The sequence below is a fragment of the uncultured Draconibacterium sp. genome, assembly GCF_913060805.1.
Taxonomy (GTDB): Bacteria; Bacteroidota; Bacteroidia; order Bacteroidales; family Prolixibacteraceae; genus Draconibacterium.
This window is the reverse complement of the sequence record NZ_CAJXTC010000004.1, coordinates 57,672-173,014: the sequence shown is the minus strand read 5'-3', so window position 1 is coordinate 173,014 and position 115,343 is coordinate 57,672. Positions and strand designations below refer to the sequence as shown.

At 40.2% G+C, this 115,343-nt stretch carries 102 protein-coding genes and 1 tRNA gene (2 of these 103 cut by a window edge); 57 read left to right on the top strand and 46 right to left on the bottom strand.

Annotated elements, in window-relative coordinates; all coding sequences use genetic code 11:
• The 3 genes in view from QZ576_RS04095 to dnaG are tightly spaced (at most 9 nt apart) and all read right to left on the bottom strand, a layout consistent with a single transcriptional unit that may run on beyond the window.
• Positions 1–272 carry the beginning of an NAD-dependent epimerase/dehydratase family protein gene (locus QZ576_RS04095; protein ID WP_297094343.1) on the bottom strand. It extends 751 nt beyond the left edge of the window, so the window shows 272 of its 1,023 coding nt (coding positions 1–272); its start codon is at positions 270–272; its stop codon lies beyond the left edge, outside the window.
• A gap of 9 nt (positions 273–281) precedes the next feature.
• Positions 282–764: a pyridoxamine 5'-phosphate oxidase family protein gene (locus tag QZ576_RS04090; protein WP_297094341.1), complete on the bottom strand. Its 483-nt coding sequence runs from the start codon at positions 762–764 to the stop codon at positions 282–284.
• A gap of 4 nt (positions 765–768) precedes the next feature.
• Entirely contained in the window at positions 769–2,724 is a 1,956-nt protein-coding gene (gene dnaG, locus QZ576_RS04085) for a DNA primase (RefSeq protein ID WP_297094338.1), read from the bottom strand.
• Between the two features lie 157 nt (positions 2,725–2,881).
• Here dnaG and QZ576_RS04080 point away from each other — a divergent pair, with 157 nt between their 5' ends.
• Together QZ576_RS04080 and QZ576_RS04075 are read left to right on the top strand one after the other, a co-directional pair.
• On the top strand, positions 2,882–3,568 hold the full coding sequence (locus QZ576_RS04080) for an NAD-dependent deacylase (protein ID WP_297094336.1): 687 nt from the start codon (positions 2,882–2,884) through the stop codon (positions 3,566–3,568).
• A complete protein-coding gene (locus tag QZ576_RS04075) occupies positions 3,569–4,177 on the top strand; it encodes a porin family protein (RefSeq protein ID WP_297094334.1) in 609 nt (202 codons plus the stop codon).
• Between the two features lie 246 nt (positions 4,178–4,423).
• Here QZ576_RS04075 and QZ576_RS04070 read toward each other — a convergent pair whose 3' ends face one another.
• Positions 4,424–4,852 (bottom strand): hypothetical protein, encoded by a 429-nt coding sequence (locus tag QZ576_RS04070; protein WP_297094332.1) that lies wholly within the window; start codon positions 4,850–4,852, stop codon positions 4,424–4,426.
• A gap of 185 nt (positions 4,853–5,037) precedes the next feature.
• Between QZ576_RS04070 and QZ576_RS04065 the strand changes: the two genes are divergently transcribed.
• The 4 genes from QZ576_RS04065 to QZ576_RS04050 are packed head-to-tail and all read left to right on the top strand — an operon-like array spanning position 5,038 to position 7,257.
• Positions 5,038–5,547: a YeeE/YedE thiosulfate transporter family protein gene (locus QZ576_RS04065; protein ID WP_297094330.1), complete on the top strand. Its 510-nt coding sequence runs from the start codon at positions 5,038–5,040 to the stop codon at positions 5,545–5,547.
• 36 nt (positions 5,548–5,583) lie between these two features.
• Complete coding sequence (locus tag QZ576_RS04060) at positions 5,584–6,186, top strand: YeeE/YedE thiosulfate transporter family protein (RefSeq protein WP_297094327.1); 603 nt, start codon at positions 5,584–5,586, stop codon at positions 6,184–6,186.
• A gap of 6 nt (positions 6,187–6,192) precedes the next feature.
• Entirely contained in the window at positions 6,193–6,804 is a 612-nt protein-coding gene (locus QZ576_RS04055; protein ID WP_297094325.1) for a rhodanese-like domain-containing protein, read from the top strand.
• A gap of 12 nt (positions 6,805–6,816) precedes the next feature.
• Positions 6,817–7,257, top strand: a complete 441-nt coding sequence (locus tag QZ576_RS04050) for a hypothetical protein (protein ID WP_297094322.1) — start codon at positions 6,817–6,819, stop codon at positions 7,255–7,257.
• A 23-nt stretch (positions 7,258–7,280) separates the two neighbouring features.
• On the opposite strand, the gene QZ576_RS04045 is transcribed toward QZ576_RS04050, so the two are convergent.
• From QZ576_RS04045 to QZ576_RS04035, 3 genes are all read right to left on the bottom strand, one after another.
• Positions 7,281–8,324 carry a rhodanese-like domain-containing protein gene (locus QZ576_RS04045; protein ID WP_297094321.1) on the bottom strand — a complete coding sequence of 348 codons (1,044 nt, stop codon included), beginning with the start codon at positions 8,322–8,324 and terminating at the stop codon, positions 7,281–7,283.
• 19 nt (positions 8,325–8,343) lie between these two features.
• Complete coding sequence (locus QZ576_RS04040; protein ID WP_297094319.1) at positions 8,344–9,390, bottom strand: hypothetical protein; 1,047 nt, start codon at positions 9,388–9,390, stop codon at positions 8,344–8,346.
• A 126-nt stretch (positions 9,391–9,516) separates the two neighbouring features.
• Positions 9,517–10,218, bottom strand: coding sequence for a ComF family protein (locus QZ576_RS04035; RefSeq protein ID WP_297094317.1), 702 nt, complete (start codon positions 10,216–10,218; stop codon positions 9,517–9,519).
• A gap of 406 nt (positions 10,219–10,624) precedes the next feature.
• Between QZ576_RS04035 and QZ576_RS04030 the strand changes: the two genes are divergently transcribed.
• The 3 genes from QZ576_RS04030 to QZ576_RS04020 all read left to right on the top strand — a co-directional run bounded on the left by QZ576_RS04030 (position 10,625) and on the right by QZ576_RS04020 (position 14,306).
• A complete protein-coding gene (locus tag QZ576_RS04030; RefSeq protein WP_297094315.1) occupies positions 10,625–12,166 on the top strand; it encodes an SUMF1/EgtB/PvdO family nonheme iron enzyme in 1,542 nt (513 codons plus the stop codon).
• 43 nt (positions 12,167–12,209) lie between these two features.
• Positions 12,210–13,565 (top strand): Gfo/Idh/MocA family oxidoreductase, encoded by a 1,356-nt coding sequence (locus QZ576_RS04025; RefSeq protein ID WP_297094313.1) that lies wholly within the window; start codon positions 12,210–12,212, stop codon positions 13,563–13,565.
• A gap of 129 nt (positions 13,566–13,694) precedes the next feature.
• Positions 13,695–14,306: a hypothetical protein gene (locus QZ576_RS04020; protein ID WP_297094311.1), complete on the top strand. Its 612-nt coding sequence runs from the start codon at positions 13,695–13,697 to the stop codon at positions 14,304–14,306.
• A 154-nt stretch (positions 14,307–14,460) separates the two neighbouring features.
• On the opposite strand, the gene QZ576_RS04015 is transcribed toward QZ576_RS04020, so the two are convergent.
• The 4 genes from QZ576_RS04015 to QZ576_RS04000 form a co-directional block, all read right to left on the bottom strand.
• Complete coding sequence (locus QZ576_RS04015; RefSeq protein WP_297094309.1) at positions 14,461–15,303, bottom strand: sulfurtransferase; 843 nt, start codon at positions 15,301–15,303, stop codon at positions 14,461–14,463.
• 16 nt (positions 15,304–15,319) lie between these two features.
• A complete protein-coding gene (locus QZ576_RS04010; protein WP_297094307.1) occupies positions 15,320–16,363 on the bottom strand; it encodes a porin in 1,044 nt (347 codons plus the stop codon).
• A 65-nt stretch (positions 16,364–16,428) separates the two neighbouring features.
• On the bottom strand, positions 16,429–17,418 hold the full coding sequence (locus QZ576_RS04005; RefSeq protein ID WP_297094305.1) for a rhodanese-like domain-containing protein: 990 nt from the start codon (positions 17,416–17,418) through the stop codon (positions 16,429–16,431).
• A 23-nt stretch (positions 17,419–17,441) separates the two neighbouring features.
• Positions 17,442–17,705: a hypothetical protein gene (locus tag QZ576_RS04000; RefSeq protein WP_297094303.1), complete on the bottom strand. Its 264-nt coding sequence runs from the start codon at positions 17,703–17,705 to the stop codon at positions 17,442–17,444.
• Between the two features lie 253 nt (positions 17,706–17,958).
• On the opposite strand from QZ576_RS04000, the gene QZ576_RS03995 reads away from it, so the two are divergent.
• Positions 17,959–18,606 carry a Crp/Fnr family transcriptional regulator gene (locus QZ576_RS03995; protein ID WP_297094301.1) on the top strand — a complete coding sequence of 216 codons (648 nt, stop codon included), beginning with the start codon at positions 17,959–17,961 and terminating at the stop codon, positions 18,604–18,606.
• On the opposite strand, the gene QZ576_RS03990 is transcribed toward QZ576_RS03995, so the two are convergent.
• On the bottom strand, positions 18,603–19,295 hold the full coding sequence (locus QZ576_RS03990) for a Crp/Fnr family transcriptional regulator (protein WP_297094300.1): 693 nt from the start codon (positions 19,293–19,295) through the stop codon (positions 18,603–18,605). The genes QZ576_RS03995 and QZ576_RS03990 overlap by 4 nt on opposite strands.
• 108 nt (positions 19,296–19,403) lie before the next feature.
• On the opposite strand from QZ576_RS03990, the gene QZ576_RS03985 reads away from it, so the two are divergent.
• The gene (locus QZ576_RS03985) at positions 19,404–19,604 is read left to right on the top strand and encodes a hypothetical protein (RefSeq protein ID WP_297094298.1); all 201 of its coding nucleotides are present in this window, start codon (positions 19,404–19,406) and stop codon (positions 19,602–19,604) included.
• A 68-nt stretch (positions 19,605–19,672) separates the two neighbouring features.
• On the opposite strand, the gene QZ576_RS03980 is transcribed toward QZ576_RS03985, so the two are convergent.
• Together QZ576_RS03980 and QZ576_RS03975 are read right to left on the bottom strand one after the other, a co-directional pair.
• Positions 19,673–20,152 (bottom strand): rhodanese-like domain-containing protein, encoded by a 480-nt coding sequence (locus QZ576_RS03980; protein WP_297094295.1) that lies wholly within the window; start codon positions 20,150–20,152, stop codon positions 19,673–19,675.
• Positions 20,153–20,279: 127 nt separating this feature from the next.
• Entirely contained in the window at positions 20,280–21,008 is a 729-nt protein-coding gene (locus QZ576_RS03975) for an MBL fold metallo-hydrolase (protein WP_297094293.1), read from the bottom strand.
• Between the two features lie 141 nt (positions 21,009–21,149).
• Between QZ576_RS03975 and QZ576_RS03970 the strand changes: the two genes are divergently transcribed.
• Positions 21,150–23,099: a glycoside hydrolase family 97 protein gene (locus QZ576_RS03970; protein ID WP_297094292.1), complete on the top strand. Its 1,950-nt coding sequence runs from the start codon at positions 21,150–21,152 to the stop codon at positions 23,097–23,099.
• 374 nt (positions 23,100–23,473) lie between these two features.
• Here the strand turns inward: QZ576_RS03970 and QZ576_RS03965 are convergent, their stop codons facing one another.
• From QZ576_RS03965 to QZ576_RS03955, 3 genes are all read right to left on the bottom strand, one after another.
• Positions 23,474–26,323, bottom strand: a complete 2,850-nt coding sequence (locus QZ576_RS03965; RefSeq protein ID WP_297094290.1) for a TonB-dependent receptor plug domain-containing protein — start codon at positions 26,321–26,323, stop codon at positions 23,474–23,476.
• A complete protein-coding gene (locus QZ576_RS03960) occupies positions 26,323–26,682 on the bottom strand; it encodes a BlaI/MecI/CopY family transcriptional regulator (protein ID WP_297094288.1) in 360 nt (119 codons plus the stop codon). The genes QZ576_RS03965 and QZ576_RS03960 overlap by 1 nt, the downstream gene beginning before the upstream one ends.
• Before the next feature lie 289 nt (positions 26,683–26,971).
• Complete coding sequence (locus QZ576_RS03955) at positions 26,972–29,452, bottom strand: TonB-dependent receptor (RefSeq protein ID WP_297094286.1); 2,481 nt, start codon at positions 29,450–29,452, stop codon at positions 26,972–26,974.
• A 488-nt stretch (positions 29,453–29,940) separates the two neighbouring features.
• Between QZ576_RS03955 and QZ576_RS03950 the strand changes: the two genes are divergently transcribed.
• A complete protein-coding gene (locus tag QZ576_RS03950) occupies positions 29,941–30,234 on the top strand; it encodes a CD225/dispanin family protein (protein WP_297094284.1) in 294 nt (97 codons plus the stop codon).
• 3 nt (positions 30,235–30,237) lie between these two features.
• On the top strand, positions 30,238–30,639 hold the full coding sequence (locus QZ576_RS03945) for a DUF2752 domain-containing protein (protein WP_297094282.1): 402 nt from the start codon (positions 30,238–30,240) through the stop codon (positions 30,637–30,639).
• A 55-nt stretch (positions 30,640–30,694) separates the two neighbouring features.
• Here the strand turns inward: QZ576_RS03945 and QZ576_RS03940 are convergent, their stop codons facing one another.
• From QZ576_RS03940 to QZ576_RS03915, 6 genes are all read right to left on the bottom strand, one after another.
• A complete protein-coding gene (locus QZ576_RS03940) occupies positions 30,695–31,627 on the bottom strand; it encodes a sugar phosphate isomerase/epimerase (protein ID WP_297094280.1) in 933 nt (310 codons plus the stop codon).
• Between the two features lie 20 nt (positions 31,628–31,647).
• Entirely contained in the window at positions 31,648–33,054 is a 1,407-nt protein-coding gene (locus QZ576_RS03935) for a Gfo/Idh/MocA family oxidoreductase (RefSeq protein ID WP_297094278.1), read from the bottom strand.
• 118 nt (positions 33,055–33,172) lie between these two features.
• On the bottom strand, positions 33,173–33,601 hold the full coding sequence (locus tag QZ576_RS03930; RefSeq protein WP_297094275.1) for a nucleoside 2-deoxyribosyltransferase: 429 nt from the start codon (positions 33,599–33,601) through the stop codon (positions 33,173–33,175).
• Positions 33,602–33,611: 10 nt separating this feature from the next.
• A complete protein-coding gene (locus QZ576_RS03925) occupies positions 33,612–34,565 on the bottom strand; it encodes a mechanosensitive ion channel domain-containing protein (protein WP_297094273.1) in 954 nt (317 codons plus the stop codon).
• Between the two features lie 23 nt (positions 34,566–34,588).
• Positions 34,589–35,434: a mechanosensitive ion channel domain-containing protein gene (locus tag QZ576_RS03920; protein WP_297094271.1), complete on the bottom strand. Its 846-nt coding sequence runs from the start codon at positions 35,432–35,434 to the stop codon at positions 34,589–34,591.
• A gap of 335 nt (positions 35,435–35,769) precedes the next feature.
• Positions 35,770–37,437, bottom strand: coding sequence for a S41 family peptidase (locus tag QZ576_RS03915; RefSeq protein WP_297094269.1), 1,668 nt, complete (start codon positions 37,435–37,437; stop codon positions 35,770–35,772).
• A gap of 655 nt (positions 37,438–38,092) precedes the next feature.
• Between QZ576_RS03915 and QZ576_RS03910 the strand changes: the two genes are divergently transcribed.
• From QZ576_RS03910 to asnB, 10 genes are all read left to right on the top strand, one after another.
• Positions 38,093–38,806, top strand: coding sequence for a head GIN domain-containing protein (locus QZ576_RS03910; RefSeq protein ID WP_297094267.1), 714 nt, complete (start codon positions 38,093–38,095; stop codon positions 38,804–38,806).
• Positions 38,807–38,879: 73 nt separating this feature from the next.
• Positions 38,880–39,596, top strand: a complete 717-nt coding sequence (locus QZ576_RS03905; protein ID WP_297094265.1) for a head GIN domain-containing protein — start codon at positions 38,880–38,882, stop codon at positions 39,594–39,596.
• A gap of 103 nt (positions 39,597–39,699) precedes the next feature.
• Positions 39,700–41,076, top strand: a complete 1,377-nt coding sequence (locus QZ576_RS03900; protein WP_297094263.1) for a DUF5723 family protein — start codon at positions 39,700–39,702, stop codon at positions 41,074–41,076.
• Between the two features lie 8 nt (positions 41,077–41,084).
• Positions 41,085–41,363, top strand: coding sequence for a DUF4834 family protein (locus QZ576_RS03895; protein WP_297094261.1), 279 nt, complete (start codon positions 41,085–41,087; stop codon positions 41,361–41,363).
• A 294-nt stretch (positions 41,364–41,657) separates the two neighbouring features.
• On the top strand, positions 41,658–43,193 hold the full coding sequence (locus QZ576_RS03890) for a glycine--tRNA ligase (RefSeq protein WP_297094260.1): 1,536 nt from the start codon (positions 41,658–41,660) through the stop codon (positions 43,191–43,193).
• Positions 43,194–43,295: 102 nt separating this feature from the next.
• Positions 43,296–45,878, top strand: coding sequence for a hypothetical protein (locus tag QZ576_RS03885; protein WP_297094258.1), 2,583 nt, complete (start codon positions 43,296–43,298; stop codon positions 45,876–45,878).
• Between the two features lie 4 nt (positions 45,879–45,882).
• Positions 45,883–46,932, top strand: a complete 1,050-nt coding sequence (locus QZ576_RS03880) for a glycosyltransferase (RefSeq protein WP_297094256.1) — start codon at positions 45,883–45,885, stop codon at positions 46,930–46,932.
• A 72-nt stretch (positions 46,933–47,004) separates the two neighbouring features.
• Positions 47,005–48,270 carry a glycosyltransferase family 4 protein gene (locus tag QZ576_RS03875; RefSeq protein WP_297094254.1) on the top strand — a complete coding sequence of 422 codons (1,266 nt, stop codon included), beginning with the start codon at positions 47,005–47,007 and terminating at the stop codon, positions 48,268–48,270.
• Positions 48,271–49,275, top strand: a complete 1,005-nt coding sequence (locus QZ576_RS03870) for a D-glucuronyl C5-epimerase family protein (protein ID WP_297094252.1) — start codon at positions 48,271–48,273, stop codon at positions 49,273–49,275. It abuts the gene before it with no gap.
• A gap of 1 nt (position 49,276) precedes the next feature.
• Positions 49,277–51,220: an asparagine synthase (glutamine-hydrolyzing) gene (gene asnB, locus QZ576_RS03865; RefSeq protein ID WP_297094250.1), complete on the top strand. Its 1,944-nt coding sequence runs from the start codon at positions 49,277–49,279 to the stop codon at positions 51,218–51,220.
• Between the two features lie 3 nt (positions 51,221–51,223).
• Here asnB and QZ576_RS03860 read toward each other — a convergent pair whose 3' ends face one another.
• The 15 genes from QZ576_RS03860 to QZ576_RS03790 form a co-directional block, all read right to left on the bottom strand.
• Positions 51,224–52,162, bottom strand: a complete 939-nt coding sequence (locus QZ576_RS03860; RefSeq protein ID WP_297094248.1) for a Gfo/Idh/MocA family oxidoreductase — start codon at positions 52,160–52,162, stop codon at positions 51,224–51,226.
• Between the two features lie 53 nt (positions 52,163–52,215).
• The gene (locus QZ576_RS03855) at positions 52,216–53,526 is read right to left on the bottom strand and encodes a nucleotide sugar dehydrogenase (RefSeq protein WP_297094244.1); all 1,311 of its coding nucleotides are present in this window, start codon (positions 53,524–53,526) and stop codon (positions 52,216–52,218) included.
• Entirely contained in the window at positions 53,526–54,092 is a 567-nt protein-coding gene (locus QZ576_RS03850) for an acyltransferase (protein WP_297094242.1), read from the bottom strand. The genes QZ576_RS03855 and QZ576_RS03850 overlap by 1 nt, the downstream gene beginning before the upstream one ends.
• A 2-nt stretch (positions 54,093–54,094) precedes the next feature.
• Positions 54,095–55,219 (bottom strand): DegT/DnrJ/EryC1/StrS aminotransferase family protein, encoded by a 1,125-nt coding sequence (locus QZ576_RS03845; protein WP_297094240.1) that lies wholly within the window; start codon positions 55,217–55,219, stop codon positions 54,095–54,097.
• Positions 55,220–55,385: 166 nt separating this feature from the next.
• A complete protein-coding gene (locus QZ576_RS03840; RefSeq protein ID WP_297094238.1) occupies positions 55,386–56,618 on the bottom strand; it encodes a glycosyltransferase in 1,233 nt (410 codons plus the stop codon).
• 589 nt (positions 56,619–57,207) lie between these two features.
• A complete protein-coding gene (locus QZ576_RS03835; protein ID WP_297094236.1) occupies positions 57,208–58,710 on the bottom strand; it encodes a lipopolysaccharide biosynthesis protein in 1,503 nt (500 codons plus the stop codon).
• A 12-nt stretch (positions 58,711–58,722) separates the two neighbouring features.
• Positions 58,723–59,820 (bottom strand): glycosyltransferase, encoded by a 1,098-nt coding sequence (locus QZ576_RS03830; protein ID WP_297094234.1) that lies wholly within the window; start codon positions 59,818–59,820, stop codon positions 58,723–58,725.
• Complete coding sequence (locus QZ576_RS03825) at positions 59,813–61,753, bottom strand: ATP-grasp fold amidoligase family protein (protein ID WP_297094232.1); 1,941 nt, start codon at positions 61,751–61,753, stop codon at positions 59,813–59,815. Before QZ576_RS03825 ends, QZ576_RS03830 begins: the two co-directional genes overlap by 8 nt.
• Positions 61,754–61,761: 8 nt before the next feature.
• Complete coding sequence (locus tag QZ576_RS03820; protein WP_297094229.1) at positions 61,762–62,808, bottom strand: glycosyltransferase family 4 protein; 1,047 nt, start codon at positions 62,806–62,808, stop codon at positions 61,762–61,764.
• Positions 62,787–63,926: a non-hydrolyzing UDP-N-acetylglucosamine 2-epimerase gene (gene wecB / locus QZ576_RS03815; RefSeq protein WP_297094228.1), complete on the bottom strand. Its 1,140-nt coding sequence runs from the start codon at positions 63,924–63,926 to the stop codon at positions 62,787–62,789. The genes QZ576_RS03820 and wecB overlap by 22 nt, the downstream gene beginning before the upstream one ends.
• A 35-nt stretch (positions 63,927–63,961) precedes the next feature.
• Complete coding sequence (locus QZ576_RS03810) at positions 63,962–65,083, bottom strand: NAD-dependent epimerase/dehydratase family protein (RefSeq protein WP_297094225.1); 1,122 nt, start codon at positions 65,081–65,083, stop codon at positions 63,962–63,964.
• A 5-nt stretch (positions 65,084–65,088) separates the two neighbouring features.
• Complete coding sequence (locus tag QZ576_RS03805; protein WP_297094223.1) at positions 65,089–66,108, bottom strand: polysaccharide biosynthesis protein; 1,020 nt, start codon at positions 66,106–66,108, stop codon at positions 65,089–65,091.
• Between the two features lie 277 nt (positions 66,109–66,385).
• Positions 66,386–67,339: a glycosyltransferase family 2 protein gene (locus tag QZ576_RS03800; RefSeq protein WP_297094221.1), complete on the bottom strand. Its 954-nt coding sequence runs from the start codon at positions 67,337–67,339 to the stop codon at positions 66,386–66,388.
• Between the two features lie 72 nt (positions 67,340–67,411).
• A complete protein-coding gene (locus QZ576_RS03795) occupies positions 67,412–68,803 on the bottom strand; it encodes a glycosyltransferase family 39 protein (protein ID WP_297094219.1) in 1,392 nt (463 codons plus the stop codon).
• Positions 68,800–69,402: a hypothetical protein gene (locus QZ576_RS03790; RefSeq protein ID WP_297094217.1), complete on the bottom strand. Its 603-nt coding sequence runs from the start codon at positions 69,400–69,402 to the stop codon at positions 68,800–68,802. The genes QZ576_RS03795 and QZ576_RS03790 overlap by 4 nt, the downstream gene beginning before the upstream one ends.
• 567 nt (positions 69,403–69,969) lie before the next feature.
• On the opposite strand from QZ576_RS03790, the gene QZ576_RS03785 reads away from it, so the two are divergent.
• Positions 69,970–70,494: a DNA-3-methyladenine glycosylase gene (locus QZ576_RS03785; protein ID WP_297094215.1), complete on the top strand. Its 525-nt coding sequence runs from the start codon at positions 69,970–69,972 to the stop codon at positions 70,492–70,494.
• On the opposite strand, the gene QZ576_RS03780 is transcribed toward QZ576_RS03785, so the two are convergent.
• Together QZ576_RS03780 and QZ576_RS03775 are read right to left on the bottom strand one after the other, a co-directional pair.
• The gene (locus QZ576_RS03780; RefSeq protein WP_297094213.1) at positions 70,491–71,933 is read right to left on the bottom strand and encodes an MFS transporter; all 1,443 of its coding nucleotides are present in this window, start codon (positions 71,931–71,933) and stop codon (positions 70,491–70,493) included. The genes QZ576_RS03785 and QZ576_RS03780 overlap by 4 nt on opposite strands.
• Positions 71,934–72,197: 264 nt before the next feature.
• Positions 72,198–72,683 (bottom strand): response regulator, encoded by a 486-nt coding sequence (locus tag QZ576_RS03775; RefSeq protein WP_297094211.1) that lies wholly within the window; start codon positions 72,681–72,683, stop codon positions 72,198–72,200.
• 143 nt (positions 72,684–72,826) lie between these two features.
• Between QZ576_RS03775 and QZ576_RS03770 the strand changes: the two genes are divergently transcribed.
• From QZ576_RS03770 to atpG, 27 genes are all read left to right on the top strand, one after another.
• Positions 72,827–73,591: a type III pantothenate kinase gene (locus QZ576_RS03770; RefSeq protein ID WP_297094209.1), complete on the top strand. Its 765-nt coding sequence runs from the start codon at positions 72,827–72,829 to the stop codon at positions 73,589–73,591.
• 99 nt (positions 73,592–73,690) lie between these two features.
• The gene (gene dxs, locus QZ576_RS03765; RefSeq protein ID WP_297094207.1) at positions 73,691–75,610 is read left to right on the top strand and encodes a 1-deoxy-D-xylulose-5-phosphate synthase; all 1,920 of its coding nucleotides are present in this window, start codon (positions 73,691–73,693) and stop codon (positions 75,608–75,610) included.
• Positions 75,611–75,735: 125 nt separating this feature from the next.
• Positions 75,736–76,917, top strand: a complete 1,182-nt coding sequence (locus tag QZ576_RS03760; protein WP_297094205.1) for a HAMP domain-containing sensor histidine kinase — start codon at positions 75,736–75,738, stop codon at positions 76,915–76,917.
• A 341-nt stretch (positions 76,918–77,258) separates the two neighbouring features.
• On the top strand, positions 77,259–80,519 hold the full coding sequence (locus QZ576_RS03755) for a TonB-dependent receptor (protein ID WP_297094203.1): 3,261 nt from the start codon (positions 77,259–77,261) through the stop codon (positions 80,517–80,519).
• 12 nt (positions 80,520–80,531) lie between these two features.
• On the top strand, positions 80,532–82,310 hold the full coding sequence (locus tag QZ576_RS03750) for a RagB/SusD family nutrient uptake outer membrane protein (RefSeq protein WP_297094201.1): 1,779 nt from the start codon (positions 80,532–80,534) through the stop codon (positions 82,308–82,310).
• Between the two features lie 22 nt (positions 82,311–82,332).
• A complete protein-coding gene (locus tag QZ576_RS03745; RefSeq protein ID WP_297094198.1) occupies positions 82,333–83,175 on the top strand; it encodes a hypothetical protein in 843 nt (280 codons plus the stop codon).
• 168 nt (positions 83,176–83,343) lie between these two features.
• Positions 83,344–85,131 carry a DUF6057 family protein gene (locus QZ576_RS03740; RefSeq protein ID WP_297094196.1) on the top strand — a complete coding sequence of 596 codons (1,788 nt, stop codon included), beginning with the start codon at positions 83,344–83,346 and terminating at the stop codon, positions 85,129–85,131.
• Positions 85,128–86,597, top strand: coding sequence for a hypothetical protein (locus tag QZ576_RS03735; protein ID WP_297094195.1), 1,470 nt, complete (start codon positions 85,128–85,130; stop codon positions 86,595–86,597). Before QZ576_RS03740 ends, QZ576_RS03735 begins: the two co-directional genes overlap by 4 nt.
• 48 nt (positions 86,598–86,645) lie before the next feature.
• Complete coding sequence (locus QZ576_RS03730; RefSeq protein WP_297094193.1) at positions 86,646–87,287, top strand: DUF4369 domain-containing protein; 642 nt, start codon at positions 86,646–86,648, stop codon at positions 87,285–87,287.
• Positions 87,284–89,089, top strand: coding sequence for a DUF6057 family protein (locus tag QZ576_RS03725; protein WP_297094191.1), 1,806 nt, complete (start codon positions 87,284–87,286; stop codon positions 89,087–89,089). Before QZ576_RS03730 ends, QZ576_RS03725 begins: the two co-directional genes overlap by 4 nt.
• Positions 89,090–89,108: 19 nt before the next feature.
• Complete coding sequence (locus QZ576_RS03720) at positions 89,109–90,581, top strand: hypothetical protein (protein ID WP_297094189.1); 1,473 nt, start codon at positions 89,109–89,111, stop codon at positions 90,579–90,581.
• Complete coding sequence (locus QZ576_RS03715; RefSeq protein ID WP_297094188.1) at positions 90,581–92,185, top strand: DUF6057 family protein; 1,605 nt, start codon at positions 90,581–90,583, stop codon at positions 92,183–92,185. Before QZ576_RS03720 ends, QZ576_RS03715 begins: the two co-directional genes overlap by 1 nt.
• Positions 92,182–93,633, top strand: coding sequence for a hypothetical protein (locus QZ576_RS03710; RefSeq protein WP_297094186.1), 1,452 nt, complete (start codon positions 92,182–92,184; stop codon positions 93,631–93,633). The genes QZ576_RS03715 and QZ576_RS03710 overlap by 4 nt, the downstream gene beginning before the upstream one ends.
• 31 nt (positions 93,634–93,664) lie before the next feature.
• The gene (locus QZ576_RS03705; RefSeq protein ID WP_297094184.1) at positions 93,665–95,443 is read left to right on the top strand and encodes a DUF6057 family protein; all 1,779 of its coding nucleotides are present in this window, start codon (positions 93,665–93,667) and stop codon (positions 95,441–95,443) included.
• Positions 95,444–95,455: 12 nt separating this feature from the next.
• On the top strand, positions 95,456–96,919 hold the full coding sequence (locus QZ576_RS03700) for a hypothetical protein (RefSeq protein WP_297094182.1): 1,464 nt from the start codon (positions 95,456–95,458) through the stop codon (positions 96,917–96,919).
• 162 nt (positions 96,920–97,081) lie between these two features.
• Positions 97,082–97,618, top strand: coding sequence for a DUF177 domain-containing protein (locus tag QZ576_RS03695; RefSeq protein WP_297094180.1), 537 nt, complete (start codon positions 97,082–97,084; stop codon positions 97,616–97,618).
• A 12-nt stretch (positions 97,619–97,630) separates the two neighbouring features.
• Positions 97,631–97,816, top strand: coding sequence for a 50S ribosomal protein L32 (rpmF, locus tag QZ576_RS03690; protein ID WP_074780135.1), 186 nt, complete (start codon positions 97,631–97,633; stop codon positions 97,814–97,816).
• Between the two features lie 277 nt (positions 97,817–98,093).
• Complete coding sequence (locus QZ576_RS03685) at positions 98,094–99,092, top strand: beta-ketoacyl-ACP synthase III (protein ID WP_297094177.1); 999 nt, start codon at positions 98,094–98,096, stop codon at positions 99,090–99,092.
• Positions 99,093–99,218: 126 nt separating this feature from the next.
• Positions 99,219–99,641: a polymer-forming cytoskeletal protein gene (locus QZ576_RS03680; RefSeq protein WP_297094175.1), complete on the top strand. Its 423-nt coding sequence runs from the start codon at positions 99,219–99,221 to the stop codon at positions 99,639–99,641.
• Positions 99,604–99,855, top strand: coding sequence for an AtpZ/AtpI family protein (locus tag QZ576_RS03675; RefSeq protein WP_297094173.1), 252 nt, complete (start codon positions 99,604–99,606; stop codon positions 99,853–99,855). Before QZ576_RS03680 ends, QZ576_RS03675 begins: the two co-directional genes overlap by 38 nt.
• Positions 99,852–100,232: a hypothetical protein gene (locus QZ576_RS03670; RefSeq protein ID WP_297094171.1), complete on the top strand. Its 381-nt coding sequence runs from the start codon at positions 99,852–99,854 to the stop codon at positions 100,230–100,232. The genes QZ576_RS03675 and QZ576_RS03670 overlap by 4 nt, the downstream gene beginning before the upstream one ends.
• Positions 100,233–100,445: 213 nt before the next feature.
• Positions 100,446–101,600: a F0F1 ATP synthase subunit A gene (gene atpB, locus QZ576_RS03665; protein ID WP_297094169.1), complete on the top strand. Its 1,155-nt coding sequence runs from the start codon at positions 100,446–100,448 to the stop codon at positions 101,598–101,600.
• Between the two features lie 18 nt (positions 101,601–101,618).
• Positions 101,619–101,882: an ATP synthase F0 subunit C gene (atpE, locus tag QZ576_RS03660; RefSeq protein ID WP_038557555.1), complete on the top strand. Its 264-nt coding sequence runs from the start codon at positions 101,619–101,621 to the stop codon at positions 101,880–101,882.
• Positions 101,883–101,949: 67 nt separating this feature from the next.
• Complete coding sequence (locus tag QZ576_RS03655; protein WP_297094165.1) at positions 101,950–102,444, top strand: F0F1 ATP synthase subunit B; 495 nt, start codon at positions 101,950–101,952, stop codon at positions 102,442–102,444.
• A gap of 2 nt (positions 102,445–102,446) precedes the next feature.
• Entirely contained in the window at positions 102,447–102,992 is a 546-nt protein-coding gene (gene atpH, locus QZ576_RS03650) for an ATP synthase F1 subunit delta (protein ID WP_297094164.1), read from the top strand.
• Positions 102,993–103,022: 30 nt separating this feature from the next.
• Positions 103,023–104,600 carry a F0F1 ATP synthase subunit alpha gene (atpA, locus tag QZ576_RS03645; RefSeq protein ID WP_297094162.1) on the top strand — a complete coding sequence of 526 codons (1,578 nt, stop codon included), beginning with the start codon at positions 103,023–103,025 and terminating at the stop codon, positions 104,598–104,600.
• 77 nt (positions 104,601–104,677) lie between these two features.
• On the top strand, positions 104,678–105,553 hold the full coding sequence (gene atpG, locus QZ576_RS03640) for an ATP synthase F1 subunit gamma (protein WP_297094160.1): 876 nt from the start codon (positions 104,678–104,680) through the stop codon (positions 105,551–105,553).
• A gap of 51 nt (positions 105,554–105,604) precedes the next feature.
• Here atpG and QZ576_RS03635 read toward each other — a convergent pair whose 3' ends face one another.
• Together QZ576_RS03635 and QZ576_RS03630 are read right to left on the bottom strand one after the other, a co-directional pair.
• Positions 105,605–106,261: a hypothetical protein gene (locus QZ576_RS03635; RefSeq protein ID WP_297094157.1), complete on the bottom strand. Its 657-nt coding sequence runs from the start codon at positions 106,259–106,261 to the stop codon at positions 105,605–105,607.
• 15 nt (positions 106,262–106,276) lie between these two features.
• Positions 106,277–107,086 (bottom strand): ThuA domain-containing protein, encoded by an 810-nt coding sequence (locus QZ576_RS03630; protein ID WP_297094155.1) that lies wholly within the window; start codon positions 107,084–107,086, stop codon positions 106,277–106,279.
• 372 nt (positions 107,087–107,458) lie between these two features.
• Between QZ576_RS03630 and QZ576_RS03625 the strand changes: the two genes are divergently transcribed.
• Positions 107,459–108,373 carry a nuclear transport factor 2 family protein gene (locus QZ576_RS03625; protein ID WP_297094153.1) on the top strand — a complete coding sequence of 305 codons (915 nt, stop codon included), beginning with the start codon at positions 107,459–107,461 and terminating at the stop codon, positions 108,371–108,373.
• Between the two features lie 56 nt (positions 108,374–108,429).
• Here the strand turns inward: QZ576_RS03625 and QZ576_RS03620 are convergent.
• From QZ576_RS03620 to QZ576_RS03605, 4 genes are all read right to left on the bottom strand, one after another.
• Positions 108,430–108,504 (bottom strand) — tRNA-Val (locus tag QZ576_RS03620).
• A 72-nt stretch (positions 108,505–108,576) separates the two neighbouring features.
• Entirely contained in the window at positions 108,577–109,869 is a 1,293-nt protein-coding gene (locus QZ576_RS03615) for an NCS2 family permease (protein WP_297094151.1), read from the bottom strand.
• A gap of 10 nt (positions 109,870–109,879) precedes the next feature.
• Positions 109,880–110,560, bottom strand: a complete 681-nt coding sequence (locus QZ576_RS03610; protein WP_297094149.1) for a DUF5020 family protein — start codon at positions 110,558–110,560, stop codon at positions 109,880–109,882.
• Positions 110,561–110,807: 247 nt separating this feature from the next.
• A complete protein-coding gene (locus QZ576_RS03605) occupies positions 110,808–111,461 on the bottom strand; it encodes a DUF2461 domain-containing protein (RefSeq protein WP_297094147.1) in 654 nt (217 codons plus the stop codon).
• 54 nt (positions 111,462–111,515) lie between these two features.
• Between QZ576_RS03605 and QZ576_RS03600 the strand changes: the two genes are divergently transcribed.
• The 4 genes from QZ576_RS03600 to QZ576_RS03585 all read left to right on the top strand — a co-directional run.
• Positions 111,516–112,187: a 2-C-methyl-D-erythritol 4-phosphate cytidylyltransferase gene (locus tag QZ576_RS03600; protein ID WP_297094146.1), complete on the top strand. Its 672-nt coding sequence runs from the start codon at positions 111,516–111,518 to the stop codon at positions 112,185–112,187.
• A 192-nt stretch (positions 112,188–112,379) separates the two neighbouring features.
• Positions 112,380–113,006 (top strand): TetR/AcrR family transcriptional regulator, encoded by a 627-nt coding sequence (locus tag QZ576_RS03595; RefSeq protein WP_297094145.1) that lies wholly within the window; start codon positions 112,380–112,382, stop codon positions 113,004–113,006.
• Positions 112,990–114,333, top strand: a complete 1,344-nt coding sequence (locus QZ576_RS03590) for a TolC family protein (protein ID WP_297094143.1) — start codon at positions 112,990–112,992, stop codon at positions 114,331–114,333. Before QZ576_RS03595 ends, QZ576_RS03590 begins: the two co-directional genes overlap by 17 nt.
• 24 nt (positions 114,334–114,357) lie before the next feature.
• Positions 114,358–115,343, top strand: partial view of an efflux RND transporter periplasmic adaptor subunit gene (locus QZ576_RS03585; RefSeq protein ID WP_297094141.1) — the 5' portion only. 136 nt of this gene lie beyond the right edge of the window; the window shows 986 of its 1,122 coding nt (coding positions 1–986); it begins with the start codon at positions 114,358–114,360; its stop codon lies beyond the right edge, outside the window.

Sequence of the window (115,343 nt, the reverse complement as noted above, 5' to 3'; positions counted from 1 at the left end):
CTTTCGAATGAAACGATAGCCGCACAATGATAGATCTCTGTTACGTCCTTCAATAATTTTTCGAGTGAGAAATAATCCAGGATGTCGCCGTCCACCCATTCAATGGTATCGAACAACTGTTGAGCATCATCGGTGTAATAGGCAAAAGTTTTTTTAACCTGCTCCAAATTGCTTGTTTGGCGTTTTAAAGCCCGAACTTTTTTGCCCGCTTTACAAAGCTCATACAATAAATGAGCTCCAACCAACCCGGTACCTCCTGTTACAAAAATCATTGATTTATTTTATGAATTCCAGGGCGTTACAGCTTTTGCGCCAAACTCTTTCCCTGTAATATTTTCAATATGAACTTTAAAAATACCGACATTTTTTACCGCCGGTGTACCGAATTTAAATTCGCGGTCGCTGTATTGTTTCATTAGCAAGCCGAGACAACGGTACTTTTCATCAAAATCATCTATGAATTCCACTTTGCCTTCCACATTTACCGTTTTCGATTTTACCCGGTAGCTACAACCAACACGCACATCCTGCCAGGCCAGTTCTTCGCCCAAGGTCCAGTTTATGCACACCTGTGGATTTTTCTGTATGGTTTCCCACATGCGACCTTCCGGAGCCGAATGCAAAATAATTGTATCGCCTTCCAAAGCAAAATTTAGCGGCAAAACATAAGGTTTATCATCCACCGACATGGCAAAATAACAGGTTTTGCAGGCGCGGATTACTTCGTCGATTTCTTTGCGGTCTTCGATAAAATTTGTTCGCATATCGTTAATTTATGGTTCGGCTGCCAAGGCTTTTAGCTAACTCTTTTTCAGCCCGTTTCAGGTTCATATATATCGATTGTTCTTCAATCACTTTATCAAAATCGTTGTCGGCTGCTGCTTTGTCAATGGCCTTTTCAATCTCGGCCATCATCATTTTTATTTTCCGCAGTTTGTATTCGTTCACGATCCTCGGAATGAGAATATCCAAAATATCCTCCTCTTTTTCGGTAAAAGCACCGGCTTTGGTCCAGCGTTTACTTTCGGTATATTTTTCCGAAAGCAAATCGGTTGCAAACTTGCTCATCGAAGCATCGGGGTGGTAAACAAAGTGTTTCCACGGGTCGAAATTCTCTTTGTACAAATTCTCACGAACTTCGTAAAACACCTTTTTAAACAGCGGATTTTCCGACACCAGCTCATCAACTTCCAGCTCGTCGATCATAAACTCGCCAACCGACAAAGTGCGGGTTTCGTGGGTTTCCTCATCCTCCTCTTCAAACAAATCGGTTGTACAATATTTCAACAGAAAACGTAAAAACTCCAGTTCTTCCACCAAAAGTTTCACCGGACGAACTGCAGGTTCTTCCTGAGGAGCTTGCGGAGGAGCTGCCTGTCTGCGATTTTTCTCGCGAAATTCCCTTTTGCGGAACTCCTCGGTTTGTTGGTGTTTTTGTTTCCTGACCTCGGTGTACAACACTTCCTCGGCAACACCAAGCAAACGGCTACATTCTTTAATATACACCGAGCGGGTAATGGAATCAGGAATTACAGAAACCGAGCGGATAACATCAGAGATCAGGCGCGCTTTGGCAACCGGATCATTCTCGGTACTTTTTAAAAGCAGGCGAGTTTTAAACTGAATGAAGTCGGTCTCATTTTGCTCCATGTATTCCTGGAAACCGGAAGCGCCCATTTTTTTAGCGAACGAATCAGGGTCCTCGCCATCGGGCAAGGGAAGCACTTTTACGTTCATGCCTTCTTCCAGCACCATATCGATTCCACGCAACGACGCTTTTATTCCTGCTGCATCGCCATCGTAAATAATGGTAATGTTCGGCGTAAAACGGCGTACCATGCGGATTTGATCGGGTGTTAGCGAAGTTCCCGACGAAGCAACTACGTTTTCGATGCCTACCTGGTGCAACGACATTACATCGGTATAACCTTCAACCAGGTAACATTTATCGGTTCGCGTCATCTCGCGTTTGGCCTGATAAATTCCGTACAACACCCGGCTTTTGTGGTAAATATCCGATTCGGGCGAATTCAGATATTTCGCCGTTTTTTTATCGTTTGTCAGAATGCGGCCACCAAAGGCAATTACGCGCCCGGCCAGGTTATGAATTGGGAACATTACACGCCCTGCAAATCGGTCGCGCAACCAGTCGTCGCGTTTTATGGTTAAACCCGTTTTCTCCAGAAAATCGAGTTTATAACCTTGTTTTTGTGCAGCTTCGGTAAATGGTGTTTTCCCATCAGGGGCAAAACCAACTTCGAACTTTTTCAGAATATCATCACGAAAACTACGCTCGCGAAAGTAGCCCAGTCCAATGGTTCTTCCCTCGTTTTCTTCCCACAAATAACGGGTAAAATATTTCTGGGCAAAACCGGAAACGATCATCAAACTTTCGCGCGAATCTTTCAGCTGCTTTTGCTCTTCAGTTTCCTCTTCCTCCCGAACCTCTATATTGTATTTTTTTGCCAGCCATTTCAGCGCCTCGGGATAGGTGAGATTCTCGTGCTCCATAATAAAGTTCACCGAGTTTCCTCCCTTTCCACACCCGAAACATTTAAAAATTCCTTTGGCCGGCGACACGGTAAATGATGGCGTTTTCTCGTTGTGAAACGGGCACAAACCAAGCATGTTCACACCCCGTTTTCGGAGTGTAACAAAATCGCCAACTACGTCTGAAATTTCCGCAGCATCAATAATCCGGTCTATCGTCGCATGATCAATCATCAGTACAAAAATATCAGAAATAGCATGAAACGAGCACCTTTTAAGCCGAATTATATCCACAATTAAAAGCCGCTTCAAATAAGCATCAGATTATCAGCCCCGATTTGAATGGGATTGTTATTAATTGTACATTTAACGTTGATCGAATATTTTAATGATGAAAAAATTGGTAGTTCTTTCGGGAGCCGGCATGAGCCAGGAAAGCGGATTAAAAACATTTCGCGATATGGGTGGAATTTGGGAGCAATATGATGTTACCAAAGTTGCCACTCCCGAAGCGTGGGAGCGCGACCCGGAACTTGTTTTGCGGTTTTACAACGAACGCCGAAAGCAACTTTTTGAAGCGCAGCCCAACGGCGGACATCGCGGAATTGCAGAGCTGGAAAAATGGTTTGATGTGCAGGTAGTAACTCAAAATGTTGACAATCTGCACGAGCGGGCCGGAAGTACAAAAGTTACGCATTTACATGGCGAGTTGATGAAAGCCCGAAGCACGCTGGATTCGTATTTGATTTACGAACTCGAAAATTGGGAGCTCAAACTGGGTGATTGTTGTGAAAAAGGAAGTCAGTTGCGACCACATATTGTTTGGTTTGGTGAAGCTGTTCCCGAAATTCCAAATGCTATTGGTATTGTTCAGCAAGCCGATATTCTGGTGGTAATTGGCACTTCGCTGGCGGTTTATCCTGCGGCAAGTTTGGTAAACTACGTGCGAAAAGGAACACCAATTTTTGTTATCGACCCCAGCCGGCCGGAAGTTTATCACGAAAATGTTACGTATATTGAGAAAAAAGCTGAAATTGGGGTTGAGATTTTAAAAGAGGAACTGGAAAAACTGAAATAAATGAAGCGGATATTTGTTGCCTTAGGATTTCTTTTAATTGCAAATCTTGTTGTTGCCCAGCGTTTTGATGCAGGAATAATTGCAGGATTTAACGGAACTCAGGTAGAAGGTGATAATCTGAAAGGCTATCACAAAGCAGGAATTTTAGCCGGTCTTTTTGTGCAAACCGATATTGCGCCGGCAATTGTGGCCGGAATGGAAATTAAATATTCGCAAAAAGGCGCTCGCAGATCATTCGACCCCAAACAACCCGACATTGATAAATACGTTATGCGCCTTGGATATATTGACATTCCGCTTTTTATGGCATTCAGGACCAACGACCGAAGTATGATTATTGGTGGTATTGCGCCAGGAGTTTTAATCCACTCGAAAGAATTGAACAGCGATGGCGAAATTCCGGAACCCGACCGACAGGACTTTAACACCTTCGATTTGCAGCCATTTCTTGGATTTCAGTTTGATTTTCTGGAACATGCCTCGGTTGATCTGCGCTTTGCTCTATCTGTTATTCCGAGCAGTGACAAATCAGAAACCAATTATTATTTTCACAACGGACTATTTAATAACGTAATTTCGCTGGCATTGTATTACCGGTTGGGGCGGTAAGATTGAAAAGGATTGATGCAGATTGAATGAGATTGAAAAATTGCTGAATTGCAAAACTGTCAAATTGTTCTATTGCTAAATTGTAGAATTGTAAACTGCGACTGTATACTGGAAGCATCCCTCTCACTTCTGCAATCTAAAATCGTGAATCAAAATTCGAAGTTCAAGTTCTACAGTTATACCTCATTCACTCAATTACTCATTCACTAAATCCCTTTCCCACCTAATCCTTAATAACTAATCCTTTCAATGGCTATTCACCATCCACTTTGAAAAATCATCAAGGTATTTCCAGAACGATTTCAATACGTCATCAGGCAAATCCAGTTTACTTAAAACCTGCCTGTAACAGTTCAACCACTCGATGCGCGCTTCAGCGGTAATTGTAAATGGAAGGTGCCTTCTGTTTAGCTGAGGTTTTCCGCGGTTTTGGTTAAAATAATCGGGGCCTCCACAAATCTGAATAAAAAAATCAGCCGAGTGTTCTTTCGCCTTTTCAAGTGCTATCGGATTTTTTGGGAACAGATCTTTGATCGGGCTTTGCACCACCAGATCGTAATGATCGCTCACCATTTTACGCATTCCCTCCTCTTTCAGAATTTCCAACATTAACGGCGAAGGAAGTGTAATGCCGGGCCGAACTCCCTTGAAATATTTGCTGATCTCTAATTCCATCTTTGCTTTTTTTGTGTTGAAACAACCAAAACCAAAAGTTGTTGAAACGACTGTTCAAAAACCGAACGAATTAAGATACAATTTTTAAACATAAACCGAGAATTATTCCCATACGATAGAACAATCAACTCCCTTAATTTGTCTTTAGAGTGACCGGTTAAGTTTAACCAAAACCTTTTACTACGATGAGAAAGAAATATATGAATCCGTACCTGGCGGGAGTGCTGCTTGGTCTGGTACTTTTAAGCGCCATGTTTTTTTCTGGGCGCGGACTGGGAGCCAGCGGCGGATTAAAATACGCAGTGGTGGCCGCAGTTGAAACGGTTGACCATCAACACGCCATGGAATCTTCGTACTACAGTAAATACTTCGAAGACGGGAAAAATCCCTTAAAAAGCTGGCTGGCGCTTGAAGTGCTCGGCATGTTTTTAGGAGGATTTATTTCGGGAGCCATTTCTGGCCGTTTAAAATTCAAAATTGAAAAATCGCCCAAAATATCGAATGGGAAACGACTGTTGTTTGCTTTTCTGGGAGGCGTGTTTTTTGTGTACGGCGCGCAATTGGCTCGTGGATGTACCAGCGGCGCTGCACTCTCGGGAATGGCCGTGCTTTCGGTAGCCGGATTTATGACCATGCTTGGCATTTTTGGCTCTGCCTTCCTTTTTGCATGGTTTTTCAGAAAACTCTGGATTTAAAACTCAATCCTTCAGTAACTCAGAAATTCAAAAATTATGGGACCGATTACAATACTTAACGACCTTCCGGAATGGCTTAACCTCGGCATCGGATTTTTTATCGGAATTGGCTTTGGCTTTGCGCTGGAGCAGGCCGGTTTTTCATCGAGCCGAAAACTAGCCGGCATGTTTTACGGCTACGACACTACCGTTTTGAAGGTGTTTTTTACGGCCGCAATCGTGGCGCTGGCGGGTTCGCAATTGCTTAGCTATTTTGGCTTGCTCGATTTAAACCTGGTTTATGTAAATCCATATTACGTAACTGCAACATTGGTGGGCGGAGTAATTATGGGAGCCGGATTTATAATGGGCGGTTTTTGCCCCGGCACCGGAATCAGTGCTATGTCGATAGGGAAAATCGATGCACTATTTTTCTTAGTGGGCGGCTTGAGTGGCGCATTTCTTTTTGCCGAAACTTATCCGATGATCCAAACACTGGCCGGAGCAAATTACAAAGGGCCGGTGCGTGTGGATGAATGGCTGGGAGTTTCTCCCGGAGTTTTTACTTTTCTGCTGATAGCCGCTGCAATCGCCATGTTCTGGGTGGCCGAGCTGGCCGAAAAAAAATATGCACGAAACGATATCACATCCGAAATTTAATCACTGATGAATGCACGAATAAAAATATCAGTAGCACTGGCAGGAGTTGGATTGATTCTGGCTTTTCTGCCATTTAATGCCGCGAAATCATTTCAACTAAAACCCACCGAATTGCTGGATGTTTCGTCGAATTCCGAGATGTATTTCTCGGTTGACGAGGTAGCCCGTTTTGTAAATAACGAAGACACAACTATTCAACTGATCGATTTGCGAAGTGCCTCAGAGTTTATGGAAAGTAACATTCCGGGCTCAATCAATATTCCTTTTAACGATTTACTCAATCCCAGCTGGGAAGGCTACCTGAATCAGGATAAAGTGAGAAATGTGTATTACGCGAACGGCGATGAAACAGCCAACATGGCCTGGACGATTGTAAGTGGATTGGGCTATTCGAATTCGTTTGTAATGAAAGGCGGAATGAATGAATGGTATAAAACGGTTATGCTGAGTAAATTTACAGGCGAACGAATTACGCCACGCGAAAATGCACTGTTCGAAAACCGCTACAAAGCGCGCAGAACATTTACCCAAATTAACAGTTTGCCCGACAGTTTAAAAATGCAATACCTCGAAGCAAAACGATTGGAAGAATCGCAGCTGGATGGAGGTTGCGAATAAAACAGCTACAAAATGAAGAAAAATATAATCTGGATTTTAGGTGTTCTACTCATACTCGTTGTACTGGTTTTGGTGCGAACTTTTAACGCAAACCTTTTCAAAAGAAATGTGAGCGAGGCAATTTCAACGACAACAGAAATGACAGTTTCGATGCAGGAGTTGAGCGAGTTAAAAGACAGCTACACAATAGTGGAATTGGGCGCCGAAAACCAACGCTTCCAAAATTCGGTGGCGATACCTTTTGATAAACTACTCGATAAAGGAAATAAAGAGAAACTGGCTTCGCTTGATGGTAAAATCCTGCTATATTCCAGCAACATTGCCACAAGTTCAAAGGCCTGGGTAATTCTAAATCAACTGGAATTTGATGGAGTTTACATCCTCTCCGACGAAGAAAATCCGGAGGTATTAAAATATAAATTCCAGCCCGACACAACGATCAGGCTGGAATAATATCGTTAAGAAAAATCTTCTATCTAATTCTGTACGTACGGATAGTCGTGAATTTCGGCGTCGGTAAACGGCAGCCACGAAAGCTCACTTTCTTCTTCCTTCATTTTATCGTACATAAATGCGTTGTTACCAAACGTAAGTGTTTTGGCATCGTAACCAAACAAACGCAGGTAAGCCGTTGCAAATCCCGAATTGTGGCCGGTATTGCAGTACAATACAACTTCCTTATCCACCGGAATAGTTTGCATCTCTGATACAATTCCAAGTGTTCCGCCGGGTTTGTACCGAACAGCGCCCGGGATATGTCCCGACTCGTACTTGTCTTTCCTGTCGTAGTTAATCGTGTAATAATGTGCCGGATCTGCAAACACAGCACTGGCTTTCACCAAAGCATCGCTATAACCGGCTGCGAAAAGCGTCTCGATTCGTTGTTGCAGAATCTCGTCGCCACTGGAACTTCCTGTGTTTAGTTTCGGAAAATCTGCTACCGGTGCTTTATCATGGTCTGTTGTTTCCAGCTGATCCTGATAATCGGATGAAACATTAGCAAGCCAAGCACTTTCTGCAAAATGTTTGTTCCAACCACTCATTCCCCAGCGCATGGCGTAAACATTGCCATAACCGGCCAGTCGTAGCAACGAAGCCGCATAACTCGAAATCTGTCCGGAATAGCAAACCACCACAATTTTATCGTACTCAAACGGCTTGATATCGTTGGTGAGATACGCCGGCACATCGCTAAAATCCACACGAACAGCACCTTTTATGTGTCCATCTTTGTACGCTTCTTCATTTCGAAGGTCGATAATGTAGATGTTTCCATCCAGTTCCTCATAAACTGACGATGGTTTTATAAGCGACGGGAAATTGCGGCTGTTGGCATAATCGCCCATTTCATTGAGGGTTTTCAGCAAAAGTTTTGCCTCGGCATTTACCTCAACTTTTGGAGTTGTTTCTTTAACGGTAGTTTCTGCCTGTTCCGTCTTTTTCTGCCCACCTGAGCAAGAAATTAAAACGACAAAAGCCGCCAGCGAAAGAAAACTTAAAATCGGTTTTATCTTGATCATAAATTAATAGGTATTAACTCTAACTTTCAACAGGATTCATTTCTTTGTCGTAACGCAAAGTTTCAACTCTGCGGCCCTGCTCATCGTATTTGTACTCTACAATAGCTACACCGTTATTGGGGTTGTTAACCACATTTCCGTCGGCATCTTTCGAAATACTTTTTACCAGCTCTCCAAGTTCGTTGTACTCATTCTCGGTTACCGGAATTCCTTTTCCGCCAAGCAATTCATCGTCCTGGTCGTAAACCACGGTTTTAACAGCGTTACCATATTCATCAACAGTGTTTTGGCGCTTGGCCCAGCCCCAGTATAAATTCGAAAGCTGCCCGGTAGTGCTGTGCACCGAAAAGCTCAGTACATCGCCTTTGTCGTTGTTTTCGAATAAGAAATACGAAACACCAACATCGCCACAATTTTCAGCAGTACAATTGTACATGGTATCTTCAATGTAGTTGGCCATTCGGGTTACGTAACCATTCGCATCATACGAAAAACGTAGCTCGTAAAAAGGACAAAACGGGTTCATAATAGTTTCTTCCTCGGCAAGGTTGTAACGCAATTCGCGAATCATTCCATTGTCGAGTTTCGACCACACATAATTGTGAATGTTATTGCGGTTTTCCACCGGGTTTCCATCCTTATCGAGGAAACGCATTGCAACGCGCATTCCCGAATCGTCGAGCGTATATTCCTGTGTAAAAGCACCGCCGCTTTCAATGGCCTCACCTTTATCGTTAAAGAAATGTTTGATCTGCTTGTTACCTTCGTAAGTGTAGGTAATTTTTGCAGCGCGCAGGCCGGAGTAATCCAGCAACACACCGTTGCGGTTGTATTCTACCGATGCCAGAGTGCCATCGTCGTTCCAGGTGAATTTGTAGTTATTCACTTTTTCAGCTTCGTCGGCCGAAATTTCATGCGATCCACGCTCCGTATCCCATGGCGTTTCGCTAAACAGCAACTGTCGGTAATACTTTACGTTAGCATCTTCGTTGGTCGCGGGCTTTTGGTTACACGCCATAAAGCCCATAACCACAAGGGCAAGCAAAAACAATCTTGTAATTTTCATTTTGTTGTATTTTTTAGATAATGTTAAAAGCAATCATTATGTTGCTTTAACAGATTGAAGGGAAACATTGTTTAAATAAGGCCTTCCGTTGAATTGATTACATTTTTGAAGAAACCAGACCGACCATTAAATATCGGCATAAGCCAACGTGGCAATACTGACTTTTGTACCGGGCAGTTTTAACAAATGAATAGCACAGGCTTCCAGCGTTGCACCGGTGGTTACCACGTCGTCAATTAGCAAAACATGTTTGTTCTCAATTGCTTTCGGGTCATTCAATGCAAAAACGCTTTCAACATTCTGCCAGCGTTCGTAGCGGTTTCGTTTTGTTTGGGTTGCTGTGAAAACTTTTCGATGCAGCGTTTTGGTGTCAACCGGTTTTTGTAAAACCCCGGCAATTCCGCGGGCTATCCATTCACTTTGGTTAAAACCGCGCTTCTTTTCTTTTCGCGGATGCAGCGGCACCGGCATCAAAACATCAATTTCGGCAAAGTCGGGTGATTCCAACAACTGCAAGCCGAATTTCTTCCCGGTTTCAAAGCCCAGCTCTTTTAATCCTTTGTATTTCACAAAATGAATTAGCTGTTGGTATTTACTCCCCTTTTTGTAGCTGAAAAAAGCTGTTGCCGCCGAAATATCAACCCGTCCCCAAAACAATTGAGCTACTTTATTCTCCGGTTTTAAATGAAAATTGGTTACCGGAAGATCCTGCCAGCAATCAAAACACACGAATGTTTCCTGCGATACCAGACGTCTTCCGCAGGTTACACAAAGCTCGGGAAAAAACAGCCCCAATACATCGGAAATACTTTGTTCGAGAAGCTTCATCGCTGAAAGTTACGAAATTCTCAATTTAACCATTTAATGTTTAGTTAAAAGTTACTTGTTGCTGATTAATAATTCGTTAACCCTCTGATAATTTTTACATAATCAGAGTTGAGCAAAACATCCATAACTTGCAGCTGTATAAAAAATATTTCCCTTATCTCTCTTGTATTCCTCTCAAGAAATCATCTCCAAAGGTTGTCGCGTTCGAGACAACCTTTTTGTTTTATAAAAATTAGGTATTTTTAGTAGCGCCTGCGTCTTAACTAAAGACAAATGGCTGAATTATCTGCGACTTTGCAAAAATTAAGTACGGTTGAATATTTATAAACCTACAAAAGTCAGGATTTTGGCCATAGAAATTAGTATTTTTACCTGCATTGTTAAATCAAGAAACCTAAAATAACCAATGGCCATATTTCAACGTTTTGGTAACTACCTTCGAAAAAAGCTGTTACTCATTATTTTTATCGGATTCATAATTGGTATCGCTGTTACCATTTCTTCGCTTAAAGTCATTGAGGCTACCTCAACCAACGAATCGTGCGAAGTGTGTCACGTACATCCTCATGTTTTCGATTCGTGGAAACTTTCTGTGCATCACGAAAACAGAACCGGAATGCATATTGGCTGTGTTGAATGCCACCTCCCTCCAAAAGGGGAAGGCTATTTAATTGAAAAAGCAAAAGCCGGAGCGCGCGATGTTTACGGTTATCTGTTTAAAGACAGTGCCGATTTTAACTGGGAAGCCAAGTCGTCGCTTGAGCAGGCGCAACATTTTGTTTTTGAGGAATCGTGCATCAGCTGCCACAATAATTTATTTCCGCTAACACTTACTTCCGAAGGTCAGCAGGCGCACCTTTATTATTCGCAAAACGAAGAGGAATTGCGTTGTATCAACTGTCACCTGAATGTTGGCCATTACGATCCGAATGCACTGCACGCCAAAAATGTTGAGTTTGGAAGTGCCGGTGCCGAAGCAAAAGAACAATATACAGCTGCAGCCGAAGTAACGGCGCATGAAGATTATACCGAAACTATTCCGGGAACAACCATTGCATTTAATATGAAAGCTATTCCGGGCGGAAGTTTCAAAATTGGAAGTCCGGAGTCGGAGCAACTTCGCGAGAGTGATGAAGGTCCGCAGAAAACCGTAAATGTAAGTCCGTTCTTTATGGCCGAAATAGAAGTGAGCTGGGATGAATACCTGGCATTTTACAGTGCTACTGCCACCGAAGGCCGAACCACTGATACCGAAGGTGCACGCACCGAGACTGGTGTTGAGGTTGACGCGATCTCTGGTCCAACACCGCCATACGGGCAACCCGACCAAAACTGGGGAATGGGAAGCCGTCCGGCTATTACAATGAGTTATCATTCGGCCGAAACTTACTGCAAATGGTTATCGCAGGTTACCGGCAAAACTTACCGCCTGCCAACAGAAGCAGAGTGGGAATACGCAGCCCGCGGAGGTACCGAAACTCCGTTCTTCTTTGAAGGTGAGCCGAAAGATTTTAAAGAGAAAAACTTTATTGGAAAACTATTCGGACAAGGAAGCGACGTTATTAATAACTACGTTGTTTACGAGAAAAACAGCAGCCTGAAAACTGCCACTCCCGATGTTGTTGAACCGAACTCGTTTGGTCTGAAAAACATGCTGGGTAATGCTGCAGAATATTGCTCCGACTGGTACACCGAAGATGCCTACTCGAAGTTAAGCGATGGCGTAAGCGATCCGAAAGGACCGGCTTCGGGCGAGGAACACGTTATTCGTGGCGGAACATTTAAAAGCCCTGTTGGCGAAGTTAGAAGTGCTGCACGCGATTACACCCGGAGTGAAGCATGGATGAAAACCGATCCGCAAATGCCAAAAAGTATCTGGTGGTTGTCGGATTGTAATTATATTAGCTTCAGGGTGGTGTGCGATTATGATGAAAATACCGGAAAATAACTTATAAATATTGAATCCTAAATTCAACTAAAACATTAATATCATGAGTGATTACAACTTTTCAAGAAGGAAATTTTTAGCCGGAGCCGCAACAGTAGGTGCAGCAGGGGCTATGGGTATCGGAACCTTATCATCGTGCACTGGCGGAGGATCTTCTGCAAGTGGCGAATACGATTGGTTACAACGCGAGTACAAATATCCACCTCTGCTGGATGAAGTGCCTGCCGGAACAGTTTTAAAAGCCGGAGTTGTTGGTTGCGGCGGACGTGGAACCGGTGCAGCTCTCAACTTTTTGGAAGCCGGTGGTTCAACCGTTCAGGTAACTGCATTGGCCGATGTTTTTCAGGACAGACTTGATAGTTGTGTTGACAGAATTAAAACAGAAACTGGTCAGGAAGTTCCTGCCGAAAACTGTTTCCTTGGTTTTGATGCTTATGAAAAAGTGCTGGATTCGGGTGTTGATATCGTAATTCTGGCCACACCGCCAAAATTCCGCCCACAGCAATTCGAAGCTGCAGTAAAAGCACGTAAGCACGTATTTATGGAGAAACCGATTGCTGTTGATCCTGTTGGAATTCGCCAGGTTTTAGCCGCAGCAAAAATGGCCGACGCTGCCGGATTAAAAGTGGTTACCGGTACTCAACGTCGTCACCAGCATAAATACATTAATGTATATAAAGAACTCAGCAATAATGCAATTGGCAAACTCACCACAGCCGAGGTTTATTGGAATGGTGGACAATTGTGGTACCGAAACAACAAGCCCGAATGGAGCGAAATGGAATGGATGATCCGCGACTGGGTAAACTGGTGCTGGCTTTCAGGCGATCATATTGTTGAGCAACACGTACACAATATCGACGTTGCCAACTGGTTCTTTGGCAAACACCCTATAAAAGCGTTAGGTTTTGGTTCACGTCAGCGACGCCCAACCGGCGATCAGTATGATAATTTTGCCGTACGTTATGAACTGGACGACGGACGCCAGGTTTTAAGTACATGCCGCCAGATTAATGGTTGTACAAATGCCGTAAACGAAGTGATGCACGGTACAAAAGGAAAAGCATTTACAGCCCAAGGAGGCACGGCAACAATTACCGACCTGAATGGTAATAATCTTTTCTCGATCGAAGAACATGCAACCAATCCATACGTTCAGGAGCACAAAGACCTGATCACCTGCATTCGCCAGGATATTCCGTTTAACGAAGCTGAAGAAACTGCCAACTCGGTAATGGTGGCCATTATGGGACGCGTTTCGGCATACACCGGAAAAGAAGTTACCTGGGATGAAATGATGAACTCAGACATGAAACTGGGTCCTGACACTTTCATTATGGGCGATATTGGTTTTATGGAAACTGCAAGTGTACCTGTACCGGGAACACTTGAAGGTTAACAAAATAGTAGCCTCTTTAAGATTGATCAATCAATTCAATATGAACCTTCGGCTACGGTCGAAGGTTTTTTTGGCACTATACTTGTTTTAACACTAAAAAATGAAGTTTAATTATAAAAGTCTATTGCTATGAAAACAATTGAAAACAAACAAACATCTACCTTCAGAAAAATTTCAGCGGTTTTATTAATTATTGCAGCCACCATTTTCGCCTCATGCGAAGGACCGATGGGACCTCCGGGAGTTCCCGGAGAAGACGGTTACAATTTTATTGGAACCACTTTTGAATTTACCGGTGACTTTACAGCGGCAAACAATTACCAAATGGTTTTCAACTTTTTGGATAACGGATTTGATCCTTATGAATCGGATGTGATTCTTGCTTATATTTTATGGGACCATGATGGTTTGGATTACTGGCGTCCGTTGCCACAATCCGAATATTTTGATTCCGGTGCAATCTTAACGTATAATTTCGATTTTACCGGTGATATTGACAATGATCGCCTTGTAGATATGTCTGTGTTCCTTGGAGGCGATGTTGTTTACTCATCATTGCCTTCCGCGTATACACAAGCACAAACCTTCAGAGTTGTGGTTGTTCCGTCTGATTTTATGAGTATGGCCAATGTTGATGCCAGCGATTTGAACTCAATTTTGAATTCTTCCAGTATTCAGTTGAAATCGTTAGGTACAATTGAACCTGGAACGGTTATTGACACCAATATCGAGATCAAATAATTAATGATTATATATTTCAAAACCGCTAACCGGAAATTGGTTAGCGGTTTTTTTTATGATTCTACGTTATAAATATTAGCTGTGAGCCAGCCTTTATTTTAATAAAAAAATGAGCGCCCGGTGAATACCTGCGGCGCTCAGGACATGCGAAAGGCTAACCTATCTCGTTAGAATCGACAGATTGCCATTCCAAATATGCTCCATCGTATACTTTTACATTTGGATAACCCAAACCTTTTAATGCCAAATAAATAATTCCGGCACGTACACTGGTTTCGCAGTACACAATAACGGTTTTATCTTTGGTAATTCCCTTCGATTCAAACATCGAAGTAAGTGCTTCGTTCGATTTTAATAAACTTTTGCCATCAGCTAAAGTTTCGTAATTCACATTTACAGCGCTTGGAACATGTCCTGGTCTTGCCAGTTCAGTTTCTGCAGTACCGGCATATTCTTCAGGTGTACGAGCATCAACAATTACGTACGATGGGTTGCTAATCGCTTTTTTTACCTCATCCATAGTTGCCAGTTGATTTTCATCAACATTGGCAGTAAATGTGGTCTTTTTACCTTTTGTAGCTGTTCCAATTGGACCGCGGGTTGCTTTCCATCCGGTAATGTTACCATCCAACATTTTTACATTTGGCGCTCCCAAATACTTTAGCATCCAGTACATACGACCGGCATATTTTGTCGAACCCTCATCGTAAACAACAATGGTTTTATCTGACGATACTCCATAGTTTCCGAGTTCGGCGGCCATTTCTTCCGGCGATTTAATAACATTACGAATAGGTTCGTCGTTACAAAGCGTACCGTGTGGAAGATCGATTGCGCCACGGATAAAAATTTTCTGATTTGCCGCTGCATTTACAATAACGTAATCAGTATTTTTTAAATTCTTTTTGAGCTCATTAGCCGAGATCAAATCCTGGGCTGAAACGGCAGAAGCCATTAACAGCACTAATCCTAAAAGAAATAATCTATTAATTTTCATTATATGTGTTTTTAAATTAGAATCTTACTTGTAGCTGAACCATGATCATGTCGTTCGGAATTTCTCCGGCCCATTCAGCTTTGTATTCGTAATTCACCTGTAAACGCGTCCATTCGTTAAAGAAATAATTAAAACCAACAGTTGTAATGTGTTCCATGTTGTTATTTCCCAAACTCAAATCGCTGTTATAATTCTCGTATTTAATAAGTGGTTGAAAATTATAGGTCAGGTTGTAAAGTGCCAATATTGACAAACCTTCGCGTTTTACGCTACCCTGCACCAATTCAGGATCGCCGCCACATCCGCCACCAACAAGGTACGATCCTTTGTCTTCGGCCCAGATGTATTCACCTTGTACAAGAAAACCATATTTGTCTACTTCAAACTCAGCTCCCAATCGGGTTCTTTCGTCGGGTTCGGTAACTGTTTCATCCTGGCTTGTTGCTTTTCCGAAACGGAAACTACCACCAACATGCATCCAGTCGGTTGGCTGAACCAACACTCTTCCCACTACGTCTTTGTATTTATCGGCATCCTTAACCAAAAGCCCTGTTCCGTTCATCACCGCAACAGAATATTGTATTAAAGTAGTATCCGATCCCCCAAGTACCATCAACCCCATATCGCGATCGGGCGCCGTAAGTTCGTTGATAAACTTTGATCGATTAATTGTATACAGCGAGTGGCAAGGCGTTCCCAATTCTTGTCCGAACGGAGATTTGAAGGAGCCCAAACTCACCTTTGCAAACGAAAAACGTTTGTAGGTAATAAATGCATCGAGCAAATACGCTTTTGGTCCATCCTTTTTAAAAGGACTTGTTTCTACCAAAACGTAGTAAGTAAAGTCGTATGGAATATTTCCCATAACGCCAAGGCGTGCACGGTTAAAACCAAAAGTGTTCATATTGTCGCCTTCGGCAAATTCATAGTCGTATTGCGCCTGCAGGTATCCGAAAACTGCGACACCTTCATCCGACGTGGGCTCGGAACAACCCTGAGCCTGGGCATTGTAACCCAACAAAAAGGCTGCTGATAGTATAAATAATATTTTGCGTAACATAATCTGATGTTTAAATTGATAATAAACAGAGCGGACTGTAAAAACAGTTTCCCACTCCAACACTTTTAGTTAGATGATACTGTAGGCAGATCCTTAGGATTTGAATCATAACCCCAGTGATTTGTTACGCCACCTGCATCCCAGAATGAATTTGAATGACTCAAACCATTCATGCCGAAAAGAAGACTGTAAGCATCAAAACCGAGCACATTTAAGTAGGCGGTAATAACTGCTGAAGTTTGTCCGGTGTAGCAATAGGTTACAACTTTTCCATCCGGATCAAGTTTACTGCAATCGTCGATTAACAATGGATTGATTCTAACAGCGCCATCTACATGACCAAAACCTGTGTAGTGTTCAGCCGAGAAATAGTTATTTACGTAGTAATCACCGGTGCTGGCTAAAACATCAGCACCCTTTGCTGTTTTAAATCCTGCGGCAACTACTTCTTCAACTCTTTCAGCAAGAATATCGGCACCATTTGTCGATGTACTTGTCCATGCAGGAGCATCAAAACTTCCGGCAGTAGTTTCGCTGTTTGTCCAGTTATTGGCATCATCAAGCGTTTTACAGTTTGGTGTCCATTTGTCGAAATTCGTGTTCCAACCGCTCATTCCCCATTTTAGCGCTTGCGTATCTTCATAACCGTAAAGGCGAAGTAACGAAGTAGCATAACAAGCAGTTTGTCCGGTATAACAAACCACCAAAATTGGTTTATCAGCACTTTCGGCTGCCGTTAAAATATCGCCAAAAGCAACGTTGTTTGCACCTTCAATATGTGCAGCAGCAAAATCATCGGCCCCACGAATATCCATGATCCACTTTGAAGAAAGATCACCATCAACAGGTGCTGCCATTACAAACTTCTGACCAGCAGCATTTGATAATACATGGTTTATATCCATATCAATAGATTTCAGGTAAGTGGTCAGCGTTTCATAAGCTTCCGGTTCGGTGCCTGAACAATCACATTCTTCTTCTTCATATTTACATCCGGTAAATGTGACAGAAGCAAAAACTGCAAGTAATAAGGTGTAAAAAATGTACTTTTTCATCGTAATAAAATTTTAGGTTATTGTCAAGTATTAGCATCCACCGGTTGGTTCTGCATCTGAAGCATGTAATCGATTCCGGTTTTTACTAGATTAATTTTTGCAAAACGGTTTGGGAACCTGCCTGCTCCGGCGAGTTCCGCTTTTAATAAGTTGTGGTTGAATGTAATTTTGAGAATTAGGTTCAATATCTGTTTGATGCCTTTTGTTGTGGACTTCCGGTAGTTCAAACCGCTCTCACTAAGCCATACAACAATACCCAACATCAGCAGAATGAATGCCTTTCCCATGTCCTTTTAAAATTTAAATTCGATTAGTTAATCAACATTTCAAAAGTAACAGGGCTGCATATACGAACTGAAAAACCGGGCTATCACCGCCTCAAAAGGGATTCATATTGTGGTCAGTAGCCTATTTGATTTAAATCAAATACATGATTGACTTACTTATTAACTATTAACTTTTTAACTATATTAGCCACCCTTACTAACTTTGATAACTATGCCATTAAACAAATTGGAAAAATGCGTTGGATGTAAATGCATGTCAGCCCCTTTTAAGAAACTTACGAACGAAGAGTTGATTCAAATTAACCGCAACCGGGTTGAAGTAAATTTCAAAAAAGGAGAAATCATTGCAAAGCAAGGAGCTTTGGCAGCACATATCATTTATATTAAAAGTGGCTTGGTGAAAGTTTACCGCGAACATGCCAATGATGAATTGATACTTTCGGTTGAAAACCGGGGTAAGTTATTAGGCTTGCAGGCACTCTATTCAAAGAATATTTATCCTTACTCCGTAAAAGCATATACTGATACCAGTGTTTGCCTTCACGATATAAACTCAATTGATTCGTTTATTCATCAGAATGCCACATTCAGCGCAAGCATTCTGCACCATTTAAATGATGAGTCGTTGTTCTCATACAACCGAATGGCTTGTTTAACCTTGAAACAATTGCACGGTAGATTTGCCGATTTGCTTTTATGTTTCAGCCTGCGGTTATTTAAACGAAAAAAATTCGATATCCCAATCAGTAAAAAAGACATGGCAGCGATTACCAACATGTCGCAGGAAAGTCTATCGCGGGTTATCAAAGATTTTGTTTCTGAAAAAATAATTGATGTAAAAGGGAAGGAATTTACTATTCTTGATTTCGATAGGGTGCGCCACCTCAGCCAGGTAGGTTAACCTTTTTGCTTAATTTCCTCCAGTTTATTTTCGTTCAAAATGGTAAGCACATTGTGTTTCAGTGCTATAATTCCCATGTCCTGAAATTCTTTTAAAATCCGCGATACACTCTCGCGCGAAGTACCAACCAGGGCAGCAATTTCGGTTTGTGTGAGATGCAATGTAAAAGGATTTTCGCCATACACTTCATTGGCAAAATAACTAATGGTGTTGGCCAGTCGGCCGGGTAACTGCTGTTGCACGTTCTTTACTAAACGATCGAAATAATTCATTTCATCTTCAAAAACTGTTGATAAAACCTTCAAGGCAAATTCGCCATTACTTTTCAGCAAGGCCCGAAAATGATCGCGGTCGATGTAACAAACTTCCGATTTGGCCAATGCAATGGCCGAGTAATAATTCGTTTTTGTCTTGTTATCAAGATTCTGAAGACCAAGGTAAGATCCCCGTTTTGAAACGCTCAAGATAAAATCCTTTCCGCCGGCTCCCTTTTTTACGAGTTTTACAAATCCTTCCCGCAAATAAATGATATGTTGAACCGGTCCACCCTCCTTAAAAATAAGTTCGCCCTTTTCGTATTCAATAATCGAACACTCTTCGCCAAGCGCACTTAACTCACTGTTTTCGAGTACTGAGAAAGGCTTCGATTTTAGGGTGCAATTAACACAACTATTGGTCGACAGGTTCATGGAATAGTTCTTTGGTGTAATTTATATCACAAGTATACGAGATTTATTTCACAATGTTTAATGAACCAATGCTCTTTATTGGTCGTATAATTGTAAAAACTTTATACCATGAATAAAATAGTAACATTAATCTGCTACAATTTGGGTCTTTGGGGAATTCTGGGATTCTTCGTTACCATCCTTCTTGGCTTCCTGTCTTGCTGTGCCAATTTAACATCTGCTGTATTTTATACCGCATTAATTGTGTTTGCAATAATTGGCCTTACCGCCACCACCATTTGTGTAGCTCGTGGATGCAAGAAGCATTAAAAAAGAAAGAAGATTACCAATAAGCTTCAGTGCCGATACAATTGTATGGGCAGGAAGGATTATGTGTTTTAGTACCGCTCCAGTTTCGGATAAGCTTCGTGCCAGGCATTCCAACCACCCTCTAACGAATAAACATTTTTATAACCCAGTGTCATCAGCGTTTTTGTTGCCAGCGCCGAGCGACTTCCACTGCGGCAATATAAAATTATAGTATCCGTTTTTTTAGGCACTGCATGACGAAAACCTTCCCAAACCGCTTCCTTTTCAATGTGCGATTCCAGCACACCTCGTTGCACCAAATAAGCTCCCGGAATATGACCGGCCTGGTACTCATCTTTTGTGCGCACGTCGATTAAAATATAATCAGCGTCACGGCTCTTCAGCCCCTCCACATATTTTTCATGAAATCCTTCCGTGTCAACGGTAGTAATTTCCTGCTTTGTTGCAGCAACCAATTCTTTATATCCGCTGTAAACCTTGGTTTCCTGGGCCGAAAGCACAGAAACCATCCCTACCATCAATAAGATGATAACTCCAATTTTCTTCATAATATCAAAGATTTTAAAATAGTACCCGATGCGAACAATTAACAATTGCGCTCCTCTATTTCAGAAACGCACAATTGTGTTTGCTCAAAAACAATTTCGAACATTGAAGGTATAAAGAAAATCGGCCTTATTTTAAGTTTCGAATCCTTAATTCAGTTTTGTTTTGATTTTTTAATAATTCAGCCAGCTCGTCGGTATTTGTTTCTCCGAAATGGTAGGGATAAAGAACTTTTGGCTGAAACATTTTGGTAGCGTCGGCCACCATTTCAGGAGTCATGGTGTAAGGTAAGTTCATTGGCAGAAAGGCCACATCGATATCTTTCAATTCAGCCATTTCCGGAATATTTTCGGTATCGCCGGCAACGTAAACTTTTTTATCGCCAAAGTGCAACACATAACCATTACCAACTCCTTTAGGATGGAAGGGTTTTCCCGGTTCGCGTTCGTTTTTAATATTGTAAGCAGGCACTGCATCAACTTTAATTCCTGCAAAAGTTCCCGATTCGCCATTGCTCAGTACTTTAGTTCCGGCGTATTGTTCGTTGCAGGTTTTAGTGAGTACCAGTTCGGTTCCGTCCTTTTTAACGGCATCCAGCGCTTTGGCATCTAAATGGTCGCCATGCTCGTGCGTTATCAAAATCAGATCGGCTTTCGGCATCATTGCATAATCGGCATACCACGACACCGGATCAATATGAATCACTTTTCCATTAAACTCCATCATTAGTGTTCCGTGCGCAATAAAAGTTATTTCCAAATCGCCTTCCGAAGTAGCGAAAACATCCTTCTCAAATTCCTGAGCTTGCGCAAAAACAACAAAAACCAACATTATCAGTAATGTAACTATATTCTTCATAACCTAAACTTTAAAATTCACTGTAAGATAGGTATAAAATCATTTTTTTGCATCTTCTTTAATAATAAACAGAACATATGTATAAGCTTCAGGCATCAATTTATTTGTACTTTCGGAGCAAAAATTCAAAAACTATCTGATATGAAAAGATTATTTCTATTGATTGCCATAGTTGGCCTTGCTTTCTCCCTTTCGGCCAAGGAATATTCGGTTGAATCTCCATCGGGAAAGATACAGGTAAAGGTGAATGTTGACGAAACGGTTACCTACTCGGTGTTTTTAAATGGAACTACAATTGTTGCGCCGTCGCAGATTTCGATGGAATTGTACGATGGAACTGTTTGGGGTGTGGACGCCAAAGTGCGCAAAACAAAAACCAACAGCGTTTCGCAGGTGCTTACGCCGGTTGTTCAACGCAAAAGTGCTACGATAAAAGACGAATACAAAGAGTTAACCTTGACGTTTAAAGGTTATGCGCTGCAATTCAGAGCTTACGACGATGGCGCAGCTTACCGCTGGGTGTCGGATAAAGATGGCGAATACAAAGTGAAAAGCGAGCTGGCGACTTTTACGTTTCCGGCCGACAACAAACTTTGGTTTCCGGAAGAAGAAAGTATGATGACGCACCAGGAACGCGAATACCTACGCGAAACCCTGTCGAATATTGGCAGCGATCGTTTTGCATCTACCGGACTGCTGGTTGACTGTGGAAACGGCATTAAAACCTACATTTCGGAGTCGAACCTGATGGATTACCCGGGAATGTTTTTACGTGGAAGCGATGATAACCAATATGCTTTAATTGGAAAATATCCGGGAGTTGTGCTGGAAACTGAAATGATGCGCGACCGCGATGAAAAACCAACAAAATACGCCGATTACATTGCTGAGTGTAACGGTCCTCGCGAATTCCCGTGGCGTGCCATGGTAGTTACCGAAAACGATGGTCAGTTGATTGAAACTGAAATGATTTACAAACTGGCTCCTGAGTGCCGACTGGAAAACACCGACTGGATTAAGCCGGGGAAAGTTGCATGGGACTGGTGGAATGCCAATAACATTTATGGTGTTGATTTTGTGGCCGGCGTAAATACCCAAACTTACAAGTATTACATCGATTTTGCTTCGAAATACGGTTTGGAATACATCATTCTGGACGAAGGCTGGTATGTGCTTTCTGATATTCTGGAGCTGGAAAAAGATGTGGATGTTAAAGAGATAATCGACTACGGAAAAGAGAAAAATGTTGATGTGATTCTTTGGGTAGTTTGGAAAACCATGGATGACAAACTGGAAGAAGCACTCGACCAGTTTCAGGCGTGGGGCGCAAAAGGTATTAAAATGGACTTTATGCAACGCGACGACCAGTGGATGGTAAATTTTTACGAGAAAATTGCCCGCAAATGTGCCGAGCACGAATTGTTGGTTGATTTCCACGGATCGTACAAACCAAGTGGTTTGCGACGTGCTTACCCGAACGTAATTTCGTATGAAGGCGTTAAAGGACTGGAAAACGTGAAATGGGAGAATCTACCCGATCCGGAGCATGATGTAACTTTACCGTTTATTCGTATGGTTGCCGGCCCGATGGACTACACGCCGGGCGCGATGATCAACAAAACAAAACTGAATTTCAATCCGGTATTCAGCGAACCAATGAGCCAGGGAACACGCTGCCACCAGTTGGCTTTGTACCCGGTTTTCGAAAGCCCGCTGCAAATGTTGGCCGATAATCCATCGAACTATTTACGCGAGCCGGAATGTATGGAATTCCTTTCGGCAGTTCCATCGGTTTGGGACGAAACCAAAGTGCTGGAAGCTAAAGTTAGCGACTACATTGCTGTTGCACGTCGCTCGGGCGAAACCTGGTATGTGGGTGCTTTAACCGACTGGGATCCGCGCGAAATGGAGTTGAAACTCGATTTCCTTGGCGAAGGAACGTACACCATGAAAGTTTGGAAAGACGGACTGAACGCCGATAAACACGCTGCCGACTTTGCACAGGAAACTGTTGAAGTAACTGCGGATTCTACTGTAAAAGTAAAAATGGCTCCCGGTGGTGGCTGGGCTGCTATTATTGAAAAGAAATAGATTCGAATAGCGAGACGCTAGTTTCGAGGTTCGAGCATATAAGGATTCCATCCCTCTGTGTTAATTCAGAGGGATGGAATCCTTTTTTTGTGCGATTGGCGGTTTTTAACCGCCTTTTTCATGCGGTTAAAAACCGCAGATCACTTTATCCCAGCGCGAAGAGATGACATCCTTTTTTGTGGCCGCATATGAAGACTTCTTCAACTCCTGTTTTGTAGTTAACCGCTTGGTTTCTTACCCCTAAATCCCCTGTAGGGGACTTTTTGTCCCTCTTGGCGAAGTGCCTTTCAACAAATATCCGTAAACAAAAACAGCGGGCGACTAATAAATGATAGTCGCCCGCTGAACTATTTTGTGTAAGGTAAATCTGCTATTTACTTTTCTTGCAGCACGAATTTTACAGAAACTCCAACAGCCTTACCTTTGAATTTTTTAATATCTACTGAAGGAAGCTGTTCTAAAACTCTTTTCAATTCCAGAATCAACTCCGGTACCATTTCCTCATCATCTGTTGGTTGTTTTACGCCGTTTTTAGCATAACCAACCACAACCACATCTTCCAGGTGCTCAATATTTTTTTGCTTATAATCATGTATTGAAACTTCCTTATTTTCTTTACCAAACTCAACAAAAGCCTGAACAGTTCCCTGGCTCCCTTTCTCAACTGCATTAGTGGGATATTTTATCTTTTTCGCAATAAACTTTCGCAAATCTAATTCCGAAGTTATTTCTTCCGTTTTTTTGGTAATAAGTATCACACCGTCTTTAGCTTCTTCTCCATAAGTCTTAATTGATTCAGCATCTTTCAGAACAGAGATCGATTCAATGTCATTAGGATCGATGTCATTCATCTCTCCAGTGAATTTTTCACCGTCGAGAAAGATCAGTGGCGATTTTCCACCAAGATCAGCAGAACCTTTCAGTTTGATCGAAATGGCTCCGTTTTTAGCGATTGGACCATATATTTTGGTAGCACTTTCGTCTTTCAGCACTTCCATTGATTCAATTGTTTCCGGATCGATATCGTTAATATCACCATCGTAAGGAATACCTTCAACAAGTACTACAGCATCCTCCATTTTAGCTTTTGCAGCTTCTTTGGTTGTAACAATGACTACACCATTTTTACCCCCAACCGACCCATATAATGCAGTAGCTTGTTCTCCTTTTAAAACAGACATGCTTTCAATGTCGTTCGGATCAATTAAATTTATATCAGCTACCGGTTTCCCATCTACGATATAAAGCGGAGCGCCGCCATTGGAACTTTCCGAAATACGAACCTGAACGCTTTCCAAGGGCTCATTTTTTGTCTGCGTTCCATAACCAATCACTTTTACCTCATCTGCTTTATCCTTTGCAGAGGCTTTTGTTGCGATAACGATCACACCGTCTTTTCCTTTGTCGCCGTATAAAGTTTTAGCCTGCTGACTTTTCAAAACTGTCATGGATGCAATTTCATCAGGCTGCAGAATATCGATCTTGCGCGACTCTTTGCCGTCAACAATGTATAAAGGAGGATTTTTAGAATTACTGAGCAAATCAACCCTGGGAAGACCATCATTTGGAGCGGCAACTCCAACTGCGAATTTTTTTGGTGTTTGATTTAGCTGAACATCAAGCTCCGATTTGCCATCAATAGCAACTTCTTTTTCATCGTATCCCATTATTTTAAAAACCAGCACGTTGTTTGCGTCGGTCGCAATCTCATAATTTCCATGCACATCCGAAATAGTACCAACTGTAGATCCTTTTACCAACACAGCTACTGCCGGAATTCCATCACCATCTTCGTTGGTGATTTTTCCTGAGATAGTAACTTCTTTCTCTGAGCTACTCTCAGCAAGACCTATTCTCAGTTCTTTCTTATTGCCGTAATAAACAACATCATTTTTGTAATAACCGGGTGCTGAGAAGCTTAAAACTATCGGTTTTTCTATTCCGTTAAACGCAAGTTCGAAAAACCCATTCCCATCTGCCACAAATTCTTCCGACGATTCATTGTTAACGATTTTGGCATTCGGAATCCTCTCACCAAAACCATTTTCTACAGTACCTTTTACTGTAAAATTGTCGCTTCGCACAAGAACCTCCGGTTTATTGACCATTTTATCAAACTCAGGAACGGTGCCTGGATCATAATCCCTGGTTTGAATATAATACACACCATCCTCTTTTGGATTTTTATCAAACGACAGTGCATTCGCAACCACTTTGTTTTCAAGGCCAAGTGCATTTATCACTTCACCTCCATCAAATCCGTTAGCAAAATCAAGGTTGATAAGGTCGGAATGATCGGCCGGAAGCTCAATACCGTCAACAACTACTTTTAATTGTCCGGCATCGTGTAACACTTCGGTTCGTACTTCCTTGTTCGACAAACCCATAACCAAAATGGCCAGCAGGGGCAGTACAACCAACTGTTTCATAAGGCTGTACCGATTTTCTGTTTTCTTTTTCATCATGATAATACGGTTTTTTAATTGTGAGCCGTTAAGCGCCGTCAAAAAGGGAGCTACTCCTTTTTTATGCGCTAATCCTACCATGGCCAATTGATAAGCTTCGGCATTATGATTTTGGGCTACCTGATGATCAGTCAGGTATTCCAGGTTATTTCGCATCGCATCGCGGATTAACCAGGCAAAGGGGTTAAACCACTGGAGTAGAAACAAAAGCTCGGCAAAAAGAATATCGAGCGTATGGCGTTCTCTTACGTGAATCATTTCGTGGTCGACGATCATTTTCAGATCGGGATTTTTCAATGTTTTTTCCGACAGCACAATTCGCGAAAAGAAAGAGAATGGGTGCACATCCTTTTTAGTAAGGTTAACTTGTGCTCCAAACAATTCCTTCAGGCGGCTAAATCGGATAATATTCATGGCTTTGAGGTGCCCGATCAACAGATTCAGTAGAAATACAACAATTCCGAGTGCATAAATCCCCAGCAGGTAATGATACCATTCGAAGTTAAATTGCGGCTCGCTGGCCACAGCAGCTTCGGGCAGGTAAGCAAAACCAGTTGAAGCAGCTGCGGGAATCGGCTGTATATAATTCACTTTGGTAAACGTAATCAGCGGAATAAGGAAACTAACCAAAAACGACACCGGCAAATAAATCCGGTTGAACAGAAAATGTTTCTGGTGCTGGAAAAGAGCCAGGTAAGCCAGGTAAAAAGCACCCAGCGCCAAAGCAGCCTTCCCGATATAGAGGATAAAATCTTCCATTACTTTTTGTTTTTAATGAGGTTAACCAGTTCGTCGATCTCGTCTTCCGACAGGTTTTTCTCTTTTACAAAAAAGGCCACTGCACTTTTGTACGAGTTATCGAAATAGTCGCTAACCACCTGGTTCATAAACGAACGGCGATACTCCTCTTTCGAGATGAGTGGAAAATACTGGTAAGTGTTGCCGTATTGTTTAAAACCGATAACGCCTTTGTCTTGCAACAAACGCACCAACGACGAAATGGTGTTGTAATGCGGTTTTGGTTCGGGATACAACTCAACAATGTCTTTTACAAACGCTTTTTCCAGTTTCCAGAGGATCTTCATCAACTCCTCTTCCTTTTTTGTTAGTTTCTTCATTGTACTGTCGTTTCATAATTTATTGTCATTCCGAACGTAGAGAGGAATCTGTGACAGATTTCTCGGTCGCTTCTCTCACTCGAAATGACAGTTATAATTTTACATCGACAAACATACAACTGATTTTTCAGTTCTGCAACTGTTTTTTCAGTTTGGAAACGAAGTTTTCAGTTTTTCAAGCAGTAAAGCTCATGCCATCCCGCATGGAATCCGCGTTTCATCAGAAATAAAAAAATGCCATTCTTTTTAAAAAGAACGGCATTCATCGTATTGTCTTTGTGTATTTACGTTAAAATTCTCCGCCACCCATGTCCATTCCGCCGTCGCCACCGCCACGGTTTCCACGGTCTTCTTTAAAGTTGTTAATCTTGTAGCTCAGTGTAAGCATTACTACACGTGGTTCGCGTTCAAAACGGAACCAGCTTTCAAAGTCGTCGCCATAGCTTGTCCGCTCAAAACGTCCTGTTCCCAGCGGATCGCGAACGCTAACAGTAGCCGAAAGTTTTTTATTCATAAACTCCTGACGGTACGAAATATTGGTGAAAAACATAGCACCGCTTTCGCCCTGCGCCGACACTGATTTGCCGCGGAAAAATGCATTTAATTGAAAACGTGAATTTTCAGCCAATTTAAAAGTCGTATTCATTCGGCCACCCCAGTTGGTACTTTCCCGGTCGATGGATTCGCCATTCAACTCGCCGGTAATTTTATATTTATAAACGTTCACACTGGCGTTAAGGATCAGCCACTTTTTGTAATTCCAGTTTCCGGTAACTTCAAGACCGGTACTGTAATCTTTATCAAAGTTGTCGGTGTACAGGTAAAAAATACCGTCTTCGCCCAACTCCTGTGTGCGATCGATTTTATTGTTGGTTACCCTGCGGAACAAATCGGCCGACATAAACGAACGTGTTTCGCCAAATCGTTTCATTAAACCCAGTTCGTACGAGTTGGTGTATTCAGGTTCCAAATCGGGATTTCCAAAACGGATGGTGTAACGGTTGTAATAATTTGGTGTTGGATCCAGATCGCGGCCACTCGGACGGTTGATCCTCCGGCTGTAACTTGCAGTAACATCGGCAGTTTGTGCTACCGGATACGAGAAGTGCGCTGTTGGAAACAGATCGAAACGATTGAGTGACGAAACATTTTCGGCACTGGTATTTTGTATTTCACGCACGGTTAACTCTCCACGCAAACCCGCCATGTAAGCAAGCTCACCCACCTTGTTGCTGTAGGTGGCATAAGCAGCGTGTATGTCGCGCTGAAAATCGGTAGTACTCGAATATTCGTCGTTGATCACCCAGGAATCACTCGCCTGATCGTAATCGCGAAATTCAAGCGTTTCCAATTCGCTTTCCAGTCGCCCCTGGTAACCGGCTTCAAAACGGCCATCTTCACTAAACGGATAGGTGTAATCGAGTTTTAACCGAATATCCTGTTCGTCCTCTGTTTCCAGTGTCGACACATTCGACAAATACTCGTTGGAAGGATTCCAATTCTCGTCGGCCAGCAATTCACCTTCTATTTCGTTGTCGGTTCCTGTCTCATCCGAGAAAAAAGCGGTTGCTTCAATACGGTGTCCGTTGTCGTCGAAATTATGCTGAAAATTCATGTTCAGCGTATAAAAATCGTTGCTGCGATCCGAGGTTTCTTCGCTTATTGAAAGAATTCGCTCGGAGGCCGGGATGGTAAAATTCTCTGTTCGGCCGCCACCTTCGTTTCCTCGTTCCGAGGTCCCGGTTTCTCCCGAAAGTGTTAAGGTAGTGTTGGTTCCTAAATAAATATCGGCACCCCCTTTAAAGCTGTGTCCGCCACGAATCCACTTCCGGTCGCCGGCCATATTCAAAAATTCAGTTGTATCGTTGTAATATGTTTCGCGCTCCGAGGCCATTGCCCCGTTATTGATCTCATCGCGCCAGTCGGCTCCAAAAAACAGGTTCAGTTTTTCAAAACGGTAATTCAGCATAAAATCGCCGCGGTATTTATCGCCCGTTCCAACGCTTGCATTTACAATACCGTTCAGCCCGTTCATCGAGTTCTTTTTCATCACCAGGTTAATGATACCTGCAGCACCGTCGGGCTCGTATTTTGCCGATGGGTTGGTAATGATTTCAATATTTTCGATCGCCGAAGACGGAATCTGGCGCAGTGCGTCGCTACCGCTTAAAACACTTGGCCGGCCGTCAATTAGTACGGTAAAATTTCCCGATCCGCGCAAGGCCACATTCCCTTCAATATCAACCTGAATAGAAGGTGTGTTTTCCAAAACATCAACGGCTGTTCCGCCAATGGCACTGATTACCTGGCTAACGTTAACCACTTTTTTATCGAGCTTGTATTCCACGGCAGCTTTGTCGGCCACAACATTTACTTCGCCAAGGGCAACCGTTGAAGGAGCAAGGTTGATCTCGCCCAAATCGTGCACACGGTTGCTGCGATCGATTTTAATATCTACCACATTTTCCTGATCGAAACCTATAAAGTTGGCCACTAAATAATAGTCGCCATAATCTAAATTCGCTATTTCAAAAATTCCCTTTTCGTTGGTAATACTTCCGGTTACGAGGGTTGAATCGGTCTCTTTATAAACGGCTATATTGGCAAATTCCATGGGGGTTTCCGTATCTTTTTCTACGATCGTTCCAACGATTTTTCCTTTTCCATCGTCGTTTGGATCGTCCTTTTTTACGGGGTCTTCAATTACTGCATAAGAATTCACCCCAATTAGTAATAGGGCGATTAAAATTACGTTCGTCAAGTACTTCATTGCTGTCTAAATTGTTTCCTTTTGTCTGTTTACTACTATAAGACCGTTTATTCTTTATTTAGTTTAATTCAACCGTGTTAATTAGTTGTTAACGTGTTTCTGCGTGGTTAGCGCGGTTAAGAAGTTTCGTTTTTCAGTAGTTTGGTTCGGGGTCGTAATCTTCCCTGTTCGAAAAAATTGTACGACTGTAAAATTGGTTGGTCTAAAAAAATGCCACCCTCCCGGATGGCATTCTACCAAAACTTAAAATCTATGGAAAAAGTGCCTCCTGCTCCTTAATCCATAAGGCTTGCAAAAATAATGCGATTCGAATTTTTCACAACTTTGGACGATAAATAGATCGTTGATTTTAATATATTTTAAGATTTGAGTTACCATGCGCGCTCCTGGCCCATAAAAAACGCCTAACTATTTTGTAGCCGATGCTTTGTTTAGCTTGTTCGTTCGTTTAACTTTGCTTTCATCAAGTCTTTTAAAAACTACTTATCATGAACGAACAAGTTAATCAACCACAAGTACCACCACCTAATTATTTGGTATTTGCCATTCTGACAACTATTTTTTGCGGAAAAATATTCGGAATTGTAGCCATTGTTTTTGCCGCGCAGGTAAATTCGTATTGGAATGCCGGAAATTACGAAGCAGCATTATCGGCCAGTAGAAATGCCAAATTGTGGGCCTGGGTATCGTTTGCCGCCGGAATGGCCTGGCTAATTTTAGGTATAATACTGTCGATTTTTGGCGTACTTGCCGGACTAATGCAGGGTGCTTTTAATTTTTAGTAGATGAACCGAACGATCAATAGATTGCTGCTACTCGTAATTATTGGGGTAGCAGTTCTTTTTTATTTTCTTGATCCCATAAAGCATACGATCTTTCCGCAGTGCCTGTTTCATTCGTTAACCGGTGGTTATTGCCCGGGATGCGGCTCGCAACGGGCTTTACACAGTTTGTTGCATTTAGATTTTGCCGGTGTGGTTGGGTATAACTTTTTGTTTCTTCCGGCAGTGCTTTTTATTCTTTATCACTACCTGCATCCGTTGCTAAACAAGGTTTTTGGATGGAAACTGCCGAACCTGTTCTACAAAAAACAAACGCCATTCATTGTATTAGGTATTGTTATTGTGTTTTGGATAGCACGAAATCTGCCGTGGTACCCGTTTAGTGTGCTGGCACCTGTTGGATAGGCACAAAAAAACGGATGCGAAAACGCACCCGTTCTTATATTTAATTTGGTTAGGATCACTTCACGAATGAAGCGTCATTTAAATAATCGTAACATTTTTCAACACCTTCAAACTGTGTCATACTTCCGTCTCTGATTCCTTCCAGTTCCACATAGAAACCGTCCAAACCATTTTCGTAAGCTTTGTTAAAGATGTTTTTAAAGTTCATCATTCCCGACTGACCAAGAACTGAGCGGTCTTTAATATGGAGAACAGGGAATCTGCCGGCATACTTTTCGAAGTACTCCAACGGATCGTTTGATCCCATAACTGTCCAGTAAACGTCCATTTCGAAGAATACCAAATTTGGATCTGTACCATTCAGGAACAAGTCGTAAATTACATCGCCAACAGGCATCCACGGATTACTTTGTTTATCCTTGTCTTCCGGTTTTACAATGCGACCAAATTCCATGTTATGGTTGTGGTAACCAAACTTAATTCCGGCCGATTTTGCAATTTCACCGGCTTTATTGAATGATTCGCAAACAACAGCAACGTCATCATGTGTTTTCATGTTTGGCATCATTGGCTGAACCAAAGTTGTTACACCAAACTTCACATGGTCTTCAACAGTTTGTTTCCAGAAATCAGCAATCTCACCCAGTTTATCTTTCGTGATGTCACGAGTAGGAGGATTTACGTGCGATCCTGTAATTTTCAAACCTGCATCGTCGGCCAGTTTACGGTAATCTTCAACCGAATATTCTCCCATTTTGCGATCGCGGTAACCCGCCAGCTCGATGGTGCTGTAACCGATATCTTTTATTTTTTTCAAGCCATTTGGAACGTCGGCAGCCAATTCACGTCCTACAGAGTAAATTTGCAAACCAATTTCCTTTTTACCCATGCCAACCATCGAGGCAGCACTTGCAGGCTTTAACGAGCCAGCCACCATACCACCGGCGGTAAGCAGGCCCATCTTTTTCAAAAATTCTCTTTTATCCATAAGGTTTTTAGTTGGTTGATTTATAGTTTATAAGAACCACGATACTTATAATTGTACAAACGGTGGTTCCATGCTTCTTCATCAGTTCCGAAGCTGTGGGTTGCAGGATCCCATTTCACCGAACGTTGCAATTCAGTAGCCATGTTACCTAAACAACAAGTGATAGCTGTACTTGCACCTACTTCAACCGGAGCAATTGGTTTTTGTCTTGAACGTACACAGTTAATGAAATCTTCCATATGAGGAGAACTGATCTCGAAGCTACCGCGACCTTCTGCCTGGGCTTTCTGCATTTCTTCGAACATTTTTCTACGCTCTTCCGGAGTAAGATTTTGTGGACGTCTACCTCTCAATTCATCAGGAATTAAATCTGATTTTGAACAAGCCAGGTATCCGCGAGCTACTTCAATCCAACCGTCGTCGCCGATGAATTTAATACCTTGTGCGGCAGGCATATCTTCCAGGTAAGGTTGCTCTGTCATAACAACACCGTTCAGGTATTTAAATGTCATGTAGTCTGCACCATCAACTCCTTTAGGAATAATTTCTGCAGGACCCGAACCGTCCATACCAATAGCAGCTTGTGCAATATCGAACATGTGCGCACCCCAGTCGGCAGTAAATCCGTTACCGGTTTCGCGGTACCAACGCCATGCCCCCCATAGTTTTTCTTTTTCCGCAGGATCAAGAGAAATAGGAGGACAAAGATCTGAGTGGTAATGAATTTTAGGATCATTTAATGGTCCCATCCAAAGGTTAAAGTTCAGGTTAGCAGGAACTTTCATCTCTGGTAAATCAAGCGGTGCTGGCGGATCGCCTACTTTAGCGTAAACTTTATCGATATGACCGATAGCGCCACTCTGAACCAATGCAATTGCTTTTTGGAATTCAGCACTTGAACGCTGCTGGCTACCTACCTGTACAACACGTTTTGTATCTTTTGCCACGCGAACCATTTTTTCGGCTTCGGTAATGGTAAAAGAAAGTGGTTTTTGAACGTATACGTCTTTACCAGCCTGGCAAGCATGAATTGTCATTAAAGCGTGCCAATGGTCTGGAGAACAAACTTCTACTGCATCGATATCTTTGCGCTCAAGCAGTTCTTCGTATTGTTCGTACTTATCAACGCGTGGTGACAGACCCAATGATTGTTGCCACTCTTCAACAGTTCGTTTAAAACGCTCTGTTTTCATACTGTCAACATCGCAACCTGCAACAACTTCTACTCCGGGAACTGCCGAGAAACTGCGGAAGTCATTCATACCTTGCTGACCAAGGCCGATGAAACCCATTGTAACTCTGTCGCTTGGAGCGATTTTAACGCCGTTGATTGTCCAACTTGGAAGGATGGTCAAACTGGATAAGCCCAGTGCTGAAAGACCCAAGAATTTCCTTCGATTTAATTGATTTGATTTGTTCGAATCCATAGGTTTAGATTTTTATTAGTGATCAAATGTTTTTCGAAATTCGACACAAGATAAACTAATTTGTCAAAAAGACGCAATGAAAATTTAAAAAATCTAAGCCCACTTAATTAAGCTTGAGTTATTTAGAAGCGTTAAAAGAAATCAGATATTGTTGCAGCGGTTTTTTAAGTTCCTCAAAATCTGAATAATGAATCATTTTGATGTCTTTGCAGCCTCCAATCATCGCCGACAGGTTAGAATTAGCACCTTCGCGAAAAAGACACAACACCGGTTTACCCATTTCCACTGCGCGGCCAATTTCGTAGCCAACTCCCATCGATACAGCAGTTACTTCGGCCACAATTACATCGGAGTTTTGCAGCCATTCCAAATCTCTATCGTGAATAAACCGGTCGTTCGGGCCGTCGTCGCCGGCACTTGTTAATGCCGGATCGCCAACATGTTCGGTAAGTACTTCGCCAAACGATTTCAGGTACTGAATGATTTGTTCGTACAGGGCAGCATCTTGTCTTCCGCCACGTATTGAACCTGCAAAATAGATTTTCATTGGTAGTTTATCAGGCTTTTGTTTGGTTTAGTAAATCGGTGTTCGGCTTTTGTTCTCCCTGCTGAAAAACAACACGTGTACGCGGTAAACTTTCAGGATAATTCTTCTGGATAAACTCAATCATTTTCTCCCGGATAAAAACGCGTAAATCCCATGCTGTTGGCGAATCTTTGGCACTCACCAATGCACGTATTTCAACGCCATATTCTTTGGCATCGGTAACCTGAAGTACGTTTACCCGTTTGTCCCACAACGGAGTGCTGTCGAGCAGGCGGGTCAACTCTTCGCGCAAAGCATCAAACGACACATGATAATCGGTATATAAAAACACGGTTCCCAAAATCTCGGCCGAGTTTCGTGTCCAGTTCTGAAATGGTTTTTCGAAAAAATAGGTAGATGGAACCACCAAACGGCGCTGATCCCAGATTTTTACCACCACATAAGTCAGCGTAATTTCTTCAATCCTACCCCACTCATTTTCAATAATCACTACATCGTCGATACGGATGGGCTGCGTAATGGCAATTTGCAAACCGGCCAACACCGTTGCAATAAGTTTTTGTGCAGCAAAACCAATAATAATACCGGCAACTCCTGCCGACGCAAAAAGGCTGATTCCCAGCTGCCTCACATCTTCGAACAACATTAAGGATGAGCCTATTGCAATTAAAACGATCAGGAAATAAATGATGCTTTCCATGATATTGAACTGCGTAAGAAACTTGCGCTGGCGTAAATTATCTTCTTTTGATGTATCGAATTTTGAAAGGATAACTTTTTTAAAGGCACGCAAAATGGCCATTAAACCCCAGGCAATACTTACGATGAGTAGAATGGAGCCGGTTTTTTTGAAAAAGTTATAATAATCGGGTGAAACCAATTCGTGATCTTCGATAAAAATCAGAAAGAACACCGCTATTAGCAGCAATAAAAACGGGAAAATAAATTTTATAATTCTCTTCATATAAACAGAGTTTTAATGCAAAATTATTTCGGTTGTTCAACGGTACTTTTAATGTGTATATCGCGCTGAGGGAAAGGAATTTGCACGCCATTTTTCCGGAATTCATCATCGATAGCGTAGCGTATTTCGCTTTTTGTGTTCTCTACCCAAAACGACTCGCGTACCCAAAAGAACACCTGGAATTCGAGTGCCGAATCGCCAAAATTATTGAACCGTACAAAGGGTTTTGGCGACAGTGAAACATTGTTGTTTTTTGCAGCGCAATCAAGCAGAATCTGTGTTACCAGCTTTGTGTCGGATCCGTAAGCCACACCCACATCAACCGAAAAACGGGTGTTGTAATCCATGTGGCTCCAGTTGATTATTTTGTCGTTTACAAAATTCGAATTGGGCACGACCAAAATAATGTCGTCGCGGGTTTTTAAGCGCGAGGTGCGCAGCCCAATATGAATCACGCGCCCCACCGTTCCGTCTTGCAGCTGGATTACATCGTTGATCTGCAGATTTCGTTCAACCAGCAAAACAATCCCCGACGCGATATCGCTAAACAACTGCTGGATACCAAATCCAACACCCACCAACAGTGCCGTAATACTGGCCAGCAAAACCGAAACTTTCAGCCCCGACGATTCTAACAGAAAAACGATGATAATTACCCAAACTACATATCGCAATATCAGGTAAATCGACCAATAGGAGCGCCGCTCGGTTTCCTGCTTATTAATAAAACGTTTGAAAAACCGGCGGATTATTTTTAGCGTAATTAAGGTGATCAGAACGACAACAAGAATTAAAAAGATGTTGTAAACGGTAATCGTAAAATCTCCTTTGTTGTATAATTCAATATTTAAAATCTCTTTAAACGTCATAACTCTTTATCAAATAATTGGAGTTAGAAATGTACTAAAATCTGATAGATATGAAAAGTTTTCGGGGCGATATTGATTTAGTGTCTAGTCAAGCCTGCTCTAACAGCCCAAGTTTCGTTCTTTCGATTTTAGTCCGCGTTAAAAAATCGTTTACAGAACACTGCTATGCGCAGATTTTTTGTCTTGTCTAAAACCAAAATAACTTCAACTTAACCGTCATCTCAGGCGTGACAAGACACTAGCTTTATTATTCCAACAAGAAACGGGAAGTATGGTTGAAAAAAAAGGAGGTCTTTTTGAAAAGACCTCCTTTTTGGGTGGGGCAAATTGTATTCTTAATTCATTCCAACTACCAGCCCGGGCTCGAAATAAGCGGCATAAGCTGTTTCAGAATGAAGTGCTTCTATTGTTTTTGCAATTCCTTTGTCGTCGTTAATCGATGCTCTTATCGATCCTTTTTGGTAATAAAAGCGTGATACGATCTCGCTTTCCAGCAACTCGCTGATTTCGGGTCTGAATACCGACAAGTCTTTATCCAGATCCGGCTCTATTTTAGCTGCCAGTGCATCAAACTCTTCTTTTGCCAGATCGTAATATTTTTCCTGTTTTGCGGTCTCCAGCAATTCTTTCAAATCGTCTTGCGATGCCGATTCGTATTTAAAATCGCTTTGCTCAACAAAATCGGCAAACTGGTTGTAAATATCGTCGGTAATCGAGAATGCTTCCGGCTCGGGAATACTCTCGTTCTCGTTCGAGTATTTTGTGGCAAAATCGAAAACCTTAAAACGAGTAACCAGCTCGATACTTAAACTGCTGAGTTTGTCGCCTTCAATTTTTACATCGGGAACAACGCCACCGCCGTCGTAAACTTTGCGGCCTTTTTTCGTTGTAAATTCTGTAATCAGCGAATCAGGAACGTGACCAACGCTACCGTCTTCGTTGCGGTGCGAATAATCCAGCGCCTGAATACAACGACCACTTGGAATGTAATATTTAGCAGTAGTAACTTTCAGTTTGGTATTGTAGCTCAAATCGCGGGTGGTTTGCACCAATCCTTTTCCGAATGTGCGCGTTCCAACAATAATTCCACGGTCGAGATCCTGAATAGCACCTGAAACAATTTCGGATGCCGAAGCCGATCCGCTGTTAACAAGCACGGCAATTTTCATTGTGGTATCCAAAGGTTCAGCAGTTGCTTTATACACTTTGTCCCACTGTTTTACTTTACCGCGGGTACTTACAATTTCTTCGCCTTTCGGTACAAAGAAGTTTACAATTTTAACGGCTTCAACCAACAATCCGCCCGGGTTACCGCGCAGGTCGAGAATTAATCCGTCAGGGTTATTTTGTTTCAGCTCGAGGAAAGCCTTTTTCACATCGTTGCTACAATTAGCAGTGAAGCTCGACAAACGAATGTAGGCTGTATTCTGGTCGACCATTCCGTAATAAGGAACGGCGTCGATACTGATTTTCTCGCGAACCACATCAACCGTAAAAGGCTTTTTAGCTCCGGGACGCTGTAACTTAATGGTAACGGGTTTGTTGGCCGGTCCTTTCAACAGCGAACTCACATCTTCGGTAGTCATTTCTTTGGTGTCTTTGCCCGAAACTTCGAGAATAATGTCGCCTGCTTTTATTCCAAATTTCTGTGCCGGAAATCCTTCATAAGGTTCAGCAATAACAATGTTGTCGTTTTGTTTGCTGATTAGCGCTCCGATACCTGCATACTCGCCGGTGGTCATAAAACGGAAATCTTCCATTTGGTCCTCCGAAATGTAATTCGTGTACGGATCGAGCGAGGATAACATTTTATCAATACTGGTCTTTACCAAATCATTCGGGTTCACTTCGTCAACATAAAACATGTTCAACTCGCGAAACAAAGTGTGGTAGATATCCAGGTTCTTTGCAATCTGAAAATTCTTCTCGTCGCGGGTAAAGCTGAAAAAGCTAATTCCAATTACCGCAACTATCGTTATTCCTATTAATATTCTTTTCTTCATAATTCTGTCTTTTCTGAATTCACTGTCTGCACAATTGCATCGAACTGCCAAAAGTAACAAATCTTGCCTGATATCAGTAACGCATAGCGGCAAACCATTACGTTAATTTATATTAAAACCAATCGTTTATGCTTTTGGTTTAACATTTTCGGCGCCGAAAAGTTAAAGGTCGTTAAAAAATAATGTGCGTTAAACCATTGCTGAACTGCGCCGTCAAAACACCTGAAAAATGGATGCAATTTCCACAGAACCAACAACCGTGATCATTTTAAACACGGTGCTTAACGGTTAATAGATAGATGTTTTGGAGCCGGCAATTTAGTTTGCCGGCTTTTTTTTGTCTATACATAGAACACGAAGGTTTTTTGAACCACAATAGAAACATAGAACACAACAGGTTGTTTCAGCACTTATGGTTTTGTTTACTATTGCTGATCTGTTAAATTGCTAAATTGTAAAACTGCTAAATTGTAAAACTGTTAGCTGCGATTGGAAACTGCAACCTTTCCTCTCACTTCTGAAATCTAAAATCGTTAATCATCATTCTAAATTCTTACGTGCTTACCGACAAAATACCCCGGTTTAACGAAATAATTACCCGTTTTCATCTTGTTTGCAATAATTTGCATAACAATTATAAACCAAACAAAAACAGATGAAACAATTTGTAGTATTCCTTTCAGGTATCATTTTATCACTTGTCGCTTCTTCGTGTTTATTGCAGTCAACCGTTAACGGAAATGGAGATGTTACAACCGAGGAACGCGATCTTGAAGATTTTAATGCGCTAAGTGTAAGCCGCGGAATGAATGTTTACGTTACTATGGGAGACGAGTATAAAGTAGTTGTTGAAGCCGACGAAAATCTCCACGAAAGCATTGTAACCGAATTGCAGGGCGAAGAACTGCGCATAAAAGCTATCGACAATATCCGCAAAGCAACCAGTAAAAAAGTGTTTGTAACACTTCCGCGCCTGGTATCGGCAAAATCATCGTCGGGCAGCAATGTTTTTTCAGAAAATACTTTGAATGTTGATGATATCGATCTTGCGGTTTCGTCGGGAGCTAATTTAAGTTTCACACTTAAAGCCGACAACGTGAATGCAAAATCGAGCTCCGGATCGAATATCTTTTTGGAAGGAAATGCCGCATCGATAAGTGCCAAAGCCAGTTCGGGCTCAAATATAAAAGCCGGCGATTTAAAAGCCAGCAGTGCCGAAGCAAAAGTTAGCAGCGGCGCCAACATTTGGGTAAGTACCAAAGACGAACTGCGCGCAAACGCCAGCAGCGGCGGAAACGTGTTCTACAACGGCAATCCTCCGGAAACCGAAATAAGCAAATCATCGGGCGGAAATGTGATAAAAAATTAAACGCAACTGTAACTTTCCATTTTTGGCCGCGTCTTTTCAACAGTCTCAATTCAAAAAACAAAAAATAAAGCACATGAAGACATTTACAAAAATTCTATTCTTATTTATGATCGCTTTTACTAGCCACGAAACAGTACTTGCCGGCAACAGCGACGAAACACAAACGCGCCATGTAAGTGGTTTTAATGCCATAAAAGTCTCAACCGGAATCGACCTGTACCTGACAATGGGCAACACCGAAGAAGTAGAAGTGGTTGCCGAAGACGATATTATTGATGATTTGATTACCGAAGTTGAAGGCGGAACACTTAAAATTTACATGAAACGACGCAACAACTGGTTTAACTGGGGAAGCGGCAACCAAACAAGAAAAGTTTATGTAACCGTAAAAGAACTGAAAGAACTTTCGGCATCGTCGGGTTCCGATGTGGAATCGACAAATACATTGGAAGGCGAATCGTTGGAAGTAAGCTGCAGCAGCGGTTCCGATTTAAAAATAGAGGTTTTCTACAAAAATCTGTCGGTTGGTACCAGCAGTGGCAGCGATGCAAAACTACGCGGCAAAGTAAAAACACTTCGTGTTGATGCCAGCAGTGGTTCGGATATAAAAGCCGGCGATCTTGAATCGGTAATTTGTTATGCCAACGCAAGCAGCGGTTCGGATATTACCGTTAGCGTTAGCAGCGAATTGTATGCAGATGCCAGCAGTGGCGCAGACATTAATTACCACGGAAATCCTGATATCAGAGACATCGACGAATCGAGCGGTGGCGATGTTAGCCAACGATAAAAAATTAAAATACAGATAAAGAAGGCGGTAGGTTCCGCCTTTTTTTGTGCGTGTAATCTTCCTAATTCAATAGAAACCATATTTTTGCGTTGTATTAACTGGAATGAAAAACTTACCCACAAAAATACGACTCATCGTAATTCTGTTTGCTGCAATTTGTTGGATGCCCGCAACAGCACAAAACGGAAATCCTGTGCAATTTTTGTCGGAGGTAAGTCAGTCGTCGCTGTCAAACCCAGCCTTTCATAATAAAACCGAGAAACTGGTGATCGGCCTGCCACTGTTATCGGGAGGAGCATTTAAATGGAATGCCAATTTTTCGCCCGATTATTTATTTTCAAAAAACTTTGACTACAGTTTTGGTCATTTTTATGGATCGTTGAATGAACCCGGCGATATTGCTACTGTGGCCACGCTGCCACTTCTCTATTTTAGTCTCAAAAAAGATAAGCGTACTATTGGTATATCCTTATCAGAGCGAATAGTGGTCTCGGGAAATTTCGATCAGGAAATCCTTAATTTCATCGATCAGGGACTTCTTCCTTATTACGGACAGGAAGAAGAATTTGGCCCCGTTTCGTTAAAAACACATTTATTCAGAGAACTGGCATTTTCGTACGCAAAGCAAGTTACAAAGAAATTAAGCTTAGGTGTTCGCGCAAAAGTGCTGTTTGGCCAGTATTTTTACGACATCGACAACCTAAAAATAACCATTCAAACTGACGAAGAAAGGCAACTCCTGCAGATTATGCCAAGCGGAACGTACCGAATTTCGGGTCCAATTAAGATTATACACAATCCGATAGAAGGGAAAACAAGCATTAAACCCAATCTAACTGCCGGCGATTATTTCTTTAAATTCAGAAATATGGGAGCTGGTATCGATTTGGGTTTTGAGTATGAGTTAAACAAACAAACTACCATTGCATTTGCTATTGCCGATCTGGGATTTACGACACTAAAATCCCGGGTTTCTGATAATACTTTGTCCGGAACGATCGATTATACTGAAAGAAACCTTTACCAGTCTTCGAATTCGGATGCACCATACTATTTAGAACCCAGAGACGCTTTATTGGCATTGTCAGATTCATTGCCTTATATTACATCAGCAAAAACTGTTACCCAACGCCAGTACGAACTGCTGCCGGTAAAATTAAACCTGATGGCAACCCATCAGCTAAACGAAAGGATGAAGCTGAATTTTTCCGACAACCTGACCTACTACGACGGAGAAGCAAATAATTATTTATCGGCCTATTTCAATATATTTCTAGGAACCCGTTTCGAGCTAAGCAGTGGATTAAACCTGTATAATTTAGAGCAAGTTTTACCCGGTTTTGCATGCAGTTACACCGCCCGAGGGGTACAACTTTACCTGGCAACCAATAATATTGCCAAGCTGGTGCAACCATCTAAAGCAAAAAATTTAAATTTGCGCTTTGGTGTAAACTTATTATTTTCCACGCAGCCAAAATAGTTTTTGATATGACTTTATTTATTACACTATATTTCGGTCCTGGCCTCTTCCGAACAATCTTAATAATTGCAATTATCTATTTTGGGATTAGATTTCTCAAACGTTATCTTTTCCCGAAACTCATTGATAAAGGCATAAAAAATATGCAGCAAAAAATGCGCGAACAACAACAACAGCAGCAACCAAAACGCCCCGAAGGCGAAGTTACTGTTGAAAATCAGCGCTCAAACCGGAGGAACAACGGCCAGGACAATGGCGAATATGTTGATTTTGAAGAAGTAGATTAAAACAAGGCAAAAGGAAAAAGTGGAAAGGCAAAATGTCAAAAGTTTCTGTCATCTCAACGAGGAACGAGGAGAGATCTTCTACATATTATAACTAATTGCCAACTATCAGTCTCAATTTCCAAAGCACCGTTTTCAGATTTACAATTCAGCCATCTCACAGTCTCAGTGCTCTCAGTCTTGCCTCAATCTCTTCTTATTAATCTTTAAGCACTAATCCTTAATCTTTAAGCACTCTCCCCTGTACTTTAGAATTTTATCCTATTTTTGCGGTCACAATTCAGAAATTATAGTTAGATGGCACAAGAAGATATTTTCAAGAAACTGGTAGCACACTGCAAAGAATACGGTTATGTATTTCAATCGAGCGAGATTTACGACGGGCTTGGAGCAGTTTACGATTACGGACAAATGGGTGTTGAACTGAAAAACAACATCAAAAAATACTGGTGGGACAGCATGGTTAAGTTGCACGAAAATGTGGTTGGTTTGGATTCAGCCATTTTTATGCACCCCACAATCTGGAAAGCATCGGGTCACGTTGATGCTTTTAACGATCCGTTAATCGACAACAAAGACTCGAAAAAACGCTACCGTGCCGACGTACTTATTGAAGACCAGCTGGCGAAGTACGAGGAGAAAATGAACAAGGAAGTTAAAAAGGCAGCCAAACGTTTTGGCGAATCTTTTGATGAAAAACAATTCCGCGAAACCAATCCTCGAGTACTAGCCAACCAGGAAAAATGGAATAACCTGCACACTCGTTTTTCAGATGCACTGAACGATAACGACCTTGCAGAATTAAAAAAGATAATTGAAGACGAAGGTATTGTTTGCCCGATTTCAGGCTCACGAAACTGGACTGATGTACGTCAGTTCAACCTGATGTTTTCAACCGAAATGGGATCGACAGCCGAAGGCGCTTCAAAAATTTTCCTTCGCCCCGAAACTGCACAAGGAATTTTTGTAAACTACCTGAACGTGCAAAAAACCGGACGTATGAAGATTCCGTTTGGTATTGCACAAATTGGTAAAGCTTTCCGTAACGAGATTGTGGCACGTCAGTTTATTTTCCGTATGCGCGAGTTCGAACAAATGGAAATGCAATTCTTTGTTCGCCCCGGCACCGAGCTCGACTGGTTCGAAAAATGGAAAACAACACGTATGAAATGGCACCGTGCACTTGGTTTTGGCGATGACAACTATCGTTTCCACGAGCACGAAAAGCTGGCTCATTACGCCAACGCCGCTGTTGACGTTGAATATAAATTCCCATTCGGCTTTAAAGAAGTGGAAGGTATTCACTCGCGTACCGATTTCGATTTATCGCAACACGAAGAATATTCAGGTAAAAAAATTCGCTATTACGATCCGGAACTGGGCGAATCATACGTGCCTTTTGTTGTTGAAACATCGATTGGTGTCGACCGCATGTTCCTTCAGGTAGTTTCTGCAAGTTATTGTGAAGATCAACTGGAAAAAGATACTCGTGTGGTACTAAAATTACCTCCGGTACTGGCTCCTGTTAAGCTAGCCGTTATGCCGCTGGTGAAAAAAGACGGTCTGCCGGAAAAAGCCCGCGAAATTATCGACGACCTGAAATTTGATTTCAACTGTCAGTACGACGAAAAAGATTCGATCGGTAAACGTTACCGCCGTCAGGATGCCATTGGTACTCCGTTCTGCGTAACTGTCGATCATCAAACTAACGAAGATAACACTGTTACCATCCGCTACCGCGACACCATGCAACAGGAACGTGTTGCCATTGCCGATTTGGGTAAAATTATTGGCGAAGCGGTGAGTTATAAAGGGTTGTTTGGGAGGTTGTAAGAACATTCGGTCAATACTATAATCCCAAATTATAATATGTGATAAAATTTGTGCAATTTTATCACATATTTTTTATCATAACGAACCAAAATTCCGAATATAATGGATATTAAATCAATTCTGAGAAACCTAACACCACATATTATTGCCATACTAGCCATAATGATTGTTTCTTCGGTTTATTTTTCGCCGGCATTCGAAGGTAAATCATTACGTCAAGACGATATTGTTAAAAGCCGCGGTGGTGTCAGGGACAAAATTGAATACCAAAAATACGAAGGTAAAAGTATTTTATGGACAAATGCGAAGTTTTCGGGTATGCCAGATTTTATTGGTGCCGCATATAAGAGCTCTAATAAACTTAAAAAAATGTTTAGTGTTCCCCAAAGACTTGGCTTTCCATCAGAAGTTACATTTCTTATCTGGTATATGCTGGGATTTTATATTATGCTGATTGCATTTCGTGTAAATCCATGGCTCGCACTAGCAGGAGCACTCGCATTTGGATTAACATCCTACAATTTAATTATAATTAATGCTGGTCACTTTAAAAAAGTAAGGACCATTGCTTTTATCGCACCTGTTTTAGCAGGTGTTCTGCTAACTTACCAAAAGAAATACCTTCTTGGTTTTGTGTTGACTGCTTTTTTTCTGGCCCATCAAATTGCGCACGATCATATACAAATGAGCTATTATTTCCTTTTAGGACTTGTTTGTGTTGCTCTGGTTGAGTTATATCATCACCTGAAGGAGAAAAGATTTATCGATTTTGCCAAAGCATCCGGATTGCTTATTGTGGCTGCATTAGTTGCCATTGGTCCGAACTACTCGAAACTTTCCAATCTCTATAGATATAACAAACAATCTATACGAGGGAAGAGTGAATTAACCGTTGGGAAAGAACACATTCGGACTGAGTCGGGATTGGATCGAGACTACATCAATGCATGGAGCAGTGGTCGCACAGAAAGTATGATGTTATTTGCTCCAAACGTGAAGGGAGGAGCAGCCGCATATGTAAAACAAAATCGTGATTTATTAAAGAATGTCGATCCTCGCCTAAAGGAAACTATTGGAAATATGAATCAATATTGGGGGGATCAGGGAAGCAGCGGAGGCCCAAATACTGCAGGAGCCGTGATCGTGTTCCTGTTCATCGTTGGACTTTTCGTAATAAAGGGTCCATTGAAACAGGGTATTTTAATTTCTGTTATACTTTTTATATTCCTTTCATGGGGGAAATATTTTTCGGTTTTTACGGATCTGTTTATTGACTATGTCCCTCTTTACAACAAATTCCGTACTCCGGTTTCAATTCTTGCAGTTGCGGTAATCTTTATTACATTTTTTGCCTTTTGGTCACTGTCTGAGATCATAAAAAAGCCTGAATTACTCAATCTTGATTCAAAAATAAAAATCGGGAAAAAGGCGCTTCCACTTTATATGGCTGCAGGATTAGGTTTTATCGCTTTCTTATTGCTGAATATCCTTTTCCCAAACCTATTCAATCGTTATATTAATGATGCAGAAATAGCAATGTTCGATAATTATCGGGCACAAGCCGGTGCAGGACAAATAGACCCTATAATAAATGCACTTAAAAACCTCAGAATTTCTGTTTTCAGAACAGAATTTTTAAGAACTACATTTTTTGCAGCCGCCTCCTTGAGCACATTATACCTGTTTAAAATAAAGAAAATTAAAACTCCGATTTTGATTGCAATAATTGGTATTCTTGCCCTTATTGATGTATGGACAATCGGCCAACGCTATGTTAATAAAGATGATTTTACCCGCCAAAATCTAATAGAACAAGAATACAAACTCTCAGATATAGACAAACAAATTTTTGCACAAGAAATCAGAGAAAATCCGGGATTGGATCAAAAAATAAATGAAGCTTATCAGAAATTCCAACCCAAGACGGACTATGAAAAGGAAGATATTCAAAAATATGTAATTCAGAAAAATACATTCTACAGAGTTTATGACTTAACAACTTCATCTTTTCAGGATAATAAGGCATCCGGGTCGCACCGCTCAATTGGAGGGTATAGTCCGGCCAAGCTTCGACGTTACCAGGATTTAATTGAACGTCATATTTCCAGCGGGAACATGCAAGTACTGAACATGCTAAACACAAAATATTTTATCACACAAAATGGATTACAGGTGAATCCTAGCGTGCTGGGACCAGCCTGGTTTGTTGATTCTGTTATATGGGCAAAAAATGCTGATGAAGAAATTGCAGCCTTAAACAACTTTGATGCAGCGAAGCAAGTTGTGTTGAACGAAAAAGAGAAACCGAACGTCTTAAATTTTAGTGATCCATCTGAAGAAGACGTTATACAATTAACATCCATTGATGCCGATTATGTTTCATATAAAACCAATGCTTTAGGGAAACGCCTGGCTGTTTTCTCTGAGGTGTATTATCCTGACTGGACGGTTTTAATAGATGGAGAACCGACTACCTATATGGAAGGCAACTACACTTTAAGGTCAATGGTTATACCAGAAGGGGAGCATAAAATAGAGTTTATTTTTAATCCACCTTACTATTCAAAGGCAAACTCTTTGTCAATGATTTTTTATTATCTAATTATTGGGCTGATTCTATTACTGGTCGGCTACTCTGTCTATTCGGAATTAATAAAAAATAAAAAGGTACCGAAACAAGCATAATACAATGTTAAAGTATACGATAATAATTGCTGTTTACAACCGCATTGGGGAAGTTAAAGAGCTTCTTGAAAGTGCAGAAAAACTTGATTTTGAACGCGAAAAATTCGAATTTCTGTTTGTCGATGACGGATCTATCGACGACTTTCGGGAATTCATTGAAAATTATAAGTCGGTTAGCGGCCTCCAGACCAGAGCTATCTATCAGGAAAACATGGGCCCTGGTGAAGCCCGAAATAATGGCATGCGAAATGCCGGTGGAGAGTACTTTATTTTTGTGGATTCCGACTGCATGTTTCCTCCTCAATGGTTACGTACTATCGACAGTGATGTTGAAAAAAATGGCTATGAAGCTTTCGGTGGCCCCGATACCTGCCACGAATCATTTAGCCCACTTTTGAAAGCGATTACCTATTCCATGACCTCAAAGTTGGGAACCGGTGGTACTCGTGGGCAAAAGAAAAGCGTAGGTAAGTTTTATCCCCGTAGTTTTAATATGGGTATACACCGGAAAGTTTTTGAGGATATCGGAGGCATGAACAAACTCCGCCACGGACAGGACATGGATTTTTCGCAACGTATTTACGACGCGGGTTACCACGTAGGACTAATTACAGATGCCTTTGTATATCATAAACGAAGAACAAGTCTGTCTAAATTTTATCGTCAGATTTTTAACTGGGGAGTAGCACGGATAAATCTTGCAAATGCACATCCTTCAATGTTGAAACCGGTACACCTATTACCGGCTATGGTCGTACTTGGACTGATTTTGCTATTAGTATTCACAATTTTTTTTCCAACTCCCGGAAAATTCCTTTGGGTACTAACAGCTATCGGTTATTTCTTAATAACACTATGGGCAATTGCAGAATCGTTAATACGCTACAAAAATATAAAAGCCGCATTACTTTCTCCGGTCACTTTAAACATTCAGGTATTTGCATACGGCCTTGGATTATTAAAAGCACTATGGCAAACCAAAGTGTTAGGAAGAAAGGAAGCTGAGGGTTTTGTGAAAAACTACTACAGTAAGAAAAACCTGGAAAGCAGGTAAGAAAGACACAAAGATTGGTACCAGTAAACAGTAACTGAAAAAAAGCCATTATCGAGAATCCAATGTCTAGAGATGAATAAGAAAGTCCTCATAATAACCTATTACTGGCCTCCTGCAGGAGGGCCTGGTGTACAACGGGTACTTAAATTTGCCAAGTACCTGCCTGAGTTCGGGTGGGAACCAATTATTCTAACGATTGATAATGGCGACTTTCACGCCATCGATGCATCTTTACAAAAAGATATACCAAAAGGTATTAAGATTTACAAAGCAGGTTCCTTTTCTGCGTTGGATTTATACAAAAAATTAAAAGGCGGGAAAAGAGAAATCAGTTCTTTTGAGCTCACAAAAAAAGATGGCGGACTTGGCTTTAAACTCACAAAATGGATTCGCGCCAACTTTTTTATACCGGATGCAAGAAAAGGTTGGAATCGTGCTGCTGTTAAACAGGGACTAAAGATAATAAAAGAAGAAAAACCAGACCTGATCTTTACATCTTCACCTCCACATTCTCTGCAGCTAATCGGCCATAAATTAAAGAAAAAGACAGGTATAAAATGGGTGGCTGATTTCCGTGATCCCTGGACTGATGCTTTCTGGGATAAAGAACTGCCAAGGTTAGAAGTTTTGCAGAAGTATAATCTTAAACTTGAAAAAAAAATATTGTCATCTGCGGATGAACTCATAACTGTTGGGAAAGGTTGTGCAAGTCTTCTTGATAAACAAAAAACAAAATCATTTCATCTTATCTTTAACGGATTTGACGAGAGTGATTTTTTCCCAAAAAATACTGCTGCTTCCAAGAAATTTAGAATAACATATGTTGGCAGTATCTCCAATTCACAGAATCCTGAAAATTTTTTTAAAGCAGTAGAACAGCTCCCAAATAAATACAAACAATTATTAGACATTAATTTTTATGGTAAGTTCGACGACGAAGTTAAAAAGAGTTCCGATTCACATGGTGCAAATACAAACTTTTACAATTATATCCCTCATTCAGAGGCCATAAATAAAATTATTAATTCTGAGCTATTATTACTATTAATTCCCCGAAAAAGTGAAGGAATTATTACTGGTAAATTGTTCGAATATTTAGCCACAAACAATTTTATTTTGGCTTTAGCTCCAACGAACAATGACATAAATAGCATTTTGGAAAAATGTAATGCAGGCCTGACATTTAATTATGAAGCCAACTTGTTAGAAATATTGATTGAACGAATTAAATTATGGAAAAGACATGGTGGACATGATCCCAGTACAGATGAAATCCTACAATACTCCAGAAAACACATAACCAAAGAGTTGGCAACAATTTTCAACACTTCTGTTTAAATGAGTAAGATAAAAAAAATATTTTTCATGTTACAAAAACTGAAAAGAGATCTTTTCAGTAAATCGTCCCTCAAAATATCCACCGATACGGAGTCGGAACTTAGAGAATATTATCTGCTCTTTGAGGAAGATCCGAAGAAACTCAATCGCCTGATAGCAGAATTTGATGAAGAAGGAATTCCATTAAATACGACTTATATTGATGTGGAAGAAAAAAAACTTCACTACTATCCAATCTCTATAGGTCAGTTCGCTCTATCAGTCTACCATACTTGGCTACGATCAGGGAATCAGGAGAAAGGAGCACATTTTCTTAGAATTGCTGAATGGTTTTTTAATAACAAATTTGAAAATGAACAATCAGGAACCTATTGGCTTACTGATGTTCCAAAACCAGAGCACCATATAACATCCCCTTGGAAATCCGCCTTTGCCCAAAGCAGGGCTTTATCTGTAATGCTTCGTGCCTGGCAGATCACCTCCGAAGACAAATATTTAGATTGCTGTAAAAAAGCCTTAATCCCCTTCACCAAAGACATAAAAGAAGGAGGAGTTGCCATTCGCCGCATAAAAGGAGAAACATTTTATGAAGAATATGTGGCCCAATATCCAACAAGGGTAATAGACGGGCATATCTTTTCACTCTTTGGTTTATACGACTTTGTCAGAGCCGTCCCTGAAGAACTCGATAAAGAAGCACACCAATTGGCAAAAAAATTATTTAATGAGGGTGTGGAAGGTCTAGCCAATCAATGGCAAAAACTCGATCTTGGATTCTGGATCCGATACTCGCTGTCTGAAGTGCCGGGTTATCCTGCCGACGATCCCTGTACATATGGTTACCTGAGACTAATCCAAACGCAGCTAAAGATACTTATCAATATTACAAAGCATCCTGAGTTGGAGAAATTCTATCAAAAAACAATCCAGGTGGATAAATCGGTTAATATTTTCAGAATGTACCAACTCAAATACAAATCATTAAAAAAACTGAACAGATTATAATATGTGTGGAATAGCCGGAATACATGAATATAATACCAGCAATAAAATTTTAATGGACAGGATGCTGGAAATAATTGCCCACCGCGGTCCGGATGGAGCCAAACAAATAACACATAACAACTATACTCTTGGGCATCGCAGGCTGGCCATTATTGACCTAAATACCGGTGACCAACCCATTTACAACGAAGACGAAACACTTTGTATCGTTTTCAATGGCGAAATCTATAATTTTAAAGAATTACGTCAGGAGTTAATGGCCAAGGGACATATTTTTAGCACACAAACAGACACCGAGGTAATCCTTCACGGATTTGAGGAATACGGCACAACATTTTTTAGCCGGATGAACGGAATTTTTGCCTTTGCCCTCTTGGATATTGTCAACGACACACTCTTTTTAGCTCGCGACCATTTCGGGATAAAACCTTTACATTACTACCACAACAGCAAATTGCTTGTATTTGGGTCCGAACAGAAAAGTATTCTGCTCCATCCAAAAGTTCCTCGCCAACTAAACAAACAAGCTTTACACCTGCAACTAAATTTAAGATATACACAGGGCGACGAAACTTTGTTTAAACATATTAAACGCTTACCTCCCGCCCATTACCTGAAATTCTCAAAGGGAAACATTGAAATAAAAAAATTCTGGGAACTTAAATACAACAATGTTAATCAAAGTATTACAGAAGCAGAAGCCATCGACGGCATGCATTTCTACATGAAACAGGCGATAGAAAGACAACTCATCAGTGATGTTCCAATAGGAGTTTATCTTTCAGGAGGGCTCGATTCATCAACCATAGTACAAAAAATGCACGAGCTTGGAGCGGAACAAATCAATACCTTCACCCTTGGATTTAATGAACCCACTGACGAATTTCCTGATGCTGAGCGTATTGCCACACACTTTAACACCAACCACCACACACTTAGTCTTCAAATGAATCCGCTGGAGAAATTCCCTGAAGTACTGTGGCATGCTGAAGAACCAAAAATAAACCTCTTACAGGGTTACAATATGTCGAATTTTGTTCGTCAGCACGTTAAAGTAGTATTGGGAGGCCTGGGAGGCGACGAGCTGTTTGCTGGTTACGATATTCACCGTTTCACAAATCCGTTTAACAACCTGCATAAAAACATGCCACGTTGGATGAAGAAAGTAGGACAGTTTAAATCTCAAATCCTGTTTCGCCTGCAAAATGCATCAGGCATTTTGTCAACCGACGAATACCGGCGAGGAATGCAAATGCTGCTGGCATTGGGCAATGTCGAAAAATTCTACCTCATAATACGAAATGCATGGGATTACGACGACAGGTTTTACCAAAACATTTATACATCCAATTCTCTGGGAGAAGCGCTACGTTTAAATAAGGTTCACCAATACTTCGACAGCCTATTCGACAGAGCAAACAATTTAAAAGCCCTTGAACAGGTTCTGTTTGTTGAGATGCAAAGCAAAATGGTAAATGATTATTTGCTGGTAGAAGATAGAATGTCGATGTCGAACTCAGTAGAAGAACGTGTACCTTTCCTTGATCTCGACCTTGTTAATTTTGCTAACTCAATTCCTTTACACCTTAAAATAAAACAAAACCAAACCAAGTACCTGTTCAGGAAAGCCATGGAAAACCATTTGCCTCCGAAAATTATTACCAAAAAGAAATGGGGCTTTACCGTAAATCCTTACCTGCAGTTTAAAAAAGACTTAAAAGAAGTTGCTCGGAAAATACTCACCAAAGAATTTGTTGAACAACAAGGCATTTTTAATTATCAGTATATCGATAAAATTATAAACTACAAACCACATCCCAAATTACGTTGGCATTATAATTACCTTTGGATAGTCATGGGCATTGCCATTTGGCAAAAGATGTTTATCGAAACGAATAACTTTGAGAAGCAGCAATTTGATCTTAACGAGTATTTCTCCAACTAACTCTTACTTTCTCAATAATGGATGATACTCCCCTTTCAACCCAACAGGTTTTGTATAACGGGCGTAATCTGTAAGAACAATACTCTCACGTGCATCATCCAAGCCAAAACCATTACCATCCAATATATTCCGATAAGTAACCGTATGCAAATCAGTAAATCCACCGCTAAATTCCACTTCATCTCCATTAACGGTAATGGAGCGAAAAGTTCGCATTCCTCGTTCTGTAGCATACGCCGGCAAGTCGTTGGCATCCAGACTTAAGAACCAACGCACTCGGGCCTTTTCCAATTCAAGGTAACCGGCAGCTTTATCTGCTTCATAAACGTGAATAACATTCTCTTTTACCGCCCCAAAGATCCAGGTAAGCATATCAAAAAAATGAATTCCGATATTTGTAGCAACTCCCCCCGATTTCTCCATCTCACCTTTCCAACTTTTGAAGTACCATTTACCGCGGGTAGTCATGTAAGTTAAATCTACATCATACATTTTATCACCACCTTCATCAACTTTCTTTTTCAGATCAAGAATAGTTTGATGATAACGTAATTGAAGGACTGTATTTACTCTCTTTCCGGTTTCTCTTTCAATCTCCTTGAGAACATCCAGTTCTTCCGGATAGATTACCAGTGGCTTTTCACAAATTACATCGGCGCCGTTTCGTAAGGCAAAACGAATATGCGAGGCATGCATGTAATTCGGTGTACATATGCTTACATAATCTACAGAATTTCCGGCCATACGGAGGTCGTCCATGTACTTTTCAAAGTTCTCGTGCTCAAGAAAAAATTCGGCTTCAGGAAAGTAACTATCGATACGACCCATCACGTCAAACCTGTCGGTAGCACAAATCAAATCATTACCGGTTTCTTTAATGGCTTTCATATGACGGTCAGCAATATACCCTGCCGCTCCTATTAATGCAAATCGTTTATTCATTATTACTAAAATTGGTACAAAGCCCTGAATGCTAGACTGACTTTGAATTAAAACTATAATTTATATACTTTGTCGGACGCTTCTTTAATGACATTTCTTAAATCGACAACAAGCTTCGAATTTTTCTCGATAAAATCAGCATCAAATACCGAATGGTTGGTGGTTATAACAACACAATCGGCATCTTGTAAAGTCTTCTCATTTAATTCAGTGCTTACGAAACTGTTATCTCCTTCCGTTTTTATTTCCGAAATAAAAGGATCATGATAACTTACTTCTGCTCCCTTATTTACTACTTCTTCAATAATTTTTAATGCCGGAGATTCGCGCTCGTCATCGATATTTGGTTTGTAGGCGACCCCCAAAAACAACACTTTGCTTCCGTTAAGGGCCTTTTTTTGTCTGTTCAATGCCGAGGTAATCTTTAAGGTCATTCGATGAGCCATTAACAAATCAATATGCCCAGCTGTATGTATCATACTTAATTCAAAGTTGAATTTTTTCGCAATATGCTCCAAATAAAAGGGATCGAGCGGAATACAATGCCCCCCCACACCCGGACCCGGATAAAAGGCCTGAAATCCAAAGGGTTTGGTTTTTGCCGCGTCAATTACCTCCCAGATATTAATGTCCATCTTACCGGCCAGCAATGCCAACTCATTAATCAGACTAATATTGATTAAACGGTAGGTATTTTCTAAAATCTTTACCATCTCTGCTACCCTTGGAGAACTTACGAGGTGTACGTTCTCAATGGCCAGTTTATAAATAGCTTCTCCTATCTTAAGGCCATCAGCTGTTAAAGCACCCAGCACCTTCGGAGTATTCTTTGTTTTAAAATCCTGATTCCCCGGATCAACACGTTCAGGCGAAAATGCCAACCAAAAATCGTCGCCCTCAGTCAAACCCGATTCCCGTTGAATTATAGGAAGCATAAAATCTTCAGTGGTAGTAGGATAAGTAGTACTTTCCAAGCTAATGAACGTACCCTTTTTCATATTCTTGCCAATTTCAGTACAAGCTGCCTCGATATAACTCATATCTGGCTTTTTGTAACGGTCAAGAGGTGTAGGTACACATATAAGAATGGCATCGCAATTTTTTAACTCTGAAAAATCACTTGTTGCTTTCAGATAACCGGATTCTGTAACTTGTTCCAACTCCCAGTTGTCGATGTCTCCAATATAGTTTTCTCCTGAGTTGACTTTTTTTACCTTAACTTCAGCTTTGTCGAAACCCAACACCCTATTTCCTTCTTGTGCAAAGCTTACAGCCAATGGAAGTCCGACATAGCCCAAACCCACAACTCCAATTAAAAGTTGTTTCCCGGTTACTTTGTCTAATATTTGCTTTTTATATGTCATTATTTTACTAATTCTAAATTATCGCCTGCTAATTTATACTTTTCTCCGGTTTCAGGACAAATCAGGTCTGCTCCCAAAATTGCTCCGCTTCTGCTCACCCATCCCTTTTGTAATGCCGGAACACCTACCATCAATGCAAAGGGCTTAACATCTTTTGTAATTACTGCGCCGGCTCCGATAAAACAATATTCTCCTAAAGTAGCTCCACACACAATAGTTGCATTGGCACCAATACTAGCACCTTTCCTAACAAGTGTTGGCCTAAATTCTGTTTTTCGCTCAACAGCACTTCGCGGATTGATGACATTAGTAAAAACCATAGATGGCCCGCAAAAAACATCATCCTCACAGATTACACCTTCGTATAACGATACATTATTTTGCACCTTAACATTATTGCCAAGTTTTACATTGTTGCCAACAAAAACATTTTGACCTAAAATGCAGTTATTTCCAATAGCTGCACTCCCCATAACATGACAAAAATGCCAGATCTTTGAGCCCTCTCCAATCTTTGCTCCTTTATCGATGATCGCTGTTTCGTGTGCGTAATATTCTTTACTCATGGTTATATATTGTAAAAAAATTCTTTTAGAGAAATTACTATATACTCCAGTTGCTCCTCATCCAGCTCGGTATGCATAGGCAGCGACAAAACTGTTTTTACCAGCTTTTCACTTACCGGGAAATCACCTTCCTGATAGCCTAAAAATTTATATGCTTCCTGTAAATGAAAAACCTCAGGATAGTAGACCATCGAAGGAATTCCCTTTGTTTTCAAAAAAGCCTGTAATTCATCCCTCCTATCTGTTTTCAAGGTATACTGATGAAAAGTATGTGTACTGTATTCTACCCGCCGAGGGATTTCAATCCAAGCCAGCTCTGCAAGATGCATATCATAGTATGCCGCTGCCTTCTGTCTGGCTTGTATATGTTTATCGAAATATTTTAATTTCACCTCCAGAATAGCAGCCTGAATACTGTCTAAACGCGAATTTACTCCAATCCGTTCATATTGGTATTTAGCTTTCATGCCATGGTTTGCAATCGACCGAATGGTACCGGCTAACTTGTCATCTTTTGCAAAAACAGCCCCTCCATCGCCAAAACAACCCAGGTTTTTCGAGGGGAAAAACGAGTTACATCCAATATCTCCGATGGTGCCGGCTTTTTGTTTAGTTCCGTCTTTAAAAATATAATCTGTTCCCAGTGCCTGGCAAGCATCTTCGATTACATACAGATTGTGTTTTGGGGCAATCGCCATTATTTCTTCCATATTAGCACACTGCCCAAATAAATGTACAGGAACAATCGCTTTCGTATTTGGGGTGATCACATCTTCCAGTTGCGAGACATCCATATTATATGTTCCCTGACAAACATCTACAAAAACAGGTTTTAGGCCCATTAAAACAGCTGTTTCAACTGTAGCCACAAAGGTAAACGGTGTTGTAATTACCTCATCACCCGGTTTTAACCCAAGTGCCATATAGGCCATTTGAAGTGCATCTGTACCATTACCACAGGTAATTACATTTGTATTTAAATATGCAGCTAATTTTTCTTCAAAATCGACTACTTTTCCGCTTTTTATAAATTTTGTTGATTTTATTACTTCCTGCATGGCCGAATCAATTTCCTCTTTCATTGTAAAGTATTGACCGTAGAGGTCGCACATGTGTATGGTTTGCATAATTCAGCTTTTAAACTATATTTTTTTCAATTCTCTATAATATATTGGGGAACATCTCCATTCCTGGAAACTTTACCGATACGTTTATAAGACAGCTCAACATAATCCACTTCTTCAACTATGAACACGCGTACAATTTTAATACATTTGGCATATAAACAATGCTTTAATCATTAGTTAATCCCTTCAAAAAAGCTGTATAGTTTTTATAGTTTAATTCTGAATTAAAATGTTTAAACCAAAACTCTTTTGCACTACGTCTCATTATCATTTTTTGGTCTTCATTCTTTAAATAGTAATCATCAAACAAAGTTGCTAATTGACTCTCCTCAAAGTCTTTATGCAGCAAAGTTCCAAAACTATTGTCAACTATTTCAGACGTACCACCAACATTTGTTGCAATAATAGGTATTCCCGATGAAATTGCCTCCATAATAGAAACAGGAATTCCTTCCGAGGCACTAACATTAACAAATAAATCCACAGAATTATGTTGGTAATAATTAATCACATCTATATTGCTTACTTGTCCTAGCAGACTTACGTTTACATTTGGAGGTAGACTTTTAATCATATCCTTTATACTCGGCAATAATTTCCCTCCACCAAGATGAGTCCATTTCACCTTGCACTTTACATGCGTCAATGCTTTCACAATCAAGTCCAATCTTTTTACTGGAACAACGTACGAACAACTAATTATACGCAAAACATCATCTTCACTTCTGGAAGTCATCTGTAAATCCGGGACTCCCAAACGAAATAACTTTGTCTTAAAATTCAAATTGTGATATTTCTTAGTTAGATAAGCTTTGCCTTTTTCTGATATAAAAACAGAGTATTCTAAGTTCTTCAATAATTCTTCACGGAAAGGGATGTAACCTCCTTTCAAATCTTCATAAAGATCCGAATTATGAAATCTGGCTACTGTTACATTAGAATAATTCTTCGAAATAAAAGGAATAATTCCTGTTGCTTTATCACCCCAATAAAAATAAATTATAGTTATCTTATCAATTTTCGCCAATATCTCCTTCCAATTATGAGGTGCCAAAATCTTTCGAACGGCACATGTCGTTTCCAGCAAATTTTTTAATTTTCTTTTGCTTTTGTATACTTTCTTTTGTAAAAATTCTTTAAAAACAAAACTAACGGGAGCAATATTGAAAATTCCGTCTAAAACCGTTCTCATTTTTTCCTGATTGATATCAAATCGAAAAAAAGGTTTTGAATAAGTTACTCCATCAGGCACCATCCTCACTTTATCACCCTTCCCAACAGTTAATGGAAATATATGAATGGTGGAGAATTTCTGGTTTAAAAATTTAATTTCAGTCTCCAAAAATGTTTCTCCTTCCCCATAGGGATAACTCGTTGTAAATATTACCAGTTCTGCCATGTCTAATGAATTAATAAAACCAAAACAAATGATTACATGTAAACCTATGCAATCTTAATCAAATATACCTCTGTTTTTAAAATTAAAATAGCTTATTAACGTTGACGAGTTTAGAAACATTAAAAGCCAAGTATCTATATTCAAAATTTTTACGAAAATTATCTGAAAAATATGTGAATTATCAACATAATGTACACTGGTGTTATATAGACTTCGATATAATTCAACTGAATAGAGACATATCTTACATCTTTATCTCATTAAAATTTTTATCCTAATTAGAAAATATTTTATAAAAAAACAGCAAAACCTTGTGTTTAAATTAGAAGAACTATGGACAGCGACGTGACAGATCCAAGTATCTACTGATAAATCATATTGTTTTTCCCAGTGGTGCAAATGAATGACTTTTCTTACTTTACTCATGGCGATTAATTTATTAGCCACACTTTCATATTAATTTGTTTTAAATCAATAAGAAATTATAGCTTCGATAGAAGTAAAATCAATCTTTTGTGAAGAGTGGTCAGCAGTGTGGCCAAGGTAGTATATTTGACCATTTTTCCACTGTAGCAGGTCATATAAATACCTATTTCAAAAAACGCTTAAGATTTTCTTTAAGCATCTTTGGATTCCTCCATGAGGCAAAAATATTTTTTATGCTCTCGATCTCCACTTTTTCATAAAAGTTAAAAAGTAATAAAATAAACGGAAAACTACCCAACAGGATAATTTTAAGTGATAGCCGCCATAGAATTTGTATATCTTTAATAAGGATACCAACAAAAGTAATCGTTCCAGCAACTAATATCGCAATTACTAACTTATTTACTTCATAAGGAATTTTATATTGATTTTGTGCTGCATAATAGGTCACACACATATAAATAAATTGCGAGATTAATGTTGCAGCAGCAGCCCCATAAATATCCCATAAGGGTATAAATAATATATTTAACCCAAAATTCAGGACTGCTGTTAAAACGGTTAAAACTCCTAAAACATTACTTTTTTTTGTTATCATTAATCCAGTGGTTAAATTTATTCGTATTAATGAAAATAAAAATGCAAATGATAAAACCCCAATTATACCTGCAGCTCTCCAATAATCGGTTGTTTTTGTAATTAATTTTATGGCTTCAAGCGAAAATAGTGATACAACAAGCATAACCAGAATAAACAGGAAGCTTGTATAGGTCAATATTTTTGAAAAAAAACGATGATTATTGGGATCGTTAAACTTTTTAAGTCGTATTGGGGCCAAAGCAGCCATTACGGAATCGGTAATAACAATCTTGAGCGTATTAGCAAGCCGCAAACCTAAACTATATATACCTGCAGCGGCCAATCCCGAAATAAAATTAAGCATATATCGGTCAGTAACTGTAAGTGTAATAACGGCAAGATTTGACAATACCAACGGATAGCCAAAAACAAACATTTCCTTAAAAACTTTCCACTCGAAAGAGTAACGCACGTTTTTCAAAATATAAGGAAGAGTTAGCAAAAGCATAAGAATTTCTCCAATAACACTTGCTTCCCAAATACCATTTAATCCGCGCCCCATTTTAGTGATTGCAAATACGGTAAGCAATAATACCACCAATAATTTGACAACATTAATAACAGTATAAAAAACAGATCTTGATTGAATTTGTAATAATTGCAATGTAATACTGTTAAGTACCCGAAAAAAAACAGTAATGAAAGTTAGCTGCAGAAGATAACCAAATGAGATAGAACCAAAAATAAGTTTGGAAAAATGGTCTGCGTTTATTAGTAAAGCCCCACAAACCGGCGTATTGATAACCAACAAAAATGAAAAAATGGTAAATACAATACTCTTTTGTTTCTCCTTATAATCTTCATCCCAATACCATCGAATAAGGCTACTGCTTAGTGCAAATGCCAAAAGCACCGTTAGTACCTGGGCCGTTGCTTCCAAAATGGCAAGCATTCCAAAATCATCTTTCGACAAAAAAGCCTCATTGGTATAGAGAGGTAATAATATTAATCCTATAACTTTTATACTAATGTTGCCAATTGCATAAACCGAACTATGTCTTGTCGTTTTTTTTATATCCTGTAACATCAATTTTACCTATTAAGCATCAATAATACTTTCATATTTCCGAATTATATTTTTTAGCGCAAAACGGCTTATAGCGTCTCCTTTTATCTCTTGCTCCTGAAATTTCGAGCCAATTACTTCTTTAAGTCTTTTCTCAAAATTGTTCTTTTCAAAATCAAAAATAAAGCCATTTTTTGCATCTGTGATTATTTCTGAAATTCCACCTTTGCAGTTGTTTGCCAGCACTGGTGTGCCACAATACAAAGCTTCCAATACTACATTGGGAAAACCTTCGTATCGACTGCTTAGTACAAATACATCGGCCTGCTGGTAAAAGTGATAAATATTCGACTGATAACCTGCAAAAGTTACTAAATCATTCAGCCCTAAATCAGTAGCCAGCGATTTTAGTTCTTTTTTATATTCTTCATCCTTTGTATCTCCAACTATAGTTAAATGAAATTTATTATTTGCTTTTACCGCCGAAAAAGCTTTTAAAAGCATATCAAATCCTTTTTGATGCGATAAACGGCCACAGGCCAGGACATTAATTTTTCCTTTAGGATAAAGATCTTTCTCCTCCTTTTTTAATTGTTTCTCAATAAAACTGGTATCAATCGGATTATTTATTACTGTTACGTTCTTCTCAGGGATCTTAAAATTATCGACCAAATCATCCTTCATATCATTACACTGGGCAATAATTTGATTGTAGTTTTTATAAAAGTTCCGGTATAAAAACAACATTCGTTTATTTCGTACATGCTGACTAACTGTGTTGGTTTCGCGGGCAAACCACTTTATGCTTCTAAAAAACGGGATAAAAGGCGACAAAAGAACGTTAATACCACTTAATCCCACAAAAACAATATCGGGTTTCTGCCGAAGTATTCCTCTTAATGTTTGAAAGAAGAAATACTTCACCGTTGAAGGAATATTTAAATAAACCACCTCCACATCTTCACGAAGATTCGCTAAATACGAATGTTCGGCCTTGAAAATCAATAACAGTTGCGGAATGTATTTATCCCTGCTAATGTGGTTAACAAGGTATGTCATTATCCTTTCTGCCCCCCCCTCGCGTAATTCAGGAATAACAAAAAGTATTTTCTTCTTATTATCTTTATTCATCAATCGGTAGCTTCAACTTCTGTCCTAATTTTAAGTCCATTTTTTCGGGATTCCACTTCATAAATCCCCCATATGGGTGAAAAGTTAACTCTCCAAAATAAATAACATTATTCACATCGTATAAATCAACTCTTACATAGTAAAATGGTTCCGAAAGCTTTCTAGCCACTTCAAGCATCTCTTCTAATTTTACTGGACGTTCAACTTTTTTCCTTTCATTCGAAAAATAGAAGAATTCTTGCTCTATCCAATTTGTATCAAACCAGGTTTCTTTAATATCTGTTTCTCTATCGAAAAGAGTTTGAATATATTTAGGCTTTCCCCCAAAACAATATATCTTATAATCATTTAGTAGATTATTCCCGCTTTTATCTTTTAACAGTTTTTCTACAATTACTCGTGGTTGAATATTCTTATATTCCCATTCCTTTTGGGTGTAATAGTAATTTTTTTTAAGTCTTGATCGTAAAACCTTACGAATTTGTTCAAAATCAGCACTCCCTTTATCTTTAATGATGATACCTCCACTGCTATCATGATTAGTTTTTATTATCACTGGACAGTTGGGTATATTTTCAATAATAATTTCATCCACATTTTTAGTTTCGAACACAAGAGGAATCAAGTATTTCTCGCCAGCTCGTTCTTGCACATAATCACGTACTTTAAATTTATCTGCACAAATCGTATGCATTGTTGTACGATCATTAAGTTTCATCCATTGTATCTTCTCTGTAAACAATTGAGGATTTTTCAAGTCGGGATATTTGCCAAAAACTCGTTTGTATTTTTTTATTATATATGCTTTCTCAGAAAGAATACGTTCACGATAGAAATACCTTATGGATAGATAAATTTTAAACAGAAATGCTAATAGTACCCAAAATATATTTCTTTTCTCTTTGTAATCTGGAGAAAGACGATCCCTAATCCCTTTAATTATAATATCAGGATTATTAATAAGATTTCTAATCTTCCTCTGAAAAAGTAATCTTTTATAATATCCTAACCACCAATTTTCAGAATAAGGTTTCATAGAAGAAATACCAGACAATTTTGATTCTTTGATTCGTAATTTATTTCCTCTTACATTTCTCTCGATTAAAAGAATTTTCTTTACCACAATAGATTCTTCGGTAAAATCTATTATCGGCACAAGTCCTTTTCGCTGATGCTTAAGAGCTTTTTTACTTTTAATTAACCCCCTGTACTCATAGTCAATATCAGGGAAATAAAAATTACCTAATGAGTAAAAAATTAGCTTTCCTTTATAACTTTCAACTGGTTGAATTATATGTGGATGATGCCCTATGATTAAATCAGCTCCTGCATCAATAATATTATGGGCTAAGTCAATTTTTTCCGGTTCTGGAAATTTTATATCTTCTATTCCCCAGTGAATATTCACTATTAAATGATAATCGGGATATTTTTTTTTAACATCAACGATCTCCTGCAAATCGACTTCATAGCCGCCAACAAATCCAGTATCGGCAAATAATTTCGTTCCTGTGAGATCAGCAGAACGGGTAACATAAGCAATATTGATTGTTTTAGAATCATCGCTAACAACTATGTGTTTGCTTTTTTCAGCTATAGTCCCAACTCCAAAATGTTCTAATCCCGCATTTTTTAACAATTGAAATGTATATTCACATGACTCTACCCCATAATCATTAATATGATTATTCGAGAGATTAATAAGTAAAGGATTTAACTTTTTTAAAAAACGTAGAGAAGTATCGTTTGCACCAAGACAAATTTTGTCTTTTTCTTTTATTTTATTTTTCTGAACAAAGGCAGATTCCAAATTAACTATCAATTTGGCATTCTCTTTCTCTAAAGTTTTTCGGAGCCTTGAAAGAAGCTCCTCTTCATTAAAATCTTGTGTTTGCTGCAAGACCAAGTCTCCGGTATAAGCATACTTAACCATACTTCTATTTAATCTAAAAAATTGATTAATCTTTCGGCTTGAACTTTATAATCAAATTCTCTCTTTGCTAAAGCCTGCCCCTCTTTTCCAACTCTCTTTGCAACTTCTTTGTTTGTCAAAATATAATATAACTCATCTGCGAAAAGCTTCGGATTACCCGGAGTTACAATGAATCCATTTTTACGTGCTTTAATATAATTTGGAATATCCCCAACAGCAGTAACCAATACTGGATTTCCTGTAGCTAAATATTCTCCCAATTTACTTGGGAAACCACCTTCTGCTTGTTTATTGGCTGGTCTTGACAGCAATAATACTTCAGCAAATTTCAAATATTCCGGAATTTTTTCATGTTCCACATAACCTGTAAAAACAACATCATTTTCTAAACCAAGCTTAGCAGTATATCTCCTTATCTTATTCATCTCTGATTCTTCTGCTCCACCAATCAAACAAAGTGTTAAGTCTTTGACTTTGTTACTCACCAATTTAAAGGCCTCAAGTAAATCATAAAGACCATCTTTATTATTTCCCATATAACCACAGTAAGCAATATATCTTTTGCCTTTTATGGGATTTACGTATTTCTCATTTGCAAATCTATCATAATCTACCAATAGCGAAGCATTTAAGAAACCACAGTCTTTATTTGTAAACGAGCTGTAATATTCTATCAAAGCATCAGAACATGTTATAAATCCTGATGCGTTTATATAATAGGTAAGGTCTTGTTTTTTCGAATACTTGTCAATAATTATATGATAAGGGTATTCTGTTCTTTCTATAATAAACTTTTTAAACCGCAAAATAATAGCCGACTTACCGGAAATATGCCCATAAATCCAAATAATATTCGAAGGATGAATCAACAACACTCGAATTAATTGAATTAATCCGAACACCTTCTTTAGCATCCTATTCTTAGTTTTAGTAGAGAGGTATATAATTTCCAGATTAATCCCAGCTTGAATTAATCCACTTTGCCACAATTTTAATCTATAAAATGCTGCTCCCGGGCTACTTTCCGGAGTTATTATGAAGATTTTTTTTGCCATATAACCCTGTTCACGTAATCAATGTACGATAAAATTATATTTACCACTTTTACTGAAACATTATCCACATCATAATCAGGAGCTAACTTTAAGGTTCTTTGTTGTCCAAAAGGTTGATGTTTTAATATCTCGATAGCCTGATAAATCCTCTCCTTATTCATGCCAACCATAATTACAGAACCTTCCTGCATTGCCTCCTGCCTTTCGTGTGTTTCTCTAAGATTTAATGCCCGGAAATTTAGTATTGATGATTCTTCAGATATGGTCCCGCTATCCGATAAGGTTACAAATGCATTTATTTGTAAGAATACATAATCAATAAAACCTAATGGTTTCATAAAATTGATATTACTATCAACCTTGATACCAAGTTCATTTATTTTATTTCTTGTTCGTGGATGAGTGGATACAATAATTGGATAATTAAACTGTTGAGAAAGACCGTTTAATACATCTATTAATTTCAAAAAATTATCGCTTTCAATGTTTTCTTCCCTGTGCGATGATACAACAAAGTATTTTTCTCTTTCTAACTTCAATCTACTAAGAACATCACTTTGACTGATCTTATGCAGATTCTTCATAAGAACCTCTTTCATTGGGCTTCCTGTTTTAAAAACCCTATCCATCGGAAGACCTTCTCTTAACAAATTTTCTTTTGCAATATCGCTATAAGCCAGGTTAATATCGCTAACATGATCAATAATGCGCCTGTTTGACTCCTCGGGAACTCTAAAATCAAAACAACGATTACCGGCTTCCATATGGAATATGGGTATTTTTCTTCTTTTGGCAGGAATAGCTACCAGGCAGCTATTGGTATCTCCCAACACCAACAATGCATCTGGATTTTCTTTCTCTAAAACATCATCAACATTAATAAAAATGTTTCCAATTGTTTTAATCGCATTCTCTCCAACCGAATTCAAAAAATAATTTGGCTTTTTAATTCCAAAATCTTCAAAAAAAATTTCATTTAGTTCATAATCATAATTCTGACCTGTATGTACCAATATATGCTTTATACTATCCTCTCTTTCCAATTTATCAATTACCGCAGACAACCTTATAATCTCAGGTCTGGTGCCAACTACGGTCATTATTTTCATTTTTTTCATTATCTAAATTTTATTTGAGTTAGAATAACAAAGTATCATACCTTTTCAAAATATGTATCGGGATCTTCTTGATTAAAAAATTCATTTATATAAAAAACAGTATATAAATCATCATCCCCTATATTTTTAATATTGTGTGTATACCAAATCGGAATATCAACATACGATGGCAAATCACCATTAATCTGATATGTAATTTTATCCTCTGTTCCTATTTTGCGTAGTTCTATTATGGCTTCTCCTTTGATTACGGAAAATCTTTCAATTTTTCTGGTGTGGAAATGATTTCCTCTTTCCACTCCTGGTTTGGTTGTTGAAAAAGAAATCTGACCTCCACTTTTTATTTTTAATAGCTCTACAAAATCACCCCTATCATCGGTATGTTTATTATAAAGTTTGGGATAAAATTCTTTTTTAGCAATAAAGGAAAGGAATGTATTAAAAAGATTAACTTCATTTTTATCCTTTAAAGCTGGAATAATACCTAACTCCAAATACTCATTTTTATAAATCTGCAATTGATGAAGAATTTCTGAAACTTTCATCTCGAAATCGGGTTCCACATATCGTTTTTCACTATCTTCATTCGGATTTTGAATACATTCAATTATCTCTTCACATAACGACCCAACATATTTCAATTTAACATTACTATCTGCAAAAATCTTTGGTTGTTCGTAATTATTTAATTGATGACAAAATGTTGCTATAAAAGAATTATAATAAGGTCTTCCATAAGGTCCAAAGATATTTGGGATTACCAAATTTGTTAATCGAGCACAAACACTATTTGACCATTTTTCCAATAATCTTCCTCCTTCAAATTTAGACTTACCATAAAAATTATCAATCTTTTCTTGTATTGAAGACGAAAAAATAACATGTGCTTTAGACTTTGTCTTTTGTAAGGCCCCAATTAATTTCACAACTAAATCTATATTTATATTATAAAGTTCTTCCTGATTCTCGGATCTGTTGATTGCAGCGAGATGAACAATAACATCACATTGTTCTACAAACTCACATAAAATCTTTTCATTTTGAAAGAATTCGTCACTAAAATAAATTCTCTCAAATTGGTCTATTGTCCCGATTAAATTGAATAGATGTGTTCCAATGAAGCCAGACTGTCCGGTTATTCCTACCTTAATTTTCAAAATTTTCAATTATTTCCGTTAATTATTTCTTTAATATTCCTCAAAGACAATATTTTTTGCGTTGTCTCCTCTAAAGTAAGCCTTCGGGTATTATGAGAATTGTAATCAACAATATTGGCCAGTGAATAATCCTCACCACTTTTTTCATATTTAGAATAATTCAAATCCCGGTTATCAGCAGGAACACGATAATAGTCCCCTAAATCTTCAGCTTTAATTTTTTCTTCTTTTGTTAAAAGTGTTTCATAAAGTTTTTCCCCATGCCGTGTACCTATCACTTTTATTTCATTATCAGAATTTACAATCATTTTCACCGCCTTTGCAACATCTTCTACAGTCGAGGCCGGAGACTTTTGAACGAACAAATCTCCTTGTCTTCCATTTTTAAAAGCATATAATACAAGATCTACAGCCTCGTCAAGCGACATCATAAAGCGAGTCATATTTGGATCAGTTACAGTAATATCACCTGATCCCTGTGCTTGTTTAAAAAACAATGGTATAACAGAACCTCTTGATGCCATTACGTTTCCATACCTGGTACAGCATATAACTGTTTTATCTCCGGGTATATTTCTTGACTCAGCAATGGCAATTTTCTCCATTAATGCTTTGGTCATTCCCATTGCATTAATAGGATATGCTGCCTTATCCGTACTCAGGCAGATCACTTTTTTAACGCCATTGGCAACAGAAGCCTTTATTACATTAGAAGTACCAATAACATTTGTATAAGTCGCTTCCTGCGGAAAGAACTCACAAGATGGAACTTGTTTTAATGCTGCTGCCTGAAAAACAAAATCCACTCCTACCGTTGCATGCAAAATACTATTGTAATCTCTTGTATTACCGATATAAAATTTAATCTTACTGTTTTGATATTTAACGCGCATATCGTCTTGTTTCTTTTCATCGCGCGAAAAAATCCTAATTTCCTTAATATCTTCACTCAGGAAACGATCTAATACAGCATTCCCAAACGAACCGGTACCCCCGGTGATTAACAACACTTTATCTTTAAACATACTATATGAATTTTCTTAAATTATGCTGAACAACGCAAATGTACAATTAATGGCACAACTACAAAAGGGAGAATTATTTCCTTAGCACTTGAGCTTGCAAAAAAGAAATAGACAAACAATTAATCATCCTTCAAAACCCGCAGAATCTCTACCCGTATATCCTGCAATTCTATCAACGAAGTGTGGAGTTAAAAAATGCAAACTACATATTATAAAAATGCTATTTCGGATACTCTTATTAAGAAAATAATTCATCTCCGGTTTTTGCTCCTAAATACTAATCCATTTCAACCAGGCACAACGGCTTTTTTGGCGTTGATGCCACATCGACATGGGCAGCCAACATTAACAGAATAAACCCGATTAATATGGGTAGCGAAGCAATCATTACCTGTCCGGTGGTGGCCAAAATTCCGTAAACAGAACTTTTTATCCAAAAATGAGTGCCCGCTATTACCCCAAAACAAAGAAAAATTGTTCCAAATATGATTTCTAGCGTGGCGATGTTGAAATCGCGAAGAAAGTAATTGTAGAATATTCTTTTCAGGAAACGATTTAAATACTTAGAAGGAAAACTAAGAGCAGTACGTGATATGCTTAGATTGCTTTCTTCATCTTCGTAAATAGCATCCATTGGCATATCGGTAACTACTGCATTGATCGTTGACAAGCGGAACAACATATCGCTTTCAAAAAAATATCGATTCTCTATTTTATCCAGCGGTAACAAACGCAATGCATTTTTATGAATGGCAATAAATCCGTTGGTCGGATCCATTATGTTCCAATATCCGTTAACAAATTTATTAATAAGCGACAGTGCGCTGTTTCCAAACAAACGAAGCGCAGGCATTTTATTTAATGATTCTAAGTTATAAAACCTGTTCCCTTTGGCATAATCTGCCTCTTTTTTAGTTATTGGATCAATGAGGCGCTTTATCAAATGAGGTGACATTTGACCATCACCATCAAGTTTAACACATATATCATACCCTTCCTGTAGTGCCAGCTTAAATCCGGTTTTTACGGCTCCACCAACGCCCAGATTTTCTTTGTTGTAGGCCACTTTTACGCGCAGGTCAGTGCACGATTCTTCAACATATTTTCCACTTTGTTCAGGGCAGCAATCATCAACCACTATAACGAAGTCCACCTCCTCGCCGATTTCTCCAAGTAATTCAAGAATGTGTTTTTTTACTTTATAGGCCGGTATAATAACAGCTACCTTCATATTCGAATTATTATCGGTGTTTATATATTGTTAATACTAAAAAGAAATCCTGTAATAAATAAGAAAATAAATTTAATCTCCTTTCGATTTTACAGGTACACTCAAAAAAGTTTCCAGTCCGTTGAAAACCTTATTAAAAGGATAAATCTGGAAAACATAAAACCATATCATGGCTACAGTACCGAAGAAAAACCGTTTTGCAGATGCACTCATAATAGCCTCTATAGAATCAGCTTTTAGATGCAATTGATTTAATAAGATCAAATAAGCAACTATAGGCAAAACTACCAAGGCCAGAAGAAGAAAAGATTCTTTCTTTTTGATAACACCATAAATATTAACTATCCCAACCACTATTAATGTATAAAAAGTTATACCATAATAACTCGGATGAAAAAAGTTTTTCAAAGCACCCCTAATTATTTTAGAAAAATATTCGGGATCAAGATGCGGAACTAGACTGATATTAACTTGTACGAATGGCTCCATTAAAGCAGCATTCATTTTCAAAAATAATTGCCACGCTACAAAAGGGACTAAGCACAAAATATATAAGTACATTTTTTTGAACTGCCTTTTTGGTAGTTGTACATAAAACACAAATAATAATCCCGTTAGAATATACACAATCCCTTCACTCCTTATCCAACCATTAAACGAAAGAAGAATAATTGATAGATAAAAATACTTCATCTCATTTCTTTTATACCATGTAAATAAAGCCATGAGCCCCAATGAAGCATACATGGCATTAGGAACACTTGTAGTATTTAGTGCACTTTGCGCTAGTAATTCCGGAGCAACAACCAATCCAAATGTGGCTATTATCGCTGGGGTAGATGATATATTTTTAAGAATTAACGAATAAAAAGAAACAATAAAAGATATAAACAACAAAGCAGGTATAATCTTCGAGGATTGAAAACCAAAAATATAGACATAAGATAAGCTAAATGCTGTTAATGGAGGATATGCAGCTCCGAATCCAACTGCTTTATCATAAATCAGAGAGTTTAGGAGTGTGCCTTCATGTGCAATTGCTTTTGCATACAAATCAAAAGAACTAACGGAATCGGTTGAAAATGTTGGCGTGTAAAGACTTTTCTTAGTCACAAAAAACAATACACCAACTACAGCCAGAACAAATACAAACCATATCAGATTGAATCGTCCAACCTGCCAAAAAGTTTTTTTACTGATCGTATTATATCCTTCGACAATAAGCTTTGGTTTCATTATCAATTTATAATAAAACGCAACGGTAATCAGCACTATTGCAGTTATCAGGTTAGTTCGGCTTAAAGTTATTCCCAATATATTTAACAAGAACATTACAAAGGTAACTACACCTATACCCACTGGAAATGACAGGCCAAGTATTTCAATAAAAGAAAACCGGCCCGCAACGAATCTTAAAAAACTAAATCCTAGTAGAAATGCTAATAAAATACTTAAATAACTCATTTTAGATCATCGGGATTTAAAGGTAAAACAGTATACGCTGGTCTATTTTTAATACGATATGGGAGTTTATCATAACGCTGCCCTCCCACAATAGCAACGTGGGTTATTTTATCCAAATAAATTGAATCCCGAGGTGAATTTTCATAAACCGCTTTTCGGGGATAAATCATGTAAGTAGTATGTCTTTTTGAACGTAACCATTTTATATCTCGCTTCTTATCTTTCTCACCTATTTCATTCACGATGTCGGGCGTTGGCATCAGAATAACGGCAGAATCAGGGGTGTTTTTATTGATATATTGTAAATAAGCTGCAAAATAACCCATTTTCATCTGTTGCTTTTGTTCAAATGTAAAATCAGGGTGCTCCTCCATCACTTTCCAATTCGCAACAATAAAGTTATTCCATAACCATGGATACCCTCTAAACTTTGGTGAATTATAGATTTTAGAAAACAGTAAAAAGAAAAACAATCCAATTAGTAGATTACGAAACAAAAATCCCAGCCAACTTCTGGGAGGTCGCTTTAGAAATTCATACTTTGATAATTGACTGTCTTTTTTCTTTTGTTTGGCCTTTCTTTTCGCCGATTGTCTCATCTTTTCAGATTAGATTTATGAATTGCATACAAATATAAAAGAAAAAAAAGCACTTGGAATAATTTTTATAAAATGAACCAATGTATGATTTTATAAACTTAACCGATTCCCTTTCAATAATACAGAAGAACAGTAGAAAATTTACCCTTTTCAGTATTTCACAACCAACACTGTACGAATATTTGGCAAACTACACAATCTCCATATCAATGTTGCAAAACAAAAGTAATCACATTGGAAAAACTCCTCGGTCTTGCAAATACGCTCTGTCAACCGAACACTCTCCCCACATCCTCAACACCAGACCCATTCCTTTCAACTTTGTTGCTATCAATTATTATGAAACGATAGGTTCGTGCACCGGCGTGCTTTGTCACTTCCGGCAAGTCTTTTGAATCAAGCCTTAAAATCTAGTTGACTTCTGCTTTTGCCAGCATTAGTTCATCCAGTGCTCTTATTGATTCGTATTGAAGAATACTATTCCTAATAAAGAAAGTATAAATTTAGTGCACAGAATAAGTCAAACGTTTTTTATTTTGCACATTTCCGACCCGATAGATATAAAATATGATAACAGATTCCAGTCGAATATCGAATTCTTTCTTTCTGCGCGATGTAACCGAAGTTGCACCCAATTTACTCGGTAAAATACTAGTACGGCGTTTTGAGGATGGCACAATTGAAAAATATAAGATTACCGAAACAGAAGCCTATCGCGGAGGCGAAGACAAAGCCTGTCACGCCAACAAAGGATTAACTGAACGAACCAAAGTGATGTTCGACGAAGGTGGTCTAGTATACGTTTACCTGATTTACGGAATGTACTGGATGCTAAATTTTGTCACCGGAAAACCGGGAGATTCTTCCGCAGTCTTGATTCGCGGCGTGGAAGGTATTTCAGGGCCGGGAAGAGTTGGCCGGGCGCTACAACTCGACAAGTCTTTTTATGGTGAAAACCTCGAAACTTCACAAAGAATATGGATTGAAGATTCGGGATCGAAACCACAATTCACAACTGCTCCCCGAGTTGGGATTGAATATGCCGGCGAACCATGGATTAGCAAACCATGGAGATATATCGCAGAGATCTAATTTCCCCTCATTACAAACCTATCGTACAACCACAAGAAAACAACGGCAGAAATTGCAATGCCCGAAAAAGCCATCCAAATATTTGATGGGTTATAGTTTTGCCATAAATAATTGGTCAGTTCCACCTGAGTCATGTTCATCTTGTCGGCTGCCTGCGCAAAAAAGTCGTTTTTAGTAAATTCGGTAGAATATTCAGCCGGAAACTGCATTCCACGTTCAACCACTTCCTTTTGCAGCAAGAAATATTTATCGGCAATTCCTTCATAGAAATCACCCGAAAGCCAACCTGCCAATTTATGGGCTGCAGCAATTGGCAAAAATGAAGTTCCCATATACAGTGCTTTCTGATCGGCGGGAGCAATTTTTCCCACATATTCGGTAAACTTTGGAGAACTTCCCATTTCTCCAAGTGAGAAAATTAAAATACCCAATAAAATCAACCAGCCGCTTTGTGTTGAGAACATTAATCCAATTCCGCCGGAAAGAACTAAAATTCCACCCATCATTGCAGCCAGCGGACGGAAGCGCATAACAAATGCCGAAACCATTAACTGGAATACAATAATAAAAAAGGAGTCCATACTTGTCATCGATACGGCACTGATCGTTCCGTTATCACCAATAGCTTCAGCAAGCCATGGCCAAACAGCATGTAAACCATTGTACACTGAAGTTGTGTCAATCCACTGATCGACAAATATTGGAAACGAATAATAAAGTTGATTAAAAGCTGTCCAGAACAAAATCATGATCACGAGGAACAATACATATTTCCAGTTCTGCAGCGTGATCCATATATTTTTGAAAGCCTGACCAATATTTTGTACTAATGAAGTTCCATCTTTTTCAACTCCCGGCTCGCGGAACAGGAACAAGGTAAGCAAAACGTTTACACCGATTGCTGCAACCGACATATAGAAAACCATCGCCCAACTTAATTTTAGTAATGCCCCTGCAAGGAAAGGCCCAATGAATCCTCCGATATTGATCATCATATAAAAAATACCAAAACCAATTGAGGCAGTTTTTTCATTGGTTGTTTTCGCAATCATGGCCGAAATAATTGGTTTAAAAAATGCACCACCCACACAGGTCCACATAAATGCAAAATAAACCGGCCAGTAGCCATTAAAACTGTTAATCATCAAAAAACCCGAAATGTAAATGGTAAAGGCGAGCAACAATATTTTTTTGTAGCCAATTTTATCGGCAATGGCTCCGGTTATTACCGGCAGAAAATACAACAACGCCGAACTGGTTCCCATAATGGCTCCCTTTTCTGCATTTGAAAAACCAAGTGCACCTGTATCGGTTGATCCTACTAAAAACAGCGGAAAAGCCAGGTAAAAACCATACCATGCCCAACGCTCGAATAACTCAATAGTGTTAGAAGTCCAGAAACTTTTGCTGTATCCTTTTAATACCGAAACAAATGCCATTTTTTGATAAATTTTGATGAAGCTCGTAAGGTAACATTTTTCGAAATACGTTCGTCACCTCAAACCTACAGAGCTGACATATCGCATAAAAAATCAGCTAAAAAATGAATTTCGAATAAAGATTAACGATATCAGATTGCAGAAGCGGGTAGCAAGTTTTCATTCGCAGTTTTCAGTTTTACCATTTGACAATAGAACAATTTAACAGAGGTAATAAAACCGAATGATTTCTATGTGCCTAAGGTGGTAATTAGAATCACAGCCCTAGGTCAAAAATACGGATACAAATGTGATGATCATAATGATAAGGAACAGCAAAATAAAAAAACCGATTACGCCCAGTCTGAATCCAAAAGTTTGTTTTTCGCGTTTTGTCGAATCTTTCAAACGCTCGATGGCTTCAACCAGTTTTTTCGGTGCCTGTTCATTCTTAATAATGTAATCGCCGGCACCCAGTTTCATAATTTTCACCGCAATATCCACTTTGTTTTGCGCACTCAGAAAAATAAAATCAATATGGCTGTGGTCGCGCTCCACATGAAGCATAAACTCTAAGCCGTTAACTCCTTCCGACGCATAATCAAGAATAATTACATCAGGTTTTAAGTGGATGTGTTTGAGACATTCTTCCCCGTTTTTAAAAACTTTCAGATTCGAATACTTTTTCGATTGCAAATAACCAACAATTAGATCTTTGTAAACGGTGCTGTCTTCGATCAGAAAAATTAAAGGATTTTTTGTCTCTTGCATAATTTTAGAAATAGTGTTAGCACTAGCTCTAAAATTAACACTAATTTTTTTAGAAAACAACAGGCCCGAAATGCTCAAAAATCCCGTAATCATTCGCAACTGACGACAGAAAAAGGTACTTTTGAAATTTTAATACACGAATTATGTTACTGGCAATCGACATAGGAAACACGAATATAGTTTTTGGAATTCACAAAGATGAAGAATGGGTAAACCACTGGCGCATTCAAACCGATCAGCTGAAAACTGCCGATGAATACGAGGTTATTTTCCGGTCGCTGCTAACGGCAGGGAAAATCTGCCGCACAGAAATATCGCGGATCATTTTAAGCAGTGTGGTACCTTCGCTAGTTCACCCGTTTCGCGAAATGTTATCGGGGCTATTCGACAATGCGGTAATCAACCACATTAATCCCGACATTTACGATCGACTGCCTATAAAAGTTCTCAACCCATACGAAATTGGGGCCGACCTGGTTGCCAATGCCACAGCTGCCTATCAGAAATATGGCAATAATACTATGGTAATCGATTTTGGCACTGCATTAACGTTCACCACTATCGGTAAAAATTCAGCAATTTTAGGAGTTGCCATTGCTCCCGGTTTGCGCACAGCTGTTGGTGCCCTTGCCGGAAAAACAGCACAATTACCACAAATTCATATCGCTCCTCCGCCATCGGTTTTGGGCGAAAACACTATTCATGCCATTCAGTCGGGAATTATTTTTGGCTACACCGGATTAGTTGATTCGATGATAGAACGTACCGAAAAAGAATTGGGCGAATCGCTTAACGTTGTAGCCACCGGTGGGCTAAGTGCGGTAATTGCTCCGTTAACAAAAAATATTAAAGCCAGCGAGCCTATGCTCACGCTCGAAGGCCTCGTTCAAATCAATTCATTTATATAACATCGAATATCTCATATTATATTACGAGTAATTTTATTTCTTTTGCAGTGAACAAACTGTGGCAGAACAGTTGTTATTGTTTCAGTAATTATTGGAAAAATGGAAGACGCGAAGGGGAAGCTGCTTGAATCAATTAACAATCCCGACGATCTAAAAAAAATACCGGTTGAACAACTCGAGGACGTTTGTCAGGAGTTGCGCGATTATATTATCGACGTGGTTTCAACCAATCCGGGGCACTTCGGTGCCAGTCTGGGTGTTGTTGAGTTGACAGTTGCCTTGCATTATGTTTACAATACGCCTTACGATCAGTTGGTTTGGGATGTTGGTCACCAGGCTTACGGACACAAAATACTTACCGGGCGAAGAAACCAATTCGATACCAACCGGAAATTTAAAGGACTTAGCGGATTCCCAAAACGCACAGAAAGCGAGTACGATGCATTTGGTGTCGGACACTCGTCAACATCTATTTCTGCTGCCTTAGGAATGGCCATTGCTTCCAGAATTAAAGGTGAAGAAGAGCGCAAAGTGGTTGCCGTAATTGGCGATGGCGCGATGACCGGCGGAATGGCTTTTGAAGCGCTGAACAACGCCGGAGGCGAAAATGCCGATATCCTGGTAATTCTGAACGACAACAATATGGCCATCGACCCAAGTGTTGGTGGTTTAAATAAATACCTGCTCAACATCTCCAAGTCGGACACCTACAACCGGATGAAACACGATGTTTGGGAAGGACTGGGAAAATTGGATGGATTTGGTAAGAAAACACGCCGGTTTATTCAGAAAAACCAGCACGCACTAAAAAATATGATCCTGAAAGAGAACAACCTTTTCGAGGCCTTCAACTTCAGGTATTTTGGCCCGATTGACGGACATGATGTGCAATATTTAACCAATGCATTAAATGACCTGAAAGATATTCCGGGACCAAAAATATTACATGTAATCACCCAAAAAGGTAAAGGTTTTAAACAAGCCGAGTTGGATCAAACAAAATGGCATGCGCCGGGTATTTTCGATAAAGAAACCGGCGAAATTTACAAGTGCGATTGCAATGTTGATCAGGCACCAAAATTCCAAAATGTGTTTGGAGATACTTTGGTTGAACTGGCAGAGAAAAACGATAAAATTGTGGGAATAACGCCTGCAATGCCTTCCGGCTGCTCCATGAATAAAATGATAGCACAAATGCCGGGGCGTGCTTTTGATGTGGGAATTGCAGAGCAGCACGCTGTTACTTTTTCGGCCGGATTGGCCGCGCAAGGAATGGTTCCGTTTTGTAATATCTACTCAACATTTATGCAACGCGCTTACGACCAGGTGATTCACGATGTTGCCATCCAGAATTTACCCGTTATTTTCTGTCTCGACCGCGGTGGATTGGTGGGAGAAGACGGACCTACACATCATGGTGTTTTTGATATTGCGTATATGCGTTCGGTCCCTAATATGATCGTATCGGCACCAATGGACGAAATTGAGCTGCGCAACCTAATGTACACAGCACAGCTGGAAGAAATTAACCAGCCATTTTCGATCCGCTACCCACGTGGTTGCGGCATAATTTCCGACTGGCAAAAGGAGTTTGAAAAGATTGAAATTGGTAAAGGCCGAAAATTAAGCGATGGTAGCGACATTGCTTTGCTGTCGATAGGAAAGACCGGAATCTTTGCTCAACGTGCAGTAAAAAGTCTGGCCAAAAACGATATTTCAACAGCTCACTACGATATGCGTTTCGTGAAACCACTCGATACCGAAATGCTCACCGAAATAATGGAGAACTTCGATCAGATTGTAACCATTGAAGACGGCAGCATTCAAGGCGGTTTTGGAAGTGCAATTCTTGAATTTATGGCAGAGAATGGCTACACCAACAAAATCAAAATTTTGGGAATTCCCGATAAATTTATCGAACACGGAACACCCGATGAATTGTACCAGGAATGTGGTATCGATGCAAAAGGCATTGTTAAAACCGTTAAAGAATTGGTTGGTAAAACGAAAATCGCATAAACATTAAATCCTCCTCCATTCTATTATTCCTTTATTCGAACACTCCTAGGTTCTGTAATTCCGTTTATCGGCATAATATTTTTAACTTTAGGTCGTTCTGAAAGTGTACTTAAAAACCATTTGCATTGGACATCTATCTTAAACGACGACGAGGAAAAATTTTATTGCTCATAATTGCTGTTCTTATCGGAGTGGCTTCGATGCTGTACACCAACTGGCTAACCAAAAAAATGGCCAGCGAAGAACGCAACAAAGTTGAAATTTGGGCTGAAGCGATAAAAGGAATCAACAATGCTACACTGGAAGTCACCACTCCTGAAATGACCCAGCTTCAAACACGTTACCTGCAATTTCTGGGTATGGTTAGCGAGAAAAACACGACCATTCCTATCCTTATTTTAAACCCCGACGGCACTTATAATACCGACCGGAATATTAAATATCGCGAAGACAAAAAAGAAGAAGTGCTGCAACGCGAACTGGAAAAAATGAAAGATTATTCCGCTCCTATTCCCATTGATTTAGGCGACGGTTACGAACTGATGTTGTACTACCGCGAATCGAGCATTGTACGAAACCTGCGATTATACCCCATTATCCAGTTAATTGTTATAGTAATATTTATACTGGTTGCCTACTTTGCGTTTTTGGCTACTAACCGCGCCGAGCAAAACCAGGTGTGGGTGGGCATGTCGAAAGAAACAGCACACCAGCTGGGAACTCCTATCTCGTCGTTAATGGCATGGATTGAGCTGCTAAAATTGAAAGACGTTGACCCAAATTTGATAAAAGAACTGGAGCAAGATACTTCGCGCCTGGAACGTATTACCGAACGTTTTTCTAAAATCGGATCGAAACCGGAGCTGCTGCGCGTTAACCTCATCGAGGTTTTAAATTCTGCAGTTTCGTACCTGAAACGACGCTCCTCGGACAAGGTAAAATTTGAACTGAATTACGATACCAACGCCTACATTGAAACGCCATTAAATGGAGCCCTGTTCTCTTGGGTAATCGAGAACCTGTGCAAAAATGCCATTGATGCGATGGGCAACAACGGCACTATCAGCATCAATGTAAAAGACAAAGAAAAGCAGGTAAATATCGACCTTACCGACACCGGCTGCGGTATCTCAAAAAATCATCAGAAATCAATTTTCCATCCCGGCTTCTCAACCAAAAAACGCGGCTGGGGATTAGGCCTTTCACTGGCCAAACGAATTGTTGAAATTTACCACAATGGCAAAATTTTTATCAAATCATCGGAAATAGGAAAAGGAACTACATTTAGAATTATTCTGAATAAATAGGCTCTAAATCCAATTTATCTTCATTTTAAATAACCCCTATACAATTATCAACCAATCAGTTAATTAATACCTCTTATTGTAGTTTTTACAACACACAACTGTTCTAGTCTATTCTTTTCTATTATGGTCTAGGAAATTTAACAGAATTTATATAACATTGCCCCAATATTGTATCATATACAATAAGGCAATTAAACTAAAACTATCAAATTATGAACAGATCAGGATTCGAAAAATCTTTGGTGCCTGACAGGCATATTCCATCCCTGCCATACTTCATTTTTCAGCGCTAACACAAGCAAAACTCAATATTACTCAATAAATAATCAAATAATTAATCTATGAGAAAAATGAAAGTTAGCAGAAAATTCTTATGGAATTTTTCTAAGTTAAAAATCATGCTGGCTTTTGGGCTAAGTATGGTATTAATGCTGTCGACTAGTTTGTATGCCAATGCCAATTCGGCTGACGGCCAGCAAAAAAAGACAGTTACAGGAACAGTGGTTGATGCTGAGGACAATGTACCGGTTATTGGTGCAACTGTCAGCGTTCAGGGTACAACCAATGGTACTGTAACCGACATCGATGGTAAGTTCTCACTTAGCGTTGACGCAAGCGATGTTCTCGTAATCTCTTTTATCGGATACAAAAATCAACTAATTCCGGTAGAAGATCAGACTACAATCAACATTAGTTTAGAGCAAGACGTAACCGACCTCGACGAAGTGGTTGTAATTGGTTATGGTGTGCAGAAAAAGAAATTGGTAACAGGAGCAACAGTAGCTGTAAAAGGTGAAGCCCTGGCCAAATTAAGTACTACTTCAAGTTTAACTGCTTTGCAGGGACAAACTCCTGGGGTTCAGTTAACACAGAACAACGGAGAGCCTGGCAGTGGTTATAAAATTACCATTCGTGGTTTAGGAACTACCGGTAACGCATCGCCACTTTATGTAATCGATGGTGTAGCCGGAGGCGATATTAACAGCTTAAACCCATCTGATATTGAATCAGTTGACATCCTTAAAGATGCGGCTTCATCTGCTATTTACGGTGCACGTGCAGCCAACGGTGTTGTACTTGTTACTACAAAACAGGGTTCGGCCGGTAAAATCCAGGTTTCGTACGATGGTTACTACGGTATTCAAAGAATTTACAAAAAACCTTCTTTGTTGAATGCACAGGAATACATTACATTCCTTGATGAATACGATTTTGGCGTTTCAAGTTCTCAGAAAGACTGGGAATCGTTGATGTCTCCTGAACTGTACAGTTCGATTATGGATGGTTCGTTCAAGGGAACTAACTGGTTCGACGAAATGGCAAACGATGAAGCTCCAACTCAAAACCACGCTGTAAACATTACCGGTGGTAGCGATGTATCGAATTTCTCGATGGGATTTTCGTACACTGCACAAGATGGTATTTTTGGAGCCGATTATGCTTCGGATTATGAACGTTACACAGCTCGTATCAATTCGGAACATGTAATTTACCGCAACGACAATGATCTTGATATCATTAAATTTGGTGAAAACCTGAATTTCAACCGCGTAACCAACAACGGTATTGGTAAAGGAAACATTTACTGGAACGACGTTCACAATGCCATGGTTGCTTCGCCACTGATTCCTGCCTACAACGAAGACGGTTCGTTTTATTCGTACACCGACCGTGTAGCCGATGGAAACATCATTAACTCGAGCTTGGGTAACCCATACATTGAAATGGCTTCAACATCAAGAGGTTTGAACCTGAGCAACAGCTACGGTTTAAATGCTACTGCTTACCTGGTTATTCAACCAATTAAAGGATTAAACCTACGTTCGCAGTTTAACTACCGCCAAAACAGTAATAGCTACCGCTCGTTCTCTCAGCCTTATAGCTCAAGTAGTACGTCAAGCAGTACCAACTATTCTGTTTCGCAGTCGGCAAGTACCGGCCACTCGTACACTTTCGAAAATACATTGTCGTATATTTTGCCTGAATTAAGCGGACACAATATTAATGTATTGGTAGGTCAGTCAATCGAATCTCACGGTTATGGCGAGTCGGTAAATGCAAGTAACAGTATTGCTGCCGACGATGCATTATCAACACTTCAGGGTTTCGATTATGCTTTCTTAACCAACGTTGCAAACAATACTTCTAACGTTTCAATTGGTGGTTCACCTTGGGGCGAAGGACGTTTATTGTCGTTCTTCGGTCGTGCCAGTTGGGACTACCAGGAAAAATATATGGCCACAGTAACCATGCGTGCTGATGGTTCTTCAAACTTTGCTCCTGATCACCGCTGGGGTTATTTCCCATCAGTATCAGCAGGATGGGTAGTAAGTAGCGAAGACTTTATGGAATCTACCAGCTCGTGGATGGATTACTTTAAACTACGTGCCAGCTGGGGACAGAACGGTAACAGCGCTATTTCTCCATTCCAGTATTTGGCAACCGTTTCATTCGACGTATATAACGTGTACAAATTTTCGGATGACGTTACTGCCACCACAAGTGTAACAAGTCCGGCAACAGGCGGATACGCAGACATCCTTCCTAACCCCGATATCACATGGGAAACATCAGAGCAGCTTGACTTTGGTTTCGATGCTCACTTCCTGGATTCACGCTTGAACCTTACTTTCGACTGGTACAAGAAAACAACCAAAGACTGGTTAGTTGTTGCACCAACACTGGCTATTTACGGTACATCTGCACCATATATTAATGGTGGTGATGTTGAAAATACCGGTTACGAAGTTTCGTTAGGATGGAACGATCGTATCAATAGCGACTTCTCGTACGGTGTAAACTTTAACCTGTCGTACAACAAAAACGAAGTAACCCGTATTGCAAACGGCGAAGGTATTATTCACGGTTCGTCGAACGTATTATCACAGGGAACTGACGAAATGTACCGCGCACAGGAAGGTTACCCAATCGGATATTTCTACGGTTTTAAAACAGCTGGTGTTTTCCAAAACCAACAAGAGATTGAAGATTACATGGCAGCCGGGAACCCTGTACTTTCTGATGTACAACCAGGTGACCTGATTTGGGTTGACACCAATAACGACGGAACGATTAACAACGACGACCGCACAATGATTGGTGATCCTCACCCTGATTATAACATCGGTTTAAATTTCAACATGTCGTACAAAGGTTTTGATTTTGCTGTAAGTACTTACGGAGCACTTGGCCAGCAAATTGCAAAATCGTACCGTTCGTTTGTTGATAGTTACTGGCAAAACTACACTACCGACGTTTTCCAACGTTGGCACGGCGAAGGAACTTCTAACACGTTCCCTCGTATATCAGCCGGTAGTCATACCAACAATCAGTGGATTTCTGACCGATACATTGAAGACGGAGATTATTTAAAAATTCAGAACGTAACATTTGGTTACGACTTTAAAAAACTATTACCATCAGTACCACTATCGCAAATGAGACTTTACGTTGCTGTAAACAACTTGTATACATTTACAAACTACGGCGGTCTTGATCCTGAAATTGGTTACGGTGCTGAGCAGAGCTGGGTTCAGGGTATCGATCTTGGTTACTATCCAAGTCCTCGTACCTTCCTTATGGGTGTTAACTTAAAATTTTAACAGAAAGAGATTATGAAAAAGATATTTTATTTAGTTATAGCTCTTGCAGTCTTCTTTGTTGGATGTGAAGACATGTTGGATACCGAGAACTACACAAAGTCCAACACGTCGAACTTTCCTAAAACTGAAAGCGACGTACAAATGGCAGTTACTGCGGTGTACTCTATATTAAACAAGATGACTTGTTACCCTACCGAAAGTTATTATATGGTTTCGGAACTGGCTTCTGACGACCGTTTTGGTGCAGGTGGTACAGGTGACGTTGAAATTACTGCAATTGGACACTTGTTGCAAAACAAGAGTACGATGTTCGATAACTTCTGGCAGATAATGTATATGGGCGTTTTCCGCGCTAATACAGTTATTGAAACCATTGACAACTGCGAATGGAGTAGCGAAGAAAACCGTAATCAGGCACTGGGTGAAGCTTATTTCCTTCGTGCTTTCTTCTATCAGCAATTAGCCGAAATGTTTGGCGAGGTGCCACTGGTTGTTTCAACATCGGTTACCGATATGCCTGCTGCTACTGCTGACGAAATTTATGCGCAAATTGCAAGCGACTTATTATTGGCGATCGACTTAATGAAAGACCAGCCTTATACCGCTTACGAATCAGGTCACGCTACAAAATGGGATGCTGAAGGTATGATGGCTCGTAACTTCCTTTTCTACACCGGATTCTACAGCAAAGATGCGTTACCAACTGTTGAAAGCGGAAGCGTAACAAAAGACGATGTAATTGGCTTCCTTAACGATTGTATTGCCAACTCAGGTCACAGTCTGCTTGGCGATTTCCGTAATTTATGGCCATACACAAACTCGCTTACTGTTGACGATTATTCGTTTACTTCTGATAGCGGTGTTGTAAAAACAGGTGTTGATGGAAATCCTTTGGCATGGGCCGGAAACGGTAACCAGGAAGAGATGTTTTCTGTTCAGTATATGAACTATGCAGGATGGAGCGATCCTCACCAAATGGGTTATTCAAACCAGTACATTTTATACCAGGGCTTGCGTACCGGCGACAATGGTTACGAAAATACATTCCCATTCGGACAAGGCTGGGGACAGGCTGCTGTTTCAACCAACCTTTGGAACGATTGGACACAATGGGAATCAGCTAACGGTGTTACCGACATTCGTAAAACAGCTTCTATTGTTGACTGCCAAAACGAACTGGAAGGTTACGTTTTCGTTTCTGACTGTGATGAGGATTCAGGTTACGCATTGAAAAAAATGCAGCCTGTAACTACTAAAAAAGATGCTGAAGGAAACGCAGTAACTTTTGATACCAACAACATTTTCTGGACATTCCTTGAAGGTTATACTTCAAGCCACAATGGAAACCACATGCAGGGAGCTCACTACCAGGATTTAATTCTGATGCGATTTGCCGATATCCTGCTTATGCAATCGGAGTTAACCAAAGATGCAACATACATGAACCAGGTTCGCGAACGCGCCGGGTTAGAACCTGTTGGTTACTCTGAAGAAGCCTTACAAAACGAACGCCGTTGGGAGTTAGTTGGCGAAGGTCGTCGCTGGGCTGATATTCGCCGCTGGCACATTGCCGAACAAGCACTGGCAAAACAAGTTGGCGTACGCGTAAACCACGAAACTGTATGGACTAACATGCCCGACCTGGGCGACGGACTTGTTGGACGTTACCAGGCAACACAGGGATTCTGGCCTATTCCTCAGGCACAAATCGAGCTTTCTGAATATCTTGAGCAGAATGCCGGCTGGGGAGATGGAGATAATAAAACATATGATACTTCGATGTGGAAGTAATTAATTGTAAAAAGATTATACAATGAAAAAGATATTTTTAGGACTAACTTTTATAGCTGCCATTTTCTTTACAGCTTGCGATCCCATCGAAGATCGTTACGAGATGGGGGGCGCAATTAGTGCTGATGAAATTGAAGCAACAGTAACTGTTGTTCAGGAAGATGGCCAAAACGTAAACTATGTAATTTGCGAATGCTCGAGCCCAATTACTACCAAATGGACCAATGGTATTTTGAGCAAAGCAAGTACATATGCCGAACTTAAAATGTTTGCCACCGGCGAACAAACGGTTACTTTGCTGGGATTAAATCCTGACGGAACCGAGATCTCGAAAGAATTTACTGTACAGATTGATAAAATCTCAGATAACTATCCGGTTGAAGCAGAATATGGTTATTTCTGTGGCGACGGTGAAAAAGTTTGGGTTTGGGACGAATATGCACCTGCACCATTCGGAAACGGTGGATACATGGGAAATATTGGCCCGGGATGGTGGCTTGTAGGCATGGACGGACTTGACGAACAAGCTACAGGAATGAACAGTGAAGGCGACGGTAAAGACGCTTCGATGACATTCAGCCTTAACGGTTTAACACTGACAAAAAGTAATGGTAACCAGGGATCTTTCGACTTCGACATGTCGCAAATGGTTAGCCCGGGTTGGGACATCGGTGCTTTTTATACTTCAGGAACTAACGTACTGTTAGGCGTTAACCATAACAATGGTGATGAGCCATATTATGAATACAGCATCCTGAAACTTAACGACGACGAATTATGGTTGTCTGCTCCTGAGCCAGGAGCCGGTTCATGGGGTGCTGCATGGTTCTGGTGTTTCAGAGCTGAAGGCACAAGCCCTGAATAATGATTCTAATAAGTTCATAACACTTATAACGAAAGGGATTCAAATTGAATCCCTTTCGTCTTCCTACCAGTAGCCTATCATAATTTCCTTTTTGTATTTTTGCCGGGCTGCATTTTTTAAGTTTATCGGAAGTAGCTGCAAATGCTCGCATAAAAAACAATATTTGCGATGATGACAAAGCCAAAACGAATTTTCAAATTTTTCCCCGGACTTGCCTTTTGGGGAATTGTTGTTTTATTCTTTGGGCTTGTATATCCTTATCATGTGGCATTTCACGAACAATATCAATTGTTCCTGTTTTCGGGGCAATATTTTATCGAACTACTTTCAATTCCCGGAGGAGGCGCCGATTACATTGCCCGCTTCTTAACTCAGTTCTTTTTGTTTCCATGGTTGGGAGCAGGAATTATTGCTTCTGTGCTCACCCTCATCCAAATCCTGTTCCTGAGAATCATTCGACTATTTACACACTCCAACTCACTTGTTAACACAATCGTTTCGTTTGTGCCGTCAATTGCTATAATGGCATTTTTATGCGACGAAAACGCGATGTTAAGTCTCCCGATAGCACTGTTATTCGCACTATCCGCGTCATTAACTTGCATGCAGATTCCGAAAAACACAACACGCTCCATTTGCGGAGTACTACTATTTCCTGTTTTATTCTGGATTGCAGGCAGCGCGTCAATCATTTTTGTTGCCTTACTTCTTTTGCACGAAATTTTACTCAACCAGTATAAATTCTCAATTCCTAAATGGATCGCTGTTTTTTCGGTTTTTGTCCTGTATGTTTACGCTGTTCTTCTCGCATCCCAACTTCTGGTCAGCTATCCGTTATCGAGGGTTTTAAATGGCATCAATTATTACCGCTACCCCGACTTCATGCCATTCATCAAAAATGTTGCCTTGCTCCTATTCGTTTCAATTTCCTTTTTAACCATTCTCATTCACCGGGTGATTAAAAAAGAACAAATGATCTGGGCATCTATCGTTTTATTCCTGCTGGTATTTGGAGGCGGAACCGGTTTAATAATTTCAAAGGTTGATACCGCCAAAGAAGAAGCTTTTGCCTACAACTATATGGCCCGGATGCATCAATGGAATGCAATTATTCAGAAAGCGGAGAAAAATCCTCCGGTATCATCGCTGGCATCAACATGCGTGAATCTTGCTTTGGCAAAAACCGGACAGTTGGGCAATCACATGTTTCAGTTTCCGCAGTACGACAAACTGGAATCGCTGCTGCCAAAATACCAACGAGATATGATGACTCCCCTGTTTGCCGGCGAAGTTTATTATCACCTGGGAATGGTTAACACAGCGCACCGCCTGGCAGTTGAAGCCATGGAATCGATTCCCGATTACCAAAAAAGTGCGCGCTGTTATAAACGAATTGCAGAAGTCAGCATTATTAACGGCAACTACAAAACGGCCCGAAAATATCTCAACGTTTTAGAAGAAACCCTGTTTTACCGAAAGTGGGCAAAACGAGCGGAAACACTTTTATTTAACGATGAATCCGTAAACAAACATCCTGAATTTGGAAGCTTGCGAAAAAACCGCATCGACGAAGATTTCTTTTTTAATGCCGACGAACAGGATATCATTCTGGCATTGCTGTTAAAAAAGAATTCCACAAACCGGGTTGCTTTCGAATATTTAATGGCATACAAACTGCTTGAGCGCGACATCACCGGATTTATAAAGTTCTTTAGTCTTGGCGATGGAATTTCCTATTTTTCAATTCCTGTTCATTTTCAGGAAGCCTTGACAGTGTTGTGGTCGTCGCAGAACAAACCGCTTAACGAAATTCCATGGGAGATCGACACCCGGATTTCGAACAATATGAAAGCGTTTATTGCAGAATACAATTCGGTTACCGACAAAAAACTGTTGGCCGATAAATTTGGCGATACCTACTGGTACTATTTGTTGTGTGAAAAAGATAACAAATGATGAAACGATTAATCTACATAGCCATATTCTCCCTGTTGCTCTTTTCGTGCAAAGAAGACATTCAACATGCCGAAAAAATCGATAGTTATCCTGAGATTTACCCGGATTACATTGGCGTTACAATTCCGATGAATATTGCTCCGCTAAACTTCACCGTCGACAGTTCGGATTACAGTTCTTTGGAACTGAAAATCCTAGCAGGCAACGAAGTAGCTTTTCAAGAAGAATACAAAAACAACATCGATATTCCGCAGTCCGCCTGGCAGGATTTGCTGGCAAAAAATTGTAGCGATTCAATCCAATTCGAGGTAAGTGTAAAAAAAGCCGATCAGTGGTTTCAGTACAAACCGTTTTCGATGTATGTGAGCCCCGATTCGATTGACTATGGAATCGTGTATCGCCTCATCTCTCCGGGTTACGAAACCTACAGCAAAATGGGAATTTACGAACGTGAGTTGTCGGGCTACAACCAACGACCATTATTTGAGAATACACAGGTTACTAAAAGCTGTGTAAACTGCCACACATTTAATCGCGGAAATCCGCAACAGCAAAGCATACATATTCGCGGCGCACAAGGAGCTACGATTATAAAAACCAACGGAGAAACAAAGATTCTGGAATCAGCAAACGATTCGATTTTGGCGTCGTGCATGTATCCGTTCTGGCATCCTTCGGGAAAATACATTGCCTATTCAACCAACAAAGTCAGGCAGACTTTTCACACCACTGCCACCGATTTAATCGAGACTTTCGACGAAGCTTCTGATCTTTTGGTTTACGACATTGAAAACAACACACTGCTCACCTCCGATTTGATTTCAGGCAGTTCATTCGAAACTTTCCCGGCCTTTTCTGCCGATGGAAAAACACTGTATTTTGCCTCGGCAGCTCATAAAGATCTGCCCCGCGAATTAAAAGAAACGTTCTATAATATTTGCAGTATTTCCTTCGACCCGGAAACCGGTATTTTCGGCAACAAAGTGGATACGGTCGTAAATCTCGCCATCGACCGGAAAAGCGCCACACTTCCACGGGCTTCGTACGACGGTAAATATTTGATGTATAACAAAATAAATTACGGTAGTTTCCCGATGTACCATACCGATGCCGATTTGTGGCTGCTCGATTTAAATAGTGGCGAAACAAGGCCGCTGAATGAAGTTAACAGTGCGTATTCTGACGGATACCACAACTGGAGTTCAAACTCGCGTTGGTTTGTTTTTGAAAGCCGGCGCGACGGTGATTTATTTGCCCGCCCCTATTTTTCGCACATCGATGAAAATGGCAATGTTGGAAAACCGTTTATGCTGCCTCAGCAAAATCCCGACGAATATTATCAGGATTTGTTTTATGCCTATAACACGGTTGAGTTTGTTACCGGAAAAGTACCGTTTAACGCCCGAAAAGTTGAAAAAGAGTTAATGCAGCCCGATCGTGAGGAAATGCTTTTCGAAAGAAAATAATTTAAATATATTGGAGAAGATTTAAGGATGTTTTACAAGATGAAATTGGTGAAAAAATCAGATAGCATATTTACATTTATTAAAAAGAATTGGGTTCTACTTGGTGCTCTGTTTTTCGTTTTTGCAACGTCGTGCAAGCAACCTGCTTTTGAAATAAAAGGAGAATTACCGGATTCGCAGTTTAACGGCGAATGGATATATCTTGTACCGACAGAACCACACACTGTAAACGATGTCGACTCGGTTTTAATTGAAAACAGTAGTTTTGTTTTCCATGGAGATATTGAACGTGTTGCGGTAATCAGGATGCCTATGAAGCAGCGGATGCAAGTTCAGGAATTGCTTGTTGTTACCGAACCCGGCCAAATTGATGTGACATTGGATTCGGTTAGTAATGGCGGAGGAACCGCTCAGAACGATGCTTTGCAAAAGTGGAAAACGTATCGTGGAGAAACCTTAACCAAACTTCTAAGTGCACGAGAATTGGCACAAAAAGATTCAACCCGCGCATTGGAATCGGAGGTGCTTATTGAAAAGTTCAAAAACGAATCGAAAGCTTTTAATTATGGGATTTTAAAAGAAATGGGCGACAATACGCTGGGCAACTTTTTGTACAACCAGGTTAAAGTTGCGGTTCCCGACGACAAAAAAGCAGAAATAGATTCGCTGTTTAAAACAAACGAGAAATGAAAGAACCATCGAAAACGAAAATACTAAACGTCCGTTTGCTGGAATGGGGCTTAACATTTCTACTCGGAATTGGCGTGTTTTTCTTTTGGTTGCAGATTCGGCCCAACTTACTGAGTCACCAGGAACAATACCAATTTTTCCTGTATTTGAAGTCTTATTTTGTTGATTTAATTTCAAGACCAACCGGACTTGCCGATTATATTGCACGCTTTCTTACCCAGTTTTATTATTACCGCTGGGCAGGCGCTCTAATTATTGCGTTATTGCTAGTTCTCTTGCAACGCCTAAGCTGGCGAATTTTGGTTTTGGCATCGCCCGACAAAAAAGTCAAACACTTTCTTTATCCGCTGAGCTTTTTGCCGTCGGTATTGTACTGGGCTTTTCTTTGCGACGAAAACTTTATGCTGACAGGCCTCGTTTCACTACTTTTTATCGTTTTCACCACCTGGATCATTTTATTGATTCCGCGTAAAACAATTCGATTGGGCAGTGCACTGGTTTCTCTTCCAGTGCTGTTTTGGTTGTCGGGAGGAATGTTCTGGCTGCCGTTTTTAGTGATCCTGCTTTCGGAACGCATAGTTCACGATAAGGCTTTTTCAATTACAAAGCTTATTATTTGGTTAGCTGCGGGAATTCTGCTTTCTATCGCGTCAGTTTTAATTAGCTTCAACTTTTTGGTTCAATATCCCATCACTGAAATGTTAACCGGTATCGGTCTTTTCCGCTTACCCGTTGAAGCGCCTTTTCTACAGGTTTGGGGCGGATTGAGTTTTGCACTTATAATTGCACTTTATGTTTTCATTCCAACTCTAAAAAAGAGTGTGCATACAAAAATATTCGCAGTAGTTTCATTCTTACTGGTTGTGTTCATCGGATATTCTTCCATCAACAAATTTAACGATCTTGAAACCGAAGAATACATGGCTTACGATTATTACGTGCGCCACAACAACTGGAAAGAGATCATTAAAATGGCCGATGAAAACACGCCGCACACGCCATACACGGTTGCTTATTTAAACCTGGCTTTGGGCGAAACCGGTCAGTTGGGAACGCGCATGTTTCATTATTACCAGCACGATGCCAACGGACTGATCCCGGAGTTTGCAAAACACTATGTTGGGGCGCTGGTTTCGTCTGAAATCTATTACCATTTAGGGTTGATAAATATTGGGCAGGCACATGCTTTTGAAGCGATGGAATCGATTTCCGACAAGCAAAAAAGTGTACGAATTATGCAACGTCTGGCCGAAACCAATTTGCTGAACCATCAGTATGCCGTGGCTAAAAAATACCTTTACCTGCTGCAACACACGCAGTTTTATAAAGACTGGGCCAACGAAGCACTGAGTTGCATCGACGACAGTACGAAATTCAACCAACATAAAGACTGGGTTTATTTGAGACAAATTCGCACAACCGATGAGTTTGTATACAGCCCGCAGGAAAAAGACATGATGCTTGGTTTGTTGTACGAACACGATTACCACAATAAAATGGCTTTCGAATATTTAATGGCCTACTGTCTTTTGCGAAAGGATTTGCAGCATTTTGTAAATTATTTTAGTGTGGGTCGCAACCTGAATTATACCGAAATCCCAAGGCATTTTCAGGAGGCGCTGGTTTTTATGTGGACCCAAAAAAACGGAACTTTTAATGGAATGCCGTGGCCGATAAACCCGGTTATTCGCAGGGCTGTTGTTGATTACGCAACAATTTACACCAAACAACGCGGAGCTGCCAAGCAGTTGCTAAAATCGCGTTACGGTGATACATTTTGGTACTATTTACATTTTGAATAAATGCAAAATTACTTTGATTATGAGACTCTATTTAAGTTATATATTCCTTTTGCTGGTGCTGTTTTCCTGTTCGTCGAAAGAAGAGGTGAGCAACTCGCAGCAAGTTTCATCACTGCCTGATATTCAACCTGATTATATTGGAGTTACAGTTCCATCGGTAATTGCTCCTTTGAATTTCTCGATGGCCGATAATTTTGAACTTACAGACTTCGTTTTCTCAGGAAAAGGGAACACTACAATTCATTTGCAAAGCAGCAGCACACCCGAAATTCCTATTAATAAATGGAAGGATTTATTGAGCGAAAATATTGGCGATAGTATAAAAGTTGAGGTAAGTGTAAAAACGGAAAATCAGTGGTTATCGTACCTGCCGTTTTTCATTCATGTAAGCGCGGATCCGATTGACGAAAGTATTTGTTACCGGCTTATTGCGCCCGGCTATGAAGTGTACAGTAAAATGGGAATTTACCAGCGTACTTTAGCCGATTTTAAACAGGATGCAATCCTTGAAAACACCTTGGTGTCGGGTAGTTGTGTCAACTGTCATTCGTTCAAACAAACCGACCCCTCGTACCTTACTTTTCATGTGAGAGGAGATCACGGAGCCACCTTTGTAGCAACGCCCGACAAAGAAATTACGGCTTATTCAACCAAAACCGACAGTACACTTTCGCCTAGCGTTTATCCATACTGGCATCCTTCGGGCGACTACATTGCCTACTCGAATAACATGACCCGGCAAACCTTTCACACAAGGGAATCGGAGCGTATTGAAGTGTTCGATTTTAAATCGGATGTTACGGTTTATAACGTAAAAACGAACGAAATCATTACTTCGCCATTGCTGAAAACGGAGAATTTTGAGACTTTCCCGTCATTTTCACCCGATGGAAAACGCTTGTACTTTACTTGTGCCGGACCGAAAAATATGCCTGCCGAGTTTCGCGACATTCAATATAATTTGTGTGCGATTGATTTTGATCCGGCAACCGGTTCGTTTGGCAACCACATCGACACGCTGTTTTATGCTGAAGGAATGAATAAATCGGTTACATTTCCGCGACCAAGTTACGACGGTCGTTTTATCATGTTTACACTTATAGATTTTGGGCAATTTTCGATTTGGCACAAAGAAGCGGATTTGTGGATGCTAGACCTGGCTACCGGAGAGGCAAAACCGCTGGATGGAATAAACAGCAACGATACCGAAAGTTACCATTCATGGAGCAGCAATTCTCGCTGGACAGTGTTTAGCAGCCGGCGTGGTGATGGATTATACACCCGCCCGTACATTGCGCATATTAACGAAAACGGTGAGGCTGACAAGGCATTTTTATTGCCACAGAAAGATCCGGTTAACTTTTACAAAGAGTTATTATTCTCGTACAATATTCCTGAATTTAGCAACGCCCCCGTAAAGCTGAACATCCCTGAAATTGAAGAACAGTTGATGCAGGAAGAGAAACCATCGTTTTCTTTTAAAAGCAATTAATGGTGAACAGAGGAATGATAAAATCACGAAAAATTGGAATAGCAGTGGCGCTGCTCTGGGGAATTATTTGTTTCCTGTTTTTTCAGTTTTTCTATCCTTATCATTTGTTTCACCGCGAGCAAATGCAGCTGTTTTTATTCGAACCGGGCTACTTGTTTTCGTACTTCAACAAACCGGCCTGGCTGGCCTCCCTTTTGGGTGATTTCCTTACCCAGTTTTTCTATTACATCGGTGGAGGAGCAGTAACAATTACATTAACGCTTCTTGTATTGATCGCAACAGGATTCTGGTCGCTAAAAAAGCTATTCTCAGGATTGCCGGCCTTTACAATTATCCTGCTGATTGCAAGCTGGGAAGCGCTTCGAAATACCGGGGTGGTATATCCATTGTCGGCAACAGTGGCATTAATTGGCGGCTTCGCGATTGCCGGAATTGGCCTATCGCTAAAACTGAAACAAACGCCCAGGGTTTTTGTGAATTTATTACTTCTGCTAATCGGCTACTGGATATTTGGTTACGGAGCCTGGGTAGCACTTTTACTTCTTCTGACCGGCGAGTTCAAAAATCATTTTAAGATCATTTCTGTAGTATATTTTGCGGTACTGATTTTGCCTTTTCTTTTGCGTCCGCATTATTTGGTGCCACTTCGCGATGCGTTTCAATATCCGATGAATTTGTTTTGGAATACGCCCGATTTGCACGAAGAGGAGATATTTGCAATGAGTATTGAAAGTGATCGGGGCAATTGGGACGAGGTGCTAAAAACGGCACGGAAATATGATCAAAACGACCAAAATGCAACGTATTATTACAATTTGGCCAGCAGTCATTTAAATCAATTACCCGAGAATCTTCTGGATTATTATCAGCCCGGAGAATATGGACTTTTCCTTAAACTTAGCTATCGGTCTTCTTTTTTGTCGATACTATTTAGCAACCAAGCCTGGTTTTGGGTGGGCGATTTAACCATGTCAGAACACTCTACAGTGCTGGGACAAATTTTTTCGTATAACCAGCGAAGCAGTCGAATGGTGAAACGCATGGCCGAAATCAATCTAATTGCCGGAGAAGAAAAAGCAGCCGATAAATACCTGACCATGTTGGAGCACACTTTATGCTACCGAAAGTGGGCACAAAACCGAAGACCGGAAAACCAATCGGAAGCATTTAAAAAGTGGATCATTCGCAAAAGACTTAACTGTTCTTCGGTAGATACGCTTCGCGCCAATAACGATGTGGTAGCGTCGCTAAGAAATCTGCTGGATCATAATCCCACCAACAAAGCAGCCCGCGATTATTTACTTTGTTTTCAGCTGCTTTCGAAAAATATCGACGGTTTTGTTGCCGATTATAATGCTTATGCCAAACCTTTGGGCACCGCTCCCTGCGAACTTTACACGCAGGCGCTGCTGATTTCGTTGGCAAGAAATAATGCCGGCCCGAAAGAATATCTTGCCTACAAACTGGACAAATCGTTGGTGGACGATTTTTGGAAGTACACTGAGTTGTACAAGAAAAGAGATTCCAAATCGTTGGGAGAAGAATTTAAAAGTTCGTATTGGTTTTATTATCATTTTGCAACTATAAAAGTAGGAGAAGGATGAAGAAGCGCTTGATGATACTTGGAGTTTTGGTTTTGCTGTTTTTGATTTCGTGTAAACAGTCGCCGCAAAATGCAAAAACAGTCGATACATTCCCGGCCATTTACCCGGATTATATTAATGTCACGATTCCTGAAAACATCGCTCCTTTGAATTTTATGCTGACTGATTCAGCGAAAAACACAGTTGTTACAATCGAAGGAAAAGAAGGGAGTTTAACTGTTTCCGGAGAACAGAAAATACAAATACCAATAAAGAAATGGAAGGAATTGCTTGCGGCCGGAGAACAAACAATTTCGGTTACCGTAACTTGCCTGACAAATGAGGAGTGGACACAGTACAAACCGTTTTCATGGACAGTAAAACCGGATGAAATAGATGGATTCGTGAGTTACCGGTTAATTGAGCCGGGTTACGAAGTGTGGAATAAAATTCAGTTGGTTGAACGCAGCATTGAAACGTTTGACGAACGCGTTTTGGCCGACAACAACCTCACCAAAAACAGTTGCATGAACTGCCATATTTACGGGAATAACAACCCGGAATTATCGTTCTTCCACATGCGCGGCCCCAATGGTGGTACCATATTGAATCGCGACGGAGAATTGCGCAAAATAAACACCCGCAACAATAAAATGATTGCGAATGCAACCTACGGAAACTTGCACCCGTCGGGACGTTTTGGTGTATTTTCATCTAATATTGTAATTCCGGAATTTCATTCGAGCCAAAGCAAACGGCTGGAAGTTTACGACAGTGCTTCGGATCTTATCGTGATTGATTTCGACAACGACAAAGTGAACACTCACCCCTTTTTAAGCGACACTGCAACTTTTGAAACTTTCCCTGTATTTTCTGCCGACGGAAAATCAATTTATTATTGCTCAGCTCCTTATAAACCGCTACCCGACAGCATCAAGTCGCTTCGTTACAGCATTCATCGAATCGATTTCGATCCGGAAAACGGAACACTGGGAACAGAAGTTGATACGGTTTGGAATTCCGAAACTCAGCATGGATCGGCATGTCATTTAAAAACATCACCCGACGGAAAACACCTGCTTTTCACCGTAGCCAATTATGGTACTTTTCCTATCTGGCATCGCGAGGCCGACTTGCAAATGCTAAACCTGCAAACCGGCGAAATCGATATTTTGAAAGATGTGAACGGTCCAAACTCCGACACCTATCACAGTTGGTCGTCGAACAGCCGCTGGTTTGTTTTTGCCAGTAAACGTGATAATGGGTTGTATGGCAAACCTTACTTTTCGTATGTCGATGAAAACGGAAAAGCACACAAACCTTTTGTGCTTCCACAAAAAGACCCGGAGAAGTACGATTTTATGCTTAAATCATTCAATATTCCCGAGCTGTCAACAGGTCAGGTTCCGTTTGATGCGATGGATATTGAGAAAATTTATAACGACACAAAAATTGAACAGGTTCATTGAGCCATACTTGCTAAAAAAGTATCTTTAGCGAATGAAGCAAAATTTATTTCCCAAAATCATAGGTGTCGACACCGTGTTTTCGCTGGTGTTTGGTGTTGCCGCATTTATATTTTTTGGCTTTTATTATTCCTTTCACCTCAACTACCAGGAACAGTATCAGCTGTTTTTGTTTACACCACGTTACCTGCTCGATTTTGTTGATCATCCGGGAGGATTGAGCGATTACCTGGGAAACTTTTTTACCCAATTCTATTTCTACTCAAGAAATGGAGCATTAATACTGGCTGCAATGTTGGTACTGTTGCAACGACTTATACTGGCTACTACAATAAAATTAGGGATTCCAAAACACTGGATGCCGATAACATTTCTTCCATCAATACTTTATTGGAGTCTGCTTTGTGATGAAAACTACATGCTTGGTGGACTGATCGCAATGATCTTGCTTGCATTATTCAGCCTGATTTATCTAAAAACCAAACGCGGTACCGGCCAAATGATAACAGGAATACTTCTGCTCATCATTTTATACTGGTCAGCTGGCGGCCTGTTTGTTTTACTTACCCTGTTTATCCTTTTCACAAAATTCACTGGAAAAAGTAAGATCGGCAAAAACGATCTTTTCTACGCAATTGCCCTGATGCTGATTACGCTGATTTTACCTCACCTTGCAAAAATGGTTGTTTTACAATACCCCATGCAAAAGTTTTGGATCGGTGTTAACTATTTCCGTTTCCCGGAAAATTACCCGATAGTATTACCAGTAATAGCTTTACTAATCATTCTTATTCCGTTTGCTTTGTGGTTTCTTTCAAAAATACTTACCATCAAAAAAGCCGGGCTTCTTCTTTCCATTCTAACCTTGTTGCTAAGTGCTGTTACATTCGGGTTTATCTATAATTCTGCCGATTTCGAGAAAGAAGAAATGATGGCTTACGATTTTCAAATTCGTATGCGGAGGTGGGATCGTGTTATTACAATGGCTGACAAAAAAGAACCTACCAATCCTATTTCTATAGCCTGTTTGAACCTGGCGCTGGCTGAAACAGGACAATTGGGTGAAAAAATGTTTGAATATTATCAGAACGGGATAGGCGGACTCATTCCTGATTTTACAAGCAACGCCACAATTCCGGCAACTGCCGGCGAAGTGTATTATCACCTCGGACTTATAAACACGGCGCAACGTTTTGCCTTCGAAACGATGGAAGCTTTGCCCGAATATCAAAAAAGTGTGCGATCGATAAAACGCCTGGCCGAAACCAATATTATTAACGGAGAATACGCACTGGCTGCAAAATACCTCCATTTACTGCAAAAAACACTTTATTACAGAAAATGGGCTAGCAATTCGCTGGAAATCATAAAAGACGAAAAAAGGGTAGAACAACATATTGAATGGGGCTGGCTGAGAAAAGCGCGAATTCAAAAAGATTTTCTGTTTAGCGAACAGGAAAAGTTAAATATGATCGGGCTGCTTTTTATGAATAACAACCGAAATATGATCGCTTTTGAATACCTGGTTTCGGCAACACTTTTAGACAAAAACCTGCAACTTTTTATGCGGTATTTTCCATTGTCAAGTTCGCTGAATTACAAAGTTATCCCAAAACATTTTCAGGAGGCGTTGTTATACGTTTGGGAAACAACCAATGAACATACGGAAGAAGAAATTACGTCTTCGATAAGTAATTCAATTCGAACACGTTTAAAAAAGTATAACAACCAGTATGACAACACACGAAATGCTGCCATAATGAAGAAAAATTTTGGCGACACTTACTGGTACTATCTGCATTTTAGAAATTAAAAACAATCGAGTATGTTAAAGTACATCTATATATTTCTTACCGGCTTGGCAATCGCCTTTTATTCGTGTTCTCCCAATACAAATTCAGATTCAGTAAAAGATGAACTGCCGGAAATATTCCCTGATTATAAAAACGTTACGATACCATATAACATCGCTCCTTTAAATTTTAAAATGCAAGGTAATGTTGATGGAATTGCGCTGCGTATTGAAAACAAAAGTGGAAACTACATAGCGGTCAAAGGCACAGATCATATTAGTATCCCTGCTAAAAACTGGTCAAATTTGCTTGAGCTGTCAAAAGGTTCGGAAATAAGTTTTACCGTTTTTGCCAAAGAAAACGACAAATGGGTGGAGTATAAACCTTTCCCGGTATCTGTTAGTGCCGATCCGATTGATTACGGAATTGCCTACCGACTTATTGCACCGGGATACGAACTGTACAGCAAAATGGGAATCTATCAGCGTGAACTGGCTTCATACAACCAGGAAACAATTATCGAAAATACTTTGCTTACCGGAAGCTGCATAAATTGTCATTCTTTCCGGTTGACCGATCCTGACGATATGAGTTTGCACATACGCGGGCAAAAAGGTGGTACTATTCTGGCTACCGATGGCGATGTAAAAATCCTCAACACTAAAACGCCCAAAACCATTTCCAACTTTGTTTACCCTTTTTGGCACCCGAGCGGCGATTACCTCACCTATTCGGTTAACAACATTCAGCAGGTATTTCACGAAACTAAGGACAAACGTGTTGAAGTGATCGATTCCGAATCGGACCTGATAGTTTACGATGTAAATAAAAATGAAACATTGTACTGCGATAAAATAATGACCAAAGATCATTTTGAAACATTCCCTTCTTTTTCGCCCGATGGGAAAAAACTATATTTCTGTGCTGCCGAAGCCAAACAAATGCCAATGCAATATCAGGATGTGCGCTACAACCTCTGCAGCATTGATTTCGATCCGGCAACCGGAACATTTGGCAACGAAGTAGATACACTTTTTAATGCAGCAGCTATCGAAAAAAGCATAACATTTCCGCGCCCTTCACCCGATGGAAAGTACATCATGTTCACGCTGGTGGATTATGGAAATTTCTCTATCTGGCACAAAGAAGCAGATCTCTATTTGTTGGATTTGGAAAGCGGTGATGTACAACCATTGGAAGCAGCCAACAGCGACGACACCGAAAGTTACCATTCGTGGTCGTCCAACTCACGCTGGTTTGTTTTTAGTAGTCGACGCATAAATGGCCTGTATACGCGCCCTTATATTTCCCATCTCGATGAAAACGGGCAAGCAAGCAAAGCTTTTTTGTTACCGCAAAAAAATCCGGAATACTACGAAGAGCTGCTTTTCTCGTACAATATTCCCGAGTTTATAAACAAAGAAGTGGAACTGAACGTACGCACGGTTGAACATTTAGCCAACACTGAGGGAACCAACGTTGCACAACGCGAATAATAAACAACAAAAGCGGGAACAGAAATACAATACAACGCAGTAATGCAAATAGCTCAGGTTTAACTGTTTTGATTTGCAAAGAAATTTGAAATATTTCTATGATTTCTTTAACTGTTAATAAAAAATTTATACTTTTGCATCCACTTTTTTGGAATCGTGAGCTTGAAAAGCAAATATAATATTGAGTTTAAAGGTCTTAAAGAAGGCCTGCACGATTACCAATTTGAGGTAAACGATAAGTTCTTTGAGCATTTTGAAGAGAGTCTGGTTGACAACGGGGAAGTTAACGTAGAAGTTAAACTTGAAAAACGAAGTGCATTTCTGAAATTAAGCTTTGCACTAGAAGGATGGTTAGAGCTTGTTTGCGACCGCTGCCTCGACAACTACCAACAAGACGTGTCTTTAGAAACCGAATTATTTGTAAAATTTGGCGAAGAAGATGAGTTTGAAGAAGGCGACAATGTAATTTGGGTTTTACCCGAAGAACACGCCATCAACCTGGCTCAAATTATTTACGAATACGTTACACTGAGTATTCCGTTGCGGCATGTTCATCCGGAGGAAAGCGGAGAAAACGGCTGTAACCAGGAAATGATTGATAGATTAAACAATATTACACAGTTCGATGCGGACGACGATGAAGAAGAAGAAATTGATCCGCGCTGGGCTGCATTAAAAAATTTAAAGAATAATAATTAAAAATACATAACAATGGCACATCCAAAGCATAAAACATCGAAAGCGAGAAGGGATAAAAGACGTACGCATTACAAAGCAGTTGCCCCTACTCTGGCTACTTGTTCAAACTGTGGAACAACTGTAAAATACCACACAGTATGTCCTGAATGTGGTTACTACAGAGGAAAACAAGTAATTGAAAAAGAAATTGCATTATAGTTAAATAAGCATCCGGAATTTCCGGCATTAACTAACAAAAATCCATCTTTGGTATCTTCCGAAGATGGATTTTTTATGCACGTCCACTCCCATTTTCCATTTTCTGATTTTTCGAACAATGTTATAAATTGTTCAGCTATCAAGAACATTTTTTCACCTCCGCACACCATATCTATTGGCTTTTCTTTGCTGTCTCCTGTAAATCGCTCTACATTTAACCCCGGTAAAAAAAGACCGCAACTTATATTTTCAGTAAACAAAAATTAGTATTTGAATAATGGCTAACATCAGGGCAGCAATTACAGGAGTTGGAGCCTACCTCCCGGAATACCGGTTAACAAACGAAGAAATCAGCAAAATGGTCGACACATCGGACGAGTGGATCATGCAGCGTATCGGGATTAAGGAGCGAAGGATTTTAAAGGAAGAAGGAAAAGCAACCAGTGACATGGGAGCGCGTGCAGTGGAGAATTTGCTGGAAAAAACCGGCACATCGCCCGAGGAAGTCGACATGTTGATTTGTGCTACCATTACGCCCGACATGAACCTTCCGGCCACAGCCAATATTATCGCACACAAAACAAATATTCACAACGCCTGGAGTTTCGATTTAAATGCTGCTTGCTCAGGGTTTATTTTTTCATTGTCAACAGCAACACAATTCATCGAATCGGGCCGCTACAAAAAAGTAGTAATTGTTGCCGCCGAAAAAATGTCGGCTATTATTAATTACGAAGACCGTACCACCTGCCCGCTTTTTGGCGATGGCGCAGCGGCGGTACTGGTTGAACCTACTACCGAAGATCTTGGAGTTGTAGATTACATTAACCGTGTTGATGGTTTGGGACGTCATCACCTGCATATAAAAGCTGGCGGATCGTTAAAACCTGCATCTGAGGAAACTGTAAAAAACAAAGAGCACTATTTATACCAGGAAGGACAAGCGGTTTTTAAAGCTGCCGTATCGAGCATGGCCGATGTTGCAGTTGAAATTATGGAAAAGCACAACATCAGTTCCGAAGATGTTGCGTGGCTCGTTCCACACCAGGCCAACATGCGCATTATTGAAGCTACTGCCCGCCGCATGGGAATCAGCAAAAAACAGGTAATGATCAATATCCGCAAATACGGAAATACCACAGCAGCTACAATTCCGCTTTGTTTGTGGGATTACGAAAAGCAACTGAAAAAAGGCGACAATATTATTCTCGCAGCTTTTGGTGCCGGATTTACCTGGGGTAGTACCTACTTAAAGTGGGCGTACGATTCGGAATAAAACCGAACAATAGAAGCAACACTTTCCCGTTTTGTTTTAGCGATTCTATTTCATTTTTTTGCTGAAGATTCATTTTATTGTATCTTCAAGCACCCAATTTTAAGGACAGTTAAGAAGTTATAAACCATGGCAAAACAAAACGGAAGAACGTTTGGCGAAACCCCCGATCAAGCGATTAACATTTTAGGTGAAGGCACTATCATTAAAGGCGATATTGTTGCCAACAGCGACATTCGTATTGATGGTGAGCTAATTGGAAACCTGGAAGCAAAAGGCAGAGTTGTTATCGGGCCGAAAGGAAAAATCGATGGCAAGGTAAAATGCAACAATGTGGAGATCGCCGGTTTTATAAAAGGCAAAGTTACTGTTGATGAGCTTTTGAATATGAAAGCCTCGGCAAAAATTGAAGGCGATATTATTGCCGGAAAATTAGCCGTTGAACCGGGCGCAACTTTTACCGGAACCTGCTCGATGGGAGGAGCCAGTGCAGCGAGTGCTCCAGTAAAAGAAGATGCAAAAGAAAAAACCTTATACAACCAAAAAAACTAATTCGTTTATTCGCTATTCCAGCCTCGGTTTCGAGATGATGGCCATTATCGGAGGTTTTACTTTTCTGGGCTACAAAATCGACCAATGGATGAATAACGAGTTTAAAGGTTTTACGCTGGCGCTGGTTATATTTGGAGTAATTGCATCTATTATATATGGTGTAAAAAACCTGTTGAAACCGGATAACAAATCGAAAAAACCAAAGAGTAAATGAAGGCTTTCATCGCAAAACTTACAGGCATAACATTGGCCATTGCTGTAATTGGCTGGTTGGTATTTTCGTTGGCATTCCCCGAATATTATCTGCCGGTACTTCCGTTTCTGTTACTTTTCTTTTATTTGACTACCCTGGGTATTCATGCCTATCAGCTAAAAATGGCCCAAAAAGATATCGGAAAATTTACACGCAGTAACATGCTCATCACCTTTTTCAAACTTGTTTTGTACTCGGTGGTAGCTGTCGTTTACATTGCCATCGACAAAGAAAATGCTGTTCCGTTTGTAATCTGCTTAATGCTTCTTTACCTGATTTTTACCTTTTTTGAAGTAACCGAGATTACAAAAATCACAAAGTCGGCCGACAAAAAATAATTCAGCAATTCCCCCCTCTTTCATCAAAAACAGGTTTTTAAACATTGTTAATATTCTGATGAAAAATCTCAAATTCCACGCACGCTCCAAAAAATCTTATAAATTTGTGAACCTTAGAAAGAGATAATTCGTTTTAACACCTTGGTAAAACTCTTACCAAAATGTGTTTTTATTTTAGTTTCAGACTTGTTACAACAAGAAAAAAGATTAACCATGCTTAAGCTTACTAAAGCCATCTTTATATTCTTTGCCTTTTCGTTATTAAGTTTTGGCCAGCTTCAGGCTCAGCACGGGCAGGAGGAAGAAAAGACACACGCAACAGAAAGTCACTCGGGTGAAAGCGATGCGCATGCTTCAGACGCAGAGGCTGAAGAAGGATTTAATGCCGGAGAATTTGTAATCGATCACGTATCCGATTCCTACGACTGGCACATTACATCGTTTGGCGACAAGCACGTTAGTATTCCACTTCCGATAATTGTTTACAGCAAACAACCGGAATTGCACGAAGGAAAAGCTTTCCATGTTTTTATGTCGTCGAAATTTCATCACGGACACAGCGCATACAAAGGTTTTCGTATTTCAGAAAGTGAAGAATTTAAAGGCAAAGTAGTTGAGCTGGATGCCGCAGGACACGAAATTGGAACACCAATCGATATTTCTATAACAAAAACAATTGCCGGTATTTTGGCATCGGTGGTTATTTTATTGTGGCTGGTTTTTGCAACGGCTAAGCTGGCTAAAAAGAACAAAGGAAAAGCGCCAACAGGCGTACAAAATGCTTTGGAGCCGATTATCTTTTTTATTCGCGACGAAGTGGCAAAACCTGCCATTGGCGAACATAAATACGAGAAGTTCATGCCGTTCCTTTTAACTCTGTTCTTTTTTATCCTGATTAACAACTTCATGGGATTAATACCAATTCCGCCATTTGGAGCAAACGTTACAGGAAATATTGGGGTTACAATGGTACTGGCACTGTTTACTTTTGCAGTAACAACAATTAACGGTAACAAACATTACTGGAAAGAAATTTACAACCCGGACGTTCCGTGGTGGTTAAAATTCCCAATTCCGTTAATGCCAATCGTTGAACTTTCAGGCGTAATTACAAAACCATTTGTACTCATGGTCCGACTCTTTGCCAACATGATGGCGGGTCACCTCATTGTAATGGTGTTTGTGAGCCTTATTTTTGTATTCGGCAGCCTGTTTGGCCCGGCAGTTGGATTAGGAGCCAGTCCTATTTCCATTCTGTTCTCGGTGTTCATTCTGCTGCTCGATGTTTTGGTATCATTTATTCAAGCGTATGTTTTTACTCTGTTGTCGGCACTCTATTTCGGAATGGCGACCTCAGAACATCATTAATATTTAAAATTAAAAGCTATGTTATCAGCTATTTTAACAGTATTGCTACAAGCGGCCGCCGGTGCATCGGTTGGTAAAATGGGAGCAGCAATTGGTGCAGGTTTAGCAGCAATTGGAGCTGGTATGGGTATCGGTAAAATCGGTGCCAGTGCCATGGAAGCTATTGCCCGTCAACCAGAAGCTAGCGGTGACATCAGATCGAACATGATTGTGTCGGCAGCACTTATCGAAGGTGTTGCATTCTTCGCAGTTATTGTTTGTATCCTAATCGTTTTTGTATAGCAAAAGAACTTTGGCAGCCATCCCGGGGATTGCCCGGGATGCTGTTGCCACTTTAAAATTTTAAATCATGGGATTAGTAATGCCGAATCCGGGCACCATTTTTTGGATGCTCATCATTTTTGGAATCGTACTTTTTGTATTGAAGAAGTTTGCGTGGAAACCAATTCTTACCGCTTTAAAAGAGCGCGAAGATTCTATTGCAACTGCTTTGAGCTCGGCCGAAGAAGCTAAAAAAGAGGTAGCCGGATTAAAAGCCGATAACGAAAAAGTTATTGCTGAAGCACGCCGCGAAAAAGAAGCGATTCTGAAAGAGGCCAAAGAGCTAAAAGATAAAATTGTTGCCGAAGCCAAGGATAAAGCGGTTGAAGAAGCACAAAAAACCATTGCACAGGCACGTCAGCAAATCGAAGCTGAAAAAACAGCTGCCATTAGCGACATTAAAAAGCAGGTAGCCGAACTTTCGGTAAGTATTGCTGAAAAAGTGATTCGCAAAGAATTGAGCAACAAGGCCGAACAGGAAAAAATGGTTGACGGATTAATCGACGACATCAAGCTGAATTAAGTATGGACCAGAGCGCAATAACTGTACGATACGCCAAAGCTTTCTTTTCAACAGCCAAAGAGAAAAACCTGCTCGATAAGCTAAAAGCCGATATCCAGTTAGTTATGGATGTCTGCAACTCATCGAAAGATTTTATCCTTTTGCTGGAAAGCCCGATCGTAAAATCATCAAAAAAGGCAGCCTTGGTAACCAGTATTTTCGAAGGCAAAATTGAAGAGATCAGCCTTAACTTTTTATTGCTGATTGTTCAAAACAAACGCGAAGTACACATTCCGGGTATCTGCCGCAATTTTCTCGATCTCACACGTAAAGACCTCAATATTAAATCGGCAGTTCTTACCACCGCCTCCGAAGTGGATGCTTCTACACTAAAAAAAGTGGAAGAACTGTTGGGCAAAGAACTGAATGCTACTATTGAGTTGGCGGCTCAGGTAAATCCCGAAATTCTTGGAGGCCTCGTATTGCGATTGGATGATAAACAGTACGATGCCAGCGTGGCAACCCAATTACGCAAGGTTAAACAAACCTTGTTAGAAACCGAATTATAAACGAAAGCGACAAGCAAAAAATAATAAAAGATGGCTAATATAAAACCTGCTGAAGTATCTGCAATTCTAAAGCAACAACTCGAAGGATTTAAATCGGTAGCCGAACTCGAAGAAGTTGGTACCGTTCTGCAAGTCGGCGACGGCATTGCCCGTATTTACGGACTTTCGAACGTGGAATCGAATGAGATGATCGAATTCGAAAACGGAATGAAAGGCATTGTATTGAACCTTGAAGAAGACAATGTTGGTGCTGTACTTTTAGGTCCTACAGAAGAAATTAAAGAAGGTGATACCGTAAAACGTACGCGTCGTATTGCTTCAATTAATGTTGGCGAAGGCTTGCTTGGCCGTGTGGTAAATACCATTGGTGAAGCAATTGATGGAAAAGGGGCAATAAGTGGCGAACTTTTCGAAATGCCTTTGGAAAGAAAAGCACCTGGTGTAATTTTCCGTCAGCCGGTAAAAGAACCGTTGCAAACAGGTTTGAAAGCTGTTGATGCAATGATTCCGATTGGCCGTGGTCAGCGTGAGTTGATCATTGGCGACCGTCAGACAGGAAAAACTGCAGTAGCCATCGATACCATTATTAACCAACGTGAATTCTACGAGCAGGGAAATCCTGTTTACTGTATATATGTAGCAGTTGGACAAAAAGGTTCTACTGTTGCAAACATCGCAGCTACGCTTGAAAAAGCGGGTGCAATGGCCTATTCGGTTATTGTAACGGCAACCGCTTCAGATCCTGCTGCATTGCAGTTTTACGCGCCTTATGCAGGTGCTGCTATCGGCGAGTATTTCCGCGATACCGGTCGTCACGCGTTGATTATTTACGATGATCTTTCGAAACAAGCTGTTTCGTATCGTGAGGTGTCGCTGTTGCTTCGTCGTCCACCGGGCCGCGAAGCTTATCCGGGTGACGTTTTCTATTTGCACTCACGCCTTTTGGAACGTGCTGCAAAAATCATCGAATCGGATGAAGTTGCAAAAGACATGAACGACTTGCCGGAATGTTTAAAAGACAAAGTAAAAGGTGGTGGTTCGTTAACTGCACTTCCTATTATTGAAACGCAGGCCGGCGACGTTTCTGCATATATTCCAACCAACGTAATTTCAATTACCGACGGACAGATCTTCCTGGAGTCGAACCTGTTTAACTCGGGTATTCGTCCGGCGATTAACGTGGGTATCTCGGTATCGCGTGTTGGTGGTAGTGCGCAGATCAAATCGATGAAAAAGATTTCGGGTACATTAAAACTCGACCAGGCACAGTTCCGCGAACTGGAAGCATTTGCCAAGTTTGGTTCTGATCTTGATGCCGCTACTATGCGTGTACTCGATAAAGGACGTAAAAACGTGGAGATCCTGAAACAAGGTCAGTATTCTCCGGTAAAAGTTGAGCACCAGGCAGCTATCATTTATTGCGGAACAAACGAGCTGCTTCGTAGTGTACCGATCGATAAAGTTAAAGAGTTTGAAGCCGACTTCCTGGAAACAATGGAAATGTCGCACCGCCCTGTTCTTGATGAGCTGAAAACCGGTAAACTTACTCCTGAAATTGAGGAGACAATTAGAAAAGTAGCTGCAGAAACAGCAGAGAAATATAAATAGTAATTGAGTAAATGAGGGAATGGGTAAATGAGGTACATCCTCAATAACTCATTAACTTAATAACACATTCACTAAAAATGGCTGGATTAAAAGAAATACGCACTCGAATAGCATCGGTAAAAACCACGCGGCAGGTAACCAGTGCCATGAAAATGGTTTCGGCTGCCAAGTTAAAAAAAGCACAGGATGCCATTTTGCAGATCAGACCGTATGCAGAAAAACTGCACGAGATTCTTACGTCGTTGAGTGCCAGCCTCGAAAATGTTGAAGACTCGGTTTACACGCAAAATCGCGAACCTAAAAAGGTACTTCTGATTTTGGTATCGTCGAATCGTGGGTTATGTGGTGGTTTTAACAGCAATATCTCTAAAAAAGCGGTTGAAGTAGCCACCACAAAATATGCACAACAACTGCAATTAGGCAACCTGGATTTTATGTGTATTGGGAAACAGGGAGCACGCCAGCTAAAACACCGCGGATATAAGGTTGTAGCCGACGAAAATGAATTGTTCGATTCGCTTACTTTCGAGAATGTCTTGAGAGTTGCCGAAGAATGTATGAATTCTTTTGCCGATAAACATTACGACCGCATTGAATTGGTATACAACCAGTTTAAAAATGCGGCTGTTCAGGAACAAGCGGCCGAGCAATTTCTTCCGGTTGAAATGGAGGATAGCGATGACGATGGCAATTTCGATTTTATTTACGAACCATCGAAAGAGCACATTATCGAGGAATTGATTCCACGTTCGTTAAAAATTCAGTTTTATAAGGCTTTACTTGATTCGAACGCTGCAGAGCACGGTGCCCGCATGACGGCGATGCACCAGGCAACTGATAATGCTACTGATTTGATTGGTTCGCTTACCTTGGAATACAATAAAGCACGCCAGGCATCAATCACCGGAGAAATTCTGGAAATTGTAAGTGGTGCCGAGGCATTAAACGGATAAATCGTTTTATAAAAATATTGGGAAACCGTTCTTTGGAAAAAGAGCGGTTTTTTATTCGCTTCTGTAGCCTCTTAAATAGATATCGAGTAGAAGAAATCGTTTCCCGAAGTAATTACGATAATATTCCTTATTCTCTAAAGATAACCCTGAAGCCAATAAAGTAGGAGAAATTACCCCGGCTATTTCAACGACTTCGAGATAATCCCGAACATTCTCTTCATATTCAGAAGCAGCTTTCAATGCATCGAAATATGAGCCATATTTATTAGGCAGAATGCCACAGAACGAATCAATGTCGCCATCAGAAATTAACCTCGTCTCTGTTGTAAAATCTTTGTAACGATACCTGCAACAACAATCGTTTCCTTCCATCCAGGAAGAATCAGCCTTTAACCAGATCTCATTCCACACCTCAGAATCCTCCAGGTACTTTCTTACCAATTTATTCTTTTGTTCATTCCGCCAGACTTCAGGTCTCTTGCCTGCTAACACCTCTGAAAGATAAGCTAGAAAAGCCTCCTCAAAATTTGTCGCGTATTTTTCCTGAAGTGCTAATTCAAACGAATCAACTAACATCGTTAAAGCTGCTGAATTCTTTTGTCCAAAAACCGTTTCAAATCTTGCTTGCGCGTTACTATTCTGGCCCTCAACAGAATGCGACAGTAAAAATAAAACCAGAATAAAAAGAATGTGTTTGAAGTTACTCATATTTGAAATTAACGTTTATTTATAAACCGGACTCACCCATTTTTCTTTTGGAGCATATTTGCTTTCTGCTGCCCAACGGATTCCTCGCTTCATAATTTCGAGTGCTTCCGGTACTTCAAAATCAGTCATAACGTGCCCCACAGAACTGTAAAACACACGACCATTACCGTAATATTTTTTCCAAACAACCGGCATTACACAATCATCGATCCACGAAGAATATTCTGACGTAAATTCTGTTGTTGCCAGCACTTTTACATTCGGATCGATGTGCATGTAGTACTGCTCCGAATGCATCCTGAAATTACTTAAACCTTTCGTTACAGGATCATTCTTATCCGTGATTTGCACCGAGTAGTCAATCACTCCGCCTGGATGCGCTACCCACTGACCGCCAACCATAAACTGGTATTCCGGATTATTTCGGAATGAATCGCCAATTCCACCGTGCCAGCCGGCCAGGCCTGCTCCGTTCCGTATAGCTTTCAAGAGGCCTCTTTCCTGTTCGTTTGAAATGGTTCCCATTGTCCAGGTTTGGATAATCAAATCAACTGATCCCATCAAATCTTCATCCAAATAACTATCCAAGCTATCCGAAACGGTAACCTCTGCACCTTCGGCTTTTAACCACGGCACAAAAACATCAACCGATTGTTTTGGCTCGTGGCTACTCCAGCCGCCATAAACAAATAGTACTTTTTTTCCTTTCAATGTGTTATTATTTTGCATTTTCCCCAAGGCGTAACTTTTTGGTGTTAAGAATAGTAAACCGGCTCCCACCAAAGTGGAGGTCTTTATAAAATTTCTTCGAGAATTGTTTAACATAGTTCAGTTGATTTAATACCTCTCTAAAAATAAAGGAAAATGTTGGACTAAAAAATCGGAAATAAGCCTGGTCGCGTGTCAAATTCAGGTAAATGACAGAATAAAGCTAGTTGTCTGAAAATAAATTGATTAATTTTTCATTCATATATTTTCGGACCTTTATTTCTTTTATAGCACTCATTATCAACTTTTTAGTTGCTCAGAATGTAAATCACAGCACTTCAAAAACCTTGTATTACGCTGTATTTCTGCACTTTATATCAAATATAATTTTCATTTTAATTCAGTATTGTGTAAATTGTATATACATACCAATTGAGTTAAGTGATTTATAGCCAGAATTTTTCTAAACAATTAACTAAAGATTACATTATGAAAAATTTTGCTGTATTGCTGATTGTAACCCTCATTGCAACCACATCATTCGCACAAAAGAAAAATGGAACCGTGTTTAACGAACACGAAACCATAGACGTAACAAAAGCCTTTTGGGATGCCGTTAAAAATGGCGACACCGAAAAAGTGAGGACCTTTTTTGCCGACTCAGTAGTAATTGTACGAAACGGTAACGACTGGAAAACCTCAGCCGATAATTTTAGTGGAAACACGAATTTTTGGAAGAACAACTTTACCAATTTTAATGTTGAAGATTCACCCGGTGCGTATCCCGATGCCATTGAATACAAAGACGGGAAAATGTGGGTTCAGGACTGGCTATTGCTCACCGGAACACATGAAAAAACCGGTATTAATTTAGATCTGCAGATGCACTGTTTATACGCTTTTGACGACGACGGAAAAATTGCAGCTTTTATTCAATACTATAACAATAATGTTTTCGAAGATATTCGCGATGCACAAACTACCCGCGAAAATGGAAAAGTTTATATTAACCACCCTTACATTGCCACTTTAAGAAAATTGCTTAACACCTACTCTGCCGAGGATGTAGATGGCTTAAAAGATTTCTTTACTGAAGATGCAACTTTCAGCAGTTTGGCCGGGGGCTTCGATATAAGCCAAAACCTGGAAGAAAGAGCCGCAGATGTTGCCGAACATTTTGCCACCCGGAAAGATATTCACTTCGAGCAGGTTGGCTACCCCGATTGTATTTACTATCAACTGAACGCCGGTTATGTAGTTTATTCGTGGTGGAATTATTCTTACACCGACGAAGAAAGCGGAAAGAAAGTAACCATGCCGTTAATGCTCTCTCATTCATTTAACGATGATGGAAAGATCGTTCAGGAAATGGCTTATTTTAGCACGAACCATGTAACAGATTAAAGCTCTATATACGGTGTAAAAAAGGAAGCATTCTTTTCGATTGCTTCCTTTTTTTGTGAGGCATACTGGATTCGAACCAGTGACCCCTACCCTGTCAAGGTAATGCTCTGAACCAGCTGAGCTAATGCCTCATTGCAAAATAAAAGTACAAAAAAAGGATTGCCCTCCGACAATCCTTTTCACTATTTTTTGATTAGAATATTTTATACTCCAAACCACAGGTTCAGTACTGATAACACGGCAATAAGCCACATCAGCCACGAAACCTCTTTGGATTTACCGGCTACTGCTTTCAATACAACATACGAGATAAAACCAAACGATAAACCGATGGAAATACTGTATGTTAATGGCATTAAAATAATGGTCAGGAAAGCTGGGATAGCTTCAGAGAAATCGGCAAAATCAATTTGTTTGATATTCTTGAACATGTAAACCCCAACGATTACCAGTGCAGGTGCCGTTGCGTAACTTGGCACAATACCAATAAGTGGCGCAAAGAACAACGCCAAAAAGAACAAACCTGCTGTAATAATAGAAGCAAAACCTGTTTTAGCACCGTTGGCGATACCCGAAGCAGATTCGATATAAGTTGTTGTTGTACTTGTTCCCAACAGTGTACCGGCAACAGTTGCAATCGCATCAGCTTCCAGAATACGGTCAACATTCTCTACTTTACCATCTTTATCCACAAAACCAGCTTCGTACGAACACGCTACAATTGTTCCTACCGAATCAAAAAGGTCGACAAACATAAACGAGAAAATCGCACCGATCAATCCCAGGCTAAGCGCCGAAAGAATATCCAGTTTCAATAGAAGCGGACTCATCGATGGAGGCATAGAAACAACCGATTCAGGTGCCTGAACTTCTCCGGCAACTATCGCAATTATTGTAGTGATAATAATTCCGTAGAAGATTCCGCCGCGTACTTTTTTCACTTCCAAAATGGCAGTAATAAGTAAACCGGCCAAACCGATCAACAAGGTCGGTGTGAACTCACCTAAACCAACATAAGTTGCAGGATTGGCAACAACCAGTCCCATGTTTTTAAAACCGATGAACGAGATAAACAATCCAATACCTGCTCCGGTTGCTAAACGCAGTGCCAGCGGAATAGTATGGATAATCTTGGTTCGAATACCGGTAACAGTAAGCGCCAAAAATATTACACCCGAAATAAATACCACTCCAAGAGCTGTCTGCCAGTCAACACCGGCACCCAACACAAGCGTGTAGGTAAAAAAGGCATTCAATCCCATTCCCGGAGCCATTGCATAAGGCACTTTTGCCCAAACACCAGCCAAAAGCGTACCAATAAGAGAGGCTACAATCGTAACTGTGATCAGTGCATTTCTATCCATTCCTGCATCGCCCAAAATCGATGGGTTTACAAAAATGATGTAGGCCATAGTTAAAAAGGTGGTTGCCCCACCAATGATCTCCTTTTTGAAAGAAGAACCACGGCCGCTGATATTAAAATATTTATCGATCATAATTCAGGTTTTAGAATGTGTATTTCACTGCCAGTGTTGGCTTCACAGCAAATTCATCGCCAACAAAGTTGTTGCTCAATTCAATCTCAGTACCAAACGAGAAGTTTTTACATGGGTTGTACCACAATTGTGGCTCGGTTAAGAAACGGTAGTCAGTTCCCCAGAACATTTCTTCTTTCCAGAAATCAGCAAAACCTGTGAAAGTTACTTTTCCTTCAGCCATTTGCACGGTCCATACAGCTGTTAACTGAAACGCTGCATCTTCTTTATCTTTGATGTATTTGTAGTTGGCCTGCAAAGTCAGAATTTTTGAAAAATCGGCCGAAGCCCAGGTACGTTCCACACCGGCCAACCAGCAGTTTTCAATCGGAATCCAAACGCCTTCGCCAATACTCATTGCTCCACCGTTGTATTCAACACGCGGCATATACTTCTGCGTTTCGCTCCATTTAAAAGCACGTGCAATTTCCCAGTAACCCAGCGAAATTCCATTGTCGATGCCACTCTCGTCCGAACCGTAATCCATATCAACGAAAAAGAATGTTGATCCATATTTGTCGGGACGGAACATCTCAACTGTTGAGGTCAGCATTTTTCGGCCTTCACCGAAATCGTAGTGTAACTGTACATTTTGGGCATTAACAGAAAACATAAATGCAACAAAAGCCATTGCAAGTAGTACTTTTTTCATAGTCGTTAAATTATAAGAATTTGATATTTAATGGCAGCAAAAGTAATTATTCTTTCCATTTTGAAAAACAAAATATGGTGCTAACCCCCTCAGTATTGATCCGTTATAAATAAAAGAACCCCGGTCAGAACAACCGGGGCATTTCATTGAAATCGGGAAGATAAAAAATAAGGGTCTTATATTATAATATTCCTTAGAACCGAAAAAAGTAACCCTGCCAAGCTTTATTAAGATGCAATAAAAATAATTACTCTGCCAGGGCCTCGTATAAAAATACATTTACCGGCTGAAGCTGCTCGTAAAGCTGCACCACTTCTTTAATGTAGTTATCGCTGGTTACTACCTTCTCTTCCAGTGTTTTTGAATAAATATACGATTTGTGTTTCAGCAATTCGATGTGCTCATGATCTTTCGGGAAACCCTTTGGCGCCAACTTTAATTTGTCGCCATACATTTCCGGAAATTGTTTTTTAAAATCGGGTTCGTTGGTAATTTCCAGCCATTCTTCGGCATGGTCGGCCACATAATTCCTTATCGATTTTAACACCGGCGCTGGTGGCATATAAATTCCGCCGGCAATAAAACAACCACCTGGCTCCAAATGAAAATAGTACCCCGGATTCATACTTTTCCGGCCGCCTTTGCAAATAAAACTGCCAAAATTGGTTTTATACGGGCGTTTATCTTTCGAAAAACGTACATCGCGGAAGATCCGAAACACACAGTCTTTGGGTTGCAAGCCGCGCACTGCCGGATCGAATTCGCCAATCTCATTAATCAGAACATCGGTAAGAAAAAGTATTTTTTCTCGACTCTCTTCATACCATTTCCGGTTGTCGTTAAACCATTCGCGATTGTTGTTTTCTGCCAGCTGCTTTAAAAATCCAAGAACTTTCTCCATAGTAGAATATTTTGCACTATTTTTAAATTTCAATTTATGTAAAAAACAGTACCGATGCTAAAAAAGTTTGCTTTAATTGTTGCAGGTGGCAGCGGAAACCGTATGGGAGCCTCGGTTCCTAAACAGTTTCTCGAAATTGAGGGGAAGCCTGTTCTACTCTACACTTTTGAGGCCTTTTTGCGTTTCGATCCGAACATTGAATTTGTACTGGTTTTACCCGAAACACAGGTTGAACATTGGAAAGAACTTTGCCACAAGCATTCTTTTACTACAAATTACAAACTTGCTTTTGGCGGCGAAAACCGTTTTCAATCGGTAAAAAACGGACTGGCACAAATCGGTGACGACGGTATTGTTTTTATCCACGACGGCGTTCGTCCGCTTGTTGCCAAAGAAACCATCGAGCACTGTTTTACCGAAGCCAAAAGATCGGGCAATGCTTTGCCGGTTGTTCCTCCGTCGGAATCGATTCGTTATTCCGATGAAAGTGGCAATAAAGCCGTCGATCGCAACAAATACTTTTTGGTACAAACTCCACAAACATTTCAGGTAAACGATATAAAAGATGCCTATCAGTTCGCGAATCACGAAAATTTTACCGACGATGCGTCGGTGCTTGAAAATGCCGGACATAAAATTCATTTGGTTAAAGGCAACCGCGAAAACATAAAAATTACCTGGCCCCAGGATCTTATCATCGCAAAAACCTTTCTTTTTCCACAATAGAATACGCGGCGTTTATTGGTCGATATTCGCCACTTACCGATTAAAACCACGGAAACTTTTATAAATAAAATAGTTTTGTGTAACTATTTTATAATTCAAAAGTCTATATAACTGGGAAGTTTAAACACACCGTCGTGTAAAAACTTTTTACACTGTCAAAGTTTCCTGAGAAAATAAGCATACTTTTGCCGCGTGGAAGAAAAAAAGAAATACATCATAGAAAACGTGGGCCATCTTTATTTTAAGAAAGGCATACGTGCGGTTACCATGGATACCGTGGCAGCCGAATTCGGGATATCGAAAAAAACCCTTTACCAATATTTTACCGATAAAGAAGATCTCGTTAACCAGGTTATCGAGTTTTTTATTGAAGAAAGTGGAAAGACTTTTAAAGAGCTGGATGACAAAAACGCCATCGACAGCATTCTTCTCATTCGTAAACACGTGGCATTTATTTACAAATTCTACAACAATGGCATTGAGAAGGATCTAAAAAAATATTATCCCGAACTGTATAAAAAGATTAACGAAGTAAAACGCGAACGAATATTTACCAACACCATCGACAACCTGAAACTGGGAATGTCCCAAAACCTGTATCGCACCGATCTTGATCCGTACCTAATTGCCAAACTGCAGGTGGGAAGAATGTTGTACACGATGAACCCGGATTATGGAATTTTTGAGGAGTACGAAGTAAACTCGCTCGCATTTTTTGATAGCATGATGGATTACCACATGAATGCCATTTGCACCGAAAAAGGAATAAAATATTATAAAAAACAGCTAAACAAAGTTCAATATGAAGAAACAAATTAAACAACTAATCTTGTTTTTATTCTTGTGCGTTGTGGGACTGTCGCTGAAAGCTCAGGAGGAAGAAAACACCAGCTTTTCGCTCGATCAGGCCACAGAATATGCCATGCAAAACTCGTATGTTTTGTTTAACACGAAACAAGATGTGACAATTGCCCAGAAACAGGTTTGGGAAACCATCACCACGGGATTACCGCAAGTATCGGGAACGGCCAATTACAGCGCTTTCCTGAATCTGCCGGTTTCGTTGCTTCCCGGAGAGTTTTTTGGAGGAGACCCGGGCACGTACATCCCGGTAAAATTTGGGCAGGACTTCAATGCCGATTTCGGATTCAGCGTGTCGCAACAAATCTTCGACGGCTCGTGGATTGTTGGCGTTAGCTCGGCCGAACTGTATTTGAACCTGGCAAAACAAGCCAACGAAAAAACGGAAATCGATATTCGCAGTGCAGTGGCACAAGCCTACTACACGGTACTGATTAGCCAGCGCTATCGCGAGGTAATGCTCGAAAGTCTGGACAACAGCACCCGTTTGTACGAAGAAACCAAGGTGTATTACGAAAATGGTTTTCGCGAGCAGCAGGATGTTGACCAGCTGAGGATTTTGCAGAAAAATGCCGAAAACGAAGTAATTCGCTCAGAGAGAGAACTGATAATTGCCAAAACAGTTCTGAAATATACCATGGGCTACGATATTAACACAGAGATTGAGCTGACCGACGATCTCAACATTTTTGTGTCGCCATTGGTACAGGAACTGAATACCACAAAACTCGACTTGATCAACCACATTGATTATCGTTTGGCCCAGTCGAATTTCGAGGTTTCTGAAAAATTGTACCGCTTGGAGAAAGTAGCATACCTTCCCCGCCTCGATGCATTTTACAGTTACACCAGAACATCGTACGGCAACAAGGCCAACCTGTTTAAAGAAGAGTGGTTCCCGTCGTCGCTTGTTGGATTCCAGGCTTCCATTCCAATTTTCAATTCAGGAAACAAACGCGCAAAAGTACAGCAGGCCCGTATTGAACTCGACAAAGCCGCAAACGATATGCGTTACGCCGAAATCACACTTCAGAAAGATTATTTAACAGCATCGGCAGAAATGGAAACAGCACGCGAACAGTTTTTAAATACACGCGAAAACCGCGATCTGGCAAAAAGTATTTTGGATAAAACACAAATTAAATTCAATAACGGTATGGTTAGCAGTGCCGAGCTCACGCAGCAGGAAACACAGTACATAACCACTTCGCAACAATTGGTAAGTTCAACCATGTCGTTGCTGCAAGCCGAACTAAATCTTAAAAAAGCCGCCGGCGCATTATAAACGAAAAACAAAAAATAAGATACAATGAAAAAGATTCTATTCATTCTAACAACCGCACTTATAGTTTCGGCTTGCGGAAACACAAACGTTACCGACGAAGCCGCCAAACGTAAGCAATTGCAGGAATTAAAGCAGCAGGTTCACACGCTCGAGCAGCAAATTCATACGCTTGAAACCGAGCTGTCTGCCAACGAAACCGAAGAGCTGGTTAACATTAAAGCCACCACTCTTGAAAACCAAAAGTTTGAACACTTTATTGAAGTTACCGGTAAAGTTGAAGCCGAGCAGGATGTGGATGTAAGTCCCGAATCGGCCGGTATCATTAAAGAAGTTTTGGTAACTGAAGGCGAACATGTAAGCAAGGGACAAATTCTGGCCCGCCTGAACACCGATGTTTTGGAACGTTCGGTTGAAGAATTGCAGGTACAACTGGATTTGGCCGTAACAAATTACGAACGTCAGAAAAACCTTTGGGACCAGAATATTGGCTCCGAAATGGAATATCTGCAAGCCAAAAACAGCAAAGAAAGTTTGCAAAAAAGAATTAACAGCCTGAACACCCAAATTGAAATGGCCGAAGTTAAATCGCCAATAAACGGGGTGGTTGATATCGTGTATCAGGAAAAAGGAAATATCGGAAGTCCGCAAACACCATTTGCCAAGGTAATTAATACCAGCAACATTAAAATTTACGGCGATATTTCTGAAACGTACATTACCAAAGTACACCGTGGCGACGATGTTGAAATTCGTTTCCCGGCGCTGGATAAAACCGTTGATGCAAAAATTAACCAGATCGGTAACACGATCGATCCGAATAACCGTACGTTCCGCGTTCGTATTAATATTGGCAATCCAACAAACATGATAAAACCAAACCTGGTTTCGGTTCTTTCAATGCGCGACTATGTAAACGAATCGGCAATTGTAGTGCCTTCGCTTTTTATCAAGGAAGATTTTAAGGGCCACTACCTGTACATTGTTGAAAATAACAGCGGAGAAAATGTAGC

Coding starts and splice junctions, on each gene's coding strand:
- QZ576_RS03900 (WP_297094263.1), top strand. CDS start 39,700: ATGAAAAACTTACCCACAAAAATACGACTCATCGTAATTCTGTTTGCT.
- QZ576_RS03805 (WP_297094223.1), bottom strand. CDS start 66,108: ATGTTTAAAGATAAAGTGTTGTTAATCACCGGGGGTACCGGTTCGTTT.
- QZ576_RS03785 (WP_297094215.1), top strand. CDS start 69,970: ATGATAACAGATTCCAGTCGAATATCGAATTCTTTCTTTCTGCGCGAT.
- QZ576_RS04055 (WP_297094325.1), top strand. CDS start 6,193: ATGAATGCACGAATAAAAATATCAGTAGCACTGGCAGGAGTTGGATTG.
- QZ576_RS03750 (WP_297094201.1), top strand. CDS start 80,532: ATGAAAAAGATATTTTATTTAGTTATAGCTCTTGCAGTCTTCTTTGTT.
- QZ576_RS03675 (WP_297094173.1), top strand. CDS start 99,604: ATGCAAAAGAAAAAACCTTATACAACCAAAAAAACTAATTCGTTTATT.
- QZ576_RS03680 (WP_297094175.1), top strand. CDS start 99,219: ATGGCAAAACAAAACGGAAGAACGTTTGGCGAAACCCCCGATCAAGCG.
- QZ576_RS03885 (WP_297094258.1), top strand. CDS start 43,296: ATGGATATTAAATCAATTCTGAGAAACCTAACACCACATATTATTGCC.
- QZ576_RS03685 (WP_297094177.1), top strand. CDS start 98,094: ATGGCTAACATCAGGGCAGCAATTACAGGAGTTGGAGCCTACCTCCCG.
- QZ576_RS03700 (WP_297094182.1), top strand. CDS start 95,456: ATGTTAAAGTACATCTATATATTTCTTACCGGCTTGGCAATCGCCTTT.
- QZ576_RS03720 (WP_297094189.1), top strand. CDS start 89,109: ATGAGACTCTATTTAAGTTATATATTCCTTTTGCTGGTGCTGTTTTCC.
- QZ576_RS04015 (WP_297094309.1), bottom strand. CDS start 15,303: ATGAAAATTAATAGATTATTTCTTTTAGGATTAGTGCTGTTAATGGCT.
- QZ576_RS03800 (WP_297094221.1), bottom strand. CDS start 67,339: ATGAAGGTAGCTGTTATTATACCGGCCTATAAAGTAAAAAAACACATT.
- QZ576_RS03845 (WP_297094240.1), bottom strand. CDS start 55,219: ATGCAAACCATACACATGTGCGACCTCTACGGTCAATACTTTACAATG.
- QZ576_RS03890 (WP_297094260.1), top strand. CDS start 41,658: ATGGCACAAGAAGATATTTTCAAGAAACTGGTAGCACACTGCAAAGAA.
- QZ576_RS03855 (WP_297094244.1), bottom strand. CDS start 53,526: ATGACATATAAAAAGCAAATATTAGACAAAGTAACCGGGAAACAACTT.
- QZ576_RS03925 (WP_297094273.1), bottom strand. CDS start 34,565: ATGAAGAGAATTATAAAATTTATTTTCCCGTTTTTATTGCTGCTAATA.
- QZ576_RS03705 (WP_297094184.1), top strand. CDS start 93,665: ATGAAGCAAAATTTATTTCCCAAAATCATAGGTGTCGACACCGTGTTT.
- atpH (WP_297094164.1), top strand. CDS start 102,447: ATGGACCAGAGCGCAATAACTGTACGATACGCCAAAGCTTTCTTTTCA.
- QZ576_RS03670 (WP_297094171.1), top strand. CDS start 99,852: ATGAAGGCTTTCATCGCAAAACTTACAGGCATAACATTGGCCATTGCT.
- QZ576_RS03835 (WP_297094236.1), bottom strand. CDS start 58,710: ATGTTACAGGATATAAAAAAAACGACAAGACATAGTTCGGTTTATGCA.
- QZ576_RS03755 (WP_297094203.1), top strand. CDS start 77,259: ATGAGAAAAATGAAAGTTAGCAGAAAATTCTTATGGAATTTTTCTAAG.
- QZ576_RS03860 (WP_297094248.1), bottom strand. CDS start 52,162: ATGAATAAACGATTTGCATTAATAGGAGCGGCAGGGTATATTGCTGAC.
- QZ576_RS03880 (WP_297094256.1), top strand. CDS start 45,883: ATGTTAAAGTATACGATAATAATTGCTGTTTACAACCGCATTGGGGAA.
- QZ576_RS04010 (WP_297094307.1), bottom strand. CDS start 16,363: ATGTTACGCAAAATATTATTTATACTATCAGCAGCCTTTTTGTTGGGT.
- QZ576_RS03950 (WP_297094284.1), top strand. CDS start 29,941: ATGAACGAACAAGTTAATCAACCACAAGTACCACCACCTAATTATTTG.
- QZ576_RS03930 (WP_297094275.1), bottom strand. CDS start 33,601: ATGAAAATCTATTTTGCAGGTTCAATACGTGGCGGAAGACAAGATGCT.
- QZ576_RS03790 (WP_297094217.1), bottom strand. CDS start 69,402: ATGAGACAATCGGCGAAAAGAAAGGCCAAACAAAAGAAAAAAGACAGT.
- QZ576_RS03775 (WP_297094211.1), bottom strand. CDS start 72,683: ATGCAAGAGACAAAAAATCCTTTAATTTTTCTGATCGAAGACAGCACC.
- QZ576_RS03725 (WP_297094191.1), top strand. CDS start 87,284: ATGAAAGAACCATCGAAAACGAAAATACTAAACGTCCGTTTGCTGGAA.
- QZ576_RS03740 (WP_297094196.1), top strand. CDS start 83,344: ATGATGACAAAGCCAAAACGAATTTTCAAATTTTTCCCCGGACTTGCC.
- asnB (WP_297094250.1), top strand. CDS start 49,277: ATGTGTGGAATAGCCGGAATACATGAATATAATACCAGCAATAAAATT.
- QZ576_RS03875 (WP_297094254.1), top strand. CDS start 47,005: ATGAATAAGAAAGTCCTCATAATAACCTATTACTGGCCTCCTGCAGGA.
- QZ576_RS04090 (WP_297094341.1), bottom strand. CDS start 764: ATGCGAACAAATTTTATCGAAGACCGCAAAGAAATCGACGAAGTAATC.
- QZ576_RS03945 (WP_297094282.1), top strand. CDS start 30,238: ATGAACCGAACGATCAATAGATTGCTGCTACTCGTAATTATTGGGGTA.
- QZ576_RS03920 (WP_297094271.1), bottom strand. CDS start 35,434: ATGACGTTTAAAGAGATTTTAAATATTGAATTATACAACAAAGGAGAT.
- QZ576_RS03910 (WP_297094267.1), top strand. CDS start 38,093: ATGAAACAATTTGTAGTATTCCTTTCAGGTATCATTTTATCACTTGTC.
- QZ576_RS03820 (WP_297094229.1), bottom strand. CDS start 62,808: ATGGCAAAAAAAATCTTCATAATAACTCCGGAAAGTAGCCCGGGAGCA.
- QZ576_RS03605 (WP_297094147.1), bottom strand. CDS start 111,461: ATGGAGAAAGTTCTTGGATTTTTAAAGCAGCTGGCAGAAAACAACAAT.
- QZ576_RS04050 (WP_297094322.1), top strand. CDS start 6,817: ATGAAGAAAAATATAATCTGGATTTTAGGTGTTCTACTCATACTCGTT.
- QZ576_RS03995 (WP_297094301.1), top strand. CDS start 17,959: ATGTCAGCCCCTTTTAAGAAACTTACGAACGAAGAGTTGATTCAAATT.
- QZ576_RS03635 (WP_297094157.1), bottom strand. CDS start 106,261: ATGAGTAACTTCAAACACATTCTTTTTATTCTGGTTTTATTTTTACTG.
- QZ576_RS03870 (WP_297094252.1), top strand. CDS start 48,271: ATGAGTAAGATAAAAAAAATATTTTTCATGTTACAAAAACTGAAAAGA.
- QZ576_RS03990 (WP_297094300.1), bottom strand. CDS start 19,295: ATGAACCTGTCGACCAATAGTTGTGTTAATTGCACCCTAAAATCGAAG.
- QZ576_RS04030 (WP_297094315.1), top strand. CDS start 10,625: ATGGCCATATTTCAACGTTTTGGTAACTACCTTCGAAAAAAGCTGTTA.
- QZ576_RS03615 (WP_297094151.1), bottom strand. CDS start 109,869: ATGATCGATAAATATTTTAATATCAGCGGCCGTGGTTCTTCTTTCAAA.
- QZ576_RS04060 (WP_297094327.1), top strand. CDS start 5,584: ATGGGACCGATTACAATACTTAACGACCTTCCGGAATGGCTTAACCTC.
- QZ576_RS03735 (WP_297094195.1), top strand. CDS start 85,128: ATGATGAAACGATTAATCTACATAGCCATATTCTCCCTGTTGCTCTTT.
- QZ576_RS03825 (WP_297094232.1), bottom strand. CDS start 61,753: ATGGTTAAGTATGCTTATACCGGAGACTTGGTCTTGCAGCAAACACAA.
- QZ576_RS03625 (WP_297094153.1), top strand. CDS start 107,459: ATGAAAAATTTTGCTGTATTGCTGATTGTAACCCTCATTGCAACCACA.
- dxs (WP_297094207.1), top strand. CDS start 73,691: ATGGAAGACGCGAAGGGGAAGCTGCTTGAATCAATTAACAATCCCGAC.
- QZ576_RS03895 (WP_297094261.1), top strand. CDS start 41,085: ATGACTTTATTTATTACACTATATTTCGGTCCTGGCCTCTTCCGAACA.
- QZ576_RS04020 (WP_297094311.1), top strand. CDS start 13,695: ATGAAAACAATTGAAAACAAACAAACATCTACCTTCAGAAAAATTTCA.
- QZ576_RS03795 (WP_297094219.1), bottom strand. CDS start 68,803: ATGAGTTATTTAAGTATTTTATTAGCATTTCTACTAGGATTTAGTTTT.
- QZ576_RS03980 (WP_297094295.1), bottom strand. CDS start 20,152: ATGAAGAAAATTGGAGTTATCATCTTATTGATGGTAGGGATGGTTTCT.
- QZ576_RS04070 (WP_297094332.1), bottom strand. CDS start 4,852: ATGGAATTAGAGATCAGCAAATATTTCAAGGGAGTTCGGCCCGGCATT.
- QZ576_RS03630 (WP_297094155.1), bottom strand. CDS start 107,086: ATGTTAAACAATTCTCGAAGAAATTTTATAAAGACCTCCACTTTGGTG.
- QZ576_RS03970 (WP_297094292.1), top strand. CDS start 21,150: ATGAAAAGATTATTTCTATTGATTGCCATAGTTGGCCTTGCTTTCTCC.
- wecB (WP_297094228.1), bottom strand. CDS start 63,926: ATGAAAAAAATGAAAATAATGACCGTAGTTGGCACCAGACCTGAGATT.
- QZ576_RS04065 (WP_297094330.1), top strand. CDS start 5,038: ATGAGAAAGAAATATATGAATCCGTACCTGGCGGGAGTGCTGCTTGGT.
- QZ576_RS03710 (WP_297094186.1), top strand. CDS start 92,182: ATGAAGAAGCGCTTGATGATACTTGGAGTTTTGGTTTTGCTGTTTTTG.
- QZ576_RS03745 (WP_297094198.1), top strand. CDS start 82,333: ATGAAAAAGATATTTTTAGGACTAACTTTTATAGCTGCCATTTTCTTT.
- QZ576_RS03830 (WP_297094234.1), bottom strand. CDS start 59,820: ATGAATAAAGATAATAAGAAGAAAATACTTTTTGTTATTCCTGAATTA.
- atpG (WP_297094160.1), top strand. CDS start 104,678: ATGGCTGGATTAAAAGAAATACGCACTCGAATAGCATCGGTAAAAACC.
- QZ576_RS03780 (WP_297094213.1), bottom strand. CDS start 71,933: ATGGCATTTGTTTCGGTATTAAAAGGATACAGCAAAAGTTTCTGGACT.
- QZ576_RS03940 (WP_297094280.1), bottom strand. CDS start 31,627: ATGGATAAAAGAGAATTTTTGAAAAAGATGGGCCTGCTTACCGCCGGT.
- QZ576_RS03600 (WP_297094146.1), top strand. CDS start 111,516: ATGCTAAAAAAGTTTGCTTTAATTGTTGCAGGTGGCAGCGGAAACCGT.
- QZ576_RS04025 (WP_297094313.1), top strand. CDS start 12,210: ATGAGTGATTACAACTTTTCAAGAAGGAAATTTTTAGCCGGAGCCGCA.
- QZ576_RS03590 (WP_297094143.1), top strand. CDS start 112,990: ATGAAGAAACAAATTAAACAACTAATCTTGTTTTTATTCTTGTGCGTT.
- QZ576_RS04000 (WP_297094303.1), bottom strand. CDS start 17,705: ATGGGAAAGGCATTCATTCTGCTGATGTTGGGTATTGTTGTATGGCTT.
- atpA (WP_297094162.1), top strand. CDS start 103,023: ATGGCTAATATAAAACCTGCTGAAGTATCTGCAATTCTAAAGCAACAA.
- QZ576_RS03905 (WP_297094265.1), top strand. CDS start 38,880: ATGAAGACATTTACAAAAATTCTATTCTTATTTATGATCGCTTTTACT.
- QZ576_RS03960 (WP_297094288.1), bottom strand. CDS start 26,682: ATGAAGAAACTAACAAAAAAGGAAGAGGAGTTGATGAAGATCCTCTGG.
- QZ576_RS03610 (WP_297094149.1), bottom strand. CDS start 110,560: ATGAAAAAAGTACTACTTGCAATGGCTTTTGTTGCATTTATGTTTTCT.
- QZ576_RS03840 (WP_297094238.1), bottom strand. CDS start 56,618: ATGGCAGAACTGGTAATATTTACAACGAGTTATCCCTATGGGGAAGGA.
- QZ576_RS03850 (WP_297094242.1), bottom strand. CDS start 54,092: ATGAGTAAAGAATATTACGCACACGAAACAGCGATCATCGATAAAGGA.
- QZ576_RS04045 (WP_297094321.1), bottom strand. CDS start 8,324: ATGATCAAGATAAAACCGATTTTAAGTTTTCTTTCGCTGGCGGCTTTT.
- QZ576_RS04075 (WP_297094334.1), top strand. CDS start 3,569: ATGAAGCGGATATTTGTTGCCTTAGGATTTCTTTTAATTGCAAATCTT.
- rpmF (WP_074780135.1), top strand. CDS start 97,631: ATGGCACATCCAAAGCATAAAACATCGAAAGCGAGAAGGGATAAAAGA.
- QZ576_RS03965 (WP_297094290.1), bottom strand. CDS start 26,323: ATGGAAGATTTTATCCTCTATATCGGGAAGGCTGCTTTGGCGCTGGGT.
- QZ576_RS03935 (WP_297094278.1), bottom strand. CDS start 33,054: ATGGATTCGAACAAATCAAATCAATTAAATCGAAGGAAATTCTTGGGT.
- QZ576_RS03915 (WP_297094269.1), bottom strand. CDS start 37,437: ATGAAGAAAAGAATATTAATAGGAATAACGATAGTTGCGGTAATTGGA.
- QZ576_RS04035 (WP_297094317.1), bottom strand. CDS start 10,218: ATGAAGCTTCTCGAACAAAGTATTTCCGATGTATTGGGGCTGTTTTTT.
- atpE (WP_038557555.1), top strand. CDS start 101,619: ATGTTATCAGCTATTTTAACAGTATTGCTACAAGCGGCCGCCGGTGCA.
- QZ576_RS03955 (WP_297094286.1), bottom strand. CDS start 29,452: ATGAAGTACTTGACGAACGTAATTTTAATCGCCCTATTACTAATTGGG.
- dnaG (WP_297094338.1), bottom strand. CDS start 2,724: ATGATTGATCATGCGACGATAGACCGGATTATTGATGCTGCGGAAATT.
- atpB (WP_297094169.1), top strand. CDS start 100,446: ATGCTTAAGCTTACTAAAGCCATCTTTATATTCTTTGCCTTTTCGTTA.
- QZ576_RS03975 (WP_297094293.1), bottom strand. CDS start 21,008: ATGAAGAATATAGTTACATTACTGATAATGTTGGTTTTTGTTGTTTTT.
- QZ576_RS03985 (WP_297094298.1), top strand. CDS start 19,404: ATGAATAAAATAGTAACATTAATCTGCTACAATTTGGGTCTTTGGGGA.
- QZ576_RS03655 (WP_297094165.1), top strand. CDS start 101,950: ATGGGATTAGTAATGCCGAATCCGGGCACCATTTTTTGGATGCTCATC.
- QZ576_RS03715 (WP_297094188.1), top strand. CDS start 90,581: ATGGTGAACAGAGGAATGATAAAATCACGAAAAATTGGAATAGCAGTG.
- QZ576_RS04005 (WP_297094305.1), bottom strand. CDS start 17,418: ATGAAAAAGTACATTTTTTACACCTTATTACTTGCAGTTTTTGCTTCT.
- QZ576_RS04040 (WP_297094319.1), bottom strand. CDS start 9,390: ATGAAAATTACAAGATTGTTTTTGCTTGCCCTTGTGGTTATGGGCTTT.
- QZ576_RS04080 (WP_297094336.1), top strand. CDS start 2,882: ATGAAAAAATTGGTAGTTCTTTCGGGAGCCGGCATGAGCCAGGAAAGC.
- QZ576_RS03770 (WP_297094209.1), top strand. CDS start 72,827: ATGTTACTGGCAATCGACATAGGAAACACGAATATAGTTTTTGGAATT.